The 113,408-nt window shown below is 66.0% G+C and carries 105 protein-coding genes and 1 pseudogene (1 of these 106 running past the window's edge); 72 read left to right on the forward strand and 34 right to left on the reverse strand.

Going from position 1 to position 113,408, the window contains the following annotated elements; genetic code table 11:
• Nucleotides 1-277: 277 nt before the first annotated feature.
• Nucleotides 278-1,489, reverse strand: a complete 1,212-nt coding sequence (gene tyrS / locus ABD024_RS00005) for a tyrosine--tRNA ligase (RefSeq protein WP_343848404.1) — start codon at nt 1,487-1,489, stop codon at nt 278-280.
• Between the two features lie 175 nt (nt 1,490-1,664).
• Here tyrS and ABD024_RS00010 point away from each other — a divergent pair, with 175 nt between their 5' ends.
• Entirely contained in the window at nt 1,665-3,110 is a 1,446-nt protein-coding gene (locus ABD024_RS00010) for an OapA family protein (protein ID WP_343848406.1), read from the forward strand.
• A 13-nt stretch (nt 3,111-3,123) separates the two neighbouring features.
• Nucleotides 3,124-4,254 carry an anhydro-N-acetylmuramic acid kinase gene (locus ABD024_RS00015; protein ID WP_343848408.1) on the forward strand — a complete coding sequence of 377 codons (1,131 nt, stop codon included), beginning with the start codon at nt 3,124-3,126 and terminating at the stop codon, nt 4,252-4,254.
• On the opposite strand, the gene ABD024_RS00020 is transcribed toward ABD024_RS00015, so the two are convergent.
• From ABD024_RS00020 to ABD024_RS00030, 3 genes are all read right to left on the reverse strand, one after another.
• Nucleotides 4,224-4,526 carry a hypothetical protein gene (locus ABD024_RS00020; RefSeq protein WP_343854357.1) on the reverse strand — a complete coding sequence of 101 codons (303 nt, stop codon included), beginning with the start codon at nt 4,524-4,526 and terminating at the stop codon, nt 4,224-4,226. The genes ABD024_RS00015 and ABD024_RS00020 overlap by 31 nt on opposite strands.
• Nucleotides 4,527-4,674: 148 nt before the next feature.
• Nucleotides 4,675-5,991: an AmpG family muropeptide MFS transporter gene (locus ABD024_RS00025; protein ID WP_425543097.1), complete on the reverse strand. Its 1,317-nt coding sequence runs from the start codon at nt 5,989-5,991 to the stop codon at nt 4,675-4,677.
• A complete protein-coding gene (locus tag ABD024_RS00030; protein ID WP_343848410.1) occupies nt 5,981-6,751 on the reverse strand; it encodes an exodeoxyribonuclease III in 771 nt (256 codons plus the stop codon). Before ABD024_RS00030 ends, ABD024_RS00025 begins: the two co-directional genes overlap by 11 nt.
• A 69-nt stretch (nt 6,752-6,820) precedes the next feature.
• Here ABD024_RS00030 and ABD024_RS00035 point away from each other — a divergent pair, with 69 nt between their 5' ends.
• From ABD024_RS00035 to ABD024_RS00045, 3 genes are all read left to right on the forward strand, one after another.
• Nucleotides 6,821-7,315, forward strand: coding sequence for a GNAT family N-acetyltransferase (locus ABD024_RS00035; protein WP_343848412.1), 495 nt, complete (start codon nt 6,821-6,823; stop codon nt 7,313-7,315).
• A 22-nt stretch (nt 7,316-7,337) separates the two neighbouring features.
• A complete protein-coding gene (gene pyrE / locus ABD024_RS00040; RefSeq protein ID WP_343848414.1) occupies nt 7,338-7,985 on the forward strand; it encodes an orotate phosphoribosyltransferase in 648 nt (215 codons plus the stop codon).
• Nucleotides 7,986-8,101: 116 nt separating this feature from the next.
• Nucleotides 8,102-8,743: a DUF4124 domain-containing protein gene (locus tag ABD024_RS00045; RefSeq protein ID WP_343848417.1), complete on the forward strand. Its 642-nt coding sequence runs from the start codon at nt 8,102-8,104 to the stop codon at nt 8,741-8,743.
• A 72-nt stretch (nt 8,744-8,815) separates the two neighbouring features.
• Here the strand turns inward: ABD024_RS00045 and ABD024_RS00050 are convergent, their stop codons facing one another.
• From ABD024_RS00050 to coaBC, 3 genes are read right to left on the reverse strand one after another with little or no spacing between them, the layout of a single operon-like run.
• A complete protein-coding gene (locus ABD024_RS00050) occupies nt 8,816-11,134 on the reverse strand; it encodes a phosphomannomutase/phosphoglucomutase (protein ID WP_343848419.1) in 2,319 nt (772 codons plus the stop codon).
• A gap of 54 nt (nt 11,135-11,188) precedes the next feature.
• Nucleotides 11,189-11,647 (reverse strand): dUTP diphosphatase, encoded by a 459-nt coding sequence (gene dut / locus ABD024_RS00055; protein ID WP_343848421.1) that lies wholly within the window; start codon nt 11,645-11,647, stop codon nt 11,189-11,191.
• The gene (coaBC, locus tag ABD024_RS00060; protein ID WP_343848423.1) at nt 11,644-12,849 is read right to left on the reverse strand and encodes a bifunctional phosphopantothenoylcysteine decarboxylase/phosphopantothenate--cysteine ligase CoaBC; all 1,206 of its coding nucleotides are present in this window, start codon (nt 12,847-12,849) and stop codon (nt 11,644-11,646) included. The genes dut and coaBC overlap by 4 nt, the downstream gene beginning before the upstream one ends.
• Before the next feature lie 97 nt (nt 12,850-12,946).
• On the opposite strand from coaBC, the gene radC reads away from it, so the two are divergent.
• From radC to ABD024_RS00080, 4 genes are all read left to right on the forward strand, one after another.
• Nucleotides 12,947-13,618, forward strand: a complete 672-nt coding sequence (radC, locus tag ABD024_RS00065) for a RadC family protein (RefSeq protein WP_343848426.1) — start codon at nt 12,947-12,949, stop codon at nt 13,616-13,618.
• Nucleotides 13,619-14,147: 529 nt separating this feature from the next.
• Nucleotides 14,148-15,860: an arginine--tRNA ligase gene (gene argS / locus ABD024_RS00070; protein WP_343848428.1), complete on the forward strand. Its 1,713-nt coding sequence runs from the start codon at nt 14,148-14,150 to the stop codon at nt 15,858-15,860.
• Nucleotides 15,860-16,570, forward strand: a complete 711-nt coding sequence (locus ABD024_RS00075) for an SPOR domain-containing protein (RefSeq protein ID WP_343848430.1) — start codon at nt 15,860-15,862, stop codon at nt 16,568-16,570. The genes argS and ABD024_RS00075 overlap by 1 nt, the downstream gene beginning before the upstream one ends.
• 34 nt (nt 16,571-16,604) lie before the next feature.
• Nucleotides 16,605-17,354 (forward strand): SDR family NAD(P)-dependent oxidoreductase, encoded by a 750-nt coding sequence (locus ABD024_RS00080; protein ID WP_343848433.1) that lies wholly within the window; start codon nt 16,605-16,607, stop codon nt 17,352-17,354.
• A gap of 25 nt (nt 17,355-17,379) precedes the next feature.
• Here ABD024_RS00080 and ABD024_RS00085 read toward each other — a convergent pair whose 3' ends face one another.
• Together ABD024_RS00085 and speA are read right to left on the reverse strand one after the other, a co-directional pair.
• Nucleotides 17,380-18,180, reverse strand: a complete 801-nt coding sequence (locus ABD024_RS00085; RefSeq protein WP_343848435.1) for a 3-hydroxybutyrate dehydrogenase — start codon at nt 18,178-18,180, stop codon at nt 17,380-17,382.
• 126 nt (nt 18,181-18,306) lie between these two features.
• Nucleotides 18,307-20,196: a biosynthetic arginine decarboxylase gene (gene speA / locus ABD024_RS00090; RefSeq protein ID WP_343848437.1), complete on the reverse strand. Its 1,890-nt coding sequence runs from the start codon at nt 20,194-20,196 to the stop codon at nt 18,307-18,309.
• Nucleotides 20,197-20,483: 287 nt separating this feature from the next.
• Here speA and speE point away from each other — a divergent pair, with 287 nt between their 5' ends.
• Nucleotides 20,484-21,353: a polyamine aminopropyltransferase gene (gene speE, locus ABD024_RS00095; protein WP_343848440.1), complete on the forward strand. Its 870-nt coding sequence runs from the start codon at nt 20,484-20,486 to the stop codon at nt 21,351-21,353.
• Between the two features lie 94 nt (nt 21,354-21,447).
• Here the strand turns inward: speE and ABD024_RS00100 are convergent, their stop codons facing one another.
• Nucleotides 21,448-21,642: an antitermination protein NusB gene (locus ABD024_RS00100; protein ID WP_343848442.1), complete on the reverse strand. Its 195-nt coding sequence runs from the start codon at nt 21,640-21,642 to the stop codon at nt 21,448-21,450.
• Between the two features lie 157 nt (nt 21,643-21,799).
• Between ABD024_RS00100 and ABD024_RS00105 the strand changes: the two genes are divergently transcribed.
• From ABD024_RS00105 to ABD024_RS00120, 4 genes are all read left to right on the forward strand, one after another.
• The gene (locus ABD024_RS00105) at nt 21,800-22,831 is read left to right on the forward strand and encodes a hypothetical protein (RefSeq protein ID WP_343848445.1); all 1,032 of its coding nucleotides are present in this window, start codon (nt 21,800-21,802) and stop codon (nt 22,829-22,831) included.
• A 115-nt stretch (nt 22,832-22,946) separates the two neighbouring features.
• Entirely contained in the window at nt 22,947-23,579 is a 633-nt protein-coding gene (locus ABD024_RS00110; protein WP_343848447.1) for a nucleotide-binding protein, read from the forward strand.
• A gap of 58 nt (nt 23,580-23,637) precedes the next feature.
• Nucleotides 23,638-24,111, forward strand: a complete 474-nt coding sequence (locus ABD024_RS00115) for a SixA phosphatase family protein (RefSeq protein WP_343848450.1) — start codon at nt 23,638-23,640, stop codon at nt 24,109-24,111.
• Between the two features lie 111 nt (nt 24,112-24,222).
• A complete protein-coding gene (locus tag ABD024_RS00120; protein WP_343848452.1) occupies nt 24,223-26,097 on the forward strand; it encodes a phospholipase D-like domain-containing protein in 1,875 nt (624 codons plus the stop codon).
• A 771-nt stretch (nt 26,098-26,868) separates the two neighbouring features.
• Here ABD024_RS00120 and ABD024_RS00125 read toward each other — a convergent pair.
• Both ABD024_RS00125 and ABD024_RS00130 read right to left on the reverse strand, forming a co-directional pair.
• Nucleotides 26,869-27,420, reverse strand: coding sequence for an energy transducer TonB family protein (locus ABD024_RS00125; protein WP_343848454.1), 552 nt, complete (start codon nt 27,418-27,420; stop codon nt 26,869-26,871).
• A 52-nt stretch (nt 27,421-27,472) separates the two neighbouring features.
• Nucleotides 27,473-28,756, reverse strand: coding sequence for an acetyl-CoA C-acetyltransferase (locus ABD024_RS00130; RefSeq protein ID WP_343848456.1), 1,284 nt, complete (start codon nt 28,754-28,756; stop codon nt 27,473-27,475).
• A gap of 114 nt (nt 28,757-28,870) precedes the next feature.
• Between ABD024_RS00130 and ABD024_RS00135 the strand changes: the two genes are divergently transcribed.
• Both ABD024_RS00135 and ABD024_RS00140 read left to right on the forward strand, forming a co-directional pair.
• Nucleotides 28,871-30,013, forward strand: a complete 1,143-nt coding sequence (locus ABD024_RS00135; RefSeq protein ID WP_343848458.1) for a hypothetical protein — start codon at nt 28,871-28,873, stop codon at nt 30,011-30,013.
• A gap of 97 nt (nt 30,014-30,110) precedes the next feature.
• A complete protein-coding gene (locus ABD024_RS00140; RefSeq protein ID WP_343848461.1) occupies nt 30,111-32,585 on the forward strand; it encodes a sensor domain-containing protein in 2,475 nt (824 codons plus the stop codon).
• Between the two features lie 18 nt (nt 32,586-32,603).
• On the opposite strand, the gene ABD024_RS00145 is transcribed toward ABD024_RS00140, so the two are convergent.
• Nucleotides 32,604-33,068, reverse strand: a complete 465-nt coding sequence (locus ABD024_RS00145) for a GNAT family N-acetyltransferase (RefSeq protein WP_343848463.1) — start codon at nt 33,066-33,068, stop codon at nt 32,604-32,606.
• 171 nt (nt 33,069-33,239) lie between these two features.
• On the opposite strand from ABD024_RS00145, the gene ABD024_RS00150 reads away from it, so the two are divergent.
• Nucleotides 33,240-41,882, forward strand: a complete 8,643-nt coding sequence (locus tag ABD024_RS00150; RefSeq protein ID WP_343848465.1) for a glycoside hydrolase family 94 protein — start codon at nt 33,240-33,242, stop codon at nt 41,880-41,882.
• Nucleotides 41,883-41,910: 28 nt separating this feature from the next.
• On the opposite strand, the gene ABD024_RS00155 is transcribed toward ABD024_RS00150, so the two are convergent.
• Nucleotides 41,911-42,921, reverse strand: a complete 1,011-nt coding sequence (locus ABD024_RS00155; RefSeq protein WP_343848467.1) for an integron integrase — start codon at nt 42,919-42,921, stop codon at nt 41,911-41,913.
• A gap of 562 nt (nt 42,922-43,483) precedes the next feature.
• Here ABD024_RS00155 and ABD024_RS00160 point away from each other — a divergent pair.
• The 18 genes from ABD024_RS00160 to ABD024_RS16275 all read left to right on the forward strand — a co-directional run bounded on the left by ABD024_RS00160 (nt 43,484) and on the right by ABD024_RS16275 (nt 56,630).
• Nucleotides 43,484-43,747, forward strand: a complete 264-nt coding sequence (locus ABD024_RS00160; protein ID WP_343848469.1) for a DUF2695 domain-containing protein — start codon at nt 43,484-43,486, stop codon at nt 43,745-43,747.
• Nucleotides 43,748-43,818: 71 nt separating this feature from the next.
• Nucleotides 43,819-44,034, forward strand: a complete 216-nt coding sequence (locus ABD024_RS00165; protein WP_343848471.1) for a hypothetical protein — start codon at nt 43,819-43,821, stop codon at nt 44,032-44,034.
• 230 nt (nt 44,035-44,264) lie between these two features.
• Entirely contained in the window at nt 44,265-44,849 is a 585-nt protein-coding gene (locus ABD024_RS00170) for a hypothetical protein (RefSeq protein ID WP_343848473.1), read from the forward strand.
• A 514-nt stretch (nt 44,850-45,363) separates the two neighbouring features.
• Nucleotides 45,364-45,828, forward strand: a complete 465-nt coding sequence (locus ABD024_RS00175; protein ID WP_343848475.1) for a hypothetical protein — start codon at nt 45,364-45,366, stop codon at nt 45,826-45,828.
• A 787-nt stretch (nt 45,829-46,615) separates the two neighbouring features.
• Nucleotides 46,616-46,918, forward strand: a complete 303-nt coding sequence (locus ABD024_RS00180; protein WP_343848477.1) for a hypothetical protein — start codon at nt 46,616-46,618, stop codon at nt 46,916-46,918.
• Between the two features lie 58 nt (nt 46,919-46,976).
• The gene (locus ABD024_RS00185; protein WP_343848479.1) at nt 46,977-47,312 is read left to right on the forward strand and encodes a hypothetical protein; all 336 of its coding nucleotides are present in this window, start codon (nt 46,977-46,979) and stop codon (nt 47,310-47,312) included.
• Between the two features lie 348 nt (nt 47,313-47,660).
• Nucleotides 47,661-48,296 (forward strand): hypothetical protein, encoded by a 636-nt coding sequence (locus ABD024_RS00190; protein ID WP_343848481.1) that lies wholly within the window; start codon nt 47,661-47,663, stop codon nt 48,294-48,296.
• Between the two features lie 803 nt (nt 48,297-49,099).
• A complete protein-coding gene (locus tag ABD024_RS00195; protein ID WP_343848483.1) occupies nt 49,100-49,543 on the forward strand; it encodes a hypothetical protein in 444 nt (147 codons plus the stop codon).
• 69 nt (nt 49,544-49,612) lie between these two features.
• Nucleotides 49,613-49,834, forward strand: a complete 222-nt coding sequence (locus ABD024_RS00200) for a hypothetical protein (RefSeq protein ID WP_343848485.1) — start codon at nt 49,613-49,615, stop codon at nt 49,832-49,834.
• Between the two features lie 79 nt (nt 49,835-49,913).
• Nucleotides 49,914-50,228, forward strand: coding sequence for a hypothetical protein (locus tag ABD024_RS00205; protein WP_343848487.1), 315 nt, complete (start codon nt 49,914-49,916; stop codon nt 50,226-50,228).
• Nucleotides 50,229-50,639: 411 nt separating this feature from the next.
• The gene (locus tag ABD024_RS00210) at nt 50,640-50,984 is read left to right on the forward strand and encodes a hypothetical protein (RefSeq protein WP_343848489.1); all 345 of its coding nucleotides are present in this window, start codon (nt 50,640-50,642) and stop codon (nt 50,982-50,984) included.
• 90 nt (nt 50,985-51,074) lie between these two features.
• Nucleotides 51,075-51,518, forward strand: coding sequence for a hypothetical protein (locus ABD024_RS00215; protein WP_343848491.1), 444 nt, complete (start codon nt 51,075-51,077; stop codon nt 51,516-51,518).
• A gap of 255 nt (nt 51,519-51,773) precedes the next feature.
• On the forward strand, nt 51,774-52,211 hold the full coding sequence (locus ABD024_RS00220; protein WP_343848494.1) for a hypothetical protein: 438 nt from the start codon (nt 51,774-51,776) through the stop codon (nt 52,209-52,211).
• A gap of 70 nt (nt 52,212-52,281) precedes the next feature.
• Nucleotides 52,282-52,503: a hypothetical protein gene (locus ABD024_RS00225; RefSeq protein ID WP_343848485.1), complete on the forward strand. Its 222-nt coding sequence runs from the start codon at nt 52,282-52,284 to the stop codon at nt 52,501-52,503.
• 930 nt (nt 52,504-53,433) lie between these two features.
• A complete protein-coding gene (locus ABD024_RS00230) occupies nt 53,434-53,655 on the forward strand; it encodes a hypothetical protein (RefSeq protein WP_343848496.1) in 222 nt (73 codons plus the stop codon).
• 59 nt (nt 53,656-53,714) lie between these two features.
• Complete coding sequence (locus ABD024_RS00235; RefSeq protein WP_343848498.1) at nt 53,715-54,029, forward strand: hypothetical protein; 315 nt, start codon at nt 53,715-53,717, stop codon at nt 54,027-54,029.
• Between the two features lie 653 nt (nt 54,030-54,682).
• Nucleotides 54,683-55,144, forward strand: coding sequence for a hypothetical protein (locus ABD024_RS00240; protein ID WP_343848500.1), 462 nt, complete (start codon nt 54,683-54,685; stop codon nt 55,142-55,144).
• Nucleotides 55,145-56,264: 1,120 nt separating this feature from the next.
• Nucleotides 56,265-56,630: a DUF6404 family protein gene (locus tag ABD024_RS16275; protein ID WP_425543098.1), complete on the forward strand. Its 366-nt coding sequence runs from the start codon at nt 56,265-56,267 to the stop codon at nt 56,628-56,630.
• Between the two features lie 826 nt (nt 56,631-57,456).
• Here the strand turns inward: ABD024_RS16275 and ABD024_RS00245 are convergent.
• Nucleotides 57,457-58,210: pseudogene (locus tag ABD024_RS00245) on the reverse strand (transposase).
• A 40-nt stretch (nt 58,211-58,250) separates the two neighbouring features.
• On the opposite strand from ABD024_RS00245, the gene ABD024_RS00250 reads away from it, so the two are divergent.
• From ABD024_RS00250 to tkt, 13 genes are all read left to right on the forward strand, one after another.
• A complete protein-coding gene (locus tag ABD024_RS00250) occupies nt 58,251-58,778 on the forward strand; it encodes an MAPEG family protein (RefSeq protein WP_343854366.1) in 528 nt (175 codons plus the stop codon).
• 67 nt (nt 58,779-58,845) lie between these two features.
• Nucleotides 58,846-59,208 (forward strand): transposase, encoded by a 363-nt coding sequence (locus tag ABD024_RS00255; RefSeq protein WP_343848502.1) that lies wholly within the window; start codon nt 58,846-58,848, stop codon nt 59,206-59,208.
• Between the two features lie 77 nt (nt 59,209-59,285).
• Complete coding sequence (locus ABD024_RS00260; RefSeq protein ID WP_343848504.1) at nt 59,286-59,567, forward strand: IS3 family transposase; 282 nt, start codon at nt 59,286-59,288, stop codon at nt 59,565-59,567.
• Nucleotides 59,568-60,014: a DDE-type integrase/transposase/recombinase gene (locus ABD024_RS00265; RefSeq protein ID WP_343854370.1), complete on the forward strand. Its 447-nt coding sequence runs from the start codon at nt 59,568-59,570 to the stop codon at nt 60,012-60,014.
• A 242-nt stretch (nt 60,015-60,256) separates the two neighbouring features.
• Nucleotides 60,257-60,544 (forward strand): DUF695 domain-containing protein, encoded by a 288-nt coding sequence (locus ABD024_RS00270; protein WP_343848506.1) that lies wholly within the window; start codon nt 60,257-60,259, stop codon nt 60,542-60,544.
• A gap of 352 nt (nt 60,545-60,896) precedes the next feature.
• Complete coding sequence (locus tag ABD024_RS00275) at nt 60,897-61,568, forward strand: VOC family protein (protein WP_343848508.1); 672 nt, start codon at nt 60,897-60,899, stop codon at nt 61,566-61,568.
• Nucleotides 61,569-61,771: 203 nt separating this feature from the next.
• Nucleotides 61,772-62,185, forward strand: a complete 414-nt coding sequence (locus ABD024_RS00280; RefSeq protein WP_343848510.1) for an MAPEG family protein — start codon at nt 61,772-61,774, stop codon at nt 62,183-62,185.
• Between the two features lie 309 nt (nt 62,186-62,494).
• Nucleotides 62,495-63,901 (forward strand): glucose-6-phosphate dehydrogenase, encoded by a 1,407-nt coding sequence (gene zwf, locus ABD024_RS00285; RefSeq protein ID WP_343848512.1) that lies wholly within the window; start codon nt 62,495-62,497, stop codon nt 63,899-63,901.
• A complete protein-coding gene (locus tag ABD024_RS00290) occupies nt 63,895-64,611 on the forward strand; it encodes an HAD family hydrolase (RefSeq protein ID WP_343848514.1) in 717 nt (238 codons plus the stop codon). The genes zwf and ABD024_RS00290 overlap by 7 nt, the downstream gene beginning before the upstream one ends.
• 37 nt (nt 64,612-64,648) lie before the next feature.
• Entirely contained in the window at nt 64,649-65,752 is a 1,104-nt protein-coding gene (tal, locus tag ABD024_RS00295; protein ID WP_343848516.1) for a transaldolase, read from the forward strand.
• Nucleotides 65,749-67,413 carry a glucose-6-phosphate isomerase gene (gene pgi / locus ABD024_RS00300; protein ID WP_343848518.1) on the forward strand — a complete coding sequence of 555 codons (1,665 nt, stop codon included), beginning with the start codon at nt 65,749-65,751 and terminating at the stop codon, nt 67,411-67,413. The genes tal and pgi overlap by 4 nt, the downstream gene beginning before the upstream one ends.
• Complete coding sequence (gene pgm, locus ABD024_RS00305; RefSeq protein ID WP_343848520.1) at nt 67,410-69,056, forward strand: phosphoglucomutase (alpha-D-glucose-1,6-bisphosphate-dependent); 1,647 nt, start codon at nt 67,410-67,412, stop codon at nt 69,054-69,056. The genes pgi and pgm overlap by 4 nt, the downstream gene beginning before the upstream one ends.
• A gap of 121 nt (nt 69,057-69,177) precedes the next feature.
• Entirely contained in the window at nt 69,178-71,226 is a 2,049-nt protein-coding gene (tkt, locus tag ABD024_RS00310) for a transketolase (protein WP_343848522.1), read from the forward strand.
• A gap of 5 nt (nt 71,227-71,231) precedes the next feature.
• Here tkt and ABD024_RS00315 read toward each other — a convergent pair whose 3' ends face one another.
• A complete protein-coding gene (locus ABD024_RS00315) occupies nt 71,232-71,987 on the reverse strand; it encodes a Bax inhibitor-1/YccA family protein (RefSeq protein ID WP_343848524.1) in 756 nt (251 codons plus the stop codon).
• Nucleotides 71,988-72,122: 135 nt separating this feature from the next.
• Here ABD024_RS00315 and hemC point away from each other — a divergent pair, with 135 nt between their 5' ends.
• Nucleotides 72,123-73,040: a hydroxymethylbilane synthase gene (hemC, locus tag ABD024_RS00320; RefSeq protein WP_343848526.1), complete on the forward strand. Its 918-nt coding sequence runs from the start codon at nt 72,123-72,125 to the stop codon at nt 73,038-73,040.
• A 73-nt stretch (nt 73,041-73,113) separates the two neighbouring features.
• On the opposite strand, the gene ABD024_RS00325 is transcribed toward hemC, so the two are convergent.
• Entirely contained in the window at nt 73,114-73,923 is an 810-nt protein-coding gene (locus ABD024_RS00325) for a DUF481 domain-containing protein (RefSeq protein ID WP_343848528.1), read from the reverse strand.
• Nucleotides 73,920-74,267 carry a hypothetical protein gene (locus ABD024_RS00330; protein ID WP_343848530.1) on the reverse strand — a complete coding sequence of 116 codons (348 nt, stop codon included), beginning with the start codon at nt 74,265-74,267 and terminating at the stop codon, nt 73,920-73,922. Before ABD024_RS00330 ends, ABD024_RS00325 begins: the two co-directional genes overlap by 4 nt.
• A gap of 106 nt (nt 74,268-74,373) precedes the next feature.
• Here ABD024_RS00330 and ABD024_RS00335 point away from each other — a divergent pair, with 106 nt between their 5' ends.
• Both ABD024_RS00335 and ABD024_RS00340 read left to right on the forward strand, forming a co-directional pair.
• Nucleotides 74,374-75,357, forward strand: a complete 984-nt coding sequence (locus ABD024_RS00335; protein WP_343848532.1) for a helix-turn-helix transcriptional regulator — start codon at nt 74,374-74,376, stop codon at nt 75,355-75,357.
• A 3-nt stretch (nt 75,358-75,360) separates the two neighbouring features.
• Nucleotides 75,361-76,302, forward strand: coding sequence for a patatin-like phospholipase family protein (locus tag ABD024_RS00340; protein ID WP_343848535.1), 942 nt, complete (start codon nt 75,361-75,363; stop codon nt 76,300-76,302).
• A gap of 19 nt (nt 76,303-76,321) precedes the next feature.
• Here the strand turns inward: ABD024_RS00340 and ABD024_RS00345 are convergent, their stop codons facing one another.
• The 5 genes from ABD024_RS00345 to ABD024_RS00365 all read right to left on the reverse strand — a co-directional run bounded on the left by ABD024_RS00345 (nt 76,322) and on the right by ABD024_RS00365 (nt 80,440).
• Entirely contained in the window at nt 76,322-76,690 is a 369-nt protein-coding gene (locus ABD024_RS00345; RefSeq protein WP_343848537.1) for a DUF488 domain-containing protein, read from the reverse strand.
• 67 nt (nt 76,691-76,757) lie between these two features.
• Nucleotides 76,758-77,474, reverse strand: coding sequence for a glycosyltransferase (locus tag ABD024_RS00350; RefSeq protein ID WP_343848539.1), 717 nt, complete (start codon nt 77,472-77,474; stop codon nt 76,758-76,760).
• Between the two features lie 59 nt (nt 77,475-77,533).
• Nucleotides 77,534-78,403, reverse strand: a complete 870-nt coding sequence (locus tag ABD024_RS00355) for a ParB/RepB/Spo0J family partition protein (RefSeq protein ID WP_343848541.1) — start codon at nt 78,401-78,403, stop codon at nt 77,534-77,536.
• A 3-nt stretch (nt 78,404-78,406) separates the two neighbouring features.
• Nucleotides 78,407-79,282: a ParA family protein gene (locus tag ABD024_RS00360; RefSeq protein WP_343848543.1), complete on the reverse strand. Its 876-nt coding sequence runs from the start codon at nt 79,280-79,282 to the stop codon at nt 78,407-78,409.
• Between the two features lie 66 nt (nt 79,283-79,348).
• Nucleotides 79,349-80,440: an ABC transporter ATP-binding protein gene (locus ABD024_RS00365; protein WP_343848545.1), complete on the reverse strand. Its 1,092-nt coding sequence runs from the start codon at nt 80,438-80,440 to the stop codon at nt 79,349-79,351.
• Nucleotides 80,441-80,574: 134 nt separating this feature from the next.
• Here ABD024_RS00365 and ABD024_RS00370 point away from each other — a divergent pair, with 134 nt between their 5' ends.
• Complete coding sequence (locus ABD024_RS00370) at nt 80,575-81,930, forward strand: GH1 family beta-glucosidase (protein ID WP_343848547.1); 1,356 nt, start codon at nt 80,575-80,577, stop codon at nt 81,928-81,930.
• A 183-nt stretch (nt 81,931-82,113) separates the two neighbouring features.
• On the opposite strand, the gene rsmG is transcribed toward ABD024_RS00370, so the two are convergent.
• Both rsmG and ABD024_RS00380 read right to left on the reverse strand, forming a co-directional pair.
• Nucleotides 82,114-82,743 carry a 16S rRNA (guanine(527)-N(7))-methyltransferase RsmG gene (rsmG, locus tag ABD024_RS00375; RefSeq protein ID WP_343848549.1) on the reverse strand — a complete coding sequence of 210 codons (630 nt, stop codon included), beginning with the start codon at nt 82,741-82,743 and terminating at the stop codon, nt 82,114-82,116.
• Between the two features lie 152 nt (nt 82,744-82,895).
• Nucleotides 82,896-83,354, reverse strand: a complete 459-nt coding sequence (locus tag ABD024_RS00380) for an SPFH domain-containing protein (RefSeq protein WP_343848551.1) — start codon at nt 83,352-83,354, stop codon at nt 82,896-82,898.
• Between the two features lie 392 nt (nt 83,355-83,746).
• On the opposite strand from ABD024_RS00380, the gene ABD024_RS00385 reads away from it, so the two are divergent.
• The 7 genes from ABD024_RS00385 to ABD024_RS00415 all read left to right on the forward strand — a co-directional run bounded on the left by ABD024_RS00385 (nt 83,747) and on the right by ABD024_RS00415 (nt 95,124).
• Nucleotides 83,747-84,757: a LacI family DNA-binding transcriptional regulator gene (locus ABD024_RS00385; protein ID WP_343848553.1), complete on the forward strand. Its 1,011-nt coding sequence runs from the start codon at nt 83,747-83,749 to the stop codon at nt 84,755-84,757.
• 167 nt (nt 84,758-84,924) lie between these two features.
• A complete protein-coding gene (locus tag ABD024_RS00390) occupies nt 84,925-87,747 on the forward strand; it encodes a TonB-dependent receptor (RefSeq protein ID WP_343848555.1) in 2,823 nt (940 codons plus the stop codon).
• A 134-nt stretch (nt 87,748-87,881) separates the two neighbouring features.
• Complete coding sequence (locus ABD024_RS00395) at nt 87,882-89,339, forward strand: glucoamylase family protein (RefSeq protein ID WP_343848557.1); 1,458 nt, start codon at nt 87,882-87,884, stop codon at nt 89,337-89,339.
• Nucleotides 89,336-90,640: a sugar ABC transporter substrate-binding protein gene (locus ABD024_RS00400; RefSeq protein ID WP_343848559.1), complete on the forward strand. Its 1,305-nt coding sequence runs from the start codon at nt 89,336-89,338 to the stop codon at nt 90,638-90,640. The genes ABD024_RS00395 and ABD024_RS00400 overlap by 4 nt, the downstream gene beginning before the upstream one ends.
• Nucleotides 90,637-91,515 (forward strand): carbohydrate ABC transporter permease, encoded by an 879-nt coding sequence (locus ABD024_RS00405; protein WP_343848562.1) that lies wholly within the window; start codon nt 90,637-90,639, stop codon nt 91,513-91,515. Before ABD024_RS00400 ends, ABD024_RS00405 begins: the two co-directional genes overlap by 4 nt.
• Nucleotides 91,512-92,333: a carbohydrate ABC transporter permease gene (locus tag ABD024_RS00410; protein ID WP_343848564.1), complete on the forward strand. Its 822-nt coding sequence runs from the start codon at nt 91,512-91,514 to the stop codon at nt 92,331-92,333. The genes ABD024_RS00405 and ABD024_RS00410 overlap by 4 nt, the downstream gene beginning before the upstream one ends.
• 4 nt (nt 92,334-92,337) lie before the next feature.
• Nucleotides 92,338-95,124: a discoidin domain-containing protein gene (locus tag ABD024_RS00415; RefSeq protein ID WP_425543099.1), complete on the forward strand. Its 2,787-nt coding sequence runs from the start codon at nt 92,338-92,340 to the stop codon at nt 95,122-95,124.
• 24 nt (nt 95,125-95,148) lie between these two features.
• Here the strand turns inward: ABD024_RS00415 and ABD024_RS00420 are convergent, their stop codons facing one another.
• The 3 genes from ABD024_RS00420 to xth form a co-directional block, all read right to left on the reverse strand.
• Nucleotides 95,149-95,982 carry a pirin family protein gene (locus ABD024_RS00420; RefSeq protein ID WP_343848566.1) on the reverse strand — a complete coding sequence of 278 codons (834 nt, stop codon included), beginning with the start codon at nt 95,980-95,982 and terminating at the stop codon, nt 95,149-95,151.
• A gap of 112 nt (nt 95,983-96,094) precedes the next feature.
• Entirely contained in the window at nt 96,095-96,772 is a 678-nt protein-coding gene (locus tag ABD024_RS00425; RefSeq protein WP_343848568.1) for a YecA/YgfB family protein, read from the reverse strand.
• Nucleotides 96,773-97,552 (reverse strand): exodeoxyribonuclease III, encoded by a 780-nt coding sequence (gene xth, locus ABD024_RS00430; RefSeq protein WP_343848570.1) that lies wholly within the window; start codon nt 97,550-97,552, stop codon nt 96,773-96,775.
• Nucleotides 97,553-97,889: 337 nt separating this feature from the next.
• Between xth and ABD024_RS00435 the strand changes: the two genes are divergently transcribed.
• Complete coding sequence (locus tag ABD024_RS00435; RefSeq protein ID WP_007809889.1) at nt 97,890-98,099, forward strand: cold-shock protein; 210 nt, start codon at nt 97,890-97,892, stop codon at nt 98,097-98,099.
• Between the two features lie 104 nt (nt 98,100-98,203).
• Here ABD024_RS00435 and ABD024_RS00440 read toward each other — a convergent pair whose 3' ends face one another.
• Nucleotides 98,204-100,246: a M3 family metallopeptidase gene (locus ABD024_RS00440; protein ID WP_343848572.1), complete on the reverse strand. Its 2,043-nt coding sequence runs from the start codon at nt 100,244-100,246 to the stop codon at nt 98,204-98,206.
• Between the two features lie 94 nt (nt 100,247-100,340).
• Here ABD024_RS00440 and ABD024_RS00445 point away from each other — a divergent pair, with 94 nt between their 5' ends.
• The gene (locus tag ABD024_RS00445) at nt 100,341-100,874 is read left to right on the forward strand and encodes a gamma carbonic anhydrase family protein (RefSeq protein WP_343848574.1); all 534 of its coding nucleotides are present in this window, start codon (nt 100,341-100,343) and stop codon (nt 100,872-100,874) included.
• 7 nt (nt 100,875-100,881) lie between these two features.
• Here ABD024_RS00445 and ABD024_RS00450 read toward each other — a convergent pair whose 3' ends face one another.
• The 3 genes from ABD024_RS00450 to aroE form a co-directional block, all read right to left on the reverse strand.
• Complete coding sequence (locus ABD024_RS00450; protein ID WP_343848576.1) at nt 100,882-101,433, reverse strand: energy transducer TonB; 552 nt, start codon at nt 101,431-101,433, stop codon at nt 100,882-100,884.
• Nucleotides 101,434-101,545: 112 nt separating this feature from the next.
• Nucleotides 101,546-101,812, reverse strand: coding sequence for a YkgJ family cysteine cluster protein (locus tag ABD024_RS00455; protein WP_343848578.1), 267 nt, complete (start codon nt 101,810-101,812; stop codon nt 101,546-101,548).
• Nucleotides 101,809-102,639, reverse strand: a complete 831-nt coding sequence (aroE, locus tag ABD024_RS00460) for a shikimate dehydrogenase (protein ID WP_343848580.1) — start codon at nt 102,637-102,639, stop codon at nt 101,809-101,811. The genes ABD024_RS00455 and aroE overlap by 4 nt, the downstream gene beginning before the upstream one ends.
• Before the next feature lie 108 nt (nt 102,640-102,747).
• On the opposite strand from aroE, the gene ABD024_RS00465 reads away from it, so the two are divergent.
• A complete protein-coding gene (locus tag ABD024_RS00465; RefSeq protein ID WP_343848582.1) occupies nt 102,748-103,005 on the forward strand; it encodes a hypothetical protein in 258 nt (85 codons plus the stop codon).
• A gap of 27 nt (nt 103,006-103,032) precedes the next feature.
• Here the strand turns inward: ABD024_RS00465 and ABD024_RS00470 are convergent, their stop codons facing one another.
• Complete coding sequence (locus tag ABD024_RS00470; protein WP_343848584.1) at nt 103,033-104,520, reverse strand: RimK family protein; 1,488 nt, start codon at nt 104,518-104,520, stop codon at nt 103,033-103,035.
• 240 nt (nt 104,521-104,760) lie between these two features.
• On the opposite strand from ABD024_RS00470, the gene ABD024_RS00475 reads away from it, so the two are divergent.
• Nucleotides 104,761-105,249: a GNAT family N-acetyltransferase gene (locus tag ABD024_RS00475; protein WP_343848586.1), complete on the forward strand. Its 489-nt coding sequence runs from the start codon at nt 104,761-104,763 to the stop codon at nt 105,247-105,249.
• A 141-nt stretch (nt 105,250-105,390) separates the two neighbouring features.
• On the opposite strand, the gene ABD024_RS00480 is transcribed toward ABD024_RS00475, so the two are convergent.
• Complete coding sequence (locus tag ABD024_RS00480) at nt 105,391-106,080, reverse strand: hypothetical protein (protein WP_343848588.1); 690 nt, start codon at nt 106,078-106,080, stop codon at nt 105,391-105,393.
• Between the two features lie 111 nt (nt 106,081-106,191).
• Here ABD024_RS00480 and lptM point away from each other — a divergent pair, with 111 nt between their 5' ends.
• The 9 genes from lptM to ABD024_RS00525 all read left to right on the forward strand — a co-directional run.
• Nucleotides 106,192-106,368 (forward strand): LPS translocon maturation chaperone LptM, encoded by a 177-nt coding sequence (gene lptM, locus ABD024_RS00485; protein ID WP_343848590.1) that lies wholly within the window; start codon nt 106,192-106,194, stop codon nt 106,366-106,368.
• Between the two features lie 8 nt (nt 106,369-106,376).
• The gene (gene dapF, locus ABD024_RS00490) at nt 106,377-107,225 is read left to right on the forward strand and encodes a diaminopimelate epimerase (RefSeq protein WP_343848592.1); all 849 of its coding nucleotides are present in this window, start codon (nt 106,377-106,379) and stop codon (nt 107,223-107,225) included.
• 92 nt (nt 107,226-107,317) lie between these two features.
• Nucleotides 107,318-108,010 carry a DUF484 family protein gene (locus tag ABD024_RS00495; protein WP_343848594.1) on the forward strand — a complete coding sequence of 231 codons (693 nt, stop codon included), beginning with the start codon at nt 107,318-107,320 and terminating at the stop codon, nt 108,008-108,010.
• 7 nt (nt 108,011-108,017) lie between these two features.
• Complete coding sequence (locus ABD024_RS00500) at nt 108,018-108,920, forward strand: tyrosine recombinase XerC (protein WP_343848596.1); 903 nt, start codon at nt 108,018-108,020, stop codon at nt 108,918-108,920.
• A gap of 114 nt (nt 108,921-109,034) precedes the next feature.
• The gene (gene hslV / locus ABD024_RS00505; RefSeq protein WP_343848598.1) at nt 109,035-109,571 is read left to right on the forward strand and encodes an ATP-dependent protease subunit HslV; all 537 of its coding nucleotides are present in this window, start codon (nt 109,035-109,037) and stop codon (nt 109,569-109,571) included.
• A 106-nt stretch (nt 109,572-109,677) separates the two neighbouring features.
• Nucleotides 109,678-111,021: an ATP-dependent protease ATPase subunit HslU gene (gene hslU, locus ABD024_RS00510; RefSeq protein WP_343848600.1), complete on the forward strand. Its 1,344-nt coding sequence runs from the start codon at nt 109,678-109,680 to the stop codon at nt 111,019-111,021.
• Nucleotides 111,022-111,057: 36 nt separating this feature from the next.
• Nucleotides 111,058-111,678, forward strand: a complete 621-nt coding sequence (locus ABD024_RS00515; RefSeq protein WP_343848602.1) for a hypothetical protein — start codon at nt 111,058-111,060, stop codon at nt 111,676-111,678.
• Nucleotides 111,679-111,815: 137 nt separating this feature from the next.
• Nucleotides 111,816-112,712 (forward strand): ribokinase, encoded by an 897-nt coding sequence (gene rbsK, locus ABD024_RS00520; protein WP_343848604.1) that lies wholly within the window; start codon nt 111,816-111,818, stop codon nt 112,710-112,712.
• Between the two features lie 76 nt (nt 112,713-112,788).
• Nucleotides 112,789-113,408 carry the 5' portion of a hypothetical protein gene (locus tag ABD024_RS00525; RefSeq protein ID WP_343848606.1) on the forward strand. The gene runs 292 nt beyond the window's last position, so 620 of the gene's 912 nt are visible here — the first part of the coding sequence; its start codon is at nt 112,789-112,791; its stop codon lies off the right edge, out of view.

Genomic DNA, 113,408 nt, shown 5'->3' on the forward strand with positions numbered 1-113,408 from the left:
TCTGCACCCCGCAACGTTTCGTCCCGGGTGAGCCGCCCATTCTACATCGCTTTTCTTGACCGTCAACACCTCGGTGAGGCTTCTTCGAGGTCCCGGCAGTCCGTCTTGCGACGTTGGGCGACTGCGGGCCGCGAATAATACGGGCTGTGCTTTATTTGGCAAGCGTTTCTTGAGAAAAATTTCACGGAATCTTCGCAAACAACTGTAGTGTCACCGAATTTTCTTTTCCCGGACACACCTGCACCCCGCCATGCCTGTCGGCGCAGACGTACCGGAATCAGGCGAGCACGAGCCTCACGCGGGCAAAGTTGCGCTTGCCCACCTGCAGCACGCCCTCGAAGCCGGCGCTGAAGACGCGCTGCGCGTCCTCCACCACTTCGGCGTCGATGCGCACGGCGCGCTCCTTCAACTTGCGATTCGCCTCGGAGTTGCTGGCGGTGAGCCCGGCCGCAGTCAGCAAGGCGGCCAGCCGCATGCCTTCAAGCGGGACCACGACATCGGCCTGCGGCAGCAGCGAGGTATCGCCCTCACCGCGTACGACGGCATGCCAGCCCGCGATCGCCCGCTCGGCGGCAGTCGTGTCATGGAAGCGTGCAGCCAGCTCGCGCGCGAGACGCAGCTTGGCGTCGCGCGGGTTGAGTGCGCCGCTGGCAATGCCCTGCTTCATCCGGGCCAGCTCATCCAGCGACACATCGAAGCTGAGCAGCTCGAACCAGCGCCACATCAGCTCGTCGCCGATCTTCATGGTCTTGGTGACGATGTCGATCGCCGGCTCGTTGATGCCGATGTAGTTGCCCAGCGACTTCGACATCTTGTTGATGCCATCCAGGCCTTCCAGCAACGGCATGGTCAACACGATCTGCGGCGGCTGGCCGTGGTGTTCCTGCAGCGCACGGCCCATCAGCAGATTGAACTTCTGGTCGGTGCCGCCCAGTTCCACGTCCGCCTTCAACGCCACCGAGTCGTAGCCCTGCACCAGCGGATACAGAAATTCGTGGATCGCGATCGGCTGCTGCGCCGCATAGCGCTTGGTGAAGTCGTCGCGTTCGAGCATGCGCGCCACGGTGTGCTGGGCAGCCAGCCTGATCATGTCGGCCGCGGACATCTGGCCGAACCACTCGGAATTGAAGCGCAACTCGGTCTTCTCGCGGTCGAGCACCTTGTAGACCTGCTCGGCGTAGGTCTCGGCATTGGCCAGTACGTCTTCGCGGCTGAGCGGCTTGCGGGTGACGTTCTTGCCGGTGGGGTCGCCGATCATGCCGGTGAAGTCGCCGATCAGGAAAATCACCTGGTGCCCCAGGTCCTGAAACTGGCGCATCTTGTTCAGCAACACGGTGTGGCCCAGGTGCAGATCCGGCGCGGTCGGATCGAAACCGGCCTTGATCCGCAACGGACGACCGCTTTTCAGGCGCTCGACCAGATCCTCCCGCTTGATGATTTCGTCGGTGCCGCGCGCAATCGTGGCCAGCGCCTGCTCAAGCTCGCTCATTGGTTTCTCTCTGATGAAGTGGGCAGCGGCCCGCAATGTGACCGTGCCGTCAACGTTAATTGTGTGTTAACCAGGAATGCGTTGCAAACCCTTGATGCGAAAGGCGTTGACGCCCTTTGCACATGACCGTTATGGTACGCGCAGTTTGTTACTTTGTAGCGCGGGCGTGTACAGCATGGCAGAAGAAAAGCAGGGGGCGCGGCAAACCCGCAAGCAGGCGATCTGTCGCAAGGCACAGCGTCGGCACTCCCACTTCTACGAGCGCCGTGCACACTGGTCGTTCAATCGCTCGGGTGAAATCGAGCCGATCCGCTGGAACCGCGAGCGTCTGGTACTCGCCGGCACCGCACTGCTGATCACGTTGTTGTCCGGCTTCATCATGCCCGCTTGGGCCAGCGCGATGCGCCCCGCGCCCACGCCGGAAGTGCACTCGTTGCTGCCGCTGGCGCTGCCCAAGATCGCGCCGGTCAGCGTCACGGCCGCGACCGTGGACGACTGGCAGGTGGTGCGGGTGCAGCCGGGCCAGACGCTGTCGGACATTTTCACTGCCCGCGGCCTCGACATGACCGATCTGCAGAAGGTGATGGACGCCGCCGCCGGCGCGAAATCCGCCCTGCACAGCATTCGTCCCGGCCAGGAATTCGACTTCCTGCTAGGCAGCGATGGCAGTCTCAAGGGTTTCCGCTTCGATCGCGACCAGGCCAGCCGCGCCACCGTCCGTCTCGACGGCGCGCAGCCCACCGTCGCCATCCAGCAGCGCGACATGGACCTGCGCGAACAGGTGGCGCATGGCGTCATCCGCAGCAGTCTGTATGCCGCCGGCGACCAGGCCGGCATGGATGCGGCGATGGTCGGCAAGCTTGCCGACCTGTTCAAGTACGACATCGACTTCGTGCAGGACCTCCGCATAGGCGACAGCTTCACGGTGATCTACGACGACATCTATCGCGACGGCGTGCGCTACGGCCAGGGCAACATCATCGCGGCCGAGTTCATCAACCAGGGCAAGCGCTACACTGCCTACCGCTTCAAGAAGGCCGACGGCAACTACGGCTGGTACAGCGAGGACGGCCGGCCGATCCAGAAGTCGTTCCTGCGCATCCCGGTCGATTTCACCCGGATCTCCTCGACCTTCAGCTCGGCCCGCATGCACCCCGTGCTCGGCCGCATGCGTGCACACAAGGGCGTCGACTACGCCGCACCCAGCGGCACCCCGATCCACGCGGCCGGCGACGGCGTGATCAAGTACCACGGCTGGGAGCGCGGCTACGGCAACTTCGTGGTGGTCCAGCACGACAAAACCATCAGCACCGCCTACGGCCACATGTCGCGCTTCGTGAAGGGTCAACGTGTGGGCGAACGCGTGCGCCAGGGCGAAGTGATCGGCTACGTCGGCATGACCGGCCTCGCCACCGGCCCGCACCTGCACTACGAATTCCGCGTCAACGGTGTACAGCGCAACCCGCAGACGGTCACGCTGCCGAAGCCCGAGCCGCTGCCAGCCGTGCAGATGGCGCGTTTCAAGGCCGAAGTGGTGAAACCCCAGCTGGCACGGCTGACCGAACTGGACTCCCGCATCCAGCTGGCGCGTGCGAACGCCCCCGCCAACCACGACAACTGAGCATCCGCCGCGCGTGGACGACGCCTCGGCGCTCTACCTCGGACTGATCTCCGGCACCAGCGCGGACAGCATCGACAGCGTGCTGGTCAGCTTCAGCCGCGGCGTACCGCAACTGCTGGCCAGCCACGCGCATCCCTGGCCCACGGCACTGCGTGAACGCATGCTGGCGCTGGCCCAGGGTGAGACCGCGCTGGACCTGGACGCGTTTGGACGGCTGGACGTCGAAATCGGCCACGGCTTCGCCGACGCGGCGCTGCAGCTGCTCGAACACAGCGGCACCCCGACAGCGGCCGTCCGCGCAATCGGCTCGCACGGCCAGACCCTGCGCCACCGCCCCACCGGGACGTACCCGTTTACGCTGCAACTGGGCGATCCCAGCGTGATCGCCGAACGCTGCGGTATCGACGTGGTGGCGGACTTCCGCCGCGCCGACATCGCCGCCGGCGGGCAGGGCGCACCGTTGCTGCCGGCGCTGCACGCGATGCTGCTGGCCCGGCCGGGACACACCCGGGTGGTGCTCAACCTCGGCGGCATCGCCAACATCACCGTGCTCGGCGCCGACAGCCGCGTACTCGGCTTCGACACCGGCCCGGCCAACGGCCTGCTCGATGCCTGGTGCCTGCGCCAGCGCGGCGAGCCGTTCGATCGCGACGGCGCGTACGCCGCCAGCGGCCGCTTCGACGCCGACCTGCTCGACGCCCTGCTGGCCGACCCCTACTTCGCGCTGCCGCCGCCGAAGAGCACCGGCCGTGAGCATTTCCACCTGGCGTGGCTGGCCACACACGCGGCATGCGCTGCGCTGGACCCGGTCGACGTGCAGGCGACCCTGCTGGAGCTCACCGCGCGCAGCGTCGCCATGGCGATCGCGCAACATGCCCCGGAGGCGGACGAAGTGCTGGCCTGCGGCGGCGGCGTGCACAACGGCGCGTTGATGCGGCGGCTGGGCGAACTGCTGGCGCCGCGCGTACTGCTGAGCACATCGCGCTACGGCATCGACCCGGACTTCCTCGAAGCCACCGCGTTTGCCTGGCTGGCACGACAGCGCCTGCTCGGCCTGCCCGGGAACCTGCCGGCAGTGACAGGCGCGCGCGGACCGCGGGTGCTGGGCGCGATCTACTCCGCGCCCGCCGCCGGTTCGCCGTAGCGGATGCGCTCTGGCGCCAGCTGAGTCGGGCGGGTCTGCGCCAGCGCGTGCAGCGCTTCCTGGAACACGCCCTGTTCCGTAGCCTCCCACTGACCTTCGAGCACGGTCAGCGCCTCCGGGTCGCGCAGGCTTTCGCTGAAATGCTGGGCGGCCGAGATGCCCAGGCCATTGCGCAAGGCGTGCAGCATCACGTCATTGATCGAGCACTGGCGCTCCCTGGCCAGCGCCCGGATGCGCTCGGTGAGCAGACTGTCGACGTGCTGCAAGATCATGTCCGGCACAAGCGTCACTCCTTGTTGCACGTGCCCCTGTTGCGCCGGATGTTTGCACAGCCATGGCGAGGCCAGACGTCGCGACGGCGATTCCGTGGATGACTTGGCAGTTTTACTGTGAGCGCCGCCACGCTGCCCGGCTGATCGGCTATGCAGCCGCTTCCGCCGCCACGCGCGCGCGTTCGACGCCGCGGAAATAGCGCCACAGGCAGGCGAACAGCAGCATCGACGGCAGCACCGCCAGCACCGTGATGACGAAGTAGCCGCCGTAGCCGGTGGCCGTGGCGATGCCGCCGGCGAAAAAGCCGAGCAGCTTGCCGGGCAGGTTCACCAGCGAGCTCAGCAGCGCGTACTGCGTCGCGGTGTGCTGGCGGTTGACCAGCGAGGACAGGAACGCCACCGTCGGCGGCCCCAGCATGCCCAGGGTCAGGTTTTCGCCGGAGATCACCAGGGTCAGCACCAGCAGATCGCCCGGATGAGCGATAAGGAACAGGTATAGCAGGTTGCTGCAGCCACACAGCACGATGGTGACGCCGAGCGGACGCCACGCACCCCAGCGCGCCACCGCGGCGCCGCCAATGAACACGCCGACAATGCCAATCCAGATGCCGTAGATCTTGGTGACCGTGCCGATCTCGGTCTTGGAGAAACCCATGTCGCGGTAGAACGGGCTCATGATGCCGCCGATCGTGGCCTGCTCGGGCATCTTGAACAGCAGAAGGAACAGCAGGGTCACCCCGGCCAGGGCCCAGCCGTAGCGACGGAAGAAATCGGCGAACGGATCGATCACGCTCTCGCGCATCGCGTCGCGCCAGCGCGCGGCCCGTATCCGCAGCACGTCCGGCTCGCGCGCCATCAGCGTGGTCGCCAGCGGCACCCCCATCGCGACCGCCATCAGCGCGTAGACCAACCGCCACGGCAGATGGTCGGCCAGGATCAGCGCCACCGCACCGGCCAGCAGCAGGCCGATCCGATAGCCCAGCGAGTAGGTGGCGACCAGCGCGCCCTGTGCCTCGATCGGCGCGATCTCGATGCGGTAGGCATCCACCGCGATGTCCTGGGTCGCGCCAAAGAACGCCACCACCAGCGTGGCCGCCACGAACGGCACCAGCAGCGCCGGCGTCAGCAACGCCATCGCCAGCAGCCCGACCACCACACCCAACTGCGCGAACAGCAGCCAGCCGCGGCGCTGGCCGAGGCGGGCGAAGCCGGGGATTCGCCAGTGGTCGAGCAACGGCGCCCACACGAACTTGAACGCATAGGTCATGCCGGCGCTGGCGATCATCGTGATGTCTTTCAGATCGATGCCGTTTTCCTTCAGCCAGTACGCGAGCGTACCGGCCACCAGCAGGAACGGCAGGCCGGAGGAAAAGCCGAACAGGAACATGGTCCACGCCGCCGGCTGGGCAAACGCCCGCCATACCGACGGCTTCGCCGGCTTCCGCGCCAGCGGCTCAGTCGGCATAGTCGACGGTGTACGGCGCGTGGTCGGAGAAGCGCTGCTCGCGGTAGATCGAGCAATCGCGCAGGCGCTCGCGCAGCGACGGTGTGACGACCTGGTAGTCGATGCGCCAACCCACGTTGTTCGCACGCGCCTGGCCGCGGTTCGACCACCAGGTGTATTCGACGGCGTCCGGCTTGATCGCGCGGAAGCTGTCGACCCAGCCGCGCTGCTGGAACAGCAGATCCAGCCACGCACGCTCTTCCGGCAGGCAGCCGGAGTTCTTCTGGTTGGAGGACCAGTTCTTGATGTCGTTCTTCGTGTGCACGATGTTCCAGTCGCCGCAGATCACGTAGTCGCGGCCACTGGCCAGCCACTGGTCGAAGATCGGCGTGATCCATTCCATCGCCTTGAACTTGAACTGCTGGCGTTCGTCGCCGGAGGAACCCGACGGGAAGTACAGCGAGACCACGCTGAGGTTGCCGAAGCGCGCCTCGATGTAGCGGCCTTCGTTGTCGAATTCGTCCCAGCCCAGTTCGGTCAGCACCTGGTCGGGCTCGCGCTTCGCGTAGATCGCCACGCCGCTGTAGCCCTTCTTGCTGCTGGCGTCGCGGTAGAAGCAATGGTGGCCGTCGGGTCGGAACATCGCGTCGGTGAGCTGATCTTCCTGCGCCTTGGTCTCCTGCAGGCAGACCACGTCGGCGTCCTGCTTGCGCAGCCAGTCGAACACGCCCTTGGTCGCGGCCGAGCGGATGCCGTTGGCATTGAGGCTGATGATGCGCATGGACTCTCCCGATCTCGTGATGGGTGATCATAACAACCACGGCACCCCGCCACCGCCATGGAAGCGAACATGCCAATCACTGTCGCCATCCGCGTCGTTCCGGTCGACGATGCGCTGCGTCCGAGGCTGCTGGGCCTGCACGTACTGCCGGCCCAGCGCGACTGGGTCGGCGCGATCGCCGACCTGCTGGCCGACGTGACGCTGTGTCCCGGTAGCGAAGCGATGGCGATCCTGCACGGTGACACAGCCATCGGCTACTACCGCATCGAACCCACGCCGCGCAGCGTGACCGGGCGCGATCTCGAACTGCCGTCGCTGGGTCTGCGCGGGTTCTTCATCGATGCCGCCTGGCAAGGCCGCGGCCTGGGTCAACTGGCGCTGCAGGCAATGTTCAGCGACCTCGCCCGGCGTCACCCCGCCGCGCGCCAGCTGGCGCTGACGGTCAACCGCAGCAATCACGCAGCCCTGCGGCTGTACCTGCGCGCCGGCTTCAATGACAGCGGCGAGCTGTACCATGGCGGGCGTTCCGGCCCGCAGCACCTGCTGCTGCGACCGCTGCCCTGACCCCACCGTTTGCGAGAGACCCGTGCACGACTACCAGCGCGACTTCATCGAACTCACCCTGCAGCGCGAGGTGCTGCGCTTCGGCGATTTCACCCTGAAGTCCGGCCGCCACAGCCCGTACTTCTTCAACATGGGGCGGATCGACTCCGGCGCCGCGCTGGCCCAACTCGGCCGCGCCTATGCCGCCGCCGTAGTGAACGCCGGCATCGCCGTCGACATGCTGTTCGGCCCCGCCTACAAGGGCATCGCGCTGGCCGCCGCCACCGCGATCGCGCTGGCCGATGGCCACGGCCGCGACCTGCCGTGGGCGTACAACCGCAAGGAGGCGAAGGATCACGGCGAGGGCGGCGTGCTGGTCGGCGCCCCGCTCAAGGGCCGCGTGCTGATCGTCGACGACGTGATGACCGCCGGCACCGCGGTGCGCGAATCGCTGGCGCTGATCCGCGCGCATGGGGCCGAACCGGCCGGCGTGCTGATCGCGCTGGACCGGCAGGAGCGCGGCCAGGGCGAACGCTCGGCCGCGCAGGAAGTGGCCGCCGACTACGGCATCCCGGTGATCGCGATCACCGCCCTCGACGACGTGCTGGCATACGCCGGCGAGCGGCCGCAACTGGCCGCCGAGCATGCACGCCTGCTGGCCTACCGCGAGCGCTACGGGGTTCAGCGCTGAGTTCACCGTTTGGCCGATAGACTCTGGCGAACCCGGTCACACTGCCGCCGCGGCCGTCGGCGCGGAGCTAGGCAGCGCGACGGCGGTCGCTATACTGGACAACGAGAGAGGAATCCATGCGCAAACCATTGCTCGTCATTGCTGCTGTCGTACTGGTCGCGAGCCTCTCGGCGCACGCCCAGAACACCGGCAACATCCGTTACAAGTGGTACGACGGGCAAGGCCTGATGCACTTCAGCGACAGCCTGACCGCCGAAGCGATGAAGTACGGCTACGACCTGGTCAACGACCGTGGCATGGTGGTGCAGCGCGTACCGCGCCAGTTGAGTGCCGCCGAACGCGCCGCCGCCAACAAGCTGGCTGCCGAACAGGCGGCCAAGCAGCGCGCCGCGCAAGAGCGCGCGAACGCCGACACGCAGATGCTGGCGGCCTATCCGGACGAGGAGTCCTACCAGATCGCGCTGCAGCAGACGCTGGACACCAGCGACCAGCAGATCCACACCACCCAGATCAACCTGCGCAGCCAGGAAAAAGCCCTGACCGATCTGCTCGGCCGCGCGGCCGACCTCGAGAATGCCAAGAGCCCGGTGCCGAAATTCCTGGTCGACAGCATCGCGCAACAGCGCAACGTGGTCGCCGCCCTGCGCAATACGCTGCGCCGCCAACAGGCCTTGCGCGCACAAACCGTACAACAGCAGGTCGGGCAGCTGGCGCGCTACCGCGAACTCAAGGCGGCGCAGGAACAGCCGGCGGAGTAGGGCAGTTCTGCGGCGATGTGAGCCCCATCATCCGCCGGAGTGAACTTCGATATCTTGTCGAAGCCCGCGATGTCAGAAGGGCAGCTTCAGCCCGCGATCCACCGCCAGCAGCTGCTGGCGGAAGATCTGCTGGATCCGCTTCAGCGCAGTCGGGTTGTCCGCCTCGAAACGCAGCACCAGCACCGGCGTGGTGTTTGACGCGCGCACCAGCCCCCAGCCGTCCGGCCAGTCCGCGCGCACGCCGTCGATGGTGATCAGGGTGGCGTCCTCGAAGTTGGCCTGCTGGCGCAGCTTGTCCATGAAGCGGTAGTGCTCGCCCTCGGCTAGTTCGACCTTCAGTTCCGGCGTGGAGACGCTCTTCGGCAACGTCGCGAAGATCTCCTCCGGGCTGCGCCCCTGCAGGTCGCCGGCGAGGATCTCAAGCAGCCGCGCAGCGGCGTAGACACCATCGTCGAAGCCGTACCAGCGCTCCTTGAAGAAGAAATGCCCGCTCATCTCGCCGGCCAGTTCGGCGCCGGTCTCGCGCATCTTCGCCTTGATCAGCGAATGCCCGGTGCGCCACATCAGCGGACTGCCGCCGGCATCCAGGATCTGCCCCTTCAGGTGGCTGGTGCACTTCACGTCGTAGATGATCGTGGCGCCGGGCTGGCGCGACAGCACGTCGCGCGCGAACAGCATCAGCAGGCGGTCCGGATAGATGATCTCGCCGGCCCGGGTGACCACGCCGAGGCGGTCGCCGTCGCCGTCGAACGCCATGCCCAGGTCGGCGCCGGTCTGCCTCACCGCGTGGATCAGGTCCTCCAGGTTGGCCGGATCGGACGGGTCCGGGTGATGGTTCGGGAACGTGCCGTCGACGTCGCAGTACAGCGGGATCACCTCGCAACCGACGCCTTCCAGCACTTGCGGTGCGATCGCGCCGGGAATGCCGTTGCCGCAATCGACCACGACCTTCAGGCGGCGCTCGGCGAGCACGTCGGCAACGATTTTCTCGATGTAGTCCGGCGCCACGTCGACCTGGCGCAGGCCGCCACCGCCGCCGCTCGCCAGCGCGCCGCTGGCGATGCGCTGGTACAGGTCCTGGATCGTCCCTTCGGACAGCGTCTCGCCGCCGACCACGATCTTGAAACCGTTGTAGTCCGGCGGGTTGTGGCTGCCAGTGACGGCCACGCCGCAGCCGGTGTTGAGGCGGTAGGCGGCGTAGTACACCACCGGCGTCGGCACCGCGCCGATGTCGATCACGTCCACGCCGGCTTCGCGCAGGCCGTCGGCCAGCGCCCCGGCCAGTTCCGGCCCGGACAGGCGGCCGTCGCGGCCGACCACGATCTCGCGCAGGCCCTTCTCGCCCATCAGCGTGCCGATCGACTGGCCGAGCGCGCGCGCCACGTCCTTGTTCAGGGTCTTGCCGACCACACCGCGCACGTCGTACGCGCGAAAGATGGTCGGGTCTACGCTGACCGCCGCGGCGACCGGCGGCGCGACCGGCGCAGGCGGCCGGACGCGGACCGCGGTGGCCTTGCGGACTTCGACCGGTGCTTCGGGCTGTTCCGCCTCGGACGGCGCCGGCACCTGCAGATGGCGCAGGCGCAGCCACAACAGGTAGCCACCACCGCCAAGGCCGAACAAGGTCAGCAAGCCGCTCAGCAGCCACGAACGTGGCAACACGATGAAGGCGCCCGGCAGACCGGCGCCGACACTGAACACGCTGCCCGCGATCGGCTTGCCGGCCGCTTCGGCTTCGGCCGAGGTGGTGCCGTGCGAGAACAGTTGCACGTAGCCGCGATCGTCGCCCTGGCGCAGGTCGAGCCGGCCGCCGGCCGGTGAAATCGCGTCGAAACGCTGCCGCAGCGGAGCGAACGGCAACTCGACCCAGGCCCAGGCCTGGGCTTGCTGCGGCGGCCCCAGCGGAATCACCAGGCTCAACCGGCGATCGCCATTGCCGTAGGAGACGCTTTGCACCAGCGGCACGCCTTCGGCGCTCTGCGCGGCCATCAGCTGGGCCGCCTTGGCGTAGCCGAACTCGCGGTAGTTGGCCTTGAGCACCTCGTTGAGGTCGCCGCTGTACAGCTCCAGCTTCTTCGCCTGCGGCAGTTGCTGACGCAGCGCCGCGGCAGATTGCACCGGATCGCTCATCAGGGTCGCCGGGTCCACGCCGGCCAGTACGTTTTCGACCGCGCCGCGCTGGCTGGCGATTTCCTGGGACAGCGCCTTGACGGCCTGGTCCTGGGCCATGTGCACGCGCTGGATCGCATTGCCTTCGTCGGCAATCAGCCAGGTCTGCCACGCGCAGAACAGCCCCAGCAGCAGCAGCACGGTGCCGCCGGCCAGCGGCAGCAGAGCCTGCCAGTCGACCTGCAGACCGCGCAACCGTTCTTTCGCGATGTTCAACGCCATATCCCGCCCCCGCAGCTGCAGGCCGGCCCGATCCGCTCGGGCCAGCCCCTCTGATTATTGGATGCCGGTCGAGCCGAAGCCACCGCCGCCGCGCTGGCTGGGCGCGAAGTCGCTCACGATGTTCAACCGCGCCTGCGCCACCGGCACCAGCAGCAACTGGGCGATGCGGTCGCCCACCGCGATGGTGTACGACTGGCTGCCGCGATTCCAGCACGAAATCATCAGCGGACCCTGGTAGTCGGCATCGATCACCCCGACCAGATTGCCCATTACCAGCCCGTGCTTGTGGCCCAGCCCCGAGCGCGGCACGATCAGCGCGCACCAGCCCGGGTCGCCGATATGGATCGCGATGCCACTGGGCACCAGTGCGCTTTCGCCCGGCGCCAGGGTCAGCGGCGCGTCCAGGGCGGCGCGCAGGTCCATGCCGGCGCTGCCCGGCGTGGCGGCCTGCGGCAGCGGGATGCTGTCGCCGAGACGCGGATCGATGATCTTCAGCTCGACGTCGATCGTCATCCGCGCGTCGCCCGGTAGCGTGCGGCCACGTGGGCGACCAGCTGGCGCGCCAGCTCGGCTTTCGATGTCCGCGGCAACTCGACGGCGCCGTCGGCCCAGTACAAGGTCAACGCATTGTCGGCCGCCTCGAAACCGAGACCGCCGCCGACCTGGTTTGCCGCAATCATGTCCAGCCCCTTATGGCGCAGCTTGCCCTGCGCATAGCTCGCCACATCATGCGTCTCCGCGGCGAATCCGACCAGGAACGGGTGCGCGGTTTGCGCCGAAAGGCTGGCCAGGATGTCCGGGTTCTCGCCGAGGAGCAGGGTCAGCTCGCTGCCGTCATGCTTTTTCAGCTTCTGCGCGGACACTTCCAGCGGACGGTAGTCGCCGACCGCCGCCGCGCCAACATAGATATCGGCCTGCGCGGCAGCGGCCAGCACCGCGGCATGCATCTGCGCCGCGCTGCGCACATCGACGCGGCGCGCCACACCGGCTGGCGTGGCCAGATTCACCGGCCCGGCCACCAGGGTCACTTCGGCACCGGCCTGGGCGGCCGCTTCGGCCACCGCGAAACCCATCCGGCCGGAACTGCGGTTGCCGATGAAGCGCACCGGGTCGATGTCCTCGTAGGTCGGGCCGGCGCTGACCAGCACCTTCAACCCGGCCAACGATTGACTACCGAACGAGGCCGCCAGCGCATCGCGCAGCTCATGCGGTTCCAGCATGCGGCCGCTGCCTACATCGCCGCAGGCCTGGTCGCCTACCGCCGGCCCCAGCAGCTGCGCGCCGTGCTGGCGCAAGGTGGCGATATTCGCCTGCACCGCCGGGTGCGCCCACATCTGCTGGTTCATCGCCGGCGCCAGGTACAGCGGCGCGGCGCTGGCCAGGCACAGCGTGGTCAGCAGGTCGTCGGCCATGCCGTGCGCGAGCCGCGCCAGCAGGTCGGCGCTGGCCGGCGCCACCAGGATCCGTTCGGCCCAGCGCGCCAGTTCGATATGCCCCATCGCGGCCTCGGCCTGCGCGTCCCACAGGCTGACCCGCACGGCTTGGCCGGACAGCGCCTGGAACGTGGTCGGGCTGACGAAGTGGGTGGCACCCTCGGTCATCACCACGCGCACCTCGGCATCGAGATCGCGCAGGCGGCGAACCAGTTCGCAGGACTTGTAAGCGGCGATGCCGCCCGACACTCCGAGCAGGATGCGGCGTTGGGCAAGACTCATGTAAGGCGGGCCTGACAATCGGGCAGAGGCCTAGCTTACCGGATTCACTCACCGGCACCGCTGTCCAACGAAGGCGCCGTCGGGCAAGTTGGGGGGCATGAGCATCCGCGACTGGCCCGAAGGCGAACGCCCCCGTGAAAAACTGCTGGCGCGCGGCAGCAGCGCGCTATCCGACGCCGAGCTGCTGGCGGTGCTGCTGGGTAGCGGCAGCCGCGGCAAGGACGCGCTCGCGCTGGGTCGCGAACTGCTGAACACCGCCGGCAGCCTGGGCGCGCTGCTCAGCCGGACCGAACAGCACATTCGCGTCGGCGGACTGGGACCGGCCAAGCGTGCACGCATCACCGCCGCGCTGGAGCTGGCCCGACGCAGCCTGGCCGAACAGCTGCAGGAAAAGCCCAGCCTGGGCAACCCACGCGACAGCGGCGACTACCTGCGCGCGCGTCTGCGCCACCTGCCGTACGAGGTATTCGGCTGCCTGTATCTGGACAACCGCCACCGCGTGCTGGCGTTCGAGGAGCTGTTCCGCGGCACCGTCGACGGTGCCAGCGTGCATCCGCGCGAAGTGGTGCGGGCGTGCCTGCAGCACAATGCCTGCGCAGTGATCTTCGCTCACAACCACCCCTCCGGCGTGGCCGAACCCAGCGCCGCCGACCGCGCGATCACCCACGAGTTGCGCGATGCGCTGCAACTGGTCGGCGTGCGCGTGCTGGATCACCTGGTGATCGGCAGCGGCGAGCCAGTGTCGATGGCGGCCCGCGGCCTGATCTGAGAGCCCGTTCACGACCTCCGAGCGGCTCGCGGGCAAAAAAACGGCGTGGCACGAGCCACGCCGCGAGGCCGATTGGGGAGGTGGGGAGAGCGGCATCCCCGGTTGCCATGGCATGGAGGGGAGTTCATGTCTTGGCGCGGTCAGTGTCGCAGCGCCGCATGTCAAACCGATGACATCCACGCTCCCCCGGAACCCCCACCAAGTCGCAACAACTTATGCACATGACAGTGGTACCGGTACTTGCCGCACCTATCGGGACCTTGACTCTAAGTTGATGCCATAATTTGCTGATATTAATTAACAATTTCTTGCGAAAATCAGATTTACGGCACTTCCGGGCGCACGCCAAATCGCCGGTCGGCGCTTTCCCCACAGACTTATCCACAAGACGGCTCGCCGCGGCGCATCAAAATCCGGCCACGATCAGGCCACCCCGACTGGCCCACGCCGCGACGCCCCATCCCAACGCGTTTCGCCGGCAAGGCGGTCTGTTAGGATTGGCGGTTCCATCACGAAACCGACCCCACCTGTGAAAGAACAGCTGCGCGAACTGGTGCTGCAGGCGATCCAGACCCTGCAAGATGACGCCACCCTGCCCACCGACCTCAGCCTGCCCGGCTTCGTGATCGAGCGCGCGCGCAGCCGTGAACACGGCGATTTCGCCAGCAACGTGGCAATGCTGCTGGCCAAGCATGTCCTGAGCCACGCCGAAGGGGCGGTGCGCGCCAAACCGCGCGAGCTGGCGGAGAAGCTGGTCGCCGCACTGCCGACGAATACCCTGGTGGAGAAGGTCGAGATCGCCGGTCCCGGCTTCATCAACTTCTTCCTCGCCGCCGGTGCGTACCACGCCGAGGTACGCCGGATCATGGCCGAAGGCGACGTCTACGGGCGCAGCACCAGCGGCAACGGCAAGACCGTCGGCGTGGAATTCGTCTCGGCCAACCCGACCGGCCCGCTGCACGTGGGCCACGGCCGCGCCGCGGCGATCGGCGACTGCCTGAGCCGCCTGCTCGATGCCACCGGCTGGAACGTGAAGCGCGAGTTCTACTACAACGACGCCGGCGTGCAGATCGCCAACCTGGCAATTTCGGTGCAGGCACGCGCCCGCGGGATCACCCCGGACGACAGCAGCTGGCCGGAAAACGGCTACCGCGGCGACTACATCGCCGACGTGGCGCGCGCCTATCTCGACTGCGAGGCGGTCGTCGCCGACGGCGAGACGGTGATCGCGGCCGGCGACGTCGACGACCTCGACGCGATCCGCCGCTTCGCCGTGGCCAGCCTGCGCCGCGAGCAGGATCTGGACCTGCAGGCGTTCGGCGTGGGCTTCGATACCTATTTCCTCGAATCGTCGCTGTACAGCGACGGCAAGGTGGAGGAGACCGTGCGCGAGCTGATTGCGCACGGCCACACCTACGAGGACGGCGGCGCGCTGTGGCTGCGCACCACCGATTTCGGTGACGACAAGGACCGCGTGATGCGCAAGTCCGACGGCACCTACACCTACTTCCTGCCCGACGTGGCCTACCACCTGAGCAAGTGGCAGCGCGGCTATGAACGCGCGATCACCGAGCTGGGTTCGGACCATCACGGCTCGCTGGCGCGGGTGAAGGCCGGCCTGCAGGCGCTCGATTGCGGCATCCCGAAGGGCTGGCCGGAATACGTGCTGCACCAGATGGTCACCGTGATGAAGGGCGGCGAGGAGGTGAAGATCTCCAAGCGCGCCGGCAGCTACGTCACCCTGCGCGACCTGATCGACGAGGTCGGCAAGGACGCCACGCGCTATTTCCTGATCTCGCGCAAGTCCGACTCGCAGCTGGTGTTCGACATCGACCTGGCGCGCTCGCAGTCGAACGACAACCCGGTGTACTACATCCAGTACGCACATGCCCGCGTCTGCAGCGTGCTGCGCCAGGCGCCGGAGAAGGGCTTCACGGTCGACCTGACCGACGGTCTCACCCACCTGGCGCGACTGGACACCGAACACGAACAGATCCTGCTCACCGAGCTGTCGAAATACCCGGAACTGGTCGAGGCGGCGGCGGCGAACCTGGAGCCGCACTTGGTCGCGGCGTGGCTGCGTGAACTGGCCAACGCGTTCCACACCTATTACAACTCGTACCAGTTCCTGGTCGAGGATGCCGAGCTGCGCAACGCGCGCCTGGCGCTGGTGGTGGCGACCCGCCAGGTGTTGAAGAATGGTCTGGACTTGTTGGGCCTCGGCGCCCCGGAGAAGATGTAATGGCAGCACGCAAGGGCAGGGGTCGGCAGGCCGTGCGCAACGGCAGCAATGGTTTCCCGGGCTGGGGTTACGCGGTCATCGGCCTGGTGGCCGGCGCGATCCTGATGGCCGTGATGATGCGCGGCAGCCTGCTGACCAGCCTGCGCAAGGCCGACGGCCCGCAGGCGAATCCGCAGGCCACGGCCGAGCGCGGCAGCGCGCCGGGCGTACTCGAGTCGACCGGCGACAACGCACCGAAGAAGCCGCAATTCGACTTCTACTCGGTGCTGTCGGAGAAAGAAGTGCGCATCCCCGACGCCGAGATCAGCGCGCAAGCGCGCGTCGAGCAGCAACAGAAACAGCAACAGGCGGCCCAGCTGCAGGCACAGCAGGCTGCCCAGGCGGCACCGACGGTGGCGCCGGCCAATGCGCCGGCCGCGGTCAGCCAGGACGTCACCGCCGCACCGGCCACTGCCGTACCGCAACCCGGAGCCGGCAGCGGCTACCTGCTGCAGGTCGGCGCCTTCCCGAACGCCGCCGACGCGGAAACGCTGAAGGCAAAACTCGCGTTGCAGGGCTTCGTCGCCAACGTGCAGTCGGTCAACATCGGCGGACAGACCTACAACCGCGTGCGCCTCGGCCCGTTCCGCTCGGCCACCGAGCTGGAGTCGACCAAGCAGCGCCTGGCCGGTGCCGGCATCAATGCGATCGCACTAAAGGAAGGCCGCTGAGCCGGCCGCAGCCATCCCCGCTAAACTTCCTCGCATGACCAAGACTGTCTGGATTACGGGCGCCACCTCCGGGTTCGGCGCCGCCACCGTGGAACGCTTCGTGGCCGGCGGCTGGCGGGTGATCGCGAGCGGCCGCCGTGCCGAACGGCTGCAGCAGTTGGTGGACGGGCACGGCGCCGAGCGCGTGCATGCGGCGGCGTTCGACGTTCGCGACGAGGCCGCGATGCGCTCCGCGCACGCGAACCTGCCGCCCGCGTTCGCCGGCATCGACCTGCTGGTCAACAATGCCGGCCTGGCGCTGGGCACCGCACCGGCGCAGCAGGCGGACCTGGCGCAGTGGAAACAGATGATCGACGTCAACGTCACCGCGCTGGTGTCGCTGACCCACCTGCTGCTGCCGCAACTGATCGAGCGCCGCGGCGCGATCGTCAACATCAGCTCGATCTCGGGCGGCTATGCCTACCGCGGCGGCAACGTGTACGGCGGCACCAAGGCCTTCGTCACCCAGTTCTCGCAGAACCTGCGCACCGACCTGCACGGCACCGGCGTGCGGGTGACCTCGATCGAGCCGGGCATGGCCGAGACCGAGTTCACCCTGGTGCGCACCGGTGGCGACCAGGCCGCGTCGGACCAGCTCTATGCCGGCGCCCATCCGATCACCGGCAGCGACATCGCCGACACGATCTGGTGGATCGCCAACCTGCCGCCGCATCTCGACATCTGCCGCATCGAAGTGATGCCGGTCAGCCAATCGGCGGCCGGGCTGCAGGTGCACCGCGGCTGAGGCCGCCGCAACCCGCAGGCCCCGATTACTGCATGAACCAGCCGTGGCTGACCACGATCGACTGGCCGGTCAGCGCGGCGGACGGGAAGGTGGCCAGGTACAGCGCGGTTTGCGCGATGTCCTCGACGTTGGTGAAGGTGGCATCGACGGTGTCCTTCAGCATCACGTTCCTGATCACGTCCGCCTCGCTGATGCCCAGCTCCTTCGCCTGCTCGGGAATCTGCTTCTCCACCAGCGGCGTGCGCACGAAGCCCGGGCAGATCACGTGCGAGCGCACGTTGTGCGGCGCGCCTTCCTTGGCCAGCGTGCGGGCCAGGCCGAGCAGGCCGTGCTTGGCGGTGACGTAGGCCGACTTCAGCTTCGACGCCTCATGCGAGTGCACCGAGCCCATGTAGATCACGATGCCGCCGCGGCTCTTGCCGGTACCGTCATCCTTGTACATGTGCTGCAGCGCGGCCTTGGTGGTGAGGAAGCCGCCGTCGAGATGGATCGCCAGCATCTTCTTCCAGTCGGCGAACGCGAACTGCTCGATCGGGTTGATGATCTGCACGCCGGCGTTGGAGATCAGGATGTCCAGACGGCCAAACGCGGCGACCACCTTGTCCGTGCCGGCATTGACCGCGTCCTCGCTGGTGACGTCCATCGCCACGCCGAGCGCCTTGCCGCCGGCTGCATTGATTTCCGCTGCCACCTTGTCCGCGGCGCCCTGGTTGATGTCGGCGATCGCCACGCTGGCGCCGTGCTGCGCGTACAGCTCGGCGATCGCCTTGCCGAGACCGCTGGCTGCGCCGGTGATCAGGGCGACCTTGCCGTTCAGACTTGTCATGCGCTGCTCCTTCGTAAGGAATGGGGAGGGCGCGATCGCGGGACCGCACCCATCCGCCGGATTGTAGGCACCGCCACGACGGCCGCCATCGGACCTTGGGGCTGGCCGGGCACCACCGTCACACCATCAACGAACGTCTTCAGCCAGGTAGGTGTACGCGGTGAGTCCGCCGTTGAGCGTGTCGTACAACCGCCCGGCTTCATCGCCGGTCACGCCGGCGCTGGCAATGCGCTCGCGGTAGCTCTGCCGCAACACCTCCAGGTCATAACCGACGTAATCGAGCATCAGGTCGGTGGTGTCGCCGCGGCGCTTGTGCCCGAACACGTAGCCGTCGCCATCCACGCGCACGTTGACCGCATCGGTGTCGCCGAACAGGTTGTGGATGTCGCCCAGGGTCTCCTGGTAGGCGCCGACCATGAAGATGCCGAGCCGGTAGCTTTCACCGTCCCGCAGCGGGTGCAGCGGCAGGCTGACGTCGACACCTTCGGCATCGACGTAGTGGTCGATGCGGCCGTCCGAATCGCAGGTGAGGTCGACGATCACGCCGCGTCGGGTCGGCTGCTCGTCGAGCCGGGCGATCGGCGCGATCGGGAAGATCTGGCCGATCGCCCACACGTCCGGGATCGACTCGAACACCGAGAAGTTGACGAAGTACTTGTCGACCAGCTTCTCGTCCAGCTCGTCCAGCGCAGCACGATGCGAGCGTTCCGCCGGCAGCAGCCGCGTGCGCACGGCGTTGGCAATCGCGTAGTACATCTCGTCCAGCCGCGCACGGTCGGCGAGTGCCAGCTGGCCCAGCGCGTACAGCGTTTGGCCTTCGTTGAGATGGTGCTGCGCCTCGTGGAACAGTTCCAGTGCGGGGCGGTGGTCCAGTTCCTCATACGTTTCGCGCAGCCGGCGCAGCACCGCCGGTTCATCCACGCACGGCGGCGGGATCGCGCCGGGGGGTACTTCTTCCACCTCGGTCACGTTGACCACCATCACCGCGTGGTGTGCGGTCATCGCACGGCCCGCCTCGGTGAGGATATGCGGCGCATCCAGCCCTTCGGCGGCCACCGCCTCGGCCAGCGACTGCACGATGGTGGCGGCGTACTGCTCGATCGAATAGTTGATCGAATTGTGGCTGCGCGAGCGCGAGCCTTCGTAGTCCACGCCGAGGCCGCCGCCGACGTCGACGATCTCCAGCGGCACGCCCATCCGGCGCAACTCGACGAAGTAACGCGTGGCCTCGCGCATGCCGTTGGCGATGTCGCGCACGTTGGAAATCTGCGAGCCCATGTGGAAGTGCTGCAGCTTCAGCGTGTGCTTGAGTCCGGCCGCGTCGAGCCGTTCGATCAGGCTCAGCACCTGCTGCGGCGACAGCCCGAACTTGCCCTTGTCGCCGCCGGTGTTCTGCCACTTGCCGGCGCCGATCGAGGCCAGCCGCACGCGCACGCCGAGCAGCGGCTCCACGCCCAGTGCCTTGGCCTCGCTGAATACGTGATCCAGTTCGGACAGCTTCTCGATCACGATGTGCACGCGCAGGCCGAGCTTGCGCCCGATCAGTGCCAGGCGGATGTATTCGCGGTCCTTGTAGCCGTTGCAGATCACGATGGAACCTGGCCGCGCCATCGCCAGCACCGCCATCAGCTCGGGTTTCGAACCCGCTTCCAAACCGAAGCCATGCGTGCCGGCGGCGACCAGCTCGCCGGCCACGCCGCGTTGCTGGTTGACCTTGATCGGGTAGATCGCGGTATAGCCGCCCGCATACCCGCTGTCGGCAATCGCGCTGGCGAACGCGCCCTGCAGCCGCGCCAGCCGATCGGCGAGGATGTCCGGGAAGCGCACCAGCAGCGGCAGCCTGAGGCCTTCGCCGCGGGCGCGTTCGACAATCTGCGGCAGCGACAGTGCCGGGCCGTTCGCGCCGCGCGGGCGCATCACGATCTCGCCGGCCGGGCTCACGTCGACGTAGCCATCGCTCCAGTGCGGCACGGCGTAGGTGTGGCGGGCGGAGTCGGTATTCCAGGGGTTCGACATCAACATGGTTCCTTTTACCAACGGATGATGTCGTCGCAGCGGCGAGCCTTGACGGTGTTGCTCGACGAAGGAGCACGAGCCCGAGCGACCGGAAGCCTCGCACGCCGCGGGGCCGATCGGACTGGTCGGCGGCCGGCGCGCTGCGCCGGCCATGCCAGGGCGCCATTGTAATGGGCGCCTGTGACGATATGCGCATGGAACGCCAGGGTGCTCCCGGGACGTTCACCGCGGTTGTCGCTACAATGGGCGGTCTTGCTCTTCCACCCGGTTCGCCAGGAACGCCCGCCATGTCGCAGCAGCTCGCGTCAAATGAAGTCAGCTGGTTCACCGAGGCCCATCAGGCCTCCGGCTCTTCCATCGGTTTTCGCACCGAGCAACTGCTGCATGCGGAGAAGACCCCGTTCCAGACCATCGAGATCCACAAGACCACCGACTGGGGCAACCTGATGGTGATCGACGGCTGCGTGATGCTGACCACGCGCGACAACTTCTTCTATCACGAGATGATGACCCACCCGGCGCTGTTCACCCATGCGCGCGCCAAGCGCGTGGTGATCATCGGCGGCGGCGACTGCGGCACGCTGCGCGAAGTGCTCAGGCACGAGGAAGTCGAGCACGCGGTGCAGGTGGAGATCGACGAGCGCGTGACCCGCCTGGCCGAGGAGTATTTCCCCGAGCTGTGCGAGTCCAACGGCGACCCGCGCGCCGAGTTGCTGTTCATCGACGGCATCAAGTACATGGCCGAGGCCGAGCCCGAGTCGCTGGACCTGATCATCGTCGACTCGACCGACCCGGTCGGCCCGGCCGAGGGCCTGTTCAACGCCGCGTTCTACGCCAGCTGCTACAAGGCGCTGCGTCACGGCGGCCTGCTGGTGCAGCAGAGCGAATCGCCGCTGGCGCATATCGACCTGATCAAGTCGATGCGGTCGGCCATGCGCACCACCGGCTTCAACGCGGTGAAGACGCTGCCGTTCCCGCAGCCGTGCTACCCCACCGGCTGGTGGAGCTGCACGATGGCGCGCAAGGGCGGCGACCTGTCCGGCTTCCGCGAGCGCGGCGCGATCAGCAAGAACTTCCCCACCCGCTACTACAACGCCGAGATCCACAAGGGCGCGCTGGCCCAGCCGGAGTTCATGCGCGAGGCGTTGGGCGAATAAAGCCGGGAATAGGGAATAGAGAACGAGGAATAGAAGAGCCACGGCGGGTCGCTCCTCCCATTCCCTGTTCCCCACTCCCTACTATTCCCCGCCCTCAAAACATCTTCGAGCGCACCTTCGGCAGCAGCACCAGCAGCAACGTGGCGAGCGGGCCGAACAGCAGCGACAGCAGGAACCACAGCAGGCCGCTGCGGTTCTTGCCCTGCGCCAGGGCGGTGTTGATCAAGGCCAGCGTGCCCCAGCCGACAAACCAGGGTGCGCCGCCGGCGAATGTCGACAGATGATCCACTACGCGTCTCCCGAACGATGACATGAGGGCGCGGCCCTGCGCCGGGACTCCCATCCTAGCAAGCCTTGTCGCTCCGATCCGTCTTCGCCGACCGACGGATCAGCCGCGCTTAATCCCCGGGCGGTATGCTGCGCGCTTTGACTGCGGACCCCAGCCCATGATGCGTGGATTGCATTGCCTCGTTTTGACGTGCGCCTTGTCGCTGGCCGTCGCGCCGGCATTCGCCAGCAAGACCGCCGCCGGCAAGAGCCATGGCACGCCGGACAAGGCGGCCCAGGCCCGCGACAAGGCCCAGCTCGCGTTCCAGCGCGACCTGGTCAGCGTGCTGGCGCCGGGCGGCGACCCGTTGCGGCTGCTCGGTGCGGCCCTGCTGGCGCGGCCGCTGTTCAACCAGACCCCGAGCAACAGCTTCCACCGCCTGATCGAACGCGCCACCCAGGCCGAAGGCGCTGGCGCGGCGGCGTACTGGATGCAGCTGGCCGATTGCGACGCCAACGCCGACGCCTGCCCAAACGGCGAAGCGCTGCAGCATCTGCTCGGCCAGGCGCCGGACAACGCCGCGGTATGGCTGCTCAAGCTCGGCGCCGACGCCCGCAGCATGAAGCAGGACGCCGCCCGCGAGGACCTGGCCAAGGCCGCCGCGGCGAAACTCTACGACGACTACGCTGGCACCAGCCTGCAGGCGCTGGCCACCTCGGTCGGCGTGTTGCCGCCACCCGCCGACACGCTGGACCCGGCCCACCCGGGCGGCGCGGTGGGCATGCAGACCGTGCTGGTCTACGGCCTGGCCGGCACGCAGCCGCAGCCGAGCCTGCAGCTGATCGCCAAGCTGTGCGAGAACGCCGGCCAGGATGCCTCGATCAAGGCCGACTGCCTGGCCCTGGGCAAGACGCTGGAGTGGGGCTCCAGTCCGCTGGCGCGTTCGCTCGGCCTGCACCTGCGCGAGCTGCTGGCCGATGACCCGGCGCAGCAGCAGGAAGCGAAGGCCGCCCGCCGCAACCTGGTCTGGCAGGTGCAGAGCTTCACCCAGCTGCTGGCCCGGGCGCCGGATGACGCGGCGCTGGCTCAACGCCTGCTGGCACTGGCTCGCAGCGGCGGCACCGAGATGAGCCTGCAGCTGGCCGCCCTGCGCGACAACGGCATTCCGGCCGAAGCGCCCGCCGACTGGCAGCCGCGCAAGACGGAGTGAATCGAGCAGGGGTCGGAGGAACCCACGCTGCCGCGCTGCACGTTCCCCGTTCCCTGTTTCCCTTTCCCGCTCCCCCCGGTAGGCTTGGTCCACCTTCCGTGGCAGGGGTGATCCGATGCTTACGACGCTGGTGGCAAGCAGCAAGGGTGGTTGCGGCAAGAGCACGCTGGTGACGCAACTGGCGTCGCACTGGGCACAGGCGGGGCAGCACACCGCGATCATCGACGCCGACCGGCAACACTCCAGCCTCCGCTGGGCCGAGCTCAGACCGGACAATGTCCCCGGCGTGCTGGCGCTCGACAGCGGCCGCCGCAGCCTGCAACGCGTGCCGCCGGACACCCAGCAGCTGCTGATCGACACCCCCGCCGGTTCCGGCGAGCGCGAGCTGGAACCCTTCATCGACGTGGCCGACGTGCTGCTGGTACCGGTGCTGCCGTCCTCGTTCGATCTCGACGCCACGCTGCGCTTCCTCGGCGAACTGCAATCGATCAATCGCATCCGCCGCGGCAAGCTGCCGGTGGCGCTGGTCGCCAACCGGCTCAAGCCGTGGACCCACGCCAGCCAGGACGCGCTCACCCAACTCGCCGAGCAATCGCCGTTCCCGATCGCCGCGCAGCTGCGCGACAGCCAGGCCTATGTGCTGCTTAGCGGCCTCGGCAAGGGCATCTTCGATTACCAATCCGAACAGGTCCGCAGTCACCAGCAGGACTGGAAGGCCCTGTTGCGCTGGATCAAGCGCCAGCACTGAAGCGCGCCCCTCCCGACGTTCATCGCGCGCCTGCGCAACCACACCCCCGGAGTTCCCCATGCACGAACTGATCCTGTTGCGACACGCCGAAGCCGTACCGATAGAAGCCTCCGGCGACGACCGGCAACGCCCGCTCAGCGCGCGCGGCGAGCGGGAAGCCCAGGCTGCCGGGCTGTGGCTGACCGCACACGGCCTGCGCCCCGACCGCGTGCTGTGTTCGCCGACCCGGCGCGCCGACGAGACCACCCGGCTGGCGCTGGCCGCCATCGACAACGCACCGGTGCCGCAACAGGCCGACGAGATCTACGACGCCTCGCCCGGCGAACTGCTGGCCCTGCTCGACCAGCACGCCGACGCCGGCACGGTGCTGCTGGTCGGCCACAACCCCGGCATGGAGCGGCTGGTCGCCCTGCTGGTCGAAGGCCGTTCCGACGAATTCCGCGGCATGCCGCCCGGCGCGCTGGCCGTGTTGCACCTGGACGGCGCACTGGAGCCGGGCAACGCGCGCCTGGACGCGTTCTGGTCGCCCTGACGCGCGCGCCGGCCTGACCTGGACAGGTCGCGCCAGCCATCCGGCGCGGCCATGCGACGCCTGCCGCCACTCCCTCACGGTCACGGCACGCACAAAACGTATCATCCCTGCATGCCTGTCCTGCACCGACTCACCCTTCCGCTGCTGCTCGTGCTCCTGTTGCTGCAAGGCTGCACGGTGTCACGCGCGCAGATCCGTCGCGCCGATGCGGTGGCCGCCGCCACCACCGATCGCCGTGTCAGCTGCACGCAGGCCGATCATTGCGCGCAACCGTCGCCGCTGCTGGCCGCCGCCACGGAAGCACTGGCCGCCTCCACGCCGGAGCGGCCGGTGCATGTGGTCACCCTGCTCGACGACTCCGAGCCGGCCATGGCCGCGCGGATCAACCTGGTGCGCGCGGCGCGGCAGTCGATCGACGTGCAGACCTTCATCTGGGACCAGGACGACGCCGGCCAGCTGATGCTGGACGAACTGGTGCAGGCGGCGCGGCGCGGAGTGCGCGTGCGCATCCTGGCCGACCAGCTGTTTTCCTTCGACGACCCGGACCTGCTCGACCGGCTGGCGCGGGTCAGCCCGAACCTGCAGGTGCGGCTGTACAACCCGACCTTCCAGAAAGCCCACACGCAACCGCTGGAATTCGCCGCTGGCGTGCTGTGCTGCTTCATGCAGTTCAACCAGCGCATGCACAACAAGCTGCTGCTGGTGGACGACCGCATCGGCATCACCGGCGGGCGCAACTACCAGGATCGTTACTTCAACTGGGACGACACGTTCGACTACGTCGACCGCGACGTGATGGTCGGCGGCCCCGCCGCGCAGCAGATGGCGGCCAGCTTCAAGCTGTTCTGGAACCACCGGCGCTCGGTAGCGCTGACCCACCTGCGCGACGTCAACCGGCGCATCCTGTCCGACCGCGCGCCACTGGTCTGGCCGACCCCGCATTACCTGCGGCCGGCGCGGGTGGCCCGCGTGCAGCAGGCCGCCGAGGATCCGGCCTGGCTGCAAGCCTGGCTGGTCGACGCCTCGCTGCGGGTAGGCAAGGTCGACTACTTCAGCGACCTGCCGGCGAAGACCGACAAGCCGGACAAGCGGCGCGCACTGGATTTCACCCACCACATCATGCGCATGATCGGCGCGGCGAAACGCGAGGTGCTGCTGCAGACACCGTACCTGGTGATGAGCAAACACGCCCAGCACATCTTCCGCGTGCTGCACCGGCGCGCCGATCCGCCGCGGGTGATCGTCTCCACCAACTCGCTGGCTTCGACCGATGCGTTTGCCGTGTATGCGATGTCGTACAAGCACCGCAAGCGCTACCTGAAGAAATTCGGCTTCGAGATCCACGAGATGAAGCCGCACGCACCCAGCGCGGCGGTGGACAACGAACTGGCCAACCTCGGCATGGATGCGGCCGGCCCGCCGCGGGAAACCGCCGGGCCAGCCGGCGCCGCCGAGGCGCGCTTGCACCTGCTCGGCAGCCGCGGCAGCAACAATCGACCGGCACCACTGCGCAGCGAAGGCCGCCGCTTCGGCCTGCACGCGAAGTCGATCGTGGTCGACGACGCCTTCGCGATGATCGGCTCGCACAACTTCGACCCGCGCTCGGATCGCTACAACACCGAAGCCGGCGTGATCGTCTACGACCACGGCTTCGCCGACCAGCTGCGCCACAGCGTCATGCGCAGCACGCAGCCGGAGAACGCGTGGGTGATCGCACCGCGACAGTCGAAGGTGCCGGTGCTGACCGACATCAACCAGGCGATCGGCACGGTCTCCGAGCAACTGCCGCTGTTCGACCTGTGGCCGTTCCGCTACGCCACCAGCTACGAGCTCAAGCCCGGCTGCCAGCCACTGCGCGCCACCGACCCGAACTTCTACGCCTGCTACCAGCCGGTCGGCGATTTCCCCGACGTGGCGCTGTCGCCAAAGCTGATCATCACGCGGCTGGTCACCGCGTTCGGGGTGGGCGCCAAGGGCGTGCTGTGAGCGTCGCTGGCCGTGCCTTTCGCTCCGAGAAAATCGCTTTCGCGGCTGTGTTTTTTGAAGCAAGAGCAAAGAGCTTTCGTCCTCCTTCGGAGGTCGAGTCACTTTCTCTCGCTTGCCCGAGAGAAAGTAACCAAAGAGATGGGCACCCCACTTGGCGCTTGCCGGGCTCCTGCCCGGCAAGTCCGTGAGCCGGGGCCGGGCTTTTCGCCAGGGCATCCTGCCCTGGCGAAAAGGCATCGACATCCCTGTCGATGCCCGCTGCGCGGCCTGTCGACCCCGACTCACCGCCGCGCAAGGGACCCCGGGTAGAGCAGCGGGCCATCGTGGCCCGCACTCGATGACAAAGCCGAAAAGCCACAGCAAGGCATCGCTCCGCCGCGGCTTCGCACTTGAACTGGCTTTTCTGAAAAGTACGCGCAGGATGCGCGTCGCTCTACCCGGGGTCCCCTCTGAAGCGGCGGGCGGGTGGAGGAAAGCCCGCAGGGTGGTTCGCAGGGATGCAAGCCAATTTGGCGTCAGGGCAGGCGACGGCATGGATGCCGGAGTTGAGGCAACGCAGGAGCGGTTGTCCGATGCCCTGTCGACAAACCCCGTAACCCGCACGCGAACTTTCCGGGCAGGATGCCCGGAAAGCGCGGAAGCGGGGGGTCGTTTTCTCTTGGTTACTTCTCCTTTGGACAAGCAAAAGAGAAGTAACTCGCCCTCCGCAGGAGGGCGAAAGCTCTGCGCTTTCGCTCAAAGGCACGCCCGCTCAACGATTGGACCAAGGCCCTACGGCAGTTGCGCGATGCGGTCGCCCTGCGAGGAGAAGCGCATCGGCAGTTCGCCGCTGAGGCCGTCGGGGCAATCCGTCGGTACCGCGAAGCGCCAGCCGTGCACGCTGCGCAACGCGTGCTCGTCGAGTACCGGATCGCCACTGGACTGACTGATGCTGGCGCTGCGTACCTGGCCGGCGCCATCGACGTCGACACGCAGCAGCACGCGGCCGTCCAGATGGCCGCGCAGCTTGTACCACGGTTGCGACGTGTCGGCGGGCATCGCCAGCGGCACCAGTTCCGGTGTCGGCGGCACGCTGGCCTGCGCAGCGCCAGCGTCGACAGCGGAGAGATCGGCCGGCACGCGCGTGGTTCGCACCACGCGGGCAGGAGCATGCGAGCGCCGCGGCGCGGGCGGGGCACGCGGCGCGGATGCCGTCCGCGCGGCGGCATAGCGCGGCGGCGGGCCCGACCAGTCGGTGGTCAGCGCGCTGAGCCAGCCGGTGCCGGCAATGCCGACGGCCAGAGCGAGCAAGCTGAGGGTGGTGGTGGTGCGCAGGCGAAACATAGCGGCCTTTATGCACCCTCCAGGGCGAATCGCGGCTGAAGCCGCCGACCCGTCACCGTTCGAGGATCGCGGTGACGCCCATCCCGCCGGCGGTGCAGATCGAGACCAGGCCACGGCCGGAGCCCTTCTGCTCCAGCATCTTCGCCAGCGTGGCGATGATCCGCGCGCCGGTGGCGGCAAACGGGTGGCCGACGGCGAGGCTGGAGCCGTGCACGTTGAGCCTGGCGGGGTCGATCGAACCGAACGACGCGTCCAGGCCAAGCCGGTTCTTGCAGTAGTCGGCCGACTCCCACGCGCGCAGCGTGCACAGCACCTGCGCCGCAAACGCCTCGTGGATCTCGTAGTAGTCGAAGTCCTGCAGGGTCAGCCCGTTGCGCGCCAGCATGCGCGGCACCGCAATGGTCGGCGCCATCAGCAGGCCTTCGCCGTGCACGAAATCCACCGCCGCGACTTCGGCGTCGCGCAGGTACGCCTGCACTTTCAGGCCACGCTGCGCGGCCCACGCGTCGCTGCCCAGCAGCACCGCCGCGGCACCGTCGGACAAACCGGTGGAATTGCCGGCGGTGAGCGTGCCGTGGCCGGAGGTCTTGTCGAACGCCGGCTTCAGCGAGGCCAGCTTGTCCATGGTCGAATCCGGGCGCAGGAAACCGTCGCGCTTCAGGCCGCGGAACGGCACCAGCAGCTCGTCGAAAAAACCGGCGTCGTACGCGGCAGCCAGCTTGTGGTGACTGTCCAGCGCCAGCTGGTCCTGCGCCTCGCGGGTGACATGCCACTCCTTCGCCATCTGCTCGCAGTGGTCGCCCATCGACTTGCCGGTGCGCGGCTCGGCCACGCCGGGGAACGACGGCTTCAGCTCGCCGAGCGAGAACCCGCGCAGTGCCACCTTCAGCTTGTCCAGCGGCGTCTTCGCCCGGTTCATCGCCAGCAGCCGTTTGCGCAGGCGGGGGCCGTAGACGATCGGCACGTCCGAGGTGGTATCCGAACCGCCGGCGATGCCGGCCTCGATCTGCCCGGCGGCGATCTTGTTGGCGATGATGATCGCGTTGTCCAGCGACGTGCCGCAGGCGCGCGCAGTGGTGATGCCGGGCGTGGTCGGCGCCAGCCCGGAGCTGAGCAGCGCCTCGCGTGCCAGGTTCCAGTCGGACGAGTGCTTGATCACCGCGCCCATCACCACTTCACCCAGCTCCACGCCGTGCAACCCGAAGCGCTCGACCAGCGCGCCGAGCACTTTCACTGACATGCCGAAGTTGCCGACGTCGGCATACGCCGTGTTGTTGCGGCAGAACGGGATGCGTACGCCGCCGATGATGCCGACGCGCCTTTGCGTGTTTTCCATGCTCGGAACAGTCCACCACTCAAGTCTGTCAAGGCTAACCCGCCATGCCGCGCGGCGGAAGCCCAAAACGCTGAATGGTAGAATCAGTTCTCTTTGCCCAAGGATCACCGCCTCGTGGAAGCGCAAACGCTGCTCGCCCTGCCGGTCGTGCTGGCCCTGGAACCGGTCGCGGGCGAGCCACCGGCTCCGCTGACGCTCACCCGCGACGCGGCGGCCGAACTGGCCGCCCTGGTCGCCGCCGACCTGCACGCGCTGGTGCCGCAGGTCGACGCCGCCCGGCTGGCGCTGGCCGGCGCGCTGTTCGACCAGGTCGAGCTGCTGCGGCCGGGCTTCCCGGTGTGGGCCACGCTGGACGAGCTGGCGAAGCGCGTGCCGCGCGGTCATCTACAGAACGTGGTGGCCTTCGGCAGCCATGAGGGGCACATGCCGGCGCCGTCGCTGGAACCGTCGCCGGTGTACGCGGAAGGCCCGATGCGGCTGTTGCCGATGAGCCTGCTGGCGCCGGCGGAATTGGCCGAGGAGCTGTCCGAGCAGCTGGAGATCCAGCTGGTCGGCCGTGGCGAGGCCGGCACGCTGACCGCCGACTGGCTGATGCGCGCGCTCGGCATCCGGCTGGAGCACGTGCGCTACCTCAGCCGCAACGACCTGCTGGCGCTGACCTGCGTGCAGTACGAGCACGTCAACCTGGCACCGTTGTGGGCGCTGCTGGAGGCGGCGCTACTGACCCCATACCGCGAGGAAGCGACGATGAGCGCACGCGGACTGGCCCTGCGCTACGCCGACGGCAAGGTGCTGGCGCAGTCGCCTGCACAATGGCTGGCCGCGCAGGGCGGCGACGTCGCGCAGCGCGCGCATGGGTTCGCCGGCATCGTGTTCGAACTGCGCCAGTACGCCGCGCTGCTCGACGCGCACCAGCTGCCGCTGCAGTTGCAACCGGACACCACAGGGCAGACCGAAGCGGCCGACGGCTACCTGCTGGAGACGCTCGCCGCGGTGGAACCGGGCTACGACCCGCCGACACTGTTCGCCCACGAAGCGCCCGGCCTCGGCGTGGTGGCGATCACCGTGGCGCAACGCGGCGACGGCGGCCGTGCGCGCGCGCTGGCGCACGCTTACCCGCTGCAGCCGCAGGCGCTGGGGCCGTTGCTGGCACTGCTGACGGACCGTTACGGCAGTGCCGGCGAACTGCACGCGCTGGGTCGCGTCGTGCTGGATGGCGACGGCCGGCTCGGCGCACCACCCACCGCCTTGCACTGAACCCCTCGGGGCCGCGAATCGGGTAGCTGGGCAACGGCGCCAACTCGGCGCATGATGGCAAGGCGCCGACAGGGGGCGCCATGCTGACGGAATGACCATGCGGCCGCTCAAGCCTGCCGAGGTATCGCCATCGCTTCCGGATGAAACCGACTGGCCGGCACGGGTGGCCCACGGCACGCCCGCGCTGCTCGCCTACCTCGACCTCGAGCAGCGCTTCCGCTTCGCCAACGACACCCACCGCCGCTGGCTCGGCATCGATCCGCAGCAACTGATCGGCCGACGCCTGATCGACGTGGTCGGCCGGCGCAACCACGAGCTGGCCAGCGCAGCGCTGGCGCGCGCTTACGCCGGCCGCATGGCCAGCTACGAGGGCGAGCTGTACAACGGCAGCGAGCGGCGCTACGCGCACGGCAACTTCCAGCCCGACCTGGACGCCGGCGGCCGGGTCCGCGGCATCTTCACCGCGCTGGTCGACATCACCGAACGGCACGCCCTGGAACTGCAGCTGCACGAGAGCGAGCAGCGCTTCTTCGGCGCGTTCCAGCATGCCGCGATCGGCATGGCGCTGACCCATCCGGACGGCCATTTCCTGCGCGTCAACGCAGCGGTCTGCCAGATGCTCGGTTACCGCAAGGACGAACTGCTGCAGCTGGACATCGCCAGCCTCACCCATCCCGACGACATCACCGCCGACGCCGAGCTGATGGCGCAGCTGCTAGCCGGCCAGCGCGAGTCGTACCAGCTGGAGAAACGCAACTTCCACAAGGACGGCCACGTGGTGCATATCCAGCTCAGCGTGTCGCTGGTGCGCGACGAGCCGGGCACGCCGCTGTACTTCGTCTCGCAGGTGCAGAACATCAGCCAGCGCAAGGCGTTCGAGGACGCGTTGCATCGCGAGCGCGAACTGGCCGAGGTGACCCTGCGCTCGATCGGCGACGCGGTGATCACCACCGACCGGCAGCTGTGCATCACCTCGCTCAACCCGATCGCCGAGGCGATGACCGGCTGGACCGGCATCGAGGCGCAGGGCCGGCCGATCGAGGAGATCTTCCAGCTGTTCGATGCGCAGCATGGCCACGCCGTGGCGAATCCGCTGCGCGCGGCGATCGGGCACAACACCATCGTCGACCTGGCCGGCAAGACCCTGCTGCGCCACCGCCATGGCTTCGACACACCGGTGGAGGATTCCTCGGCGCCGATCCACGACCACGCCGGCAACGTGATCGGCGGCGTACTGGTGTTCCACGACGTCAGCGAAACCCGTGCGCTGGCGTTGAAGATGATCCATCTGACCCAGCACGACACGCTCACCGGGCTGCCCAACCGCAGCCAGTTGCACGACCACATCGGCCAGGCGATCACCACCGCGAACCGCCGCCAGCAGCGCGCGGCGCTGCTCTACATCGACATCGACAACTTCAAGCAGGTCAACGAGCTGCATGGCCACGCTGCCGGTGACCGGGTGCTGCGCGCGTTCGCCGCCCAGCTGCATCGCTGCCTGCCCGGCGACGAGCTGCTGAGCCGCCACGGCGGCGACGAATTCGTGGTGATGCTGCCGCACTTGGAAAGCGCGGGCGAGGCGGCCAGCCTGTGCCAGACCCTGATCAACCACGGCGAGCAGACCCGTGTCGACGGCCTGCCCGAACTCGGCCTGCAACTCAGCATCGGCATCAGCGTGTACCCGGACGATGCGCTCGAAGCGGACGACCTGCTGCAGCACGCGGAGACCGCGCTGGTCGCGGTAAAGACGCAGGGCCTGCACGGTTACCGCTTCTTCACCGCATCGATGAACGAGCGCACGCGAGCGCGCCGGCGGATCGAGACGGCGCTGCGCCAGGCGCTGCCGCGGCACGAGCTGGGCCTGCACTACCAGCCCAAGGTGGACGCGCAGAGCGGCCGCATCGTCGGTGCCGAGGCGCTGCTGCGCTGGCAGGTGGACGGGCGCGAGCTGTACACGCCGGACCAGTTCATCCCGGTCGCGGAGGACTCCGGGCTGATCCTGCCGATCGGTGCCTGGGTACTGCGCCAGGCCTGCCGGCAGGCGCAGTTGTGGCAGCGCCACGGCCGCCCCATTCCGGTATCGGTGAACGTCTCGCCGCTGCAGTTCCAGCACGCCGAGTTCTACAACTGGCTCGACGAGGTGCTGGACGGCAGCGGACTAGAGGCCGGCCTGCTCGAACTGGAACTGACCGAGCGCATGGTGATGTCCGGCGGCGACGCCACCACCGGCCTGCTGCAGCGGATCAAGCGACGCGGCGTACGGCTGTCGCTGGACGACTTCGGCACCGGCTACTGCAGCCTGTCGTACCTGAAGCATTTCCCGATCGACGCGCTGAAGATCGACCGCATGTTCGTGCGCGACATCACCACCGACCGCGACACCGCCACCATCACCAGCGCGATCATCGCGATGGCGCGCAGCCTCAACAAGGAGGTGATCGCCGAAGGCGTGGAGACGCGCGAGCAGGGCGCCTTCCTGCGTCATGCGGGCTGCTCGCAGCTGCAGGGTTTCCTGTACGGCGCGCCGATGCCGGCGGCGGCATTCCAGAAGCTGCTGGCCGAACCCGCCTGAGCCTTCCGCCCTACGAAGCTACGCCGCGGAGTCCGACAGCAGCGCCTCGTACATGAAGTAATGGCAACGCTGCATGCCGAGCCCTTCGTAGGTCGCCTGCGCGCGCCGGTTCTCGGTTTCCACGTACAGGCGCAGGCCGACCGCGCCGGCGGCCGCGGCGCGTTGCGCGACGTCGGCATACAGCGCACGGAACGCACCGTCGCGGCGCGCGGCGGGAACCACGTAGACGCTCTGGATCCACCAGAAGTCGCCGTCGCGCCAGTCGCTCCACTCGTAGGTCACCAGCAGGCAACCGACTGCCACGCCGTCGCGCTCCGCCACCAGGTAGAAGCCACGCCGCGGCTGCTCGAGCACGCCCGCAACACCGCGCTCCAGCGTCGCGGGGTCGAGCCGCTTGTGTTCGGTCTCCCAGGCCATCGCCGCATTCCAGGCGGCCAGGTCGGGCAGGTCGGTGAGGGTAGCGGCGCGGATCTGCAACGACACGGCATGGCTCCGGTAGAGGCGGGCGCCCATCGTAGCGTGCGCCGTCTTCACATGCCGGCGCGTAGGGTCGGACCGAGCCGGCGGTCGCAGCCCCTCGCACGGGTTCCCGCCAGCACTCCGCCCGCATGGACGCCTCGTGGCCGATCCCACGAGGCCCAAGGAAAACCGCTTTTGAACATCAGCAACCTCCTCGACCTGCTCAAACTGCGCCGGCTGAGCGCGTTCCGCCGTCGTCGTGCGGCCGCACGCACGCGGCCGGAACAGGAGCCGGCGCTGCGCGCAGAGCTGTTCAGCACCGAGCAGATGGAGCGGCATGGCCGCACGCTGGCCGGCCAGCACCGGCTGAGCGCGCGCTCCAGGATGGACCTGCTGCTGGTGCGGCTGGCTGACAACGAGGCGGTGCTGACCCACACCTGCGAGCGGCTGACCGATGCCACCCGCAAGCGCCGGCGGATCACCCCGGCCGGCGAATGGCTGCTGGACAACTTCTACCTGATCGAAGAACAGATCCGGATCGCCCGCCGACATCTGCCGAAGGGCTACAGCCGCGAATTGCCACGCCTGGCCAACGGCCCGTCGGCCGGCCTGCCGCGGGTCTACGACATCGCGCTGGAAATCATTTCGCACGGCGACGGCCGGGTCGACACGCACAGCTTGCTGCACTTCATCGGCGCCTACCAGGACGTCACCCCGCTGCGGCTGGGCGAGCTGTGGGCGATCCCGATCATGCTGCGGCTGGCGCTGATCGAGAACCTGCGCCGGGTCGCCGCGCGGGTGATGGCGGACTGGGGCTGCCGCGGCAAGGCCGTGCGCTGGGCCGACAGCATGACCAGCACCGCCGAGCGCGACGCGAACTCGGTGGTGCTGGTGGTCGCCGACATGGCGCGCTCGAACCCGCCGATGAACGGCCCGTTCGTGGCCGAGATGGCACGCCGGCTGCAGGGCCAGAGCCCGGCGCTGGCGCTGCCGCTGAGCTGGATCGAGCAGCGCCTGGCCGCCTCGGGGCAGAGCATCGAGCACCTGGTGCAGCTGGAAGCGCAGCAGCAGGCGGCCAACCAGGTCACGATCAGCAACAGCATCGGCAGCCTGCGCACGCTGTCGGCGATCGACTGGCGCGATTTCGTCGAGCACTCCAGCCTGGTCGAGCAATGCTTGCGCGAAGATCCGGCCGACGTCTACGCGGCGATGGATTTCGCCACGCGCGACCGCTATCGCCACGTCGTGGAAGCGATGGCGCGCCGGCACCGGCTGACCGAGCTGCAGGTGGCCGAGGCGGCGATCGCACTGAGCCAGGCCGACGCACCCACCGACTGCACCGTGCCGTTGCCGCAGCACGTCGGCTACTACCTGATCGACCGCGGCCGGTGCCGGCTGGAGCAGCAGCTGGGCATCCGGCCGCCGCTGCGCGAGACGCTGCGCCGCGGCTTCGACCGCGCGCCGCTGCCGATCTACCTGGGCCTGCTGGCGCTGCTCACGTTTGCGTTCGCGCAGCCACTGGTCGCCGTCGGCGCGCACGACCGCTGGCCGACGTGGGCGCTGCTCGCGCTGGCGATTCCCGCCGCGATCCTGGCCAGCCAGCTGGGACTGAGCCTGCTCAACTGGATCGCCACGCTGTCGATCGCGCCGCAACAGCTGCCGCGCATGGATTATTCGCACGGCATCCCAGCCAGCGCGCGCACCCTGGTGGTCATTCCCAGCCTGTTCGCCAGCGCGCAGGACGTCGACGAGCTGGTCGAGTCGCTGGAGGTGCGCTTCCTCGGCAACCGCGACGAGCAACTGCACTTCGCCCTGCTCACCGACTTCGCCGACGCGGACCACGAAACCCTGCCCGATGACGAAGCGCTGCTGCAGCGGGCGCAACGACGCATCGAGGCGCTCAACGAACGCTATGCCGACGGCGGGGCCGACCGCTTCTTCCTGTTCCACCGGCCGCGCCACTGGAATCCGGGTGAGCGGTGCTGGATGGGCCACGAGCGCAAGCGCGGCAAGCTGGCCGACCTCAACGCGCTGCTGCGCGGCAACGCACACGGCCGCTTCATGCTCGTCGTGGGCGACATCGCGGCGCTGGGCCCGGTGCAGTACGTGATCACCCTGGACACCGACACCGAGCTGCCGCGCGACGCGGCGCAGGCCTTCGTCGGCACCATCGACCACCCGCTCAACCGCGCCGTGTACGACCCGGAGCGGCGCCGCGTGGTCAGCGGCTACGCGATCCTGCAGCCGCGCGTGGGGATCAGCCTGCCCAGCACCGCGCGCTCGCGCTACGCGCAGTTGTACGGCAGCGATGCCGGCATCGACCCGTACACGCAGATGGTCTCGGACGTTTACCAGGATGTATTCGGCGAAGGTTCGTTCATCGGCAAGGGCATCTACGCGATCGACCCGTTCGAACGCACCTTGGACGGCCGCTTCCCGGACAACCGCATCCTCAGCCACGACCTGGTCGAAGGCTGCCACGCGCGCTCGGGCCTGCTCAGCGACGTGCAGCTGTTCGAGACCTACCCGGCCCGCTACGGCGCCGACGTGAGGCGCCGGCATCGCTGGATCCGCGGCGACTGGCAGCTGCTGCCGTGGCTGCTGCCATGGGCGCCGACCGCGCACGCCGGCTGGCGCCGCAATGCGCTGACCGCCCTGTCGCGCTGGAAGATCCTCGACAACCTGCGCCGCAGCCTGGTGCCGGTAGCGGTGCTGGTGCTGCTGGTGGCCGGCTGGCTGCTGGTTGCGCCGGTGCTGTCGTGGACCGTGGCGGTGCTGTCGATGGTGCTGGTGCCGCCGCTGCTGTCGGCACTGCTGGAGCTGGTGCAGAAGCCGCGCGAGGTGCAGCTCGACCAGCACCTGCGCGCCGGCTTCCAGGCCGGCCTGCAGCACCTGGCGCGGATGGCGCTGGGGCTGGCATGGCTGCCGCACGAGGCGCTGTACCACCTCGATGCGATCGTGCGCACGCTGTGGCGCATGGCGATCAGCCAGCGCCACCTGCTGCAGTGGCAGACCTCCAGCGAGGTCGAGCGACGCAGCGGCAACGCACCGGCGACGCTGTGGCGGTCGATGTGGATCGGTCCGGTGCTGGCCGTGCTGCTGGGCGTGGCGCTGGTACTGCAGCGTCCGCTGGCGCTGTGGCTGGCGACCCCGCTGCTGCTGCTGTGGCTGGGCTCGCCCGCGATCGCGTGGTGGATCAGCCAGCCGCGCACGCCGGACGCGTTCGCGCCGAATGCGGCGCAGCGGCGCTTCCTGCGCACGCTGGCACGGCAAACCTGGGCGTTCTTCGACACCCATGTCGGCGCCGCCGACCACTGGCTGCCGCCGGACAACCTGCAGGAGCAACCCGGGCCGGCGATCGCCCACCGCACCTCGCCCACCAACATCGGCATGGCGCTGCTGGCGAACCTGGCCGCGCACGACTTCGGTTTCCTCGGCGCCGGCCGCCTGCTCGAACGCACGCGGCTGAGTCTGGCCACCATGCAGCAGCTGCCGCGCCACCGCGGCCACTTCTACAACTGGTACGACACGCAAAGCCTGCAGCCGCTGGCGCCGCTGTACGTCTCGGCGGTGGACAGCGGCAACCTGGCCGGCCACCTGCTGACCTTGCGCCCCGGGCTGGAGGAACTGCCCGACCAGCCGGTGTTCCAGCCGCGCGTGCTGCACGGCCTGCTCGACACGCTGGCGTTGCTGCACGACACGCTCGACGCCGACGCCGCACGCGCGCTGGAACCGCTGCGCCAGCAGCTGCAGGCCGGACTCGTCACGCCGCCGGCGATCACCGGCGCAGCCACGGTGCTGCTGCAACGGCTACGCGGACATGCACAGGCGCTGCAGCCGAGGCTCGACAGCGAACCCGGCAGCGACGCGCGATTCTGGCTCGATGCACTGCTCGCGCAGTGCGACGAGCTGTGCGCCGAGGCCGCCGCGTTCGAGCTCGACCCGCCGGCGGACGATGAGGTCGGCTTCAGCGGCATTCCCACGCTGCGCCAGCTGGGCCGGATCGAACCGCTCGCGTGGCCGGCCGAGGCCGACGCCGAAGGCGTGCGCGAACGCGCGCGCGCGCGCCTCGCCGCGATCGAACAGCTGGCGCAGCAGGCCGGCGAGCTGGCGTTGGTGGACTACCGCTTTCTGTACGACGGCGCGCGCGACCTGCTGGCGATCGGCTTCAACGTGGACCAGCGCCGGCTCGACGCCGGCTACTACGACCTGCTGGCGTCGGAGGCGCGGCTGGCCAGCTTCGTCGGCATTGCGCAGGGCCAGCTGCCGCAGGACAACTGGTTCTCGCTGGGGCGCCTGCTCACCACCGTCGGCGGCGAACCGGTGCTGCTGTCGTGGACCGGCTCGATGTTCGAGTACCTGATGCCGATGCTGGTGATGCCCAGCTACGAGGGCACCCTGCTCGACCAGACCTGCCGCGCCGCGGTGACGCGACAGATCGAATACGGCAGCCAGCTCGGCGTGCCGTGGGGTGTTTCCGAATCCGGCTACAACACGCTGGACACGCACTTCACCTACCAGTACCGCGCGTTCGGCGTGCCCGGACTGGGGCTGAAGCGCGGGCTGGGCGACGACGTGGTGGTGGCGCCGTACGCCAGCGCGCTGGCGCTGATGGTGGCGCCGGCCGCGGCCACGCGGAACCTGCAGCGGCTGGCCGAGGCCGGCGCGCGCGGCCGCTTCGGCCTGTACGAGGCGATCGACTACACCCCGGCGCGGCTGCCGATGGGCCAGGACTCGGCCCTGGTGCGGCAGTTCATGGCGCACCACCAGGGCATGAGCCTGTTGGCACTGGGCCATGCGCTGCTCGATCGGCCGATGCAGCGGCGCTTCGAATCCGACCCGCAGTTCCAGGCCACCAGCCTGCTGCTGCAGGAACGCGTGCCGAAGACCGCGGCGGAATACCTGCACGCCGCCGGCTTCCCCGAATCGGACGGCAGCGAGCGCCCGACCGAGGCACGGCTGCGCGTGTTCGCCGACCCGGACCGCGCGCGCCCGGCGGTGCAGTTGCTGTCGAACGGCCACTACCACGTGATGCTGAGCAGCGCCGGCGGCGGCTACAGCCGGCGCGGCGAGCTGGCGCTGACGCGCTGGCGCGAGGACATCACGCGCGACCACTGGGGCATGTTCTGCTACCTGCGCGACGTCGCCAGCGGCGACTGCTGGTCCACCGCGTACCAGCCCACGCTGAAGAAGACCGAGCAGTTCGAGGCGATCTTCTCCGACGCGCGCGCCGAGTTCCGCGTGCGCGAACACGAATTCGACGCGCACACCGAGATCGTGGTGTCGCCGGAAGACGACATCGAGCTGCGCCGCACCCGCATCACCAATCGCAGCCGCACGCGCCGCACGATCGAGCTGACCAGCTACGCCGAGGTGGTGCTGGCACGGCCGCTCGCCGACGCACTGCACCCGGCCTTCAGCAAGCTGTTCGTGCAGACCGAACTGGTGCCGGCACTGCAGGCGATCGTGTGCACACGGCGCCCGCGCGCCGCCGACGAGCACGTGCCGTGGATGTTCCACCTGCTGGCGGTGCACGATGCCGACATCGACGCGATCTCCTACGAGACCGACCGCGCCCGTTTCATCGGCCGCGGCCGCAGCACCGCCGAGCCGCAGGCGCTCGATCGCGAGCAGGCGCAGCTGTCCAACAGCGCCGGCTCGGTGCTCGACCCGATCGTGGCGATCCGCTGCCGCATCACGCTGGAGCCGGAACAATCGGCCACGATCGACTTCGTCACCGGCATCGCCGAACGGCGCGACGACTGCCTGCGGCTGATCGGCAAGTACCGTGACCGCCACCTCGCCGACCGCGTGTTCGACCTGGCCTGGACGCACAGCCAGGTGCTGCTGCGCCAGCTCAATGCCAGCCTCGCCGACGCGCAGCTGTACGAGCACTTGGCCACCTCGATCATCTACCCGAACGCGAGCCTGCGCGCCGAACCGGCCGCGCTGCGCGGCAACCGCCGCGGCCAGTCCGGGCTGTGGGGGCAGGCGATCTCCGGCGACCTGCCGATCGTGCTGCTGCAGATCGCCAGCCCGGCGCGGATCGAACTGGTGCGCCAACTGGTGCAGGCACACGCGTACTGGCGACTGAAGGGGCTGGCGGTGGACCTGGTGATCTGGAACGAGGACCGCGCCGGCTACCGGCAGGAGTTGCACGACCAGATCATGGGCCTGATCGCCTCCGGCAGCGAAGCCAGTCTGCTCGATCGCCCCGGCGGCATCTTCGTGCGCCCGGCGCAGCAGCTGTCCAGCGAGGACCGGCTGGTGGTGCTGGCCAGCGCGCGGATCATCCTCAACGACGGCCGCGGCAGCCTGGCCGAACAGATCGGCCGGCGCCGAGTGGGAACCCATGCGCCGCGCTTCGAGCCAAGCCGGCCGAAGCGCATCGGCAGCGCCATGCTCGCCACCAGCGCCCGCGCCGCCGCGACACTGCAGCTGGCCAATCCGCACGGCGGCTTCAGCAGCGATGGCCGCGAGTACGTGATCACCCAGGCCGCTGGCGACAGCACGCCGGCGCCGTGGTCGAACGTGCTGGCCAACCCGCACTTCGGCACGGTGATCTCCGACAGCGGCAGCGCGTACACCTGGGGCGAGAACGCGCACGAATTCCGGCTCACCCCATGGCACAACGACCCGGTCGGCGACGGCGGCGGCGAGGCGCTGTACCTGCGCGACGAGGAGACCGGCCAGGTGTGGTCGCCGACTCCGCTGCCGTGCCGCGGCAGCGGTACGTACGTGACCCGCCACGGCTTCGGCTACAGCGTGTTCGAGCACCATGAGGATGGCATCCACTCCGAGCTGTGGGTGTACGTGGCGCTGGATGCGTCGGTGAAATTCTCAGTGCTGAAACTGCGCAACGAGTCCGGCCAGGCGCGCCGGCTCAGCGTCACCGGCTACGTCGAATGGCTGCTCGGCGACCTGCGCGAGAAGACCGCGATGCACGTGGTCACCGAATCGGACCCGGCCAGCGGCGCGCTGCTCGCGCGCAACGCGTACAACACCGAGTTCCCGAACCGGGTGGCGTTCTTCGACGTCGACGACGCCGGCCGCAGCATCGACGGCGATCGCAGCGAATTCCTCGGCCGCAACGGCAGCATGCGCGCACCGGTCGGGCTGGGCCGCGCGCATCTGTCCGGCCGGCTCGGCGCGGGGCTGGACCCGTGCGCGGCACTGCAGTCCAGCGTGAACCTGGACGACGGCGAGCAGCGCCAGCTGATCTTCCGCCTCGGCCTGGGCCGCGACGCCGCCGACGCCAGCGCACTGGTGCAGCGCTTCCGCGGCAGCGGCAGCGCCGCCGACGCGCTGGACAAGGTGCGTGCGCACTGGGCGCGCACGCTCGGCACGGTGCAGGTGCGCACGCCGGAGCCGGCACTCGACGTACTCGCCAATGGCTGGCTGCTGTACCAGACCATTGCCTGCCGCATGTGGGCGCGCAGCGGCTACTACCAGTCCGGCGGCGCGTTCGGCTTCCGCGACCAGCTGCAGGATTCGATGGCACTGCTGCACGCCGCACCCGCGCTGTCGCGCGCGCAGCTGCTGCTGTGCGCCGCGCACCAGTTCGTCGAGGGCGACGTGCAGCACTGGTGGCACCCGCCGCTGGACCGTGGGGTGCGCACCACCTGTTCCGACGATTACCTGTGGCTGCCGCTGGCCACCAGCCGCTACGTGCTGGCCGGCATCGACCGCGGCGTGCTGGACGAACGGATCGGTTACATCGAGGGCCGCGAGCTGCACCCCGGCGAGGAGTCGTACTACGACCTGCCGCAACCCTCGGGCCTGCACGAGACGCTGTACCAGCACTGCGTGCGCGCGATCGAGCGCAGCCTCGCGCAGCGCGGCGCGCACGGCCTGCCGCTGATCGGCGGCGGCGACTGGAACGACGGCATGAACCGGGTCGGCGAAAAAGGCCGCGGCGAGAGCGTATGGCTGGGCTTCTTCAGCGGCGAGGTGCTGGTCCGCTTCGCCGAGGTGGCCCGGCTGCAGGACGACGAGGCGTTCGCGCAACGCTGCGAAGGCGAAGTGGCCCGGTTGCGCATCGCGCTGGAACAGCACGGCTGGGACGGCGCCTGGTACCGCCGCGCCTGGTTCGACGACGGCACGCCACTGGGCTCCAGCGGCAACGACGAATGCCGGATCGACTCGATCGCGCAGAGCTGGTCGGTGCTGTCCGGCATGGCCTCGCCGGAACGCCGGCAGCAGGCGATGGATGCACTGGATGCCCACCTGGTGCGCCGCGACGCCGGCCTGGTGCAATTGCTGCGGCCGCCGTTCGACAAGTCCACGCTCGACCCCGGCTACATCAAGGGCTACGTGCCCGGCGTGCGCGAGAACGGCGGCCAATACACCCACGCGGCGATCTGGGCCACGATGGCGTTCGCCGAGCTGGGCGACAGCACGCGCGCCTGGGAACTGCTGCGCATGATCAACCCGGTCAACCACGGCATCGACGCCGCGCAGATGGACGTCTACAAGGTCGAGCCCTACGTGGTCAGCGCCGACGTCTATGCAGTCGAGCCGCACGTCGGCCGCGGCGGCTGGAGCTGGTACACCGGTTCCGCCGGCTGGATGTACCGGCTGATCGTGGAGTCCCTGCTGGGCCTGCGCCTGGAAGCCGGCAAGCTGCGCTTCGCGCCGGTGCTGCCGCCCGAGTGGGAAGGCTTCTCCATCGACTACCGCCATCACGACACGGCCTACCGGATCAACCTGCGCCAGAGCGAGGCCGGCACGCCGAGCACCGTGTGGCTGGACGGCGTGGCGCTGGCCGATGGCTGCATTCCGCTGACCGACGACGGGGCGGAGCACAGCGTGGAGCTCAACTGGCCGCGCAGCGATTGAAGGCCGCGATGGAAGATCGATGGAAACCTTACCTGTCCAGCGGGCTCAGCACGCCGTGGCCGCCGCGGTTGAGAACGTGGGTGTAGATCTGGGTCGTGGCGACGTCCTTGTGGCCGAGCAGCTCCTGCACGGTGCGGATGTCATGGCCGGCCTCGAGGAGATGCGTGGCGAACGAGTGGCGCAGCGTGTGTGCGCTTACCGGTTTCACGATACCGGCGAGGCGGCACGCTCCCTTCAAGGCACGCGACAGCACGCCATCATCGAAGTGGTGCCGGCGCTCCGTGCCGTCGCGCGGATCGCGGGAACGGCGAGCAGCCGGAAAGACGTATTGCCAGCCGATTTCCCGCGGAGCTTCCGGGTACTTGCGTGCCAGCGCGTACGGCAACCATGCCGCACCAAATCCCTCCCGCAGGTCAGCCTCGTGCAGCAGACTGGCGCGTTCGATTTCTCGCTGCAGGGCCTCGGCCAACGAGCGCGGCAGCATGGTGCGCCTGTCCTTGCCACCCTTGCCATCACGCACGGTGATCTCGTTGCGACCGAAGTCCACATCCTTGATCCGCAACCGCAACACTTCCATCAGGCGCATGCCGGTACCGTACAGCAGGCTCGCCAGCAGCCACGGCCTCCCGTCCATCCTTCCCAATACCCGGGTTATTTCCTCGCGGGAAAGTACCGTCGGCACGCGCTGCGACCGTTTCGCGCGTATCACCCCTTCCATCCATGGCAGCTCGATCCCGAGCACCTGCTTGTACAGAAACAGCAGCGCCGCCAGTGCCTGGTTCTGTGTTGCTGCCGCCACCTTGCCCTGCACCGCCAATCGGGACAGAAAACCTTCGACCTCGACCTCACCCATGTCGCGCGGATGTCGCTTGCCGTTGACCAAAATGAAGCGGCGAATCCAGCCCACATATACCGCCTCTGTCCGCAGGCTGTAGTGCTTCAGCCGCAACACACGCCGAACCTCGTCCAGCAATCGTGGTGCCGGCGCGCCACCATCTTCGATACGGTTTATTTCCGCGTTTCCGGGGGTATAAGACATAGCGCCTCATTCCGTGAGATATGCAAAACCATCCTTGCCCCTCGGAACCGCCCCCACCATCCGGCAAACCCTTGTCATATCGTAGGATTTGTCCGCTTGACGAAGCCATGCGAAAGCGCCGACCATCCGTGCATATGCCCCGATGTGGGGTCTAATAAGCGTTAGGCACCACGGAAAGGTCTATAGGTCATGGGTTTGTTTTCTCGCCACCCGGCTCTTGCTAAAGCGCATACCGCTTTCTGCTTTGCTGTGGTGATCAACTTTCTTGTGTTCGCAGCTGTGGCATACCATCTTCGAGGCGATGCGTTGAGCGGCACAATCGATGCCGGCCGGTACTTCCTAGGCTACAAGGGGAGTTACACTGAGGTTTCAAAGCAAGTGTTCGAGTACAGTGAGGTGCACGCACTCTCTGTAGTTATTACTCTCCCGCTTGCAATCGTGACAGGTCTTCTATTCGGGCCGCACAAGAAGCAGGGCGGTGCCTAACATCTTGGTCAAGCGGACCGCCGTCCCGCTGCGCAGGCCGTCGGCCGCTTACCTCGGGCGTTAGAGCTCACAGCGAATGACCGCAAAAATTCCGGGCCTGCCGATCTCAAATGACGAGCTTCGCGCGTTGTTTGACCATCTCGATCGCGCAAACCCAGAACCTTGTACGCACACCTTCAAGGAAACCGCCAAGTTCTTAGCTGCCAAGTCGCTACCCGTTGAACCCATGCTCAATTGGCTTGGCAACAACGGCGCGGGTTGCGACTGTGAGGTAATCTTCAACACCGACGCTCGTTGGGGTGAGCAGGTTGGTCGCACCTCACCCGAGGGCGAGCTCTAACCACTCGTTCAAGGCGGACGGCTTCGCCGCCGCTTAACTCAAGCGTTAGACCTTACAAGGAGCATTCCTACATGGTCGTAAAGAAAAAGCGTGAGGGCTTCGGCCTCGAAATGAAAACGTTCGAGGGCGGGGACGGGAATGCATATTTGGTCTTCCGTACTGGCACAGGCTCTTTCCATGTGTTCATGGAGGTCGAAGCCAAAGAGGCTGCGCATCAGTGCGGCGCTACGACGGGCAAGAACACCAGGGGTATGTGGGCGGATGTTTGGCGCAGCGATAAGGTCTAACATTTCGTTTAAGGCGGACGGCTGCGCCGCCGCTTAACTCGAGCGTTAGGCAGCAACGGAATGAACTCAGCAAATTTCTGGTCTGAAGCAAAACGCCGTCGCAATCTTTATTTCCTTTGGTGGCTTGCGTGGGTACCTGCCGGCGGCATCGTCGTAATCGCGTATCAATTTTTTGGCGGTGACCCACCTTTTCCTCTCATGACTGCCTTGCTATTTAGCTGGTGGGCGGCATGGATCTTTATCGCGTTCAGAGTCAGAAAGCTTTTGTGCCCGCAATGTGGCAAGCCCGCCTTCCGCAATCCTTACTTTTTCATGCGCAACGCCCACTGTCGGCATTGCGGCTACAGACAGGCAACCGCCTAACAACTCGTTCAAGGCGGACGGCTTCGCCGCCGCTTAACTCCAGCGTTAGGCTGCACAAGGAGAGTTTCTTGAAGCCGTTAAAGAGCATTCTGCTCGCACTCCTCGCTGTCATCGCGTTTGATGCGCTTGCTGCGATTGCATCTCAAACAGTCGGCTTCCCGTACGCCTACGCCGCATTTGGGTCCGCCCTCCTGTACATCTTTTTCGCCCGGCTTATCGCGCGAAGCTCGGGGTTCTGGGCCGCGGTTCTGCTCGGGATGGCCATGGGGTTGGTAGATGCATCGGCAGGCTGGGCGGTCTCTTGGGCCATTGGCCCTGGCAGGCTGCCGCCCGGCAGTCTCACAGTAGCTGTCTGGCTCCTCACCGCAGTATCCGTTGTCGTACTTGGTGCGGTCTACGGCCTTATCGGCGGCGGCATTAGCGCTATCACACGGCGTCAGCGTGCAGCCTAACAATGCGTTCAAGGCGGACGGCTTCGCCGCCGCTTAACTCAGACGTTAGGCATCACATGTCAAGAATGCACGGAATAGTTTTGCTGCTGCTTCTCGGAGGCTGCACGTTGCATCCTTCCGTGGTCGAATCTTCTGTGAGCAGCCCAAATTTCGCCACGTTGGTTGTGGCTACTGAACCGCCGATGTGCTCCGGGTGCGTTGCAGGTCTTGCAGTTGCGTTAATTCAAATTAAGTATCCATCAGGGCGTGTCGCGTGGTCATCCATCGCGGGTCGTGAGCCTGGAACTCTCTCGATTCGAGCTGGTTCGTGGCAAATAGAGTATTTTTGCTCAGGGGTCTTGGACTTCGACGGCCACCAACAGGTAAGCATTAAGTCTGGGGTCACTTATCTCATTTCGTGCGGTAGCCTTCCAAATTATCAACTTCAGCTTCATCGTCTTTTGGAAGCGCCTAACCGTTCGTCCAAGCGGACGCGCGAAAGGACGCGCGCCGCTTAACTCAAGCGTTAGACCTTATGCGCACTGCAATCCTGATCGTCCTCCTCGCCTTAGCCGCTCCCGTCTCCGGGAGGGATTTCGACTATAGCTCGTACAAGACGGTCAGCCTGGCGGACGCAGCGGCGGCCCTCGCGGTTGATCCTCGTGCAAACTATTGGCTCGACGCGGCGCACCCTAGGTACCATGCGCTGGCCACGTTCACCGGCAAAACTCGAAAGTTGGCGCCTGGCGTTAAGGGTTTTATTGTCATGTGGGTGAAGGCGATGCAGCACCCCGCTGAGTACGTCGATTTTTTCAAGATGGAAGTCCAAATTCGTCAAGGCACAACCGACTACTGGATGCCAATACAAGATGTGCTTGTCAAACCATTCGAGGACCAGGTTCGACCGGGGGATCAAGTAGACCTTTATCTCCTTCTCATGGGCGCCTACGAGCATGCCCCTGTTTTCGCCATTAGCGGGTTCAATACTGTAGGCGTCTAACTATTCGTTCAAGGCGGACGGCTACGCCGCCGCTTAACTCCAGCGTTAGGCACCACGGAAAGGTCTATAGGTCATGGGTTTGTTTTCTCGCCACCCGGCTCTTGCTAAAGCGCATACCGCTTTCTGCTTTGCTGTGGTGATCAACTTTCTTGTGTTCGCAGCTGTGGCATACCATCTTCGAGGCGATGCGTTGAGCGGCACAATCGATGCCGGCCGGTACTTCCTAGGCTACAAGGGGAGTTACACTGAGGTTTCAAAGCAAGTGTTCGAGTACAGTGAGGTGCACGCACTCTCTGTAGTTATTACTCTCCCGCTTGCAATCGTGACAGGTCTTCTATTCGGGCCGCACAAGAAGCAGGGCGGTGCCTAACATCTTGGTCAAGCGGACCGCCGTCCCGCTGCGCAGGCCGTCGGCCGCTTACCTCGGGCGTTAGACCACATGGGAAACGACATGGCAGTCAACTTAGCAACAACTCCATCGCTTGCTCTGAATCTACGTATCGTTTGCGGTTTCATCGCTGTTCTCAGCGCAGTAGCTGCCGCTTTCTCAATTCTTCACGGCACAAGCACCGTCCTACAGTTGTCGCTTGAGTGTGCAGGAATTGTGGCATGGGGTTCGCTCGCTTTCTTCGGCAACAAACCTGGTTGGTCTCGCACCATGACGCTTGCGGCATTTGTTGTGCTTGTGGCTTTGTCAGTGTGTAGGCTAGCAGGCGTTGTGGTCTAACATTTCGTTCAAGGCGGACGGCTACGCCGCCGCTTAACTCAAGCGTTAGGCAGCAACGGAATGAACACAGCAAATTTCTGGTCTGAAGCAAAACGCCGTCGCAATCTTTATTTCCTTTGGTGGCTTGCGTGGGTACCTGCCGGCGGCATTGTCGTAATCGCGTATCAATTTTTTGGCGGTGACCCACCCTTTCCTCTCATGGCTGCCTTGCTATTTAGCTGGTGGGCGGCATGGATCTTTATCGCGTTAAGAGTCAGAAAGCTTTTGTGCCCGCAATGTGGCAAGCCCGCCTTCCGCAATCCTTACTTTTTCATGCGCAACGCCCACTGCCGGCATTGCGGCTACAGACAGGCAACCGCCTAACAACTCGTTCAAGGCGGACGGCTACGCCGCCGCTTAACTCCAGCGTTAGGTCGCAGCCATGGATAGTCGCGAATCCTTGTTACATATCCTTCTTTCGTTCACGCGGCCTATTCCGGGAATCGCTCGTGACCTCTCGGCTTACGGCTGGGACGCTCCCCGCCCATTGGCCGTGCTGGACGCTATCCATCTTTCCACGGCGCTCAATCGGTTCATTGCTGGCGAGCTTTCTTCCGCGCAGGTCGAGGAGTGGGCCAACTGCATCGAGTGCCGTGATGACATTGAGTACGATCCTTCATCGGTAACCGGCCTGGCGCTTCACGAGCTTGCTAACCCCTTGCTCACGCGCCCCCTTACAAGGCAATCTGCAGCAGCGCTGGTTGCGACTCTCGCGTAGCTGCAACCTAACATCTCGTTCAAGGCGGACGGCTTCGCCGCCGCTTAACTCCAGCGTTAGGGCCCCTATGGACAGAATCTCGTACATTCAGCAAACCAGAGTTGCCTTGGCGCATACGCGCCGCAAGCTGGTTTTGTACGGCGCACCTCTTTCCGTTGTTCAACTGTCCATCGTCATCGCAGGCTTTATCGTTTTTAAGTCATACCCTGAGCACGCTCCTATCTACTTTGCTATCGCTGCACCCGTGTGCATCGCAGCCATATGGCTTTGGGCAATCCCCATGCGCAGAGCGTTTGCGCACAATGCACCCTGTTGTTCTGCATGCCACAAGCCCGCAGGGTTGTTCACATGGCGCAAGGCAACGGCCAGCGGTCTCTGCCCACATTGCCACGGGGCGTTGTTCGGGCTCTAACCATTCGTTCAAGGCGGACGGCTTCGCCGCCGCTTAACTCAAGCGTTAGGCACCACGTGATGATCCTCGCAGCGCAAACAAAAAAACGCCGCACTAAAGCGGTACCGTTGCCGGTAGCACTCCTTTGTGGACTCTATGTGTGCCTTTTTGGGATCGTCATGATCGCCATGGCTTCACATATTGGAACTCCACTCCGAGAAGGCATGGTTGCTCCTTATCAGGTGGTTTCTGACGTTTCATTGTCTCTAGCGGCTGCACTTGTCGTGATATTTTCTTTGTATCTCGCAATTGTGGGAAGTTCTCGATATCGTCAGCACTTAACTCTTGCCTTGATTGGATTTTTGTTAGTTGTTTTTATAGCCGGAATGTACGATTCGTTTCATGAAAACATCCTACAATCGTCGAAGAAGCACTCTTTCTCCCAATTAGTTGACTTCTTTTTATTTGCTCTGAGGGAGCAGCTAAGTGCCATTGGACTTTCAATATTTGGAGTGATCGCTTTGCTACATTTCATGATTTTGTACCGAAGCAAGTCCACAAAACAGTTTATTTCTGACGGCGGTGATGCCTAACTATTCGTTCAAGGCGGACGGGTACGCCGCCGCCTAACTCCAGCGTTAGGCCACAAGAGCTATGGACATCTCTGAGACCTACTTGACCTTGGGGGCTGCGACGTTCGAGCTCGGTGTTCCCATGGCAGCAACCGCTGCCATCGCGTTTGCGCCGCGCATGCGGAAATTCGCTGTCGTATTGCTGGGAGCTGTGACCCCTTTGCTAATCTTCTATGCGATTGCGATTGGGTCGTACTTTTTCGCTCCGGCAGTGCCTTCCCGCAGTTTTCCCTTTTCCGCCATATGGGTAATGTCTTTTGCTGTTTATCTAGCGGTTGCGCTAGGGGGCACGGCGCTAGCATTCATCCCCAAGCCATCAAACTTGCTCGGCCGATACTTTGTTGGCATGGTGTCCGCTCCAATTTCTTATGCTTTGCTCAACCTAGCTATGTAGGCAGTTCCTCGCTGCCTAACCATTCGTTCAAGGCGGACGGCTACGCCGCCGCTTAACTCCAGCGTTAGACCCCTATGAACAGCACACTCAAGAGACGGATCACGTGGTTTGCTGGCCTGAGTGGCTTGCATCTTTTTCTGTATCAAACGTCGCTCATGCCACAAACTCTCGGCGGAGTTGTCCTATTCCTAAGCTGGTTGCCTTGGCTTCCGCTTGCTTGGGCGCACATCGCAGTGACATCGCATTTGCTGCCAACACCCACTGTTCTTGGTCTTGTTTGGTGCGCGATAGTTTGGCTGGTGTTCTATTGGTTTTTGGCTGGGCAGCTCATCGAGTTGTCTAATAAGCGTTAGCTTCCAAGAGATTGCGAATGTCACCGGACAAAGAGCGTGAATATTCAGAGCTCATTTCGTTCGTGAGCATCTTCGCCACTCAGGCCTGGAAGGTTGATCCGGTCGATCCCGTTCATCCCGCAAACATAGCCGCGCACATTGCTGCGACGTCGGGCAAGGCACAGGCTCTCATTGGTGCGCGGCAAGCCGCCAACGACGCAATCGAGTCGCTTCAAACCTTTACGCAGCAGCAGCTCGCGGCCCTTGATGCCAGCTTGCACGAGACGGGCTCAATCACGCTCGCGGAGATGCGCCGTAGGTATTCAAAGCAATACAAGGCGGTCTTAAAGCGCGGCAGTATCCGCAACGCAACCGAGTTCTATCTCGTCAAAGGCATCCTCGACTCATGCACGGAGTCACTCGGCCAAGACGAGCAAACCGTCCTCTCATCTTTGCTGCTAGGCTTCGAGCAAAGCAGCTAACCAGTCGTCCAAGCGGACGGCTTCGCCGCCGCTTAACTCCAGCGTTAGGCGCCATTGTGAAAGCCCCCAATGACCACGATCTCTGATCCCGCCTTCGACCAAGCGATCACGCTTCGCCAGTCATTCCGTGTTCTCAGCAAGTTCTTGGAGCAGTTCAACACGCGTGGTTCCCAAGAAACCGACTTGCTGGCGTCTTGGCTGGAGCTCCAACAAGATGGCGGCACCGCAGATCTGGCGCAGCTCGATGACTTCCTGGAATGTGCTCGCGCCGTTCTCAGGCATGGCGCCTAACATCTCGTTCAAGGCGGACGGCTTCGCCGCCGCTTAACTCAAGCGTTAGGTCTCACAGACAGATGGCGAGGCACATGGAATGAGTGAGTACAGCCCCGACCGCCCATACATCCTGGAACAGGACATGGCATTGTTCGTGGCCACCGATGCCGAGACAGCATCAATGTATGGGGCAAGAGTCAAGGCCGCCGAGATTTCAAATGTCGATTACAAAATGCGGTACGCAAGATTCCACGCGGACTCGTCAATGAAGCCGCCACCGAGTTGTGGGCGAATATTCATGGGGTATGTCGTCATTCGCAAGCTTGGGCGTTCTGACCAATATGAGACATGGATGCCTGATCACGTATTCGAAGAGCTTTACACCAAACAGGTCTCGGCAAGTGAGGCCTAACATTTCGTTCAAGGCGGACGGCTTCGCCGCCGCTTAACTCCAGCGTTAGGCCTTGTAGTGCATAAGCCTTACAACACAACAATTGCTACGATCATCGTAGTAGTCCTGATCTTAGCCACGCTGGTATGGTCAGTACTTGATGCGTCCGAAGATACTGGCGTTCGTGTGACCGGAAATGTATTGGACTGCGTGGGTGGGCATTCGAAGCAATGCGTTGTTGCTATTTCACCTTCGAGCGAACAGGTTTGGGTTTTCATTCCTGGTGGAAAGAAAGGCGATGCCGTACTTCTCAAACAGATGAAAAGGCCGATCACTAAGGACGTCTCGTATGCAATTTCTCTCTAGAAAATCGCCTAACAATTCGTTCAAGGCGGACGGCTTCGCCGCCGCTTAACTCCAGCGTTAGGGCTCATGATCAAAAAGCGTACATGGTGGCTTTTAGGCTTCAGCCTTTCTGCGGCGTGCCTTCAGTACCTTTTGCTTTTTGGCAGCAGTAGTGCAGGCAATCTTATTTACGCGCTCATGGCATTGAGCCTCGACTTCTTCAATCAGTCGGCAGCCCCAACTCTGCGGCCTTCGACCGAGGGCTGGCCCATTCCAACGCCCGCCGGCTATGTGCTCTATGCGCTACTGTCAGCAGCAATAATTTTTCTGCTTTTGAGCATCGTGGGATTCTTGTTTGGTTGGTTGGGTAGCTTCGCGAGGCGCCCTAACCAGTCGTCCAAGCGGACGCGCGAAAAGCCGCGCGCCGCTTAACTCCAGCGTTAGAGCCCACCGGGAATATCGCGGCGTATGAAAGAGCGAATTGCAGATCCCCGCGCCCGCCTCTTCAACGAGGAGGGGTCCATGATTCCTCCGTTCGTCGACCCGACGTGGCGCGGTTGCGCCCTCGATCGGGATCGCTTTGATCACACACGTCTTCCCGAGCAGCTCTTCAATGCAATTGTTCGCTGCGCCGGTGCAAACGAACTTCTAATTGCCCGCTACTCTCCTGACAGCGATAGCTGCGACAGTTTCGCTGCTAACTGGGAGACCTTTCGTGCTTATGTATTCACTGACGCTAACTGGTCCCTTGAGTACGTCTTGTTTGATCAATCCGAGCGTTGGGCCGTACTCGCAGATGCCGACGTGACTGTTGTGGGCGCCTCCCCTGAGCTCGCCGATCTTATAGATCAGGCGCTTGCTGCCCATGGCACCAGCCTTGTGCAGCTTACGGACACGGACTTTCCAGGCCTGGATCCGTCAAATCAGCCGGGAGCCGCGTACCTGCTGGCGGTCAGCGGTCGGTAGCTGCTAGCGTGGGCTCTAACAATTCATTCAAGCCGAAGCCGCTTCGCGGCTCGGCTTAATTCAGGCGTTAGTCGGTAGCTCGTGTAGGTTTGTCGTATCGAGTGTTTCGCCCAGCTTCGCGCTGCCTTGTCGTCCGTCGCCGCCGCAGCATTTCGCGCAGCGTTGTCGCAAGCCTGAGCTTTCAGAGCTGGCAGTTTGGGGGTAGTCGGTTGCTCAAGCTTCGCGTTCGTCGTGCGCCAACATCGTCGCCCGAGCATGCTGCGTCGCAACCGTCTAACTCCTCGTCCAAGCGGACGGCTGCGCCGCCGCTTAACTCAAGCGTTAGACCTTATGGAAAAGTACCTAGCAGAACTGGTCGAAAGGTGCGCCAAGGAGGAAGCTGTGGGTAGTGCTGATATCGACAGACTCTGTCTGTTGTCGCAGTCGGATCGTCCTCACGTCTATGACATGATTGCTGCCCACATCACTAGAGAATTTGCATCTGGGCGCCTTTGCTTCGAAGACGCGGACGCGGTGGCAAACTTTCTTTGGGCCGAGTCGGCTTTCAACCTCTCTGGCTTTGCCAAAGACGTGTTCTTGGCATTCGACGACGGGGAATTTTTGCCTAGCGGAGACCGAGTTGGCACAGATCCCGTCAAAAAGTACACCTGGCCACAGGTTCGAGATCTCCTTGCTCGCGCCTCGCAGGTCTAACAGTTCATTCGAGGCGGACGGCTCCGCCGCCGCTCAATTCCAGCGTTAGGCGCCATTGTGAAAGCCCCCAATGACCACGATCTCTGATCCCGCCTTCGACCAAGCGATCACGCTTCGCCAGTCATTCCGTGTTCTCAGCAAGTTCTTGGAGCAGTTCAACACGCGTGGTTCCCAAGAAACCGACTTGCTGGCGTCTTGGCTGGAGCTCCAACAAGATGGCGGCACCGCAGATCTGGCGCAGCTCGATGACTTCCTGGAATGTGCTCGCGCCGTTCTCAGGCATGGCGCCTAACATCTCGTTCAAGGCGGACGGCTTCGCCGCCGCTTAACTCAAGCGTTAGGCCTCAATACCGTGACTGAGTCGTCAAATCCATCTGTCGTGACCTCGCTCCTCAGCATGGCGTTAATGCTCGTTGCTTCGCTGTCTTGCTTCTTCGCTTGGCATACGTTCGGAGCCACTTCATACATCCTCGCGAGCGTCGGTTTTCTTGTCCTGGCGCCTCTGTGGTATCGCCGTCCAATTTCAGTCAAGGCGTTGCTCAGTCCAGTTGGCAGCCGACTCACACCTCACCATCAGTTTTCGTGGCTCGACGTCTCGCTAACCTTCATTGGGTATCCACTTCTCTTGATTGCAATCGCGCTGTGGTTCCTGGCGTGGTACAAGGCCTAACTACTCGTTCAAGGCGGACGGCTGCGCCGCCGCTTAACTCCAGCGTTAGGCAGCGCAATGAAGCGACTCTGGCCATGGATATATTTAGCGTCGTTTGCAGCCGCCTTCGTTGGTGGCCTGTCGCCCTTTGGCAAAGCTCAAGGCCACACCAACGTCGACTGGTTGTTCGTAATCGTTTCTTTCTTAGGCCTCCTCGTCTTTCCGTCCTTGGCGGTCAGGTATGCGCGTTCACGCAAAGTAACTCGCCTTCCTGTCGCTTCGTTTTTGCGAGGGTTTTGCGGTGGGTGGTGGGCGGACCCGTTACAGTGTCTTCGCGTAACTAGCCTGTTGCTTAGCGGCATGTTCCTTGGTTCACTGTTTACGTTGCCTCATGCCACTTCGCAAGGCGCCATGATTGTGTGGTGGCACGCTGCTATGGCGTTTGGCTCAACAGCAGGCGAGCTTGTCGCACTCAAGACGTTTCGCGGCAGCGTTGCCTAACATCTCGTTCAAGGCGGACGGCTACGCCGCCGCTTAACTCCAGCGTTAGGCGCGATCATGAGAGCCTCTTCGATGACCACTATCTCTGATCCTGCTTTCGACCAGACGATGACGCTTCGCCAGTCATTTCATGTTCTCGGCAAGTTCTTGGAGCAGTTCAATGCGCGGGGTCCCCAAGAGACCGACTTGCTGGCATCTTGGCTGGAGCTCCAACAAGATGGCGGCACCGCAGATCCGGCGCAGCTCGATGACTTCCTGGAATGTGCCCGCTCCGTTCTCGTGCATAGCGCCTAACATTTCGTTCAAGGCGGACGGCTACGCCGCCGCTTAACTCCAGCGTTAGCCCTCAACAGATGCATCTCGAAAAAGAACAATCTCGCCAACGGGTAAAAGAGATTCGCGCTCTATGGCGCGAGTTCGATCCAATTGGTGTCTATGCCAATCCGGACTCAGGCTGCCCGCCGGACGAATACGACAACTATCTCGCTTCTTGTCTGCGGCTATTGGAGCAGGACGCTTCAACAGAAGACCTAGCAAAATATCTTTCGTACATCGTTGGCGAGTACATGGGCCTCGGCACCACAGAACTTGTCTTGTCGCAATCGATCGCGTTCGCTGGCAAGCTCCAACAATGGTATGCGTCAGCCTGGCTAGGCAAACACGTCTAGGCGGGCTAACAATTCGTTCAAGGCTGACGGCTTCGCCGCCGCTTAACTCCAGCGTTAGCGGTAAGTGATCATGCGTTCGTATTTAACGGGGCTTGCTCTGCTGTTTTTCTCGACCACGTGCGCGGTGGCGCGCGGTGTGGACGTCATTTCGCTTTCCGTTTCCCCCACTGAAGTGTGTGCGGCGCTCGGGCAATCGGTAGATCTAACCGTTACATTTACGAATACTTCGTCAACGCCGCGATACGTCGGCCGCGCAGCGGTCACGTCTCTTGAGTATGCGGTCAAGAATTCTGCGGGGCGCGTGCTTGTTCCACTCTCAGACCCGCCGGCACCGCCGCCCACGCCCTACGCAGACGGTGACTTCATCTGGCTTGCCCCTGGCCAATCTTTTGTATTCCACCAGCGCATATCATTAGACTCGTGGGGAATCGAGTCGGCTGGTCGATTCACTGTTGTTGCGCTTTCCAACGGTACTCTAGCTACAGCCGATGAGTGGCTACACAAGAAGTACGGATTCTTTTTCTCTTTTGCACCGCAGATCGCGGTGGTTGTTGTCGCTAGCAAGTAAAAGGCGTGGCGCGCGCACCGCTAACCACTCGTTCAAGGCGGACGGCTGCGCCGCCGCTTAACTCCAGCGTTAGACGGCAAAGCACATGACCTCAACCGATGCGCTGTACGCAGAGCTAAAGCCCGAAATAGGGGCTGTCGCAAATCAGCTCTTTGATCTCTCTGAAGTGCTCCTGCGTAAGCAGGGAAACTTCTTGCCACACGCCGCGGTTCTTACAAACGACGGCGAAATCAAACTGGTTGCTGCAACCGCGGAGAACGACGTAGTCAACTCCACTGAGCTTCTTCCTATACTTCACGATGGTCTTCGCCAACAGGCGAGAGAGCAGCCGCTCAAAGCTATCGGGGTTGCTGAGAACGTCACGGTTACCTTCGAAGTTCAGCGCCCCACAAAGGCTATAAAGGTGCTCTTCGAGCACAAGCGTGGTCTAACAGTTGCGCTTTATCTATCTTTTGAGAAAAAGTTGCTTCGTGGCTACATCATGGGCACCACCATTTCAAAACTGGCTACCCCTGAAATCAATGCGTGGCCTCACGATGCCGTCTAACATCTCGTTCAAGGCGGACGGCTTCGCCGCCGCTTAACTCCAGCGTTAGGTGCTACATGCTTCAAGGATCCAATGGCAGGTTCAACGTCCTCGGCTTGGCGGGCATCGCAATCTGCCTGCTGGCATTTGCTGTACTCAGCAACACCTCAGCTTTTCGCGTAGTGGGCGCCGTCGTAATTTTTCATGCGGGTTACGTCCTAGTCACTCGGTCCGTACCAGTTGCCATCAAAGGGCGCCCAACGTCTTTTTACCTAACTGGCACTTCGGCAATTTTGTTCGCTATTTTTCTTGGTGTGGTCGGTGTGCTGCTCATCTCATATCCTGGCGAGGCATCGCGCATTCTTTCCTCAACGCCAAGCAACTAGCCAGCGCACCTAACATCTCGTTCAAGGCGGACGGCTTCGCCGCCGCTTAACTCCAGCGTTAGGCCTCATGGAAAGCATCTCGGATATCCAAGCGTTTAGAGAGTCGTTAGTTGCTGCAGCTCGTGGTCCGTTCTTCCCGGATTGGGAGTTCCACTCACTGTTTGGCTTAGACCGAGCCGAGGTTGAGTCCATCGCAAATGCATTCTCGTCTGCCACTCCGCTCACTGGTGAGGTAGCTCTTGCGCTCCACAACTCAATGGGCAACCTTCTCGGGTACCCGCACGGCCAGGATGCGGCTTGGTCACAATGGCTTTCTGTCACACCCGTGGAGTTGCGAGCTATCTTTTCGCGGTGGCAGGTCTCTAGCATTGAGGCCTAACCATTCGTTCAAGGCGGACGGCTGCGCCGCCGCTTAACTCAGGCGTTAGGCGCCACTATGTTCAAAGCTCTCTTTGCAGCCTTGGTCATCATCAACTTAGCCGCGCTTTACCATGGCGCCGAGCATTTTTTAGTTGACTATGCACCGTCACACATCGCGGGAGTATGTACGTCCGATGCTCTGAGTAAGGTTGACTACGAGTCCGGTCAATCCATGCGTAATTTTCTCTTCCCTTCAATGATTTGGTTGGTTAGCGTGTCACTAGCTAACCTCGTATTTGCCGGTGCAGTCGCCTTCAGGAAACCTCGCGACAGCGCCTAACATTTCGTTCAAGGCGGACGGCTGCGCCGCCGCTTAACTCCAGCGTTGGGCGCTAATGACAAGTTCCGAGAAATTGAAGGCAATGCGGGCGCATTTCGCATCTCTTGGCATCAGCCCTATTACTGGAGCGCCACGGATTTGGCGTGTTCTGTGGTTCTTCGGGGTTCCGGTCCCACCGCTGGTTTTCTTGCGCTTCGGTTCCGTGGCTCTAATCACGGGTGGCTTTGCCGCTGTGTTCTGGGGGCTGTTCATGTGGCTTGTCTTTTGGTCACGTGGCGGCGAATCAATGTGGGTCGTAGTCGGACTTCCGCTGCTGGTGGGAGCCTTGTTCGGCTTCATCAACGCAAAGCGTTCCCGTACTATCGCCCGTGCATATAAGCTTCCGCTGTGGGCCGACTACAAGGGGCCCCCACAGTCGTAGAAGCACCTAACATCTCGTTCGAGGCGGACGGCTACGCCGCCGCTCAACTCCAGCGTTAGGGCTAGGCCGCTACAGTGAAGAAACATCTACTAAGATCGCTCAGTCTTGCTTCATTCGCCGGTCTCGCTGCTGCAATTCCGATCGTCCTTTTCATCGCTACAGGTTCGAGCTGGCTGCAAGATTTTCCACGTTTCATTGGCATTCTTGCCGTTCTAGCATGTCCGCCATGGATGCTGTTTTGGGGAACAATTGGGCAACCGCATGACGTATCGCTCTTGGTTAGGGTTTGCGGAGCGGTCCTCGTCCTGAACGCTGTTCTCTATGCTCCACTTGGTGTACTTCACGCGTACACACTGAGATTCCGTCCAGCTATTCGGCGTACGCTTTTGGGCCTCGCATACCTATGTCTGCTAGCTGCAGGCAACTTGTTCTTCATGTCGGAGCCAGCCGTACTCAATCCGCTTTTCTAGGGTCTGCGCCCTAACCATTCCGTAAGAGACTTCCCGTCAACACCACGCGCTTGATGCTCTTGCCCTGAGCTTTCGGACCAATGCCGGTCATCGTGTTGTCCTCTTTCCGGGTGTTGCTTTGCCAGTTTGATGCGGTGTCGAACGTTGCCAGACTGCATTTCCGTAAACGGTCTTGTTGCATCGGTGTGGCTGATGCGGACCAGGGTATAAACCGCGCCCGGGGACCTCGTTCATTCATCGGTGTCGTTGGTGTTCGGGGATCAGCCGAAACACGTTTAGACGTCCAGATGGTTAGTCAGGTTCTCTCCGGGTGGGTCTGACCCGTTGTTACCGCTTCGCGCTGACGTGGAACTGGTTCATGCCATCGCGGCAACCGTGATGGCATGTTTGCCGGCCGGGCGCTGCACCATAGGGTGTTTCAACCACGCGTCGGCGTCGTAGGTTTGGTCGTGCGCCAGCATCGCCCACAGCTGCCGCGCATGTTTGTTGGCGATCGCCACCAGCACTTTGCCGAAGCACATCCGGCAGGCCAGTTGGCGGATCCAGATCTGTTCGGGCGTGGACTTTCCCACGCTGACCGCCTTGGCTCGCTGCAGACTGCTGCGGGCGGCCTGGATCAACAACGTGCGCAGGTACGCATCGCCACGACAGCTGATTTCACCCAGTCGTGCGCGTCCCCCGCTGGAGTGCTGGGTGGGCACCAGGCCGAGCCATGCGGACATTTGTCGCCGTTTCTGAAGTCCTTGGCTGAGCCCAGGCTGGCGACCATCGCGTCGGCGGTGATCGGGCCGATACCGATGATCACGCGCAGGCGCACACACCGTGCGTCCTCTCGCGCATGGACGTCGATGCGGGCAGGTGATACGGCTTCACCAACTGTGCCGCCATCAAGCGCGGCTGCAGACCATGCTCGATACAACGACGCACCCAGTGATGCGCCCCGCTGCACGCTTCCATGGCCACCACCGTCCCGGCCGGCACCTGCGCCAGCCACACCGCGAAGGCATCACGCTTGAAGTCCAGCCGGCGCAGCATGTGGCCGCTGCCGTCCACCTCGCACACCGAAAACACGCTCTTCGCCAAATCCACGCCGATGGTTATAGTGCTCATGGAGACTTCCTCTTCTGCTGACGGTTGTTGCAACACCATCATGGCCCTCGAGGCCGAAAGGGGAGGAAGTCTCTTTTTACTCGTTCAAGGCGGACGGCTTCGCCGCCGCTTAACTCCAGCGTTAGGTGGCAAGGGGGATTTCATGAGTCCGGCACAACATCTCTTTACAGCTTGTACAACGTTGGTGGCACTCACCTTCGTTGTTGGCCTCCGCATGCTCTACGTCCGCGTCTTGGAGATGCGAGCCAGGCGGATTCATCCTCAATCCGTTGCGCTTTCAGCTCAACGAGCGCAAAAGCTTGAAGACTCCCGCGCATCAGACAACTACAACCATCTGTTCGAGCTCCCGGTTGTCTTCTATGTCCTCTGCCTTGTGGCAATTGCCACCGGTCACATCCCGGTTTGGCTGCCAGCGCTCGCTTGGCTATTCGTCTCCTTACGCCTCGTTCACAGCGCCATCCAATGCACCTATAACAAAGTCATGCATAGGTTCCCGGTCTTTCTGGCTGGTTTCTTTCTCATGTTCGCTATGTGGGTTGCATACGCTGTTTCGTATGTTTCCACCTAACAATTGATTCAAGCCGAACGGGATAGTTCCTACGCTTTAGTGGACACCCTGAACTAACTTTTCAGGAGTGCCCCATGCCCAAGCCAGGTCCGCGAACCACGACCCGCTACAGCACGAATTCAAGGCCACCGCTGTGTGCCTGAGCGCGCTTCCCGGTGTGCGCGTGCAGGATGTCGCTGCGTCGCTTTACATCCATCCCTTCATGCTGTCTCGTTGGCGCAAACAGGCGCGCGAGGACGAGATCATGACGAAGGGTGTGACGGTCGATCCAGGGGTGGCCGCCGAGCTGAAGGAGTTGCGGCGGGTCAAGAAAGCCTACGAGCAACTGAAGCTCGAGCACGCCGTTTTAAAAAAAGCGATCGCGTTCACTTCCGCTCGAAAAGCGAACGCTTTGCCTTCATCGAGCGGGAGCAAGAAAGCTACCCGGTGAGGCGCCTGTGCCGTCTGTTCGGTGTCAGCGCCAGCGGGTTTTACGCCTGGAGGGATCGTCCGGCCAGCGAGCGTGCCTTGGACGATGCCCTGCTGATCGATCGTGTGCGGCAGGTGCATCGAGCGGGCCGGGAGACCTACGGCAGCCCGCGTGTGCATGCCGCGCTGCGCAAGCAAGGGGAGGCCATCGGACGCCGCCGGATTGAACGGCTGATGCGTGAGCACGCGATCAAGGCCTGTACGGCCACGCTGTATCGACGTCTGCCCGGTTTGGGTCACTTCTTCGCCAGTGTCGGCAACCGGATCCATGCGACGACGGTGGAGCGCATCGACCAGGTGTGGGTCACCGATATGACCTAACTGAAAGTTGCCGGCACCTGGCGCTATCTGGCGACGGTGATGGATCGGTATTCACGCCGCCTGCTGGGCTGGTCACTGGGCAAGGAGATGTCGGCCGAGCTGACCCGCCGAGCATCGGCTTCGACCGTGCGCTACCGGCACCCCCAACCCGGCACAATGGTGCACAGCGATCGTGGCGTCGAGTTTCTCGCCAGCACCTTCAAGCTCGCCTTGGCCAAGGCCGGACTACAGCAGAGCGTGAACCGCCCCCATCGCATGACCGACAACGCGCACATGGAGTCGTGGAACAAATCCATGAAGTCGGACATGTACCACCGCCAGCACTTCATCGACGATCGGACGCTGCGCTCGGCCTTGCGCAGCTACATCGATTTCTGCAACCAGCACCGCTTACACTCGGCCTTGGGCTATCGATCACCGATCGAGTTCGAGGCCCCATGTGTTTGACCGATGGTGTCCACTTTTTCGTAGGAACTCTCCGCCGCTCCGCAACGCGGCTTAACTCAAACGCCAGGCAGCCAACCACCACAGCCATGACCACTCAAAAGCAAAGAACCTGGCTCAGCGCCAACACCGAGCATGAGGGCTTCCCGATCTATTTCCGACGACCGGATGTTCGCGTTGCGGAGTTCAAGTCCCTGCGTCCGAAGTACCCTGCCCTGCTGGCCGTCAAGCATCAACTTGCCTAGGTGAAGGACAATGGTCTTCCGGAGGCTGATTACAACGAAACGCTTGCACCGTTGGATGCCGCACTAATCGAGCCTTTTCGAGACGAGGCAGATGGCCTTGTCGCCCTGGTGGAAACATTTGCCGGCAAGCGCACTTACTACGTGTACCTCACGTCGGCGTTTGACACAGATCGCTTCATGAGTGGCATTGAGGCCCGCTTCCCGCAGGAGAACATCGCCTGGAAACGACATGACGATCCCGCATGGCGCTTGTTCAATGGCTACGCCACGGACTTCGGTTTTGCCTAAAAACTCGTTCAAGCCGGGGCTGCTTCACGGCTCAACTCAATTCGGGCGTTTAGGATGTGCCGATCGATTGAGTTCGAAATGGCCGTCCGGATGGCCATGCGAAAATGCTGGACTTGCCAAGATCGGGGTCAGCTCAACCTGACCCCGTTCCGAAAGACGTCGGACCGTGCCTCGGCCAGCGGCAGATACATCGATTTCTGCAACGGTCAGCGATTACACTCGGCACTTGGCTACCGTTCTACCGTCGAGTTCGAAGCCCGGTGTGCCTAACCGGTGGGTGTCCATTTTCCTTAGGAAATCTCGACGGTTTCGCCGCCGCTTCACTCCAGCGTTAAGCCGCAGGAATCCTGCCATGGCGCTTGAACTCGATCACGTATTCATCTGTTGCTCGCGTGGCGCTCCCGAGGGTGACGCGCTGGTTCGTCTTGGCCTCAACGAGGGGGCGCCGAACACGCATCCCGGGCAGGGAACTGCCAACAGGCGCTTCTTCTTTCGCAACGCATTCCTCGAACTGCTCTGGGTGTCCGAGCCTTCAGAGGCTCGCAGCGAGCAGACACGCCGCACAAAGCTCTGGGAGCGTTGGTCTGAGCGCGCGTCGAGCGCATGCCCTTTCGGCCTCGTCTTTCGTCCAAAGGGTGCAAACACCGCGACAGCCCCATTCGCCACCTGGGCCTACCGCCCGAACTATCTGCCGCCAGGTTTGGCGATCGAGTTTGCTGAAGACGTGCCGCTCGAGGAACCTGAACTTATCTACCTTCCGTACCTGCACCGCGCCGGCCCACCCACGTACGAGCCAACGGATCATTCTTTACCCATTCGGGAGTTGTGCAGCGTAGCGGTCGGCCTTCCAGCCGGCGCCCTGTCCAGGCCATCACAGGCGGCGCTTTCGGCCGGGTTGGTGACCTATCGCTTCGCGGCAGAGCACGTGCTTGAACTCACCTTCCTCGCCGTGCAGGAAACCGTGGTTGATCTGCGGCCAACGCTGCCGCTACTGCTTCGCGGCATCCCGCAAGATGCGGCCTGACCCGTCCACCGCCTGACCCTGTGCTCAAGCCGGTTGCCGGGGTGTGGCTTTCTGGAAACCGGCGGTCTCGGCTGGCAGCATTGGGTACGACCGTCCAAGCGGATGCATGCAACCGTTGTGCGCGTCACGACGTTTCCGCCTGACCTGCTTGCTGGGGTGGGCGCTTCCCGGCGGCGCCGGGCCTCACCAGCGAGGGCATTGCCATGACCCATTCAAGCACCGTTGCACTGACCGGATTTATTGCCTGGGCCCTTCTGCTTCTTGTGCTCATGGAAATCATCCGGACGCAGCTTGTCCTGCGCGGAAAGATCCCCGCCAATGGGTTCGTTCCGGACAATGCGAACCTCTCGCCTTTCATGCAACGGCTGGCCCGGGCCCATGCCAACTGCGTCGAAAGCCTTCCCGTACTCGGCGGACTGTTGCTGGTCGCCATCATCACCGGACACAGCTCGGTTACCGACCCGGCGGCCTATCTGTTCCTTGGCTGCCGTGTGTTCCAGTCGCTGGTGCATCTGGCATCGGTGAGCGCGGCCGCGGTTACTGTGCGTTTCTCCGCTTTTGCCGTGCAGATGGCCATCGGCGTGTACTGGGCCGTTGGCCTTCTTTCAGCGATGTGAGGCAAGTTGAAGGACGTGGTCAAGCACCAAAGCACATGAAGGACGCCATTCGCGCCAGGGTGGAGCAAGCGCATTCCGGCGCAGGCGGGCAGGCGCAGCGGCAGCCGTGGTCGATTCACTGGTTCCGGGCGACCTGGCGGACGGCTGACGATTTCGCCGGTTTATGCATCGACTTAACCTGTCGGCGTGCACGCTGGAAAGTGAACCCGATGTCCGGCATGTTGGCGGAACCGCGCCATGCCGCAGCGCGTGCCCGGCGCGCCACGTCGGGCAACGAAGCCCGCCAGCCTTATGGAGAGAGTCATCACCATGCCGATACCCCGCTCGGATGCCTTGGTCTTTTTCGGCGCCACCGGCGACCTGGCCTACAAGAAGATCTTTCCGACATTGCAGGCGATGATGCTGCGTGACGGGTTGGACCTGCCGATCATTGGCGTGGCGCATTCGGGCTGGAGCGTGGAGCAGCTGCGCCAGCGCGCGCACGACAGCCTGGCGCAAGCGGCGCAGGAACAGGGCGGTGCCGTCGACGAGGCGGCGTTCGCGAAGCTGGCGGCGCGGCTGCACTACGTCGATGGCGACTACAACGATGCGGCCACGTTCCAGCGGCTGAAGCAGGCGCTGGGCGAGGCGCAGCGGCCGCTGCACTATCTGGCGATCCCGCCCAGTCTGTTCGGCGTGGTGGCGAAGAACCTGCAGCAGGCCGGCTGCGCGGACGGCGCGCGGATCGTGGTGGAGAAGCCGTTCGGTCGCGACCTGGCCTCGGCGCAGGCGCTCAACCGCACGCTGCATGCGGTGTTCCCGGAGTCGGCGATCTTTCGCATCGACCATTACCTGGGCAAGGAGCCGGTACAGAACCTTTTGTATTTCCGCTTCGCCAACACCGTGCTGGAGCCGGTGTGGAACAACCGCTACGTGGACCGCGTGCAGATCACCATGGCAGAGCAGTTCGGCGTGGACGGCCGCGGCGCGTTCTACGAGGGTGTCGGCGCGATCCGCGACGTGCTGCAGAACCATCTGCTGCAGGTGACCTCGCTGCTGGCGATGGATGCGCCGATCGGCAACGACCCGGCGGCGCTGCGCGCCGAGAAGCTGCGGCTGTTCCGCGCGATGCGCCCGCTCGATCCGGCCGAGGTGGTGCGCGGCCAGTTCGAGGGCTACCGCAAGGTGCAAGGCGTGGCCGCCGATTCCAACGTGGAGACCTTCGTGGCGCTGTGCCTGCACATCGACACCTGGCGCTGGGCCGGCGTGCCGTTCTACATCCGCGCCGGCAAGCAGCTGCCGCTCACCACCACCCAGGTGGTGGTGGACATGAAGGCGCCGCCGCTGTCGGTGTTCGATGCGATCGGCGCGGCGCAGTCGAACTACTTCCGCTTCCGGCTCAGCCCCGAGGTGATCCTCGCCGAGGGCATGCGGGTGAAACGGCCGGGCGAGGAGATGCACGGCGAGCCGGTGGAGCTGGTCGTGCGGCATGACCTGGCGCCGGAGAAATCGCCGTACGAGCGCCTGCTCGGCGACGCGATCCGCGGCGACAACGCGCTGTTCACCAGCGACGAATGCGTGGAGGCGGCGTGGGCGGTGGTCGACCGCGTACTCGCCCACGAGGGCCCGGTGGGATTTTACGAGCCGGGCAGCTGGGGTCCGCCCGAGGCGGCGCGCATCGTCCACGGCGACGAAGGCTGGCACGATCCGCAGGTGGAGGAGGGCAAGCCATGTTGAGCAACCACACGTCCGAGGCCGCCGCGGTGGTGTTCCTGCTCGACGTCGACAACACCCTGCTCGACAACGACCGCTTCGGCGCCGACCTTGGCGACACCCTGGAGACGGCGTTCGGTGCGGCCGGGCGCGAACGCTACTGGGCGATCTACGAGGAGCTGCGCCAGCAGTCCGGCTTCGCCGATTACCTGGGCGCGCTGCAGCGCTTCCGCGCCGGGCTGGACAACGACCCGTCGCTGCTGCAGATGTCGAACTACCTGCTGGACTACCCGTTCGCCGACCGGCTCTACCCGCACGCGCTGGAAACCGTGGCGCACCTGCGCACGCTGGGCCCCACCGCGATCCTGTCCGACGGCGACGTGGTGTTCCAGCCGCGCAAGATCCAGCGCGCGGGACTGTGGACCGCGCTGCGCGGCGAGGTGCTGATCTACGTGCACAAGCAGCAGATGCTGGTGGCGATGCAGCAGCGCTACCCGGCCGCGCACTACGTGATGGTTGACGACAAGCCGCACGTCCTCGCCGCGATGAAGCAGCGCCTGGGCCACAAGCTCACCACGGTGTTCGTGCGCCAGGGCCATTACGCGGCCGACAGCGCCAACGAAGTCGTCGAACCGGCGCCGGACCTCGCGATCGCGTGCATCGGCGATCTGCGCCGGCGTAAGCTTGAAGACTTCCTGCCGAGCGCGCCCGCGATCAACCTGCCGGCGGACTGAAATCATCTAACGATCGAATCGGAAACACGGAGCAAGCATGAAAGCGACCCGCCAATTGCACGACCTCGGCCAGAGCCTGTGGCTGGACAACATCACCCGCAGCCTGCTCGACGAGGGCACGCTGGCACGCTACATCGCCGAGGACTCGATCACCGGGCTGACCTCGAACCCCAGCATCTTCGATGCGGCGATCGGCGGCGGCGACGCCTACGACGCCGGCATCCACGCCAAGACGCTTTCCGGCATGCGCGGCGAGGCGCTGTTCACCGAGCTGGCGCTGGAGGATCTGCGCCGCGCCGCCGACCTGTTCAAGCCGGTGTTCGATGCCACTCATCAGGTCGACGGCTGGGTCTCGATGGAAGTGTCGCCCTTGCTGGCCGCCGATACCGCCGGCTCGATCGCGGCGGCGAAGAAGATCCACGCGCAGGGTCGGCGCGACAACCTGTTCGTGAAGATTCCCGGCACTCCGGAAGGCGTGCCGGCGATCGAGGAGGCGATCTTTCTCGGCATCCCGATCAACGTGACCTTGCTGTTCTCGTGCGCGCAGTACCAGGCCGCCGCCGAGGCCTACCTGCGCGGCATCGAGCGCCGCATCGCGGCCGGGCTCGATCCGAAGGTCGGCTCGGTCGCCTCGCTGTTCATCAGCCGCTGGGACGTGGCGGCCAACAAACAGTTGCCGGACGCGTTGCACAACAAGCTGGGCATCGCGGTGGGCCAGCAGACCTACCGCGCCTACCGCGAACTGCTGGCGTCGAAGCGCTGGCAGAAACTCGCTGCCGCCGGCGCCCGGCCGCAGCGCCTGCTGTGGGCCAGCACCGGCGCCAAGGATCCCAATGCCTCCGACACGCTGTACATCAGCGCGTTCGCGGCGCCCGACACCATCAACACGATGCCGGAGAAGACCCTGCACGCGTTCGCCGACCACGGCCAGCTGCACGGCGTGATGTCCGATGACGGCGACGACGCGGACGCGGTGCTGGCGCAGATCGCCAAGGCCGGCGTGGACATCGACGCGCTGGCGCTGAAGCTGCAGCAGGACGGCGCCGCGGCGTTCGTGAAATCGTGGCAGCAGTTGCTGCAGCGGATCGCCGACAAGGCCAGCGCGCTCGACGCGAAATCGCGGGAACCGATTGCCCGATGAGCCACCTCGCCCTCACCACGCGCCCGCAGTGGCAGGCGCTTCGGCAGCACGTCACCACCGTGGGCCGGCAGCATCTGCGCGAGCTGTTCGCCGCCGACCCGCAGCGCGGCGAACGATTCGTCGTCGAGGACGTCGGCCTGTATCTGGATTATTCCAAGCAGCGCGTCGATGCCGATACGTTGCGCCTGCTGCGCGAGCTGGCGGTGGCCTGCGAACTGCCGCGGCGGATCGAGGCAATGTTCACCGGCGAGAAGATCAACACCACCGAAGATCGCGCCGTGCTGCACGTGGCGCTGCGCGCGCCGCGCACGGAGCAGATCCTGCTCGACGGTCACAACGTGGTGGCGGACGTGCACGACGTGCTCGACCGCATGGCCGCGTTCTCGGAGCAGGTGCGCAGCGGCGCGTGGCGGGGCCACGGCGGCAAGCCGATCCGCAACGTGATCAGCATCGGCATCGGCGGTTCCGACCTCGGCCCGGTGATGGCGTACGAGGCATTGCGTCACTACAGCCGGCGCGACCTGACATTCCGCTTCGTCTCCAACGTGGACGGCACCGATTTCGCCGAAGCCGTGCGTGACCTGGACGCCGCCGAGACCTTGTTCATCGTCTGCTCGAAAACCTTCACCACGCTGGAGACGCTGACCAACGCGCACGCCGCGCGCGCCTGGTGCCTGGCCGCGCTGGGCGACGAGAGCGCGGTGGCCAAGCATTTCGTGGCCGTCTCCACCAACGCCGCCGAGGTGGCGAAGTTCGGCATCGACACCGCCAACATGTTCGGCTTCTGGGACTGGGTGGGCGGGCGCTACTCGATGGACTCGGCGATCGGCCTGTCCACCATGCTGGCGATCGGACCCGCGCATTTCCGCGAGCTGCTGGCCGGCTTCCACGCGATGGACGAACACTTCCGTCACGCGCCGCTGGAACGCAACCTGCCCGTGCTGATGGGCCTGCTCGGCATCTGGAACAGCAATTTCCTCGACGCCGCTACCGTGGCGGTGCTGCCGTACGAGCAGTACCTGAAACGCTTCCCCGCCTACCTGCAGCAGCTGACCATGGAGAGCAACGGCAAGCGCGTCACCCTGGACGGCAGCGCGGTCGACTACGCCACCGGTCCGATCTACTGGGGCGAGCCGGGCACCAACGGCCAGCATTCGTTCTACCAGTTGCTGCACCAGGGCACGCACATCGTGCCATGCGACTTCATCGGTTTCGGGCAGAGCCTGAATCCCTTGCCTGTACAGAGCGGCGGCGATCAGCACGACCTGCTGATGGCGAACCTGATCGCGCAGGGCGAGGCGCTGGCGTTCGGCAAGACGGCCGAAGAGGTGCGCGCCGAAGGCACGCCCGCGGCGCTGGTGCCGCATCGCACGTTCCCCGGCAACCGCCCCAGCAGTACCATCCTCGCGCAGAAGCTGACCCCGCACACGCTGGGCACGCTGATCGCGCTGTACGAGCACAGCGTGTTCGTGCAGGGCGCGATCTGGGACATCGACTCGTTCGACCAGTGGGGCGTGGAACTGGGCAAGCAGCTGGCGAAGACCACCATCGCCGAGCTGACCGCGCCCGACGTGTCGACGCTCGCCCACGACAGCTCCACCAACGCCTTGATTCACCGCTATCGCCAGCTGCGCGATGGCCAGACAACGGAAGGTCCATGAGCCAGCAGATCAGCCCCCTCGCCGGCAAGCCGGCAACGTCGTCGATCCTGGTCGACATTCCACAACTGCTGGCCGCGTACGCCGACCTGAAACCCGACCCGTCGGTGCCGGCGCAGCGGGTGGCCTTCGGCACCTCCGGCCACCGTGGCAGTTCGTTCGAGCGCAGCTTCAACGAGGCGCACATCCTGGCGATCAGCCAGGCGATCTGCGAGTACCGCCGTTCGAAAGGCATCGACGGCCCGCTGTTCATCGGCGCCGACACCCACGCGCTGTCGCAGCCGGCGTTCGAGAACGCGCTGGAAGTGCTGGCCGCGAACGGCGCCGCGGTGATGATCTCCACGGGCGGCGAGTTCACGCCGACGCCGGCGGTGTCGCACGCGATCCTGGTCTACAACCGTGGCCGCAGCTCGGGCCTGGCCGACGGCATCGTGATCACCCCGTCGCACAACCCGCCGGACAACGGCGGCTTCAAGTACAACCCCACCAACGGCGGTCCGGCCGACAGCGACATCACCCGCTGGGTGGAGAACCGCGCCAACGCCCTGCTCGAAGGCGGCCTGAAGGACGTGCGCCGGATGCCGTACGCGCAGGCGCGCCAGGCGGCCACCACGCACGAGCACGACTATCTCAACAACTACGTCGCCGACCTGGCGAACATCGTCGACTTCGACGTGATCCGCGGCGCCGGCGTGCACATGGGCGTCGATCCGCTGGGCGGCGCGGGCGTGCACTACTGGGCGCCGATCGCCGAGCGCTACAAGCTCGACCTCACCGTGGTCAGCGCGGTGGTCGATCCGCAGTTCGCGTTCATGAGCGTGGACTGGGACGGCAAGATCCGCATGGACCCGTCGTCGAAGTACGCGATGCAGCGGCTGATCGGCTTGAAGGACCGCTACGACGTGGCGTTCGCCTGCGACACCGATCACGACCGCCACGGCATCGTCACCCGCAGCAGTGGGCTGATGGAGCCGAACCACTACCTGTCGGTGCTGATCGACTACCTGTTCCGGCATCGCCCGCAATGGGGCGCAAATGCTGCGGTGGGCAAGACCGTGGTCAGCACCGCGCTGATCGACCGCGTGGCGAAACGGCTGGGGCGAAAACTCTACGAGGTACCGGTCGGCTTCAAGTGGTTCGCGCCCGGCCTGTTCGATGGCTCGCTCGGCTTCGGCTGCGAGGAAAGCGCCGGCGCCTCGCTGTTGCGCCGCGACGGCACGGCCTGGGCCACCGACAAGGACGGTCTGGTGCCGGCGCTGCTGTCGGCTGAAATGACTGCACGCGAGGACAAGGACCCGGGCGAACTGTATGCGCAGCTGACCAGGGAGCTGGGCAAGCCGTTCGCCAGCCGCGTCGATGCCGTCGCCACGCCGGCACAGAAGGCGAAGCTGGCGAAACTGTCGCCAGATCAGGTGAAGAGCGACCGGCTGGCCGGCGAAAAAATCGAACAGGTGCTGGACAAGGCGCCCGGCAACGGCGCCGCGATCGGTGGCATCAAGGCGATTGCCGCCAACGGCTGGTTTGCCGCGCGGCCGTCCGGCACCGAGGCGATCTACAAGGTCTACGCCGAAAGCTTCAAGAGCGAAGAACACCTGCAAGCGCTGCTGAAGGAAGCCCAGGGCATCGTCGACGCCGCGCTTGCCTGAGCCTCGCCCTTGTAGGAGCCCGCTCGCGGGCGATGCTCTTTATTGGAAATCCCAAGAGCCAGGTGCATCGCCCGCGAGCGGGCTCCTACAAAACACCTTCCACCGTACCGGAGAAATCGCCATGTCCCACGCCCTCGACCAGCAATGCATCAACCTGCTGCGTTTCCTGTCGGTGGACATGGTGCAGAAGGCCAACAGCGGCCACCCCGGCCTGCCGCTGGGCGCCGCGCCGATGGCGTACGCGCTGTGGACGCGGCAGCTGAAGCACAACCCCGCCAATCCGCACTGGCCCGATCGCGACCGTTTCGTGCTCTCCGCCGGGCACGGCTCGGCGCTGCTGTACAGCCTGCTGTTCGCCACCGGCTACGACCTCACACTTGACGACCTCAAGCAGTTCCGCCAGTGGGGCAGCAAGGCGCCGGGGCATCCCGAGTACGGCCACACGCCGGGCGTCGAGATCACCACCGGCCCGCTCGGCCAGGGCCTGGCCAACGCGGTGGGCATGGCGATCGGCGAGGCGCACCTGGCCGCGCGCTACAACCGCGCCGGCCACATGGTGATCGACCACCGCACCTGGGCGATCGTCAGCGACGGCGACCTGATGGAAGGCGTGGCCAGTGAGGCCGCTTCGCTGGCCGGGCATCTGAAGCTGGGCAAGCTGATCTGCCTGTACGACGACAACTACGTGACGCTGGCCGGCGGCACCGACATCACCTTCTCCGAAGATCGCGCGAAGCGCTTCGAGGCGTACGGCTGGCAGACCATCCACGTGGCCGACGGCAACGACCTGACGGCGATCCATGCCGCACTGGACGCAGCCCGCGCCGACGCCACGCGGCCCTCGCTGATCCTGGTGCGCACGCATATCGGCTACGGTTCGCCCGAGCAGGACACGTTCAAGGCGCACGGCTCGCCGCTGGGCGTCGAAGACGTCCGGAAGACGAAGGAGAAGCTGGGCTGGCCGGTCGAACCGGACTTCCTGCTGCCACCGCCGGCGCTGGCACATTTCCGCGCGGCGCTGGACCGCGGCGTGCAGGCCGAACGCGCCTGGAACAGCCGTATGGACGTCTATACCAAAACCTTCCCCGAGCTGGCCGCCGAGCTGCAAGGCCGCCTGGATGGCGAACTGCCGGCGGGCTGGGACGCGGACATCCCGGTGTTCCCCGCCGACGCCAAGGGCCTCGCCACCCGCGTCGCCGGCGGCAAGGTGATGAACGCGATCGCGCCGAAACTGCCCGCGCTGGGCGGCGGCTCGGCCGACCTCGATCCGTCCACGCACACCGCACTGAAGGACCTGGGCGACTTCAATCCACCGCTGGCGCCAGGCGAGGACAGCCAGGGTTCCGACGGCGGCGGCTGGAGCCATGCCGGGCGCAACCTGCACTTCGGCGTGCGCGAACATGCGATGGGCGCGATCGCGAACGGACTGGCCGTGCATGGCGGCTTCGTGCCGTACGGCGCGACCTTCCTGATCTTCTCCGACTACATGCGCCCGGCGATCCGCCTGGCCGCGCTGATGGGCCTCCACGTGGTGCACGTGTTCACCCACGACAGCGTCGCGCTGGGCGAGGACGGCCCCACCCACCAGCCGATCGAGCAACTGGCCAGCCTGCGCGCGATCCCCAACCTCAGCGTGATCCGCCCCGCCGACGCGAACGAGACCGCGGTGGCGTGGAAGGTGGCGCTGGAAACGAAGAACCGCCCGGTGCTGCTGGCGCTGACCCGGCAGAACGTGCCCACGCTGGACCGCACTCGCTACGCCAGCGCTGACGGCTTGCGTCAAGGTGCGTATGTGCTCAGCGATGCAAAGGACAGCAAACCGTCGCTGATCCTGATCGCCAGCGGCTCCGAGGTCGGCCTGATCGTCGAAGCCGCCGACCAGCTGCAGGCCGACGGCATCGCCGTGCGCTGCGTGTCGATGCCGAGCGGGGAACTGTTCGATGCGCAGCCGCAGGCGTATCGCGATCGGGTATTACCGCCCGACGTGCCGGCCCGACTGGCGGTGGAGCTGGGCGTCTCGCAAGGCTGGGACCGCTATGTCGGGTCGAAGGGGGAGATGCTCGGCATCGACCACTTCGGCGCTTCCGCGCCCGCCGAGGTGCTGCTGCGCGAATTCGGCTTCACCGTCGAGAACGTGGTGAAGCGCGCCAGAGCCGTGCTGGCGCGCTGATCCGCTCAGTTGCGCGACTGCAGCTTCGACAGCAGGCGCAGCAGTTCCAGGTACAGCCAGACCAGGGTGACCACCAGCGCGAACGCGCCGTACCACTCCATGTACTTCGGCGCGCCGGACTGGGCGCCGGATTCGATCAGGTCGAAGTCGAGGATCAGGTTGAGCGCTGCGATCACCACCACCACCACGCTGAACGCGATACCGACGCCGCTGCTGCCGCTGATGAAGCCCATCGAGTGGCCAAAGAAGCCCATCGCGAAGTTCGCCAGGTACAGCAGCATGATGCCGCCGGTGGCGGCGACGATGCCGAGTTTGAACTTCTCGGTGGCGCGGATCAGCCCACTGCGATAGGCCAGCAGCATCGCGGCCATGGTGCCGAAGGTCAGCCCCACCGCCTGCATCACGATGCCGGGATAGCGCATCTCGAAGATCGCCGACAGCGCACCGATGAAGACGCCTTCCACCACGGCGTACAGCGGCGCGGTGATCGGCGCCCAGGCCTTCTTGAACACGGTGACCAGGGCCAGCACCAGGCCGCCGATCGCGCCGCCGAGCATCAGCGGCAGCATCGCCGGCAAGCTGTCCGGGCCACTGAAGCGGCCCCAGCTGAACATCGCGCCGACCAAGACCAGGATCAGCAGCAGGCCGGTCTTGTTGACCGTGCCGTTGATCGTCATCGCCTCGTCGCCGCGCGTGAAGACCGCGCCGCTGGCGGCATCGAGGAAGGTGTTCTTGTTGAGCGCCGGATTGCCGCTTTGCATGATCTGCTCCCGTGAATTGCGACCATCGTAGCCGGGCCGTGGCCGGCTTGGAACCTTTCCTGCGCCAATACGTCGTTGCACCGCGGCCGGGAAACTACGCGACAATGGCAGCCTGTCGAACGTCGCGGAGTCCCGATGAATCCTTCCACCCTGCGTATCGCCACCCGCAAGAGCGCGCTCGCGCTGTGGCAGGCCGAGCACGTCGCCGCGTTGCTGCGTGCGGCCCATCCGGGGCTGACGGTGGAGCTGGTGCCGATGACCACCCGCGGCGACGAGATCCTGGACCAGCCGCTGGCCACGATCGGCGGCAAGGGGCTGTTCCTGAAGGAGCTGGAGGTGGCGATGCTGGAAGGCCGTGCCGACCTCGCCGTGCATTCGCTGAAGGACGTGCCGGCGCAGCTGGAGCCGGGCTTCGCCTTGCCGGCGATCCTGCCGCGCGCGGACGCCGCCGATGCGTTCGTCAGCAACCACTATGCCGACCTCGCCGCGCTGCCGCCGGGCGCGCGGGTCGGCACCTCGTCGCTGCGGCGGCAGGCGCAGTTGCGCGCGTTGCGGCCGGACCTGGTCCTGCTCGACCTGCGCGGCAACGTCGGCACCCGCCTGGGCAAGCTCGACGCCGGTCACTACGACGCGATCGTGCTGGCTTGCGCCGGGCTGGAACGGCTGGGCCTGGCCACGCGGATCCGCTCGCGGCTGACCGCGCCGGACTGGCTGCCGGCGCCGGGCCAGGCGGCGATCGCGATCGAGGCGCGCGAGGGCCAGGTCGGCGTGCTGGCGCTGCTGGCCGCCCTGGACGATGCCGATACCCGGCTCACCGTGAGCGCCGAGCGCGCGATGAATCAGGCCTTGGGCGGCAGCTGCACCGTGCCGATCGGCGCCTGGTGCATGCTCGGCGAACACGGCCTGCACCTGCGCGGCATGGTCGGCGACGCGGCCAGCGGCCGGTTGCTGCATGCCGAAGCCAGCGCCCCCAGCGACCAGGCGGTCGCGCTGGGCCGCAAAGTGGCGGCGGCGTTGCTGGCGCAAGGCGCCGGCACCCTGCTCGGGCTCTGAGACACCACCCCACGCAAACGGCCCTCCCGCTGGCGCGGAAGGGCCGTCAAGGCCGCGCTCCGGAAGTACCGGCTTAGAAGCTGTAGACCAGGTTGGTGGTGGTCAGCGTGTCAGTCTTCTTGGTCCCTGGCAGCACGTCGCTGTTGTGGCGCACCTGGAAGCCGACCTTCAGCGCCAGCTTCGTGGTCATGCTGACCGCCAGGCCCGCGTCGTTCTGCAGGTAGGTGTTCTTCGAGCCCGCTTCCATCAGGAACGTGTCCTCGAACGCGGTGTTCTCGGTGAGCTTGTACTTGTAGTTGACCAGTCCGCGGGCAACCATCTCACTCTCGGTCGGCTGCTGCTGGTGTACCACCACGCCACCGACCACGGTATCGACGTCGGCCGGGCGGTAACGCTTGTAACCGGGACCGATTTCGAACGACAACTCGTTGCGTCCGTCCTTCAGCGCGATGTAGCCGTAGCCGAGCGAGACGATGCCCTGCCACAGGTTCGCGCCGAAATCGTCGTGCTCGTAACGGGCGGCACCGACGATGTAGCTGCGCGGGTCGAGCTTGAGGCCGACCGAGGCGCCGCCGTCATAGCGGTTCGCGGTGGTGTTGAACTGCTTGAGTGTATTGCCGTTCGTATCGACCACGGTCTGCTGGCTCTTCGAACGCAGCGCGTCGACGAAGAAGTTGTTCTTCCACTGTTCGTTTTCCTGGCTCAGGCCAAGCTTGGCATTGACGTTCTCCGAGCGGGAGTTGCCGGTGGCCGAGGCAAAACCGAATTCGCCCGAACCGCTCCAGCCGCCGTTGCTGGCCGGGTTGGTATCGGTGTCCTGAGCCTGGACGGCGAAGCTTGCGAAGGCAGCCAGCAGCAGGCCGGCTATCAAGGTCTTTTTCATCGAGGAACGATCCATTTGTTAAACAAAAGTGAGGAAGCTACCTTAACGGGACGGCTTGAACTCGCAATGAACGGTGCTGCAAAGCCATCCCCGCGCGCGTCACCCGGCCGCCAGCAACCCGCCTGCCAGCGCCGTTTCGTAGACGTGCCAACGGCATCCGCATGTCGCAGCGGCCGATCTGCTCCATCCCCTGCGCCAAGCCCACACCGCCAGATCCACAGGCCGTAGCCGCTGATCGCCAGCACCCGTAGCAGGATCTTCGCGTAACCCGGCAGGTGCGCGTCGATAGCGGTGGCGCCGGGGTCGGGCAAGGCGTTGGGCGACAGTTCGCGGATGGGCGGCATGAGGCGTCCAAGAGGAGTCGGCGGCGATGCGCGCGGCGACTTGCAGCCACCACAGGCCGCCGCCATGCTACACAACGCCTCTTCCCCACGATATGCCGACGACCCCATGGATCGCTACGAACGCATACTGACCCTGCACCGACTGCTGAAGTCGGCGCACTACCCGATTCCGCTGTCGCGCCTGCTCGGCGAACTGGAGTGCTCGCGCGCCACGCTGTACCGCGACGTGGCCTTCCTGCGCGATGCGCTGGGCGCGCCGATCGAAAGCGCCGGCACCGACCAGGCCGCGTTCCGCTATGAAGCGGGCGAGGGCGCGAAGTTCGAACTGCCCGGGCTGTGGCTGACCTCCGACGAACTGGCCGCGTTGCTGGCACTGAACGAGCTGATCAGCCGCTCCGGTCCCGGCGTGCTGGCCGGCGCACTGGCGCCGTTCAAGGCACGCATCGAAGGCCTGCTGTCGCATCAGGACAGCGGCAAGGCATTGCCGATCGAGCGCATCCGCGTCGTCGCGTGGGGCGAACGCAAACTCGACCAGCAGGTGTTCCGCATCGTCGCCGGCGCGGTACTGGAGCGCAAACAGCTGCGCTTCCGCTACCGCGCACGCACTACCAATGCGGACAGCCGGCGCACGGTGTCGCCGCAACGGCTGACCCACTACCGCGACAACTGGTACCTCGACGTGTGGGACCACGACCGCCACGCGCTGCGCAGCTTCGCGGTCGACCGCATCGCCGATGCGCAGGCGCTGGACACGACCGCCACCGACGTGGCCGATGCCGATCTCAACGAACTGCTCGCCTCCAGCTACGGCATCTTCGCCGGCAAGCCGAAGGCGTGGGCGACCATCCGCTTTTCGCAACACGCCGCGCGCTGGGTCGCCGACGAACACTGGCATTCGCAGCAAAAGGGCGAGTGGCTGCCGGACGGCCGCTACGAGCTGAAGCTGCCCTACTCCAACTCGAAGGAACTGCTGATGGACGTACTCAAGTACGGCCCGGACGCGGAAATCGTGGCGCCGCTGTCGCTGCGCGAGGAAATGAAGATCCTGCTGCAGCTGGCCCTCGGTGGCTACCAGCCGCCGCCGGGCTGAGCGATGAACGTCACCGATCTCGCCACTGCCGCCCCGGCGCCCGTGCCGCGCAGGCCGACGGTGGCGCTGGCGCTCGGTGCCGGCGGTGCGAAGGGGCTGGCGCATATCGGCGTGATCGAGGAAATCGAGGCGCAGGGTTTCCAGATCGTGGCGATCGCGGGCAGCTCGATGGGTGCGCTGATCGGCGGCATCCATGCGGCGGGCAAGCTCGACGTGTATCGCGACTGGGTCTGCGCGCTGGCCAAGCTCGACGTGCTCAGGCTGGTCGACTGGACGTTCACCGGCGGCGGCCTGATCAAGGGCGAAAAGATCATCGAGACCATGCGCGCGCTGGTCGGTGACGTGCAGATCGAGGAGCTGCCGCTGACCTTCACCGCGGTGGCCACCGACCTCGAGCGTGGCCGCGAGGTGTGGCTGAGCCGCGGCGGCCTGTTCGATGCGATCCGCGCGTCGATCGCGATCCCGACGGTGTTCCGCCCGCACCTCATCGACGGCCGTCGGCTGGTCGACGGCGCCCTGCTCAATCCGGTGCCGGTGACGCCGCTGATCCGCGAAACCGCGGACTACCTGATTGCGGTCAGCGTGGACGGTCCGGCGGTGACGGTCACGCCGCCGGAACCGCCGATCCAGCCGACGGCCGTGGAAAACGGCTATCGCCACCGCATCGGCGAGTTCATCGGCCGGATGATTCCGCGCGGTGAAGTCCGCCCGCGCGAGCCGGGCACGTTCGAACTGCTGACGCAGTCGATGGACCTGATGCAGGCAAACCTGTCGCGCCTGCGCCTGGCCGCGTACGCGCCGGACCTGCTGATCCAGCTGCCGCACAACATGGCGCTCGCCTACGAGTTCTACCGCGCGCGCGAACTGATCGAGCTGGGTCGCGTGCAGGCGCGCGCGACGCTGGCGAACTGGCCGCGCGCCGGTACGCCGCAGCGCGAGGCCTGAGTCGCGCCGTGCCGCGGCCTCAGCGCGGACCGTGCGAGTGCAACCAGTTCTCCAGGTACGCCTTCATCGCCACCGCGTTGTTGTGCTCTTCGTCGCGCGCGCCGTAGAGCAGGGTGACGTGGTGCCGCGCGGCCCGTTCGGCCAGCGGCTGCCAGTGCTCGGCCAGCGCATCCAGCTCGCCGGCGTAGCGATGGCGGAAACCGTCCCACAGCGCCGGGTCGTGGCCGAACCACTGGCGCAGGGCGGTCGACGGCGCCAGCTCCTTCGCCCACAGGTCCAGCGGCACCGCCTCCTTCTTCAGCCCGCGCGGCCACAACCGGTCGATCAGCACGCGATAACCGTCGGCTTTCGTGGCCGGTTCGTAAACACGCTTGATGGTGATGCTCATGGGCGGCGTTCTCCCGAAAGGAAGATTCCCAGCATACGACGACCTGATCGGCGCAGCATGATCCGGATCAGAGTTCCTCGACCCGGGTGACCTTGCCGCGACGCATCAGCCACGCCACGCCACGCAGATCGGCCAGGCCGACCCACAGCCGGTCCAGCATGCCGTACTTGGATACGCCGGCGGTGCGCGGGCGGTGGCCGACCGGCACGCTCTGGCTGGCGAAACCGGCGCGCTTGACCAGCGCCGGCAGATAACGGTGCATGTGGTCGAAGTAGGGCAGCCGCAGGAACACCTCGCGCTCGAACAGCTTCAGGCCGCAGCCAGTGTCCGGGGTGGCGTCCTGCAGCATGCGTGAACGCACCGCGTTGGCGACCTTCGAGGAAATGCGCTTGTTGAAGCTGTCGCGGCGAGTGGTGCGCCAGCCGGCGAACAGGCGCGTGTCGACCGATGCCGTATCGCGCGCGGCGAGCAGCTTCGGGATGTCGGCGGGATCGTTCTGGCCGTCGCCGTCCAGCGTGGCGATCCACGGCGAGGCGGACGCGCGCACGCCGTTCCACACCGCCGTGCTCTGGCCGCTGCGGGTGACGTGATGCAGCACGCGCAACTCCGGGTGCAGCGCCTTCTGCGCGGCCAGCACGGCGCGGCTGTCGTCGCTGGAATCGTCGTCGACGTAGATCACCTCGTAGGCGACCCGACCGCGCAGCGCAGCGGCGATCTCGGCCAGCAGTGGCGGAATGTTGTCGCGTTCGTTGAAGACGGGGACGACGACAGAGAGTTGCGGCATCGGGCAGGCCCTGAATATTTACGTGAACGTGAAGCGGAGCAAGGAGTGCATTTCTGTCCTCAGCGGATCTTGCCGAGAATGCCTTCCAGCTCGTCGTTGCTGTGGTAGTGGATGACCAGCTTGCCGCGGCCGCCGCGGCCCTGCGCCAGCTCGACGCGGGTGGCGAGGCGCTCGGCCAGTTCGCGTTCCAGTGCGGTGATGTTCGGGTCGCGCGCGAGCGCGTGTTTGGCCTTGCCTTTCGGCGCGGTCTGCGCGCGGCGTGCGGCTTCTTCCAACTCGCGCACCGACCAGCCCAGGGTCGAGGCCTGGCGCGCCAGCGGCACCGCGATGGATTCCTCCAGGGTCAGCAGGCAGCGGGCGTGGCCCATTTCCAGCTTGCCGTCGTCGAGCAGCCGCTTGATCGACTCCGGCATCTCAGTGAGCCGCAGCATGTTCGACACCGCGGCGCGCGAGCGGCCGACCGCGTCGGCGGCCTGCTGGTGGGTGAGGTCGAAGTCGTCGATCAGCCGCTTCAACGCGTCGGCTTCCTCCAGCGGAGTGAGGTCCTGGCGCTGGATGTTCTCGATCAACGCCATCGCCGGCACCGCCGCCTCCGGTACCGCCTTCACCAGTGCCGGCAGTTCGCTCAGCTGGGCGCGCTGCGCCGCCCGCCAGCGGCGCTCGCCGGCGATCAGCTCGTAGCTGTTCTTGCCGATCTCGCGCACCACCACTGGCTGGATCAGGCCCTGCGCCTTGATCGACGCGGCCAGTTCGTCCAGCGCCTCGTCGTTCCAGTGCCGCCGCGGCTGGTACTTGCCGGGCTGGATCTGCTGGATCGGCAGCAAGCGCAGCTCGCCTTCCTGGGTCAGTACCAACGGTGCGGCATCGCCGGCGCCGCCGAGCAGGGCGTCCAGCCCGCGTCCCAATCCACGTTTCTTTGCAGCAGCCATGCCTTATTCCTGATGGTTGGCGGCCGGCGCCTTGAGCGTCGGACCGCTGTCGCCGTGCGCAGGCGCGGGTGGTTCGATGTCGTCGACCGGAGGATCGACCGGTCCGCTGCGCGGCAGCCCGCGCTCGCGCCGGATCACCTCGCCGGCCAGGCCGATGTAGGCGATCGCGCCGCGTGAGCTGCGATCGTACAGATGGATCGGCTGGCCGTGGCTGGGCGCTTCGGCCAGGCGCACGTTGCGCGGGATGATCGAGCGCAGCACCTTGTCGCCGAAATGCTGGGTGAGCTGCGCGGAGACCTCGTTGCCGAGGTTGTTGCGCACGTCGTACATGGTGCGCAGCAGGCCTTCGATCTCCAGCGTGGGATTCAGCCGGTGGCGCACCGCCTTGACCGTGTCGAGCAGGCTGGACAGGCCTTCCAGCGCGAAGTATTCGCACTGCACTGGGATCAGCACGCCATCGGCGGCGGTCAATGCGTTGAGCGTGAGCAGGTTCAGCGACGGCGGGCAGTCGATCAGGATGGTGTGGTAATTGGCCGAAACCTTCGCCAGCACTTCCTTCAGCCGGTGCTCGCGTGCCAGCGCGTCCATCAGCTTCAGCTCGGCCGCGGTGAGGTCGCCGTTGCCCGGCAGCAGGTCGTAGTGCGCGTCGGTGGGCACGATCGCCGCGCCGATCTCCACTTCCTCCAGCAACACTTCGCAGCCGCCCGGCCGGGCGTCGCGCTTGTTGATGCCCGAGGCCATCGTGGCGTTGCCCTGCGGGTCCAGGTCGACCAGCAATACCCGCCGCTTCGCGGCGGCCAGCGCAGCGGCAAGATTGACGGCAGTGGTGGTCTTGCCGACGCCGCCTTTCTGGTTGGCGACAGCGATGATGCGGGCCATGGGTGGATAGCTACCGTACGCGGGGAGGTTAGTGTAATGCCTCACTCCGCCCAGCGCTGCCCGCCTTCAAGCACCAATCCGCGTGCCGCTGGCGGCATCGAACAGGTGCAGCCGTTCGGCCACCAGGCCCAGCGCCAGCGTGCTGCCCGGCTCGGGCAAGGCCCGCGGCGCCACCCGCGAGACCAGCGCCTGGTCGCCATAGCGCAGGTTCAGGAAGATCTCGTTGCCGACCGGTTCGAGCACCTCCAGCTGGGCGCTGAGCGCGGCATCGCCGGCATCGTGCGGCTGCAGGTCCTCCGGGCGGATGCCCAGCACGACCTCGCGATCGCGCCACGGCTGCCACGCCGCCGCCTGCGCCGGGGCGCCCAGTGCGATGTCGCCGTGTGCGGTGGCCAGCGTCCAGACGCGGTCGTGGCGCAACGTGCCGTGCAGTTGGTTCATCGCCGGGCTGCCGACGAAGCCGGCGACGAACAGGTTCGCCGGTTTCTCGTACAGGTTCATCGGCGTGTCGATCTGCTGGATCACCCCGCCGTCCAGCACCACGATGCGCTGGCCCAGGGTCATCGCCTCGATCTGGTCGTGGGTGACGTAGATCATGGTGGCCTTGAGCTGGCGGTGCAGCCGCGCGATCTCCACCCGCATCGACAAGCGCAGCTTGGCGTCCAGGTTGGACAGCGGCTCGTCCAGCAGGAATACCTTGGGATCGCGCACCAGCGCCCGGCCCAGCGCCACGCGCTGGCGCTGGCCGCCGGACAGCGCGGCCGGACGCGAGGCCAGCCGCGCTTCCAGTTCCAGCGTCTTCGCCGCCGCGGCCACGCGCTGGTCGATGTCGGCCTGCTTGTGGCCGCGCAGCTTCAGGCCGAAGCCGAGGTTCTCGGCCACCGTCATGTGCGGGTACAACGCGTAGTTCTGGAACACCATCGCGATGTCGCGATCCTTCGGCGCCACGGCGTTGACCACGCGGCCGTCGATGCTGAGCGTGCCGGCGCTGATCGACTCCAGCCCGGCGATCATCCGCAGCAAGGTGGTCTTGCCGCAGCCGGACGGCCCCACCAGCACCAGCAACTCGCCGTCGGCAATTTCGAAACTGGCCTCGGCCACGCCGACGTGGCCGTTGGGGTAGACCTTGCGCAACTGGTCCAGACGTACGGCAGCCATGGGTATCTCCGGTGGGGGTTGGCCACGACGGCCCGTCTTCGCCGCAGCATGCGCTTGTCTGCACATCGGCGAAACATTCGGCTATTCTGCCCATGTAATCGTTTACATCAAGCGCTTTGATCGCAGGAACCCCCATGACGCACCCCCGCTTCCGCTTTCCCGACGGTTTCCACTGGGGTGCCGCCACCTCGGCCTACCAGATCGAGGGCTCGCCGCTGGCCGACGGCGCCGGCCCCAGCATCTGGCAGCGTTTCGCGCACACGCCCGGCATGATGGTGAACGGCGACACCGGTGACGTCGCCTGCGACCACTACCGCCGCTACAAGGACGACGTGCAGCTGATGAAGGCGCTCGGCCTGCAGGGCTACCGCTTCAGCATCAACTGGGCGCGCGTGCTGCCCGAGGGCACCGGCCGGGTCAATCCGAAGGGGCTGGATTTCTATTCGCGGCTGGTCGACGAATTGCTGGAAAATGGCATCGCCCCGAACGCCACGCTGTTCCACTGGGACTTGCCGGCCGCGCTGGACGACCGCGGCGGCTGGCTCAATCGCGATATCGCACACTGGTTCGCCGAGTACGCCGAGGTGATGTTCAAGGCGCTGGACGACCGCGTGCCGCGCTGGTCCACGCTGAACGAGCCCTGGGTGGTCACCGACGGCGGCTACCTGCACGGCGCGCTGGCGCCGGGCCATCGCAGCAAGTACGAGGCGCCCATCGCCGCGCACAACCTGATGCGCGCCAGCGGCGCCGGCATCCAGGCGTATCGCGCGCACGGCAGGCACGAGATCGGCGTGGTGTTCAACATCGAGCCGAAGTACCCGCATTCGGACAGCGCCGAGGATCTCGCCGCCACCGGTCGCGCGCACGCCTACATGAACCAGCAGTTCGCCGATCCGGCGCTGCTCGGCAGCTACCCGCCCGAGCTGAAGGAGATCTTCGGCGACGCCTGGCCGGAGTTTCCGGAAGACGATTTCAAACTGACCAGGCAGAAAGTCGACTTCGTCGGCATCAACTACTACACCCGTGCCGTGGTGAAGCACGACCCGAACCAGTACCCGCTCAAGGCCTCGCCGGTACGGCAGCCGAACAAGACCTACACCGAGACCGGTTGGGAGGTGTTCGAGCAGGGCCTGACCGATACGCTGACCTGGTTCAAGCAGCGCTACGGCGACATCCCGCTGTACATCACCGAAAATGGTTCCGCGTTCTACGACCCGCCGGTGGCCGAGAACGGCGAACTCGACGACCCGCTGCGCACGAACTACCTGCGCCGGCACCTCAAGGCGCTGCACAAGGCGATCGCGGCCGGGGTGAACCTGAAGGGCTACTACGCGTGGTCGCTGATGGACAACCTGGAGTGGTCGCTGGGGTTCTCCAAGCGCTTCGGGCTGTACCACGTCGACTTCGCCACCCAGCAGCGCACGCCGAAGGCCACCGCGAAACTGTACGCGCAGGTGATCGAAAGCAACGGCGGCGTGCTGGGCGAATAATCGCCGGCCTTCTGCACGGTCCCGCCACCGTTCACCCTGAGCGTCGGCCGAATAACGAACAGCGTCACAGGGCACGCCACCGACAATTTGCGGTAGCACTTCGACTTCGCCGTTCTGCGAACGGCTACGCTCAGTGCAAACGGTGAATGGAGCCACCGTTTCGGGTCCATCAATGCGCCCAGATCAAGCGCGGCCGAGCACCAGCAAATGCCGCTCGGCCGGCAGCCCCGGCACCGCCAGCTCGTGCATGCCGCGCACTTCGAAACCGGTGGGGATGCCCGGCAGTTCGTCGTCCGGCCGCTTGCCCTTCATCGCCAGCCAGATCCCGTCCGGCGCCAGCAGGTGGCCGCCCCAGCCGAGCATGTCGGCGAGGCTGGCGAACGCGCGCGCAGTGATGCAGTCGTACTGGCCCTCGACGTCTTCCACCCGCGACTGCACGGCGCGCACGCCGTCGAGTTTCAGCGCGCGGATCGCTTCGCGCAGGAAGCGCACCTTCTTGCCGTTGGAATCGACCAGCAGGATCTCGCGGCCGGGCGCGGCGATCGCCAACACGACGCCGGGCAGGCCGGGACCGGTGCCCAGGTCGGCCAGGGTTTTCCCCTGCACATACGGCAGTATCGCCAGCGAATCGAGCAGGTGGCGGGTGACCATCTCCGCGGGATCGCGCACGGCGGTGAGGTTGTACGCCGTGTTCCAGCGTTCCAGCAAAGCCTGGTAGTCGAGCAGCCGCGGCACTGCGCCGACCGGCAGCTGCAGCCCCAGTGCGGCGATGCCTTGTTCGAGTCGTGCCTGCAAGGCGTCGCGCGTGGTCATCGGGGGTACTCGGGGGGCGTGGGGCGCAAAGTATCCGTGGCTCGCCCCGGCATTGCCAATCCCGCCAAAAGAAAAACCCGCCGAGGCGGGTCGAAGACTTGCAAATCCCCTGCGGCGCGAGCGCTCTCGGGCGCCCTGGCGCAATGCCGTGGTCAGGCGATGTCGAGGTCGACCCGGGTCACCATCATGCCGCGCTCGCGCAGCGCGCTGTTCAGAGACTGCTTCACCCGCGCGCCCAGATCGCGGCGATCGGCACGATCGACGGCCGGCTCGCTGCGCAAGGCTTCCTGCGCACCGCGGCGGATCAGCTGGTCGACCTGCGCGAACACCGCATCGGCGCGCTCCGGCTCCAGCACCTGCCAGTACACCGTGCCGCGCACGTCGTGCGCATCGGCCAGCGGCTCCTCGAAACGCAGGGTCTGCCCGGCCAGGTTGATCTTGTGCGCGACCCGATCCAGCACCGGCAAGACCAGGTGCGTGCCCGCCTGCAGTACGCGCACCAGCTTGCCGTGGCGATACAGGCTGTAGACCTGACCGGCCGGCACATGCTTGACCGCGCTGGCAATCAGCACGGCAGGCACAACAAGCAGCAAGGTCAGCAGAGTCATCATGGTCTGAAAAAACAGTAACTTGCCTATGGTTTCTAAAAATTCGCGGTAGCTTCAGGATACAGCTACCTGAGTCCACAAAGATTAACCTTCATTTAACGGCAAAATCGAATCTTTAACAATAGATAGCAACCCATGTATTGGCGACGCGATCACAGAATCGACAAGTCCCTTGAAGGGCTTGCCCGAATCGTGCCAACGAGCCGGTTGCTGCGCCGCCGCAGCACGTTTTCCACGCCTCACCGGCGATCTATGCGGCATGCCCGCCATGAGGGATAGAAAGCTGCGGCGGCGCAGCATAAAGCCGGCTTTACAAGCACTTTACAATACGCCATGAAAACGTTTACGTTGCCGCGGCAATGCGGTTTCTGAGCCCTTCCCGGACAACTCACGACATGTCGGCAGCAACCATCAAAGATGTAGCGCGCGAGGCCAAGGTATCCGTGGCCTCGGTGTCGCGCGCACTGAATGGCGGCCGCGGGGTGACCGCCGAGACCAGCCAGCGCATCCGCGAGGCCGCGCTACGCCTGCGCTACGTGCCGCACGCCGCGGCGCGCATGTTGATCACCCGCCGTACCAACACCGTCGGCGCGCTGTTGCCGGATCTGTACGGCGAGTTCTTTTCGGAGCTGATCCGCGGCATCGACCTGGCCGCACGGGCGCGCGGCCTGCACTTGCTGGTGTCCAGCTCGCACGACGACGCCGCGGCCGCCGCCGTCGCGCTGCGCGCGATGCAGGGCCGCGTCGACGGCCTGCTGCTGATGTCGCCGCACGCCGATGCTGACTTTCTGCGGCAGAACCTGCCGCAGGATCTGCCCACCGTGCTGATGAATACCCGGTTGGCCGGCGCCGACTACTGCGCGCTGTCGGTGGACAACGACGGCGGCGCCCGCTTGATGGTCGAGCACCTGCTGTCGCTGGGCCACCGACGCATCGTGTTCATCCAGGGCCCGTCCGGCAACCGCGACGCCAGCGAGCGCGAGCTCGGCTGCCGCGAAGCACTGGCCAGCCACGCGCCGGGCAACCCGGTGATCACCCTGGGCGGCGATTTCAGCGAGGCATCCGGATATCGCGCCGGCCAGCAGCTGCTGGCGATGCGACCGCGACCGGACGCCGTGTTCGCCGCCAACGACATGATGGCGATCGGCTGCATGGCGGCCTTGCGCGAGGCCGGCATCGGCGTGCCCGAGGAAATCGCCATCTGCGGTTTCGACGACGTGCCGATGGCGCGCTATGTAACGCCGCCGCTGACCACGATCCAGGTGCACATCGCCGAACTCGGCGGACAGGCGATGGAACTGCTGGGCGAGCAGATCGACAACCCCGGCAGCGTCGCCGCCGGCACCCGTCGCCGCGTCCGCGCCGAACTGGTGGTACGCGCGTCCAGCGGCGCGCCGGTCGCGTAGCAGACAGAAAATCCAGACCGGTGCAGGAGCGCGCCGGACAGAGCCGCATCCATCTGCGAGGCGGTTCGGTGCGAGCGGATCAAGGGCGTTCCGCGCGCGGGCTACACAGCAACGTGACAGCAGAAAAGTCCGAACTACTTGCAACAATTACGGGAGAGGGTCAGATCATGGTCAATCAACGCACGTTACCCAGGCAGATCTCGCTGGCCTTCGCCGGCCTGCTCGTCACCACGCTGTTGCTGCCGGGAGTCGCCGGTGCCCAGACCAGCACGGCGATCCTGCGCGGACACGTCAACGCACCGCAGGGGCAGGTACCCACCGAGGTCATCGCCACCAATACCGCCACCGGCTTCGTCAACAAGGCCAAGGTCAACACCGACGGCAATTACACCCTGGCCGGACTGAGCCCCGGCAGCTACACCATCGTGGCCAGCGGCAATGGCAGCAACGCCAGCCAGACCGTCACCGTGCAGGTCGGCCAGTCGCTGAACCTGAACCTCGACGCCGTCGCATCCGGCAGCGTCAACGCTACCAACCTGCAGGGCGTCACGGTGACCGCAGCCACACTGGTCGAGACGCGCACCTCGGAAGTGGCCACCAACGTCACCCAGAAGCAGATCCAGACGCTGCCGCAGAACGAGCGCAACTTCCTCGACTTCGCCAAACTGGTGCCGGGCGTGATCACCTCGCGCGACCCCAACACGAAAACCTTCTCGGCAGGCGGTCAATCGGCCGAGAATGTAAACGTTTTCATCGACGGCGCCAGCCTGAAGAACAACGTGCTCAAGGGCGGTATCGCCGGCCAGGACTCGACCCGCGGCAACCCGTTCTCGCAGGAGGCGGTGCAGGAATTCCGCGTGCTGACCAACAACTACAAGGCCGAGTACGAACAGGCCGGCACCGCGATCATCACCGCGGTCACCAAGTCGGGCACGAATGAATTCCACGGCTCGTTGTACGACTACTACCAGAACCAGGGGATGATCGCGCAGAACTCGTTCGACAAGAAAAACCACGTCAAGAAGCCCGAGTACAAGCGCGAACAGCGCGGCTTCACCCTGGGCGGCCCGATCATCCAGGACGTGGCGCAGTTCTTCATCAACTACGAGGAACGCAAGGACACCGCGAACACCACGGTGCAGATCAACGACCCGCGCTTCGCCCAGTACAACGGCACCTTCTCGGCGCCGTTCAACGAGAAGACCTTCTTCGGCAAGTTGAGCTGGCAGCCGAACCATGACAACAACGTCGACCTCAGCCTGACCACCCGGCGCGACAGCGAACAACTCGGCTTCGGCGGCAACACCACCTACAGCGCGCGCAGCAACCGCAAGAACAACGTCGACGACCTGCTGGTGAAATGGCAGTCGCGCGGCGACAGCTGGACCAACGACCTGCTGCTCGACGCCGGCACCGCGAAGTGGCACCCGACCTCGGCCGAATCCGGCTCGGTGCGCAGCATCTACGACCCGGGCATCGCGGTGATCGGCAGCGGCAGCGACCTGCAGGACAAGGGCCAGGACCAGCGCACCCTGCGCAACGACTTCACCTGGTTCGGCCTGGACAAGCACACCATCAAGGCGGGCATCAAGTACGCCGCCTATGGCATCACCCTGGAGCAGAACAGCGCGACGGTGCCGACCTACTACTTCAGCGAAGACGCCGCCTACCCGGGTGGCTTCAATTCGCCCTACAAGGCGGTGTATTCGCCCACCGGCGCCAGCGCCAACCTGCACACCAACCAGCTCGGCCTGTACGTGCAGGACGACTGGGACGTCACCGAGCGCCTGCAGCTGAACCTGGGCCTGCGCTGGGACTACGAGACCAACGCGCTGAACAAGGATTACGTAACGCCGGCCGCGCAGATCCCCACCCTGGAATACCTGGGCCTGCAGAATTACATCAGCACCGGCCACAACCGCGACGGCTACAAGGGCGCGATCCAGCCGCGGCTGGGCTTCTCGCTGGACGTCAGCCCGAGCGGCGACCAGAGCACCACCGTCTTCGGCGGCGCCGGCCGCTACTACGACCGCACGCCGTTCGACTGGGTCAGCCAGGAAGAACTGCATTCGCTGGTGCCCAACTACACGTTCCTGTTCAGTCCGGGCGGCGTCACACCGGGAACCATCGCGTGGGATCCGAGCTACCTCACGCCGGCCGGCCTCAATGGTTTGCTGGCGTCGGGCTCGCCCGGCTTCAGCTCCGAGATCGACGTGATCAACAACAACACGAAGCCGCCGCACACCGACCAGTTCAGCCTGGGCGTGCGCCAGGTGATGGGCGACTGGACCGCATCGCTGACTCTGGCCCGCGTGCTCGGCTATGACCAATTCACCTGGGTGTGGAACCGCTTGCCGCTGCCGGGCTTCACGCTCGACATCATGCCCGGCAGCCCGTACGGCGTGGTGTTGCACAACACCGACAAGAAAACCCAGTCCAGCAGCGTGCTGATCAGCGTGGACAAGCCGTATACCGAAGCCTCCGGCTGGGGCGTGGGCGTGGCCTACACCTACCAGCGCGCGCGCCAGCAGGGCAACGACAACTACTCGCTGGATTACGTCGATCCGGCCGGCTACCCGGGCGGGCACGTGGGCGAGAAGCAGCACCTGGTGCTCAACGGCATCGTGCGCGGCCCGTGGGACACCCGCCTGACTGGCATCTTCACCTACGGCTCCGGCCTGCCGTACGACTACTTCGCCAACGTGCCGAACTGCGACTACAACTGCATCTTCCGGCATAACGGCAAGTACGGGCAGAAGTACCTCAATCTCGACCTGTCAATCGCCAAGGAATTCCGCTGGGGCGAAAGCCAGGCGCTGGAGCTGCGCTTCGACGTGATGAACGTGTTCAACCGCGACGTCGACAACGGTTACATCAACAACCAGTACAACTGGGGCTCGATGAACCCGAACCCCGACTTCGGCCGCGCCACCAGTGCCGACCCGAACCAGACCCGCCGTTTCCAGGTCGGCGCGCGCTACACGTTCTGATCCACCCGCGGCAGCTGGCACCGCCGCTTCACCCGTCCGCCCGCAGACCGCGGGCGGACGTCTGAATGGCCACGCGAATCCGTGCGAAGGTACGGGTTCGCGTGACTGCAAACGCAAAGTACGGCAGACCAACCATGACGCTTTTCCACCGGCCCGCGCGGCTTTTCTCGCTCCTGCTCGGCCTCGCCCTGGTCGTCGCAGCCCCGACCAGTCCCGCCTGGCAGGCCCGGCCCGCCGCGATACCCACCAGTACCGTCGAAGTCCCGGCGCTGGTCAACGACCTCGAACAGCGCAGCTTCCGCTTCTTCTGGGACAGCGCGAACCCCGCCAACGGGCTGATTCCCGACCATTACCCCGGCGATTCCTTCTCCAGCATCGCCGCGGTCGGCTTCGGCCTGACCGCCTACGGCGTGGGTGTGGAGCGCGGCTACATCACGCGCGAACAGGCGATCGAACGCACCCTGGCCACGCTGCGCTTCTTCGACACCGCGCCGCAGAATGACAGTGAAGACGACGCCAGCGGCTACCGCGGTTTCTTCTACCACTTCCTCGACATGGACAGCGGCAAGCGCTTCGCGCGCTGGACCGAACTGTCCACCGTGGACACCACCTTGCTGCTCGGCGGCGTGCTGTTCGCGCAGTCGTACTACGACCGCGACACGCCGGCCGAACACGAGATCCGCGCACTGGCCGACCGCATCTACCGCCGCGTCGACTGGCCCTGGGCGCAGGCGCGCCCGCCGCTGGTCAGCATGGGCTGGACGCCGGAAGGCAAGTTCATCCCGCACGACTGGGAGGGCTACAACGAGGCCATGCTGTTGTACGTGCTGGCGCTGGGCTCGCCCACCCACCCGGTCGACGCCGACGCGTGGAGCGCGTGGACGAGCACCTACGATCGCCACTGGGGTCAGTTCCACGGCGTGCAGCTGCTGAACTTCGGGCCGATGTTCGGCCACCAGTACAGCCACGTGTGGATCGACTTCCGCGGCATCCGCGACGCCTGGAACCGCAAGCACGACCTGGACTACTTCGAGAACAGCCGTCGCGCGGTGATCGCCCAGCGCAACTACGCGATCACCAATCCCGGCGGCTGGACCGGCTACGGCAAGAACGTGTGGGGGCTGAGCGCCAGCAACGGTCCCGGCGGCATCGTCGTCGAGGGCCAGGGCCGGCGCGAGTTCCACGGCTACACGGCGCGCGGCGCGGGACTCGGTTGGGCGGTCGACGACGGCACCATCGTGCCGACCGCGGCGGGCGGCTCGATCGCGTTCGCGCCGGAACTGGTGATCCCCGCGCTGGAAGAGATGAAACGCCGCTACGGCAAGGACATCTACGGCGAATACGGTTTCATCGACGCGTTCAATCCCAGCTTCCACGTGCAGACCCCGCTGCGTACCGGCAAGCTGCGGCCGATGGGCTGGGTCGATAATGTGTACTTGGGCATCGACCAGGGCCCGATCGTGCTGATGACCGAAAACTGGCGCAGCGACTTCGTGTGGAACGTGATGAAGAAGAATCCCTATATCCGCCAGGGACTTCAGCGCGCCGGCTTCGAAGGCGGCTGGTTGGGCGCGGGGACACCGGAAAAATGACCCGCGGCGCGCGCCCGCAGCGATCGCGGCGCGGCCCGTGGCTGGCTTGCCTCACCCTGTGCAGCGTATTGCTGGGCAGCTGCGCACCGGCACCGGCGGGGCACGAACTCACGTTCTGGACGATCGGCCGTGAGGGCGAGGCGATCGTGAAGTTGCTGCCGACGTTCGAGCGCGCGCACCCGGACATCCACGTGAAGGTGCAGCAGTTGCCGCTGACCGCGGCGCACCAGAAACTGCTCACCGCGTTCGCCGGCAACTCCACGCCGGACCTCAGCCAGCTCGGCAACACCTGGTTGCCCGAGTTGGCGGCGCTGCACGCGCTGGAGCCGCTGCAGGCGCGCGTGGACCGCTCGGCGGTGGTGCAACCGCACGACTACTTCGCCAGCATCTGGGCCACCAACGTGATCGACGGCACCCTGTACGGCGTGCCGTGGTACGTCGATACGCGGCTGCTGTTCTACCGCAAGGATCTGCTTGAGAAAGCCGGCTTCGCCGCGCCGCCGCATACCTGGGCCGAGTGGCGCCGCCAGCTCGCGGCGCTGAGCGAGCCGTCGCAGCATCGCTACGGCATCCTGCTGCCGACCAACGAGTACGAGCAGCTGATGTCGCTGGCGTTGCAGCAGCCCGAGCCGCTGCTGCGCGACGGCGGCCGCTACGGCAACTTCGAGAGCGCCGGCTTCAAGCGCGCGCTGGCGTTCTACGTCGACATGTTCCGGCTGCGCCAGGCGCCGGCGATCACCAACGTGGAGGCCGGCAACCCGTGGACGGAATTCGGCCGCGGCGTGTACGCGTTCTACCTGTCCGGGCCGTGGAACATCGGCGAGTTCCGCTCGCGCCTGCCCGCGACGCAGCAGGATGACTGGGCCACCGCGCCGCTGCCCGGCCCGGATGGCGCCGGCATCGGCGTGGCCGGCGGTTCCAGCCTGGTGATCTTCCGCGCCTCGAAGCACAAGGACGCCGCCTGGCAGCTGATCGAATATCTCTCGCAACCGGCGGTACAGCAGCAGTTCTACGACCTGCTCGGCGACATGCCGCCGCGGCGCAGTTCGTGGGAGGGCGGCGCGCTGCGCGACGACCCGAAGGCGCGCGCCTTCCGCGAGCAGCTGGAACAGGTGAAGCCGACCCCGCCGGTGCCGGAGTGGGAACGCATCGCCAACGAGATGCAGCTGGTGGCCGCCGAGGCGATCGCCGGCCGGCTGACGATCGACCAGGCCGCCGCCGAGATCAACCGGCGTGCCGACGCGATCCTGGCCAAGCGCCGCTGGGTGCTCGAGCATGCGCAGGCACCCATCACGCCATGAATCCGCAACGCACCGCCTGGCTGTTCCTCACCCCCGCGCTGCTGGTGCTGGGCGTGTTCTTCCTGCTGCCGGTGCTGGCCGCACTCGCGCTCAGCCTCACCGACTACGACCTCTACGCGCTGGCCGACATCCGCAACTTGCGCTTCGTCGGTTTGGGCAATTACTGGGAACTGCTGCATCGGCCGCTGTTCTGGTCGGCGCTGGGCCACACGGCGTACTTCGTGGCGGTGGGCGTGCCGCTGTCGATGGGTGCCTCGCTGGGTGCGGCGCTGTTGCTCAATTCGCCGCTGGCGCGCTGCAAGCCGCTGTTCCGCACGGCGCTGTTCGCGCCGGTGGTGACCACGGTGGTGGCGGTGGCGGTGATCTGGCGCTACCTGTTCAACACCAAGTACGGCATGGCGAACTACGTGCTGGACTTGGTCGGCATCCACCCGATCGACTGGCTGGGCGATCCGCACTGGGCGATGCCGACGATCATCCTGTTCGCGGTGTGGAAGAACTTCGGCTACAACATGATCATCTTCCTGGCCGGGCTGCAGGCGATCCCGCCGGACCTGTACGAGGCCGCGCGCATCGACGGCGCATCAAGCTGGCGGCAGTTCCGCCATATCACCTTGCCGATGCTGAAACCCACCATGCTGATGGTCGGCATCCTCACCGTGTCGGGCTATTTCCAGCTGTTCGCCGAGCCCTACGTGATGACCGAGGGCGGCCCGCTGCAGAGCACGGTGAGCGTGCTGTACCTGATGTACGACGAAGGCTTCAAGTGGTGGAACCTCGGCTCCGCCTCGGCGGTGGCGTTCTTGCTGTTCCTGCTCATGTTCGCGGTGACCGTGCTGATGGTGAAGCTGTCGCAGCGTGGAGACGAGACATGAACCCGCGACTGACGAAGGCGCTGATCAACGGCCTGCTGATCGGCGCAGCGGCGGTCGCGCTGTTCCCGCTGTTGTGGATGCTGTCGGTGTCGTTCATGGCGCCGGGCGAGGCCAGCGCGCTGCCGCCGCCCTTGCTGCCGAAACATCCCAGCTGGGCGAATTACCGCGAGCTGTTCGTGCACGCCGGCATGGGCCGTTACCTGCTCAACAGCCTGCTGGTCGCCGGAACCATCACCGCGCTTTCGCTGGCGTTCAACCTGATGGCCGGCTACGCCTTCGCCAAGCTGCGCTTTGGCGGGCGCGAGCGCCTGTTCCAGGCCCTGCTCGGGGCGCTGGTGATTCCCGCCCAGGTGGCGATGCTGCCGCTGTTCCTGCTGCTGAAGTACCTCGGGCTGGTCAACAGCTACGCCGGCGTGGTCGTGCCGGCGATGGCCACCGTGTTCGGCATCTTCCTGGTGCGCCAGTACACGCGCGGCATTCCCGACGAACTGCTGGAGGCCGCACGCATCGATGGCGCCGGCGAGTGGCGCATCTTCGCGCAGATCGTGCTGCCGCTGCTCAAACCCATTGTGGTGACGCTGGCCATCTTCACCTTCCTCGCCGCGTGGAACGACTTCATGTGGCCGTTGATCGTGCTGACCGGGCAGGAACACTACACGCTGCCGATCGGGCTGGCCTCGCTGGCGCGCGAACATTCGCAGGACAGCGAACTGATGATGGCTGGCTCGGTGGTCACCGTGCTGCCGGTGCTGCTGCTGTTCCTGGCGATGCAGCGCTATTACCTGCAAGGGCTGCTGCTGGGCAGCGTGAAGGGCTGACCCGATGCATCGCCGTCTGCGCCAGGCTGTACTGCTGCCGCTGCTGCTGGCGCTTGGTTCGATGGCCCATGCCGCGGATGCGCCGCGCACTCTCGACGACTTCACCCGTCCCGCCGCGTGGCAAGCCGAGGGCACCGACGACATCAGCGCCACGCTGCGCCCGACCAACGGCATGCACGGCAAGGCGATCTGTCTCGACTTCGACTTCAACGGCGTCTCCGGCGGCGCCACGCTGCGCCGCACGCTGCCGATCAGCTTTCCCGAAAACTACGCGCTGTCGTTCGACGTGCGTGGCGCGATGCCGCCGAACAACCTGCAGCTGAAGCTGATCGACGCCAGCGGCGACAACGTGTGGTGGTACCGGCGCGAGCACTTCCAGCCCGGCGACGACTGGCAGACGATCACTGCGCCGAAGCGCGAGATCGAATCCGCCTGGGGCCCGGCGAAGGACCGCACGCTGCGACAGACCAGCACGCTGGAGTTCACCGTCTACGCCGGACAGGGCGGTCGCGGCGAGCTGTGCGTCAGCAACCTGCGACTGACCCCGTTGCCGCCGGCGCCGGCGAGCGAACCGGCGCCCGCCGAGCTCACGCCCAACGCGCTGCTGCAACAACAAGCGAAACGCGCCCCGCGCGGCATCTATCCGCGCGGCTTCTCCGGCGAGCAGAGCTACTGGACCTTGGTCGGCGTGGACGGCGGCGCGCGGCAGTCGGCGCTGATCTCCGAAGACGGCGCGGTGGAAGTGCGCAAGGGCGGCTGGTCGATCGAGCCGATGCTGCTCGACGGCGACCAACTGATCGACTGGGCCACGGTGAAAACCACCCAGAGTCTGCAGGACGACTATCTGCCGATCCCCACCGTGCATTGGCAGACCGGCACGCTGCAGCTGGACACCACGGCGTTCGCCAGCGGTACACCGGACCGCTCGAATTTGCTGCTGCAATACCGCCTGCACAACGACGGCGCGCAACCGCGTTCGCTCACGCTGGCCCTGCTGCTGCGCCCGTTCCAGGTCAATCCACCGACCCAGTTCCTCAACACGCCCGGCGGCATCAGCCCGATCCACGATCTCGCCTGGGATGACCAGGCGGTGCAGGTCAATCACGACTTGCGCGCCATGCCGCTGCGGCCACCGACCGCGTTCGTCGCCAGCCGCCATGGCGCCGTCACGCTGCCGCAGCGGCTGGCCGCCGGCGAACGGCCACAGGTCCGCGCGCTGCACGACGACAGCGGCCATGCGCAGGGCGCGTTGCTCTACCAGCTGACCCTGCCGCCGCACGCCAGCGTCACGCTAGGCCTGGTGGTGCCCGCTGAGGGGCAGACGTTCGCCCCGCCCGCCGCCGCCGCGAGCTGGTTGCAGCAGCAACGCAACGACGTGGCCGCGGCATGGCGCGAAAAACTCAACCGGGTAAACCTGCAATTGCCCGCCGCACAGCAGGCGCTGGTCGACACCGCACGCAGCGCGCAAGCGCAGATGCTGATCTCGCGCGACGGTCCGGCGCTGCAGCCGGGCACCCGTTCGTACGCACGCACGTGGATCCGCGACGGCGCGATGATGAGCGAGGCGCTGCTGCGCAGCGGCCACGCCGACGTCGCCGGCGCGTTCGTGTCGTGGTACGCGCCGCACCAGTTCACTACCGGCAAGGTACCGTGCTGCGTCGACGCGCGCGGCGCCGATCCGGTGCCGGAGAACGACAGCCACGGCGAGCTGCTGTTCGCGATCGCCGAGTGGTGGCGTTATGGTCACGATCGCGCCGGCTTGCTGAAGCTGTGGCCGCACGTCGAACGCACGGTGGCGTACATGGACCGGCTGCGCGCCAGCGAACGCACACCGGCGAACCGCGGCACGGCGCTGTACGGCCTGATGCCGGCCTCGATCAGCCACGAAGGCTACTCGGCCAAGCCGATGCACTCGTACTGGGACGATTTCTGGGCGCTGCGCGGCTACGACGATGCGGTGGCGCTGGCCAACGCGCTGGGCAAGCACGACGACGCGGCGCGCTGGGCCGCCTCGCGCGACGCGTTCCGCGCCGACCTGCAGGCGTCGATCCTCGCCGCGATGCGCACGCACAACATCGACTATCTCCCCGGTGCCGCCGAGCTGGGCGACTTCGATGCCACCTCGACCACCATCGCGCTGTCGCCCGGCGGCGCGCAGGACTGGCTGCCGCCGGCTTTGCTGCGGCAGACGTTCGAGCGCTACTGGCAGGGTTTCACGGCGCGCCGCGACGGCGACAAGCCGTGGGACGACTACACCCCGTACGAGTGGCGCAACGTGGCCGCATTCGTGCGTCTGGGCTGGCGCGAGCGGGTGCCGTCGTTACTGGATTTCTTCATGGCCGATCGCCGCCCCGCGGCGTGGAACCAGTGGGCCGAGGTGGTCGGCCGCGAGCCGCGCCAGCCACGCTTCGTGGGCGACATGCCGCATGCGTGGATCGCCTCGGACTTCCTGCGCTCGTTGTACGACATGTTCGCCTGGGAACGTGCCAGCGACCACGCGCTGGTGCTGGCCGCAGGCATTCCGTCGGCGTGGTTGAAAGGCGAGGGCATCGGCATCGCGCGCCTGCGCACGCCCTACGGCGAACTCGGCTACCGCCTCCGCGAACGCGACGGCCAGCTGGAGCTGTCGCTGCCGGCCGACGCCGCCATGCCGCCCGGCGGCCTGGTGTTGCCGTGGCCGTATGCGGGCAAGACGACCGGCAAGGCGTGGTTGAACGGCAAATTGGTGGCCTGGCACAACGGCGAAATCGCCATCCACCGGCTCCCCGCCACGTTGCGCATCACCCGGTAGGAGCCCGCTGGCGGGACGATGGGCTCAGAACTTGCCGGCGCGGAAGTCGGCGATGGCTTCGTGGATCTGTTCGGGCGTGTTCATCACGAACGGGCCGTAGCGCGCCACGGTTTCGTTCAGCGGCTTGCCGGCGACCACCAGCAGGCGCGCCGGCTTGTCGCCACCGGCCAGCTGCAGTTGCTCGCCGTCGGACAGCACGCCCAGTTCGCTGCGCTGCAGTTGCTCGCCGCCGACCAGGGCCGCCTCGCCGTCGAACACGTAGGCGAAACCGTGATGCCCGGCGGGCAGGTCCAGCGTGAACTGCGCGCCCGGCTGCAGGCCGATGTCCAGGTACACCGGCGCGGTGACGATGCCCTCGACCGGGCCGGTGGCACCGGCCAGCGAACCGGCGATCACCTTCACCTCGACGCCGTCGGCCGGGTGCACCACCGGAATGCGTTCGGGGCCGATGTCCTGGTAGCGCGGCGCGGTCATCTTGTCCTTCGCCGGCAGGTTCACCCACAGCTGGAAGCCCCACATCAGGCCGTCTTCCTGCTGCGGCATTTCCGAATGCAGGATGCCGCGGCCGGCGGTCATCCACTGCACGCTACCGGGCGTGAGATCGCCGCGGTTGCCGTGGTTGTCCTGATGCTGCATGTGCCCGGCCAGCATGTAGGTGACCGTCTCGAAGCCGCGATGCGGATGTTCCGGGAAACCGGCGATGTAGTCACCGGCGCTGTCGGAGCGGAATTCGTCCAGCAACAGGAACGGGTCGAGCATGTCCAGCCCGGGCTGGCCGATCACGCGCTTCAGCTTCACGCCGGCGCCGTCGGACGTGTCCATGCCGCGGATGCGGCGGGTGATGTGGCGATCGCTCATGGCGTACTCCAGATAAGAGGTGACTGGCAGCCAAGATGGTCCTGTTTGCCCGCCTAGCCAAGCATCTGGGCAGGAACGGATTGTTTCAACGGCGCAACGCTGACCTTTGGCCTCAATGCACCCAGTGCCCGCTGCGCTGGCGCGGCGGATTGCCATCGTCGTCGTCGGTGGGCTGCTGCTGGCGCACCATCGCCTCGACTTCCGCTTCGGTGGCGGGCTTGGCCTGCCAGTACTGGTTCACCGCGCCGAGCACGGCCGGCACCTGCGCCAGGCATTCGTCGTATTCGTCGTCGCTGAGCTTCTCGAACTCGGTGTCGGCGCTGAGGATGCCTTCGTCCACCGCCAGGGCCATCACCGGACCGAGCAGTTCCATCAGCTGCGGATCCTCGGCCAGGCGACCTTCCCACAGCCCGGCGCGCAGGTCGATGCCGCGGCTGAAGCCTTCGCACCAGCCGGCGGCGGACAGCATCGGCCCGCCTTCCATCTCGACTTCGCCGAGGATCGGCTCGTAGGCGTCGACCTCGAGTTCGGCGACGATCGAGTCGTTGAGCTTGGCCAGCAGTGCCAGCACCCGGTTGCCTTCGTCCTCGTCGGCGAACGGTTCGTGCAGCACTTCGGGCAGCCATTCGTCCGGCAGCACCAGCAGCGGGCCGACCGCCAGCGCGCTGAGCAGACCGTGCACGCCGTCCAGCAGCAGGTCGCCTTCGCCGGTGTGCGCACGCAGGTAGCGATCCAGCTCGTCCAGTTCGTTGTCGTCCAGCGAGCTGGGCCATTCGGTTTTTGCGGTCATTCAGATACCTAGTTCCAGCGTCACCGGCGTGTGGTCGGAGGGCCGCTCCCAGCGCCGCGGTTCGCGGTCGATCGCCGCCGCCGTGGCGGCGGATTTCAATGCCTCGCCGATCAGGATCAGATCGATGCGCAGGCCCATGTTGCGACGGAACGCGGCCTGCCGGTAGTCCCACCAGCTGTAGTGTCCGGCCTCCGGCTGGAACAGCCGGAAGCTGTCGTGCAGGCCAAGCTCAGTGATCGCCTTGAGCGCGGCTCGCTCCGGCGGCGAGCACAGGATGTCCTCACCCCAGGCGACCGGATCGTAGACGTCGCGGTCGTCCGGACAGATGTTGAAGTCGCCCAGCACGACCAGGTTCGGGTGGCGTTCCTGCTCGCGCGCCAGGAATTCGCGCACCCTGGCCAGCCAGTCCAGTTTGTAGGCGTACTTCTCGTCGCCGACCGCCTTGCCGTTGACCACGTACAGATCGACCACGCGCAGGTGACCGATGGTGGCGGCGAGGATCCGCCGCTGCGGGTCGTCCAGGCCGGGGATGTCGGTGACGACGTCGCCGAAACCGTCGTGGACGTCGGCGCGGGCCAGGATCGCCACGCCGTTGTAGGTCTTCTGGCCCGAATACACCGCGCGATAGCCGGCCGCGGCGAGCTCGTCGACCGGGAATTTCGCGTCTTCCAGCTTGGTTTCCTGCAGCGCCACCACATCCGGCTGCGCGTCGGCCAGCCACTGGGTCAGGTGCGGCAGGCGCACCTTCAGCGAATTGACGTTCCACGAGGCTATTTTCATCGCGGCATTGTAAGGGAAGCGCCGTCACGGGTTGCCCGGACCGGGCCGACGGGCGCGTTTCTGTCCTGACCGGGGATAAAAATTTGCGGCCTGGAAACCACCACCAGGGTCCGTCGAATGGCGCTGCAGCGCGGCTGGGTGGCACAACCCGAGAGGTCTGGAGGCCGTCGGCGGGCTCACCTCAGGCAATTCGCACGGAAAAATCACCGAAAACCGGTATTCCGGTGTATGCTGGGTAAGCAAGAGTCCGAGGCAACTCGGATTTTCTTGCCCCTATTGCGGTCAAGTGCACTTCGCTCCGAGCCGCAAATCATCCATGCTTCAAAGGTAATGTTACATGTCGGATCGTCAGAGCGGTACAGTCAAGTGGTTCAACGACGCCAAAGGTTTTGGCTTCATCACCCCGGAAAGCGGTGACGACCTGTTCGTGCATTTCCGCGCGATCCAGGGCACGGGCTTCAAGTCCCTGCAGGAAGGCCAGCGCGTCACGTTCGTCGTCACCAAGGGCCAGAAAGGCCTGCAGGCTGAGGAAGTCCAGGTTGCCTGAGTCCTTCGGGATTTAAGCGAATCTGAAAAGCCCGCTTCGGCGGGCTTTTTTTCGCCTGGCGTTTGGTGGTGCCCGGGCTCGGGCACCACCCCAACCTGCCGCGATCAGGCCAGCCCGTGGCTGCGCAGCAGCGCCTCCGGCTCCGGCTTGCGCCCGCGGAAGGCGACAAAGCTTTCCAGCGCCGGGCGGCTGGCGCCGACTGCGAGGAACTCGCGACGGAAGCGTTCGCCGGTGGCGCGATCGATCACGCCATGCTCCTCGAACTCACCGAACGCGTCGGCGCTGAGCAGCTCGGCCCACAGATAACTGTAGTAACCGGCCGCGTAACCACCGGCGAAGATGTGGCTGAAGCCGTGCGGGAAGCGCTGCCACGCCGGCGGATGCATGACCGCCACTTGCTTGCGCACCTGTTCCAGCACCGCCAGCGGGCGGGCGCCTTGCGCCGGGTCGTACTCCAGGTGCAGCAGAAAATCGAACAGCGCGAATTCCAGTTGGCGCACCAGGAACAGGCCGGCGTGGAAATGCCGCGCGGCCAGCATGCATTCGAACAACTCGTCCGGCAGCCGCTCGCCGGTCTGCCAATGCCGGGCGAACAGGTCCAGCGCCTCGCGGTTCCAGCCGAAGTTCTCCATGAACTGGCTGGGCAGTTCCACCGCATCCCACTCGACGCCGTCGATGCCGCCAATGGAGGGCAACGCGATCTCGGTGAGCAGGTGGTGCAGGCCGTGGCCGAACTCGTGGAACAGGGTCAGCACGTCGTCGTGGGTGAGCAGGGCCGGCTTGCCGTCGGTGGGCGGCGCGAAATTGCAGGTGAGGAAGGCCACCGGCAGCTGCCGTTGCGCATCGTCGTCGAAGCGGGCGCGGCAGACGTCCATCCACGCGCCACCGCGCTTGCCGTTGCGCGCGTACAGGTCGACGTAGGCCCCGGCGAACACGCGGCCGTCGGCGTCGCGCACGTCGTAGTAGCGCACCTGCGGATGCCACACGTCGACGCCGTCGCGCGGGGCGAGGGTGATGCCGTACAGCTGCGTGGTGAGGCCGAACAAGCCGTCGATCACCGCCGGCAGCGGGAAATACAGTTTCAGCTGTTCCTCGTCCAGCGCGTATTCGCGCTGGCGCAGTTTCTCCGCGGCGTAGCCGACGTCCCATGGCTCGAGGTTGTCCAGCTTCAGCTCGGTGCTGGCAAACTCGCGCAGCCCGGCCAGTTCGCGCTGCGCCACCGGCTTCGCGCGTGCAGCCAGGTCGTGCAGGAATTCCATCACCTCGGTCGGCGAGGCGGCCATCTTGGTCGCCAGCGATTCCTCCGCCGCATTGGCGAAGCCGAGCAACTGCGCCGCCTCGTGGCGCAGCGCCATGATCCGCTCGATGCGCGCACTGTTGTCGAACTTGCCCGCGTTCGGGCCCTGGTCGGAGGCACGCGTCTGGTACGCCCAGTACACCCGCTCGCGCAGGCCACGGTTGTCGGCATAGGTCAGCACCGCCTGCACGCTGGGCTGCTTCAGGGTGACCAGATAGCCGTCCAGTTGCTGGTCTTCGGCGTACTGGCGCAGCACCGCGCGGCCGGATTCGGGGAGGCCGGCGAGATCGCGTTCGTCGGTGATGTGCTGGTGCCACGCTTCGCTGGCGTCGAGCACCGCATTGGAAAATTCGGTGGAGAGTTTCGACAGTTCCACCCCGATCTCGCGGAAGCGCGAACGCGCCGGCTCGTCCAGCGCCACGCCGGACAACTTGAAATCGCGCAGCGCATGTTCGACCAGCGCGCGCTCGGGGCGCGGCAGCGTGGCAAAGTCCGGCGCATCGGCCAGCGCCTGCACCGCGGCGTACAGGTCGCGGTTCTGGCCCAGCTCGATCGCGTGCTCGGTAAGCTTCTCCTCGGCCGGTCCGTATACCGCGCGCAAGGCCTCGCTGTCGGCCACCGAATGCAGGTGCGACACCGGCGCCCAGGCCCGCGCCAGGCGCTGCTCCAGCCGCTCCTGGGTCAGCATCACGTGGCCGAAGTCGCGCGGTGCGCCGGGTGCGATCAATGCGTCGATGCCGGCACGGTAGTCGGCCAGGATCGCGTCGATCGCCGGGGTGACGTGCTCAGGAAGGATCTGCGAGAACGCCGGCAGGGTGTCGTCGGCCAGCAGCGGGTTGTCGTGACTCATGAACGCTCCTTTTCAGGCCATCAGCGTGGCGACCGCGCCAGGCGAAATCAAGCATGACGATGTGACGACCCGGCCGCGCCGCTAGAATGTCCGGATGAATCCCCTGCGCAGCTTCAAGGACATCGTGCCCACCCTCGGCCAGCGCGTCTACGTCGACCCCGCCGCCAGCGTGATCGGCGACGTGGTGCTGGGCGACGACGTCTCGATCTGGCCGGGCGCAGTGCTGCGCGGCGACGTCAACCACATCCGCGTCGGCGCGAGAACCAGCATCCAGGACGGCAGCATCGTGCATGTCGCCCACGCCGGCCCGTACGGTCCGGGCTTCCCGTGCCTGATCGGCGAGGGTGTCACCATCGGCCACGCCGCCGTGGTGCACGCCTGCACGATCGGCGACTACTGCCTGATCGGCATGCACGCCAGCGTGCTGGACGGTGCGGTGGTGCACAAGTACGGCTTCGTCGGCGCCGGCGCGCTGATCCCGCCGGGCAAGGTGGTCGGCGAGCGCGAGCTGTGGCTGGGCAACCCGGCGAAGTTCGTGCGCCTGCTCAGCGACCGCCAGATCGAGCACCTGCACTACTCCGCCGACCACTACGTGCGCCTGAAAGACGAGTACCTGGCGTCCGCCTGAGGCGAAGTCACATCGCCGCCCCGCGCGCGGCTGTCGCCTGGCGGATGCGTTCGGCCTCGGCCTCGTGCTGCCGCATCACGATGTTGCGCGCGGCGGAGAGCTTGCCGCCGAGCAAGGCCAGCGTGAAGTTGTCGCGGTCGAATTCGCGCAGCAGGTCGATCTCGCGTCGCGCCTCCTCCAGCTCCCGGCGGTTGATGGTGTACTCGATCTCGTCCGCAGCGCGCGGGAAGGATTCGCGCAGAGCCTCGCTGGCAGTCTTGTTGCCCGGCTCCAGTTGCAGCACGCTCAAGTAAAACTCGAACGCGTTGCTGCCGGCCGGCGCCAGCAGGCGGCCGTCACGCATCGCATCGCGAGCCAGCCCGAGCAGGATGCCGCTGCCGCTTTGCGCATCATCGGCCGGCGCATCCGCCGATCCGGCGGACGATGTCGCGGCATCGTTCGGCGCGGCGTTCGCGATCGCCCGGCTGTACCAGAAAATGCCGCCGGCCGCGGCCAGCAACGACAAGCAGAGCAGGGCGAGCGCGTACCGATGCGATACGGCGGAAAGGAAACGGGGCATGACACCTGCTGCGCAAACGATGGCCGCGCGCTGGAGTCTCCGTCATCGACGTACTCCCGGCGGATTCCGCCACGTTAGCGAGGCGGTGTTTCAGTCGTGTGGCGGCACGGCTTCAACGCGTCGCCGTGGCCGCTTCCAGCCGCGCCAGCCAGGCCAGCGCATGGGTGCGGTCCGTGCCGCACATCGCCGGCTCGGCGCGCAGGCTGGCGCACACGGCGGGACGCTCGGGGCGGCCAAAGATCGCGCAACGGTTGTCGTCGGTGAGCTGCACGCAGCGGGCGCCGGCCGGCTTGCCATCGGGCATGCCGGGGATCGGCGAGCTGATCGACGGCGCGATGCAGCAGGCACCGCAGCCGACGCGGCAAGCCAGTGCGTTCAAGCGGACTGCCGGCGCAACAGCTGGTACACCGGCTCGGTGTCCGGCCGCTGGCCATGCCACAGCTCGAATGCATCGGCAGCGGTTTCCACCAGCATGCCGAGGCCGTCGAACGCGTAGCGCGCGCCCGCGGTTTTCGCCCAGCTCAGGAAGCCGCTGGCGGCGCCGCCGTAGGAAAGGTCGTAACACAGCGCGCGCGCGCCGACCAGCGAGGGCGGTAGCTGCAGCGACGCGCCCAGCACGCCGGCCGAGGTGGCGTTGATGATCATGTCGTAGCTGCCGATGTCGGCCAGGTCGGACCAGTAGCGGGTGCGCGCGCGCGCCGGTTCGCCGATCGCGTCGGCCAGCGCATCGGCGGTCTCGGCGGTGCGGCTGACGATGGTCAGCGTCTCCACGCCGGCGTCCAGCAGGTTCCAGGCCACGCCATGCGCGGCACCGCCGGCGCCCAGCAGCAAGGCGGTGTGGCCGCGCAAGTCCACGTCGTGACGCTCGGTGAGGTCGCGCACCAGGCCGTCGCCATCGGTGTTGTGCGCGGCCAGCCGGCCGTCGGCCAGCGGCGTCAGCACGTTCGCGCTGCCGGCGCGGGTGGCCGCCGTGCTGCGCTGCACGGCCAGCGCATAGGCGGCGGCCTTGTGCGGCAAGGTGACATTCGCGCCACGACCACCGGCGGCGAAGAAGCGCTGCACGGCCGCGGCAAACTCGGCCGGCGCCGCGTCGATCGCGCGGTACTCCAGCTCGATGCCGAACTGCCGTGCGAAGGCCTGATGGATCTGCGGCGACAGCGAGTGGCTGATCGGGTGGCCGAACACGGCGAACTTGGCGGCTGGCATGGGGATTCCCTGATGGTTGGCTGGCTTCATTCTACAAGCCGTCATGACGTCGCAATCGGTGAGATGGGAGCACGGCAACCTGCGGTCACTTTCCCGAGGAGACCGCCCATGCGCACGCCCGCCTTGTCTTCCCCCCACCATCAACGCCTGCTCGGCGCCGCCGTATTGTGGTTGCTTGGCGGCGGCGCGTTGCTGCTGAGCACGCTGGTGCCGGCGCAGACCGACCTGCTCGGCTGGACGCCGGCGTTCTGGCTGGTCGGTGCGCCGCTGATCGTGCTGCTGGCGCTGGAACCCTCGCTGCCGCGGCAGTTGCTGGCGCTGTGCCGGCCGCGCCGGCGCATGGTTCGCGGCGTGGCCTGGCATTAACCCCTGACGCGCAGGGGATGGCGCCAGTCAGTGGGCGGTGCCGCCCTGCCGCTTGCGCTCCATCCGGCGCAGGAACTCCTGCATGATGCGCAGGTACAACTCGTCGCCGAGGTGGGCGTCCTCGACGCCGGCGTCGATCGACGGGTTGTCGTTGACCTCGATCACCACCGGCTTGTTGCCGACCCGTTTCAGGTCGACCCCGTACAGGCCGTCGCCGATCGGATGCGTCGCCTTCAACGCCAGCTTGACCACCTCGGCCGGCGCATCCTTCACCGCGATGGTCTCGAAGCCGCCGGATTTCGCGGTGCCCTTGGCGCCGTGGTTGTAGATCTGCCAGTGGCCGCGCGACATGTAGTACTTGCACGCGTACAGCGGCTCGCGGTTGAGCACGCCGATGCGCCAGTCGAATTCGGTATAGACGTATTCCTGCGCCAGCAGCAGTGCGCTGTGCTGGAACAGGCCGCTGGCCGCCTGCGCCAGTGCCTCTTCGTCTTCCACCTTGACCACGCCGCGCGAGAACGAGCCGTCCGGAATCTTCAGCACCAGCGGGAAACCGAGCTTGGCGACGACTTCCTTCATGCCCTTGCTGTCGTCGCGGTAGAGGATCTCGGTACGCGGCACCGCCAGCTTGCGCGAGACCATAAGGTCGTTGAGGTAGATCTTGTTGGTGCAGCGCAGGATCGAGCTGGGGTCGTCGATCACCACCATGCCTTCCTTCTCCGCGCGATGGGCGAAGCGGTAGGTGTGATTGTCCGAGGCGGTGGTCTCGCGGATGAACAGGCCGTCGTACTCGGCCAGGCGCTGGTAGTCGTTCTTGCCGATCGGGTCGACCTCGATGCCGAGCTCCTTGCCGGCAGCGACGAAGGATTTCAGCGCCTTCCTGTTGGACGGCGGCATCTGTTCCTTCGGGTCGACCAGCATCGCCACGTCGTAGCGGAACTGGCGCCGCGCGCGCGGCTTGCGCCACAGCTTGCGCGAGAAGCGGTCGAGCTCCTCGGCGAACGCGTCCTCCTGCGCGTCGTCCAGCGTGTGCAGGCCGACCGGTTTGATCGAGCTGACCTGCCACACGCGCTCGCGCTCGAACTCGATCCGCAGCAGCGGGCAGGGAAAGGTCTCGAACACCTGCCGCGCCAGATCCTGCAACGCCGGATAGGCGGTCTCGCCGAAGTAGACCAGAATGCCGAAGTCGGTAGTGTCGCGGCCGCCGGCCGGCAGGAAGTGGGTCAGCTTCTGGTTGAGGTCGTCGATGTCCACGCCGTACAGCGAGCGCCGGCGCAGGTCGTTCACCGTGCGCACCGACGGCATCACCTTGTGCCCGCGTGCCTCGGCCAGCAGCGACACGTAGTAGCCGGCCCCGAGGTACTTGTAGCTGCGGCACAGGTTGATCACGTGGGTGCGTTCGTCGTCGCCGCCGACCGGTTTGCGCAGGTAGTCCATCGCGCTCATCACGTCGACGGACGGGTAGTACGAACTCCAGTCGGAGGCTTTTTCGACAACGATGACCAGACGGGTCATGGCACCACTCGGGCAATACGGCGATGGCGGGGTTGCCCCTGCGCGGGGCGCGGCAGGATGTGCAAAACGCGCAGTTTGGCACAGCGCCGGCGTGGCACAAGGGAAAGCGCTGAAGCGCGAATAAACGGACCCGGCGCGCACCGACACGCGGAAACCACCCGCGCACGCGCTGTCGACTGCTAAAGTCTGCGTGTGCCGACCACCTTTCCCCTGCCGTCATACGAGCATGCCCGCCGCGTCGTGGCGGAATCCGCCGACCTGCCGCCAGCTCACGCCAGCCTGCTGCGCGTGCGCCGCGCCGCTTCGTCCGACCTGGACGACCTGGTCGCACTGGAGCAGCGCAGCTTCAACAGCGACCGGTTGAGCCGCGCGCAATACCGCCGCCACCTGGACAGCGATTCGGCCCTGGTGCTGGTGGCCAGCGCCAACCACCGCCACTTCCTCGGCAACGCCGTGCTGTTCTTCCGCAAGGGCAGCGGCTCGGCACGGCTGTACTCGCTGGCGACCCAGCCCGAGGCCCGCGGTCAGGGCGTCGGCGCGGCCCTGCTGGAAGCGGCCGCCGCAGCCGCCCATCGCCGCGGCAGTCACGCGCTGCGGCTGGAAGTGCGCACAGACAACGCCGCCGCGATCAGCCTGTACGAACGCCACGGCTTCCGCCGCATCGGCCGCTACGCGCAGTACTACCAGGATGGCACCGACGCGTGGCGCTACGAGAAAGCGCTTGGCTGACGGCCCGCCACGGCTGCTCCCACCGCTACCGGAAAATCCCGTGTCTGCAGATGCGCCCGAACTGCGGCGGCGGCTTCAGCCCGCGACGCCGCGCGAGCGCATCCTCCGGCCCGGCGGCTGCGCCCGCGCGGCGTAGTGCGCTCAGCCACCCAGCGGCTGCCCGATGCGCCGCTCGGTCGCCTCGTCCGGCCGCGCCACCAGCGCGCCGGTGCGCATCAGGCTGATGCTGTAGTGGCCCTGGTCGACCAGCGGCAGGAACGCACCGCTGCCGTAGACGGTGTCGATTTCCGGCAGCCAGCGCGGGTATTGTTTTTTCAAGTTGAGCAGGTCGAACGCGCCGGCTTCGCCGAAGCCGATCACCGTGCGCGGCGCTTCGGCTTCCTGTGCCGGATCGTCGTAGCGGCCGGACAGGCGGTCGAGCCGGTACAGCGGCGGCACGCCGGCCAGCAGGACAGGCAGCTTCCACTTCAGCACGATCGCCTCGATGCGCCAGTCGTCGCCGGCCAGCTGCACCTGGCGCGTGCGCCCGTCGGGCCAGGTGAGGGTGAGTGCCCAGCGCTGCGGCGACAGGATGCGCGCGTCGATCTCGACCACCGGCGCCTCCTCGCCAAGCAGCCGGTAGCCACGCAGCGCGTAGCCGGTGCCGGCCAGCAACAGGGTCAGCGCGAAGCAGGCCAGGCACAGCAGCGCGCGCCCGCTGGCGGCGAACCGGCGGCCGTCGTGCAGGCGCTGGCGCAAGGCCACCAGCTGCACCAGGGTGATCAAAGCAAATACCGCCGCCAGTACCAGCAGCACGGTCATCGGCATGCGCAGCAGTGCGCTCCAGTCCATCGTCGTTCCCTCATCGCCCCGTCGTGCGATTCATCCGCGCATCATAGCGGCGATGCCGCGGCCGATCCGCCGCGCCTCGCTATACTGCGACCGTCTTCAGGAATTCCGACCATGCGCCGATCCCTCTTGCTGCTGCCGTTCTGTCTCGCCCTCGCTACGCTTGCCGGCTGCGGCAACAAGGGTCCGCTGGTGCTGCCGACCCATCCCGCCTCGACATCGACCACCGCGAAACCGGCCGCGCCCGCGCTGCCGGCCAGCGTCGATAACCCGCCTACCGACCAGTACTGATTCCGCCCATGCAGCTGCGCTTCTCGAAAATGCACGGCATCGGCAACGACTTCGTCGTGCTGGATTGCCGGCAGCGCGCGTTTCCATTGGACGCGGCACAGATCCGCGCGCTGGCCGACCGCCACACCGGCGTGGGCTTCGACCAGTTGCTCAGCATCGAGCCGGCGCGCAACCCGGGCTGCGCGTTCTACTACGGCATCTGGAACGCCGACGGTTCGCCATCCGGCCAGTGCGGCAACGGCGTGCGCTGCGTGGCGGCGTGGCTGCACCGCGCCGGCGCGCTGGCGCTGGGTGACAGCGTGATGATCGAGAGCCCGTCCGGCCCGGTGACGGTACGCCTGCTCGACGCACATGAGGTCACCGTGGACATGGGCGAGCCAGTCTTCGAACCGGCGCGGATCCCGTTCGCGGCCGACGTCGCGGCCGATCGTTACGCGATCGTCGTGGCCGACGAACGGCTGGACATCGGCGCGGTGTCGATGGGCAACCCGCACGCGGTGGTGGCGGTCGACGACCTGGCCGACCCCGCGTTGCAACGGCTCGGCCCGCTGCTGACGAACCACCCACGCTTCGCGCAGGGCGCCAACGCCGGCTTCGTGCAGCGGCTCGATCGCGGCCAGCTGCGCCTGCGCGTGCACGAACGCGGCGCCGGCTGGACCCGGGCCTGCGGCACCGGTGCCTGCGCCGCGATGGCGGTGCTGCACCAGCGCGGCGACGTCGACGATTCGGTGGCCGTCGAGCTGCCCGGCGGCACGTTGCGGATCGACTGGGCCGGCCCCGGCCGCACGCTGTGGATGACCGGTCCGGCCGCGTTCGCGTTCGAGGGCGAATGGCCGGTTCCGGCCACCAGCGCCTGACGCGGCGGTTGAAGCGCGCCCGCGTCCATCGCACACTCCAGCCGGACGGCGCGCATCTTTCGCGCCCCGCAACGGTTCGAGGACATTCACGCATGACCGCCACCCTGCTCGACGACGCCACCCAGGCCCGCGTGGTCGCCGCCTACCTGAAGCGCCACCCGGAATTCCTCAGCGAATACCCCGAGCTGGCCGCCCGACTGACCATGCCGCCGCGCGAGCAGGGCGGCGCGGTGTCGTCACTGGCGGTGTACCAGCTGCAGAGCCTGCGCGACAAGAACGCGGAGCTCGAACGCCAGCTGGCCGAGTTGATCGCGATCGCCGCCGAGAACGAGAAGCTGATGGAACGCGTGCACGGGCTCACCGTGGCACTGCTGCGCGCGAACACGATGGAGGTGACCGCGCGCACGGTGATCGCCAAGCTCAGCGCGGATTTCCACACCGAGCAGGTGCGCCTGCTGCTGTTCGGCGACGAGCCGCAGCTGCCGCGCGCGGACTGGCTGCAGCAGATTCCCGGTGGCGCCGAGGCGTTGCCGGAGTTCGCCGAATTCCTGCGCAAGGGCGAGCCGGTCTCCGGCCGCCTGTCCACCGAGAAACTCGCCCGCCTGTTCGGCGACGCCGCCGCGCAGATCCACTCGGTCGCGCTGATGCGGCTGGGCGACTGCGGCATCCTGGCGATCGGCAGCACCAACCCAGACCGCTTCCAGCCCGGCATGGGCACGCTGTTCCTGAAGATGATCGCCGCCACCATCACCGCCGCGCTGGCCCGCTCGCGGGATATTTCCTGAGCCGGCGATGACGCCCGAACAACAGGTCGAGCAATGGCTCGCCCGCCTCGCCGACGAGCGGCACGCCTCGCCGCACACGGTCGCCGGCTACCGCCGCGACCTGGCCAAGCTGCTGCACTTCATGCGGGAACAGCAGCTGGCCTCGTTCGAGGCGCTGGACGCGAACCGGATGCGCACGTTCGTGGCCGGCGAGCATCGCGGCAAGACCGGCAAGGATGGGCTGGCGCCGAAAAGCCTGCAACGCCTGCTGTCGTCCTGCCGCAGCCTGTTCCGCCAGCTCAATCGCGAAGGCCAGCTGACCAGTGATCCGCTGCTCGGCGTGCGCGGCCCCAAGGTACGCCGCAAGCTGCCGCAGGTGCTCGATGTCGACGAGGCCGCCGCGCTGGTGGAGACCGACAGCGGTGGCAAGCTGGCGCTACGCGACCGCGCGATGCTGGAGCTGTTCTATTCCAGCGGCCTGCGCCTGTCCGAACTGTGCGGCCTGCGCTGGCTCGACCTCAACCTCGACGAGGGCGAAGTGCGCGTGCTCGGCAAGGGCAGCAAGACCCGCATCGTGCCAGTCGGCCGCCATGCCATCGCCGCACTGCGCGCGCTGGGCGCGGAGGAGGGCACGCTGGCGGACAGTCCGATCTTCCGCGGCCGCGGCGGTGCGCCGATCAATCCGCGCACGATCCAACTGCGCATGAAGACGCTGGCGCTGCAGCAAGGCATTCCGAAACACATCCATCCGCACCTGTTGCGGCATACCTTCGCCAGCCACATGCTGGAATCCTCCGGCGACCTGCGCGCCGTGCAGGAACTGCTCGGCCACGCCGACATCGCCACCACCCAGATCTACACCCACCTGGATTTCCAGCACCTGGCCAAGGTCTACGATGCCGCGCATCCGCGGGCGAAGCGCAAGCCATAGACGGCTGTACTCCCTCCCCTGCCTGCAGGGAAGGGGCCGGGTTTACCCCCGACATTGAAGCGATACCCCCACGACCCCATCTCATCCGCTCAGACATCTTCTTGCGGAGCTCCCATGGAATCCTTCCACGCCACCACCATCGTCTGCGTGCGCCGCGAAGGCCGCGTCGTGATCGGCAGCGACGGCCAGGTCACGCTGGGCAACACGGTGATGAAGGGCAACGCCCGCAAGGTGCGCCGGCTGGGCAAGGCGGGCGACGTGGTGGCCGGCTTCGCCGGTGCCACCGCCGACGCGTTCACCCTGTTCGAGCTGTTCGAGCAGAAGCTTGAAAAGCACAACAGCAACCTCACTCGCGCCGCGGTGGAAATGGCCAAGGAATGGCGCACCGACCGCCGCTTCGGCCGGCTCGAGGCGATGCTCGCCGTGGCGGACAAGGAGGCCTCGCTGCTGATCTCCGGCAACGGCGACGTGGTGGAACCCGAACACGGCCTGATCGCGATCGGCTCCGGCGGCCCGTTCGCGCAGTCCGCCGCGATGGCCCTGCTCGAAAACACCGACCTGGACGCGCGCACCATCGTCGAGAAGGCGCTGAAGATCGCCGGCGACATCTGCATCTACACCAACCACAACGTGTCGATCGAAGAGCTGTGATTCGGGAGGGGGGATTCGGGATTCGCAAAAACCCGCCCCCACTCCCATGCGCCACCCGCTGATCTTCCGAATACCGAATCTCGTCTCCCGAATCCCGGCGAAGCCCATGTCCGAACTCACTCCCCGCGAAATCGTCAACGAACTCGACCGCTACATCATCGGCCAGCACGACGCCAAGCGTGCCGTGGCGGTGGCGCTGCGCAGCCGCTGGCGGCGCATGCAGCTGCCGGCCGAGATGCGCAACGAGATCACGCCGAAGAACATCCTGATGATCGGACCCACCGGCGTCGGCAAGACCGAGATCGCGCGGCGGCTGGCCACGCTGGCGAATGCGCCGTTCGTGAAGGTCGAGGCGACCAAGTTCACTGAGGTGGGCTATGTCGGCAAGGATGTCGAATCGATCATCCGCGATCTGGCCGATGGTGCCTACAAGCTGACCCGCGAGCAGGCGATCAAGCGCGTGCGTTCACAGGCCGAGGATCGCGCCGAAGACCGCATCCTGGACGCACTGCTGCCGCGCCGGCAGGCCCCGCCGACTGACTGGAGCCACGACGCACCGGCCGCTCCTGCAATCGACAGCGACACCCGCCAGAAGCTGCGCAAGCAACTGCGTGAGGGGGCGCTGGACGAGCGCGAAATCGAGCTGGATTTCGTCATGAACGTGGGCGTGGAGATCATGTCGCCGCCGGGCATGGAGGAGATGGGCGCGCAGCTGCGCCAGATGTTCCAGAACCTGGGCGGGGCCAAGACACAGAACCGCAAGCTGGCGATCAAGCTGGCGCGCCCGCTGCTGATCGACGAAGAGGCCGGCAAGCTGCTCAACGACGAGGAAATCCGCGCCCAGGCGATGGAAGCTGCCGAGCAGAACGGCATCGTCTTCATCGACGAGATCGACAAGGTCGCCCAGCGCGGCGACCACGGCCACGCCGGGGTCAGCCGCGAAGGCGTGCAGCGCGACCTGCTGCCGCTGGTGGAGGGCTCCACCGTGTCGACCAAGTACGGGCCGATCAAGACCGACCACATGCTGTTCATCGCCTCCGGCGCGTTCTCGCTGGCCAAGCCGTCCGACCTGATCCCCGAGTTGCAGGGTCGGTTGCCGATCCGAGTCGAACTGTCCGCACTCAGCGTGGACGACTTCAAGCGGATCCTGCGCGAGCCGCAGAACGCGTTGACCAAACAGTACGTGGCGCTGCTCGGCACCGAAGGCGTCAGCATCGAGTTCACCGACTCCGGCGTCGACCGGCTGGCCGAGGTGGCGTTCCAGGTGAACGAGCGCACCGAGAACATCGGCGCCCGTCGGCTGCACACCGTGATGGAGCGCCTGCTGGAAAAGATTTCCTTCGAGGCGGCGGACAAGTCCGGCGAAAAATACCTTATCGACGCCGAACATGTAGACAAAAACCTTGGAAGCCTGGCCCGGAACGAGGATCTCAGCCGCTACATCCTCTGAACAAGCCGGTTACCCCCATCTGCTAAAATAGGCGCCGTGAGCAACATTATTGAACTGAAAAACACCGGCCAGCGCGCCCAGTTGCGCGAGGCGCAGCAGAAGCAGACGCTGGTGCGGTTGTGGCGCGAGGAGCTTGAACACGGCAGCTTCTGCGGCTACGTGGGCGGCGTGGGACGCGAATTCTTCCTGCTCTGGGTGGTCGGCGACGGCGTCACCTACGACGGCATGTACGTGATGCGCCATCGCGACGTCAGCGAGCTGGAGGCACCCGACAAGCACCATGTGTTCTTCGAGAAGGCACTGGCACTGAAGCACATCCTGCCGCGCATGCCGCGCGGCTTCCCGCTGGACAATATCCGCGAGGTCATCCAGGCCGCCGGGGCGCAGGCCGCGGTGATCGGCGTGCACGTGGACAGCGAGGACGAGTCCGAGGTCTGCTACATCGGCCGCCTGATCGACGTCGAGGAAGACGGCTTCAACATGCAGGAACTGAGCCCCGACGCGGAGTGGATGCGCGAGCCCTCGTTCTTCGCCTGGGACGAAGTCTCCACCGTCAGCATCGAGGACAGCTACGCGCAGTCCCTGCTCGCCGTGGCCGGCCCCGCGCCGGCCCTGCTGCCCGGCGACACCGGCTTCGGTCGCGCTCCCTCCCCCTGAGCCTGCTCCTCCCTGCAACGCAGGGAGACCAGAGGATCGCGACCGCCGTCCGGTGCCTGCGGTTCCAGCGCCGTCGCGTCAGCGGTTAAGCTCTCACGTTCATCGTGAAGCCAGCGCGCCACGGCAGGGGACAATAGATGACACGCATAGTCGTCGTCGGCAGCATCAACATGGATCTGGTTACCCAGGCACCGCGTTTTGTCGGCCCCGGCGAGACCATCCTGGGCGAACGTTTCCTCACCGTGCCCGGCGGCAAAGGTGCCAACCAGGCCGTGGCCGCGGCGCGGCTCGGCGCCGAAGTGGCGCTGGTCGGCGCCATCGGTGACGACGCGTTGGGTCGGCAACTGCGCGAGGGCCTGGCGACCGAAAAGGTCGACCTCAGCCACGTCGTGCAACTCGCCGGCAGCGCCAGCGGCACCGCGTCGATCACCGTCGCCGGCGGCGAGAACCAGATCATCGTGGTCCCCGCCGCCAACGCACGCGTCACCCCGGCGCAAGTCGAAGGCGCGCAGTCACTGATCGCCCGCGCCGACGCCGTGCTGGTGCAGATGGAAATCCCGCTGGAAACCGTCGAAGCCACCCTGCGCCTGGGCCACCGCCTCGGCGTGCCGGTGCTCCTCAACCCCGCCCCCGCGCAGAAGCTGCCAATCGACTGGCTGCGATTCGCCCGCTACGTCACTCCGAACCAGCACGAACTGGCGATCCTGCTGGGCGCCGATCCGACAGAGGATTTCCGCACATTGATGCAACGCGCGCCCTGTCCCATCGTACTCACCCGCGGCGGCGACGGCGCCTGGTACCGCGAACAGGGCGACCCGATCCACCGGAGCGGTTTCAACGTCGCCGTGGTCGACAGCACCGGCGCCGGCGACACTTTCAACGCCGCGCTGGCCGTGTTCCTGGCCGAAGGCCTGCCCAGCGCCGTACGCAAGGCTTGCGCCGCCGCCGCGCTGTCGGTGACGAAGCTCGGCGCGCAGGGCGGGATGCCCACCTTGCATGAAGTGACATTTTTCCTGGCGCAGCAGAAGGGCTGATACTTGTCGATGTAAAAGCCTTTTGGCGCGCACCGACAAACTGTCTGTTCCAGCGGACTTGTAAGGGGACGGTACGATGAAATACGCCTACTGGCGCGCTCTCATTATTTCCCTGGCAATGTTTCTCATGCCGTGCAGGGATGTCGCGGCCGCAACGCCGGAGGCAGCACCGACCCCTTCAGGCACGGCTGCACCAACTCGAGCCGAACTGAATGCATCCTGGGCACAGGTGCTGAACGAAAACATCCCCGGCGCCCAGCGGCAACAGGCATTGTCCAGGATCGAGCAAGAGGCTCAAACGGGTGACCAACACGACTTGTACTTGCTCGGCTCGCTTTATCACATGGGCCAGCATGCACACGGCTCACTCGTGCAGCGCGATTTCGTCAAAGCCAGCCTCTATCTGGGAAACGCCGCCACGCGAGGTAGCGTTCTGGCGATGGCCAAGATGGCCGAGATCAAGCTGGCTATGCGTCAGTATCGGGAAGCGATGAATTGGGCGCAAATATACGGTCACTACGAACGGCTGCTGCCGAAGAGCGAGCATCCGCACGACGGCTATGCAGCGGAACTGGTGCAACGCATCGCCGACAAGCTTGGACGATCTGCCATGCCCGGGATCATGAGCGACGTGAACAGCTTCATTGCCTTGAACGACGCAAAAATCCGAGCCGGCACTGACAGCAAGTTCGCGAC

The organism is Rhodanobacter soli (genome assembly GCF_039523495.1).
In the GTDB taxonomy this organism is placed as follows: domain Bacteria; phylum Pseudomonadota; class Gammaproteobacteria; order Xanthomonadales; family Rhodanobacteraceae; genus Rhodanobacter; species Rhodanobacter soli.

Excerpts from the sequence above, each read along its gene's own strand:
- ABD024_RS00230 (WP_343848496.1), top strand. The coding sequence starts at position 53,434 with ATGACCACTATCTCTGATCCTGCTTTCGACCAGACGATGACGCTTCGC.
- ABD024_RS00240 (WP_343848500.1), top strand. The coding sequence starts at position 54,683 with ATGACCTCAACCGATGCGCTGTACGCAGAGCTAAAGCCCGAAATAGGG.
- ABD024_RS00480 (WP_343848588.1), bottom strand. The coding sequence starts at position 106,080 with ATGGACTGGAGCGCACTGCTGCGCATGCCGATGACCGTGCTGCTGGTA.
- ABD024_RS00380 (WP_343848551.1), bottom strand. The coding sequence starts at position 83,354 with ATGATGACTCTGCTGACCTTGCTGCTTGTTGTGCCTGCCGTGCTGATT.
- ABD024_RS00025 (WP_425543097.1), bottom strand. The coding sequence starts at position 5,991 with ATGCCGACTGAGCCGCTGGCGCGGAAGCCGGCGAAGCCGTCGGTATGG.
- aroE (WP_343848580.1), bottom strand. The coding sequence starts at position 102,639 with ATGCCAGCCGCCAAGTTCGCCGTGTTCGGCCACCCGATCAGCCACTCG.
- ABD024_RS00190 (WP_343848481.1), top strand. The coding sequence starts at position 47,661 with ATGGCGCAAGGCAACGGCCAGCGGTCTCTGCCCACATTGCCACGGGGC.
- ABD024_RS00360 (WP_343848543.1), bottom strand. The coding sequence starts at position 79,282 with ATGGCCCGCATCATCGCTGTCGCCAACCAGAAAGGCGGCGTCGGCAAG.
- zwf (WP_343848512.1), top strand. The coding sequence starts at position 62,495 with ATGCCGATACCCCGCTCGGATGCCTTGGTCTTTTTCGGCGCCACCGGC.
- ABD024_RS00470 (WP_343848584.1), bottom strand. The coding sequence starts at position 104,520 with ATGACCCGTCTGGTCATCGTTGTCGAAAAAGCCTCCGACTGGAGTTCG.
- ABD024_RS00410 (WP_343848564.1), top strand. The coding sequence starts at position 91,512 with ATGAACCCGCGACTGACGAAGGCGCTGATCAACGGCCTGCTGATCGGC.
- ABD024_RS00400 (WP_343848559.1), top strand. The coding sequence starts at position 89,336 with ATGACCCGCGGCGCGCGCCCGCAGCGATCGCGGCGCGGCCCGTGGCTG.
- ABD024_RS00165 (WP_343848471.1), top strand. The coding sequence starts at position 43,819 with ATGGTCGTAAAGAAAAAGCGTGAGGGCTTCGGCCTCGAAATGAAAACG.
- ABD024_RS00200 (WP_343848485.1), top strand. The coding sequence starts at position 49,613 with ATGACCACGATCTCTGATCCCGCCTTCGACCAAGCGATCACGCTTCGC.
- ABD024_RS00170 (WP_343848473.1), top strand. The coding sequence starts at position 44,265 with ATGGATCTTTATCGCGTTCAGAGTCAGAAAGCTTTTGTGCCCGCAATG.
- ABD024_RS00345 (WP_343848537.1), bottom strand. The coding sequence starts at position 76,690 with ATGAGCATCACCATCAAGCGTGTTTACGAACCGGCCACGAAAGCCGAC.
- ABD024_RS00020 (WP_343854357.1), bottom strand. The coding sequence starts at position 4,526 with ATGATCTTGCAGCACGTCGACAGTCTGCTCACCGAGCGCATCCGGGCG.
- hslV (WP_343848598.1), top strand. The coding sequence starts at position 109,035 with ATGGAATCCTTCCACGCCACCACCATCGTCTGCGTGCGCCGCGAAGGC.
- ABD024_RS00155 (WP_343848467.1), bottom strand. The coding sequence starts at position 42,921 with ATGTCTTATACCCCCGGAAACGCGGAAATAAACCGTATCGAAGATGGT.
- ABD024_RS00395 (WP_343848557.1), top strand. The coding sequence starts at position 87,882 with ATGACGCTTTTCCACCGGCCCGCGCGGCTTTTCTCGCTCCTGCTCGGC.
- ABD024_RS00195 (WP_343848483.1), top strand. The coding sequence starts at position 49,100 with ATGTCACCGGACAAAGAGCGTGAATATTCAGAGCTCATTTCGTTCGTG.
- ABD024_RS00335 (WP_343848532.1), top strand. The coding sequence starts at position 74,374 with ATGGATCGCTACGAACGCATACTGACCCTGCACCGACTGCTGAAGTCG.
- ABD024_RS00465 (WP_343848582.1), top strand. The coding sequence starts at position 102,748 with ATGCGCACGCCCGCCTTGTCTTCCCCCCACCATCAACGCCTGCTCGGC.
- ABD024_RS00325 (WP_343848528.1), bottom strand. The coding sequence starts at position 73,923 with ATGAAAAAGACCTTGATAGCCGGCCTGCTGCTGGCTGCCTTCGCAAGC.
- ABD024_RS00350 (WP_343848539.1), bottom strand. The coding sequence starts at position 77,474 with ATGCCGCAACTCTCTGTCGTCGTCCCCGTCTTCAACGAACGCGACAAC.
- ABD024_RS00220 (WP_343848494.1), top strand. The coding sequence starts at position 51,774 with ATGCTGCGTCGCAACCGTCTAACTCCTCGTCCAAGCGGACGGCTGCGC.
- ABD024_RS00050 (WP_343848419.1), bottom strand. The coding sequence starts at position 11,134 with ATGGCGTTGAACATCGCGAAAGAACGGTTGCGCGGTCTGCAGGTCGAC.
- ABD024_RS00180 (WP_343848477.1), top strand. The coding sequence starts at position 46,616 with ATGAACACAGCAAATTTCTGGTCTGAAGCAAAACGCCGTCGCAATCTT.
- speE (WP_343848440.1), top strand. The coding sequence starts at position 20,484 with ATGTCGCAGCAGCTCGCGTCAAATGAAGTCAGCTGGTTCACCGAGGCC.
- ABD024_RS00365 (WP_343848545.1), bottom strand. The coding sequence starts at position 80,440 with ATGGCTGCCGTACGTCTGGACCAGTTGCGCAAGGTCTACCCCAACGGC.
- ABD024_RS00115 (WP_343848450.1), top strand. The coding sequence starts at position 23,638 with ATGCACGAACTGATCCTGTTGCGACACGCCGAAGCCGTACCGATAGAA.
- ABD024_RS00205 (WP_343848487.1), top strand. The coding sequence starts at position 49,914 with ATGAGTGAGTACAGCCCCGACCGCCCATACATCCTGGAACAGGACATG.
- ABD024_RS00175 (WP_343848475.1), top strand. The coding sequence starts at position 45,364 with ATGCGCACTGCAATCCTGATCGTCCTCCTCGCCTTAGCCGCTCCCGTC.
- ABD024_RS00390 (WP_343848555.1), top strand. The coding sequence starts at position 84,925 with ATGGTCAATCAACGCACGTTACCCAGGCAGATCTCGCTGGCCTTCGCC.
- ABD024_RS00080 (WP_343848433.1), top strand. The coding sequence starts at position 16,605 with ATGACCAAGACTGTCTGGATTACGGGCGCCACCTCCGGGTTCGGCGCC.
- ABD024_RS00105 (WP_343848445.1), top strand. The coding sequence starts at position 21,800 with ATGATGCGTGGATTGCATTGCCTCGTTTTGACGTGCGCCTTGTCGCTG.
- ABD024_RS00035 (WP_343848412.1), top strand. The coding sequence starts at position 6,821 with ATGCCAATCACTGTCGCCATCCGCGTCGTTCCGGTCGACGATGCGCTG.
- ABD024_RS00110 (WP_343848447.1), top strand. The coding sequence starts at position 22,947 with ATGCTTACGACGCTGGTGGCAAGCAGCAAGGGTGGTTGCGGCAAGAGC.
- ABD024_RS00425 (WP_343848568.1), bottom strand. The coding sequence starts at position 96,772 with ATGACCGCAAAAACCGAATGGCCCAGCTCGCTGGACGACAACGAACTG.
- ABD024_RS00120 (WP_343848452.1), top strand. The coding sequence starts at position 24,223 with ATGCCTGTCCTGCACCGACTCACCCTTCCGCTGCTGCTCGTGCTCCTG.
- ABD024_RS00405 (WP_343848562.1), top strand. The coding sequence starts at position 90,637 with ATGAATCCGCAACGCACCGCCTGGCTGTTCCTCACCCCCGCGCTGCTG.
- tkt (WP_343848522.1), top strand. The coding sequence starts at position 69,178 with ATGTCCCACGCCCTCGACCAGCAATGCATCAACCTGCTGCGTTTCCTG.
- radC (WP_343848426.1), top strand. The coding sequence starts at position 12,947 with ATGAGCATCCGCGACTGGCCCGAAGGCGAACGCCCCCGTGAAAAACTG.
- ABD024_RS00330 (WP_343848530.1), bottom strand. The coding sequence starts at position 74,267 with ATGCCGCCCATCCGCGAACTGTCGCCCAACGCCTTGCCCGACCCCGGC.
- ABD024_RS00085 (WP_343848435.1), bottom strand. The coding sequence starts at position 18,180 with ATGACAAGTCTGAACGGCAAGGTCGCCCTGATCACCGGCGCAGCCAGC.
- lptM (WP_343848590.1), top strand. The coding sequence starts at position 106,192 with ATGCGCCGATCCCTCTTGCTGCTGCCGTTCTGTCTCGCCCTCGCTACG.
- ABD024_RS00225 (WP_343848485.1), top strand. The coding sequence starts at position 52,282 with ATGACCACGATCTCTGATCCCGCCTTCGACCAAGCGATCACGCTTCGC.
- ABD024_RS00125 (WP_343848454.1), bottom strand. The coding sequence starts at position 27,420 with ATGTTTCGCCTGCGCACCACCACCACCCTCAGCTTGCTCGCTCTGGCC.
- ABD024_RS00235 (WP_343848498.1), top strand. The coding sequence starts at position 53,715 with ATGCATCTCGAAAAAGAACAATCTCGCCAACGGGTAAAAGAGATTCGC.
- pgm (WP_343848520.1), top strand. The coding sequence starts at position 67,410 with ATGAGCCAGCAGATCAGCCCCCTCGCCGGCAAGCCGGCAACGTCGTCG.
- ABD024_RS00280 (WP_343848510.1), top strand. The coding sequence starts at position 61,772 with ATGACCCATTCAAGCACCGTTGCACTGACCGGATTTATTGCCTGGGCC.
- ABD024_RS00250 (WP_343854366.1), top strand. The coding sequence starts at position 58,251 with ATGGCCCTCGAGGCCGAAAGGGGAGGAAGTCTCTTTTTACTCGTTCAA.
- rsmG (WP_343848549.1), bottom strand. The coding sequence starts at position 82,743 with ATGACCACGCGCGACGCCTTGCAGGCACGACTCGAACAAGGCATCGCC.
- ABD024_RS00440 (WP_343848572.1), bottom strand. The coding sequence starts at position 100,246 with ATGAGTCACGACAACCCGCTGCTGGCCGACGACACCCTGCCGGCGTTC.
- ABD024_RS00340 (WP_343848535.1), top strand. The coding sequence starts at position 75,361 with ATGAACGTCACCGATCTCGCCACTGCCGCCCCGGCGCCCGTGCCGCGC.
- ABD024_RS00140 (WP_343848461.1), top strand. The coding sequence starts at position 30,111 with ATGCGGCCGCTCAAGCCTGCCGAGGTATCGCCATCGCTTCCGGATGAA.
- ABD024_RS00495 (WP_343848594.1), top strand. The coding sequence starts at position 107,318 with ATGACCGCCACCCTGCTCGACGACGCCACCCAGGCCCGCGTGGTCGCC.
- ABD024_RS00075 (WP_343848430.1), top strand. The coding sequence starts at position 15,860 with ATGGCAGCACGCAAGGGCAGGGGTCGGCAGGCCGTGCGCAACGGCAGC.
- ABD024_RS00045 (WP_343848417.1), top strand. The coding sequence starts at position 8,102 with ATGCGCAAACCATTGCTCGTCATTGCTGCTGTCGTACTGGTCGCGAGC.
- ABD024_RS00030 (WP_343848410.1), bottom strand. The coding sequence starts at position 6,751 with ATGCGCATCATCAGCCTCAATGCCAACGGCATCCGCTCGGCCGCGACC.
- ABD024_RS00215 (WP_343848491.1), top strand. The coding sequence starts at position 51,075 with ATGATTCCTCCGTTCGTCGACCCGACGTGGCGCGGTTGCGCCCTCGAT.
- ABD024_RS00445 (WP_343848574.1), top strand. The coding sequence starts at position 100,341 with ATGAATCCCCTGCGCAGCTTCAAGGACATCGTGCCCACCCTCGGCCAG.
- pgi (WP_343848518.1), top strand. The coding sequence starts at position 65,749 with ATGAGCCACCTCGCCCTCACCACGCGCCCGCAGTGGCAGGCGCTTCGG.
- ABD024_RS00130 (WP_343848456.1), bottom strand. The coding sequence starts at position 28,756 with ATGGAAAACACGCAAAGGCGCGTCGGCATCATCGGCGGCGTACGCATC.
- ABD024_RS00290 (WP_343848514.1), top strand. The coding sequence starts at position 63,895 with ATGTTGAGCAACCACACGTCCGAGGCCGCCGCGGTGGTGTTCCTGCTC.
- dut (WP_343848421.1), bottom strand. The coding sequence starts at position 11,647 with ATGACGATCGACGTCGAGCTGAAGATCATCGATCCGCGTCTCGGCGAC.
- rbsK (WP_343848604.1), top strand. The coding sequence starts at position 111,816 with ATGACACGCATAGTCGTCGTCGGCAGCATCAACATGGATCTGGTTACC.
- ABD024_RS00500 (WP_343848596.1), top strand. The coding sequence starts at position 108,018 with ATGACGCCCGAACAACAGGTCGAGCAATGGCTCGCCCGCCTCGCCGAC.
- ABD024_RS00185 (WP_343848479.1), top strand. The coding sequence starts at position 46,977 with ATGGATAGTCGCGAATCCTTGTTACATATCCTTCTTTCGTTCACGCGG.
- ABD024_RS00415 (WP_425543099.1), top strand. The coding sequence starts at position 92,338 with ATGCATCGCCGTCTGCGCCAGGCTGTACTGCTGCCGCTGCTGCTGGCG.
- ABD024_RS00435 (WP_007809889.1), top strand. The coding sequence starts at position 97,890 with ATGTCGGATCGTCAGAGCGGTACAGTCAAGTGGTTCAACGACGCCAAA.
- xth (WP_343848570.1), bottom strand. The coding sequence starts at position 97,552 with ATGAAAATAGCCTCGTGGAACGTCAATTCGCTGAAGGTGCGCCTGCCG.
- ABD024_RS00315 (WP_343848524.1), bottom strand. The coding sequence starts at position 71,987 with ATGCAAAGCGGCAATCCGGCGCTCAACAAGAACACCTTCCTCGATGCC.
- speA (WP_343848437.1), bottom strand. The coding sequence starts at position 20,196 with ATGTCGAACCCCTGGAATACCGACTCCGCCCGCCACACCTACGCCGTG.
- coaBC (WP_343848423.1), bottom strand. The coding sequence starts at position 12,849 with ATGAGTCTTGCCCAACGCCGCATCCTGCTCGGAGTGTCGGGCGGCATC.
- ABD024_RS00355 (WP_343848541.1), bottom strand. The coding sequence starts at position 78,403 with ATGGCTGCTGCAAAGAAACGTGGATTGGGACGCGGGCTGGACGCCCTG.
- ABD024_RS00450 (WP_343848576.1), bottom strand. The coding sequence starts at position 101,433 with ATGCCCCGTTTCCTTTCCGCCGTATCGCATCGGTACGCGCTCGCCCTG.
- ABD024_RS00370 (WP_343848547.1), top strand. The coding sequence starts at position 80,575 with ATGACGCACCCCCGCTTCCGCTTTCCCGACGGTTTCCACTGGGGTGCC.
- ABD024_RS00275 (WP_343848508.1), top strand. The coding sequence starts at position 60,897 with ATGGCGCTTGAACTCGATCACGTATTCATCTGTTGCTCGCGTGGCGCT.
- tyrS (WP_343848404.1), bottom strand. The coding sequence starts at position 1,489 with ATGAGCGAGCTTGAGCAGGCGCTGGCCACGATTGCGCGCGGCACCGAC.
- dapF (WP_343848592.1), top strand. The coding sequence starts at position 106,377 with ATGCAGCTGCGCTTCTCGAAAATGCACGGCATCGGCAACGACTTCGTC.
- ABD024_RS16275 (WP_425543098.1), top strand. The coding sequence starts at position 56,265 with ATGACAAGTTCCGAGAAATTGAAGGCAATGCGGGCGCATTTCGCATCT.
- hemC (WP_343848526.1), top strand. The coding sequence starts at position 72,123 with ATGAATCCTTCCACCCTGCGTATCGCCACCCGCAAGAGCGCGCTCGCG.
- ABD024_RS00385 (WP_343848553.1), top strand. The coding sequence starts at position 83,747 with ATGTCGGCAGCAACCATCAAAGATGTAGCGCGCGAGGCCAAGGTATCC.
- ABD024_RS00420 (WP_343848566.1), bottom strand. The coding sequence starts at position 95,982 with ATGAGCGATCGCCACATCACCCGCCGCATCCGCGGCATGGACACGTCC.
- ABD024_RS00010 (WP_343848406.1), top strand. The coding sequence starts at position 1,665 with ATGGCAGAAGAAAAGCAGGGGGCGCGGCAAACCCGCAAGCAGGCGATC.
- ABD024_RS00210 (WP_343848489.1), top strand. The coding sequence starts at position 50,640 with ATGATCAAAAAGCGTACATGGTGGCTTTTAGGCTTCAGCCTTTCTGCG.
- ABD024_RS00160 (WP_343848469.1), top strand. The coding sequence starts at position 43,484 with ATGACCGCAAAAATTCCGGGCCTGCCGATCTCAAATGACGAGCTTCGC.
- tal (WP_343848516.1), top strand. The coding sequence starts at position 64,649 with ATGAAAGCGACCCGCCAATTGCACGACCTCGGCCAGAGCCTGTGGCTG.
- hslU (WP_343848600.1), top strand. The coding sequence starts at position 109,678 with ATGTCCGAACTCACTCCCCGCGAAATCGTCAACGAACTCGACCGCTAC.